This window comes from Sphingomonas sanxanigenens DSM 19645 = NX02, assembly GCF_000512205.2.
Lineage (GTDB): Bacteria > Pseudomonadota > Alphaproteobacteria > Sphingomonadales > Sphingomonadaceae > Sphingomonas_D > Sphingomonas_D sanxanigenens.
Window position 1 is genome coordinate 5,292,651 of sequence record NZ_CP006644.1, and the last position, 111,652, is coordinate 5,404,302.

Below are 111,652 nucleotides of genomic sequence, written 5' to 3' on the forward strand. Positions count from 1 at the left end.
TGGAGACGGTGCCCGACCCGATGATCGAGCCGGCGACGATCGCGCGGGTTTTGGCGAGGTGCGCGATCAAGGTGCCGAAATCGAAGGTCATGTCGATCCCGGCGTCGGCGCGGCCGAAGGGGGTGCCGTTGAGATCGACCATCAGGGGCCCGTGCAGCTTGCCGTCCGCCCAGCGATCGCCCAGCGAATCGGGGGTGACGAACACCGGCGAGAAGGTGGAGGCGGGCTTGGACTGGACGAAGCCGAACCCCTTGGCGAGTTCGGCCGGGATCAGGTTGCGCAGCGACACGTCATTGGCGAGGCCGACCAGCCGGATCGCCGCCAGCGCCTCTGCGCGGGTCGCACCCTGCGGCACATCTCCCGTCACCACCACCACCTCCGCCTCGAGATCGCAGCCCCACGCCTCGTCGGCCAGCGGGATCGGGTCGCGCGGGGCGAGAAAGCCGTCCGAGCCGCCCTGGTACATCAGCGGGTCGGTCCAGAAGCTTTCGGGCATCTCGGCGCCGCGCGCCTGCCGCACCAGCGCGACATGGTTCACATAGGCGGAGCCATCCGCCCACTGATAGGCGCGCGGCAGCGGCGACGTCGCGTTGCGCTCGTGAAAGCGCATCATCGGGATGACCTCATGCTGAAGGTCGGTGGCAAGGTTGGCCAGCAGCGGTTCGGCATGCTCCCAATCGTCGAGCGCCGCCTGCAAGGTCGGCGCGATATGGCCTGCCTCCGCGCACCAGGCGAGATCGTCCGACACCACCACCAGCCGTCCGTCGCGACCGCCCTTCAGGCTTGCCAGCTTCATGCCGTCTCTCTCCTCGTCTTGTTCGGAATGCGAGCCTAGCGGGGAAGGCGCGCCTTGGGAAACCCACCCCATGCCGCGTCGTAATCGGCCTGCCGCTCCGCGCAGTCGAGCGCGAAGCGGGTCGGGCGGTAGGGCCAGCAGCTTTCGACCATGAACGCCATCGTGCCGTCGATCCGGTGCGGCGCGAGGTCGGCGGTGCTGGCGCCTTCCCAGCTCGCCAGGTCGGGTCCGTGCCCGGCCATCAGATTGTGCAGGCTGAGCCCGCCGGGCGCGAAGCCTTCCGCCTTGGCGTCATAGGCGCCCTGGATCAGCCCCATCGCCTCGCTCATCACGTTGCGGTGGAACCAGGGCGGGCGGAACGTGTCTTCCGCGACCATCCAGCGCTGCGGGAACAGCACGAAATCGGCATTGGCGCGGCCGGGCACGTCGGAGGGACTGGTGAGCATGGTGAAGATCGACGGATCGGGATGGTCGAAGCTGATCGTGCCGATCGTATTGAAACGGGCGAGGTCATAGCGCCACGGCGCCAGATTGCCGTGCCACGCGACGACGTCGAGCGGGCTGTGGTCGAGCGTCACCGTCCATAGCGCGCCGAGATATTTCTGGACGAGTTCCCATTCGCCCTCCTCATCCTCGAACCAGGCGACGGGCGTTTCGAAATCGCGCGGGTTGGCGAGGCCGTTGGCGCCGATCGGGCCGAGTTCGGGCAGGCGGAACAGGCTGCCATGATTCTCGGCGACATAGCCGCGCGCCGCGCCATCGGGCAGCAGCGCGCGGAAACGGACGCCGCGCGGCACCAGTGCGACCTGGCCGGGGGCGATGTCGATGCGCCCCAGCTCGGTCAGCAGGGTCAACCGGCCCTGCTGGGGGATGAACAGCAATTCGCCATCGGCATCGACGAAGCAGCGCCGCTCCATATCGACATTGGCGCGGTAGATGTGGACCGCGACGCCCTCAAGATCCGCAGGATCGCGATTGGCGAGCATCGTCGCCATGCCGTCGATCAGGTCGGTCGGCGCCGCGGGCATCGCCAGCGGGTCCCAGCGCAGCCGGTTCGGCGGCAGCGGTTCGTCGACCGTGCCTGGCGCGAACAGGGCGGCGCCCCCGTAAGGCCGGTAGGGGCCGTGGGCGGCGGAGGGGCGGATGCGGTAGAGCCAGCTCCGCCGATTCTCGTGGCGCGGCGCGGTAAAGGCGGTGCCGGAGAATTGCTCCGCATAGAGGCCGAAGGCCGGACGCTGCGGGGAGTTGCGCCCCTCGGGCAAGGCGCCGGCGACGGCTTCGGTGGCGATGTGGTTGGCGAAACCCGGGATGTAGCTCATGGATTTCTGTTCCTGGTCGCTGGAGGGGCGGCGCGCTTGCGCCGCTCACCTTTCACCCACCCTCGGCTTGGGCCAGACGAGGGGCGGGCCCAAGCCTGCGCAACCCTTTCCACAAGGGGAGAGGGACGTCAGGCGGGAATCACTCCGCGGCGGATCTGGTCGAGTTCGATGCTCTCGAACAGCGCCTTGAAATTGCCCTCGCCGAAGCCCTGATTGCCCTTGCGCTGGATGATCTCGAAGAAGATCGGCCCGACCATGTTTTCGGTGAAGATCTGCAGCAGCAGCCCCTCGCCGGTCTCGGGCGAGCCGTCGATCAGGATCTTGCGCGCACGCATTTCGCCGATCGAGTGGCCGTGGCCGGGCACCCGCTTGTCGATCGCCTCGTAATAGGTATCCGGCGTGTCCTGAAAACGGACGCCGTTGGCCTTCAGCGCATCGACGGTCGCGAAGATATCGTCGGTGGTCAGCGCGAGATGCTGGATGCCCTCGCCGCGATAATCCTTGATGAACTCCTCGATCTGGCTGTGCTCGTCCTGGCTCTCGTTGAGCGGGATGCGGATCTTGTCGTCGGGCGCGGTCATCGCGCGGGAGAAGAGGCCGGTCGCCTTGCCCTCGATATCGAAGTGGCGGATCTCGCGGAAGTTGAAGATCCGCTCATAATAATTCGCCCAATAATCCATCCGGCCGCGACGCAGATTGTGCGTCAGATGGTCGAGGGCATGCAGGCCGACGCTGTTGTCGTTCGGTGCGGCACCCGCCACCGGCTCGAAATCGATGTCGTAGATCGTCGCGGCACCGCGCCGGTCGACCAGATAGAGATTGGCGCCGCCGATCCCCTCGATCGCCGGGATGTTGAGTTCGGCGGGGCCGACCCTGCCCTCCACCGCCACCGCACCGCGCTCGACCGCGATCTTCAGCGCCTGCGCGGCATCGCGCACGCGGAACGCCATCGCATTCGCGGAAGGGCCGTGCGCGTCCCGGAAGTCCGCGACCTGACCAAGCGGCTCCATGTTGAGGATGAAGTTGATGTCCCCCTGCGCATAGCGGCGCACCGCCTTGGAGCGATGCGTGCCGACATGGGTGAACCCCATCGTCACGAACAGCCGGGCGAGCGCCTCCGGGTCGGGACCGGTGAACTCGACGAACTCGAATCCGTCGAGCCCCATCGGGTTTTCGCGCACGTCCGGCATGGCATCCTGCTCCATTGGTTTCATGTGAAACTATATACGCCGACTGCGGCTGGACGGCAAGCAGACCGATCGGGATTTCGACGAGCGACGTGCGGATCGCGGCGAGGGGTGGCGTCAACCGCTCACGAGGGGGTGCCGCGCGGCCGGCGACGCCCTCCCAACCGGATCGACTTTTCAGGATTCTTCATGCGCAACCTGCTCGCCTGCACCTGCCTGACGCCGTTGGCGCTGGCCGTCGTGCCCGCCGCGGTCCAGGCCGAGACCGTCGTCGGCACCGCCCGCACCACGCCCATTTCCACCGCGACCGCCAACAACGGCGCGGCAGACAGCATCCGCATCAGCAACCAGGGTTCGGTGAGACCGACCAGCGGCACCGCCGTCCTCGCCGATTCGACGCATGCGGTGACCAACGAGGGCACCATCCAGATCACGGGCGCCAATGATGCCACCGGCATCGGCGCGGCCAGCGGCGCATCGGGTGGCATCACCAACGCCTCCGGCGGCAGGATCATCATCGACGAAACCTACAGCGCGCCCGACAGCGACGGCGACGGCGACGCCGACGGACCCTTCGCGCAGGGCAGCAACCGTGCCGGCATCCGGACTGCCGGTGCTTATGGCGGCAACATCGTCAATGCCGGCGAGATCACGATCAGGGGCAACCAGTCGGCCGGCATCGCGCTGGGCGGCAAGCTGACGGGCAACCTCACCAACAGCGGCACCATCTCCGTCGTCGGCAACGACAGCGCCGGCGTCCGTGCCGGCGAGGTGAGCGGCGACGTGCGCTTCACCGGCACGATCAATGCGCAGGGTGCCAATGCGGTCGGCGTCGACCTCGCGGGCGATGTCGGCGGCGCGCTGAGCTTCCAGGGTGCGATCACCGCAACCGGCTATCGTTTCCCCACCCCGCCCGCCGACCCGAGCAGGCTCGATGCCGACGATCTGCTGCAGGGCGGCGGCGCGGTGCGGATCGCCGGCAATGTCGGCGGCGGCATCCTGTTCGACGCGGCGCCAAGGGATGCCAACCCCAACGATGCCGATGAGGACAGGGATGGCGTTCCCGACGCGTCCGAAGGCTCGGCCAACATCATCTCGGTCGGTTATGCGCCGGCGGTGACGATCGGTGCCGCCGACCGCGACATCAGCATCGGCGCGGTCGCCGGCAAGGGCGGCCACGGCCTGATCGTCAACGGCACGATCACCGGCAACGGCGCCTATGGCGGCGTCAGCGGCACCGGCATCCTGATCGGCGGCAAGGGCGGCCAGGTGAACATCGCCGGCGGCATGACGGTGAACGGCGCGGTCAACGCCAATGCGGTGGGTGCCGAAGCGAATGCGATCCGCATCGCCGCAGGCGCGACGGTGCCGGTGATCGACGTGGCCGGGTCGGTCGTCGCGACCGGCGGCGGTTCCGCCCAATCCTTCTCGGGCGCGATCGTGATCGATTCGGGCGCGCGCGTCTTCACCATCCGCAACAGCGGCCAGATCCGTGCGACGCAGAGCGGCACCGGCTATGCCGGCGCGATCATCGACCGTTCGGGCGAGGTCGATCTCGTCGAGAACAGCGGCATCATCTCCGCCTCCGGCGCGTCGCTGCCCAGCGGCCACGCGATCGCGATCGACCTCAGCAAGAATGATCGCGGCGCGATCGTCCGCCAGGCGGTGGCGGCGGCCAACAGCGCCGCGGGCGCGATCGGCGGCGATATCCTGTTCGGCGCGGGCAACGACCTGCTCGACGTCGCGGACGGCACCGTGATCGGCAATGTCAGCTTCGGTACCGGCGCCAACCAGATGCAGCTCACCGGCGACGCCGCCTATGCCGGCTCGACCGTGTTCGGCGCCGGCAACGACATGTTGACGCTGTCGGGCACCAGCCTGTTCGTCGGCAGTGCCGACTTCGGCGGCGGCACCGACACGCTGACGCTCAACGGCACATCGCGCTTCGCCGGCACGCTCATCGGCGGCCAGGGGCTGTCGGTGGCGATCAACGGCGGCACGCTGGCGCTGTCCAACAGCGGCAACGTCGCGCTCGCCGCCCTCTCCGTCACCGGCGGCGGCACGATCGGCATCGATGTCGGCGAGAATGGCGTGAAGACGGTCTATCAGGTCGCGGGCACCGCGAGCTTCGGGACGGGATCCAAGCTGGCCGTGCGCTTCGACGATATCGCCGACGCCGAGGGCCGCCACGTCTTCCTGCGCGCCGGCACGGTCGAGGGGCTGGGCAATCTCACGACCACCGAGAACTCCCTGCCCTTCCTGTTCAAGGGCAGCGTCGCCACCACCGGCACCGCCGGCGAGGTCGCGCTCGACGTCAGCCGCAAGAACAGCACGGAACTCGGCCTCAACCGGTCGCAGGCAAGCGCCTATAACGCGATCTACGCCGCGCTCTCCGACGATGACCAGATCGCGGCGTCCTACCTGGGCATCACCGATGGCGACCAGTTCCGGCGGACGCTGTCGCAGATGCTGCCCAACCATGCCGGCGGCGTGTTCGAATCGGTAACGCAGGGGTCGCGCGCCACCGCACGCTTCCTCGCCGATCCCAACGCCCCTTATGCGGACATGGGCGGATGGGGTTTCTGGCTGCAGCAGGTCGGCTGGGGCACCTCAAAGAATCTGGGCGACACGGCGGCCTATGACATCACCGGCTGGGGCGCCTCCGCCGGGGCCGACGCCAAGCTGGGCGATGCCGGCAATCTGGGCTTCTCGCTCGCCTATCTTCACGGCAAGGACAGCGACGGCCAGGTCGATAACGAGGTCAACGCCAACCAGTATGAGCTTGCGGTCTACTGGCGGCTTTCGACCGGCCGGCTGCGTGCGCATGCCCGCGGATCCTATGCCTTCATCAAGTTCGACGGCTCCCGCAGCTTCCTCGGCCAGGCCGACGACACGCCGGTCGAGCGGCTCGCCGAAGCCGACTGGAACGGCAGCCTGTGGTCCGCTTCGGGCGGTGCATCCTATGAGGTCGGCTCGGGCCGCTTCACGCTTCGGCCCGCCGCGCTCGTCGAATATTACCGGCTGAGCGAGGACGGCTATACCGAGACCGGCGGCGGCGACGCGTTCGATCTGATCGTCGACGATCGCAAAGGCGACGAACTCGCGGTCTCCGGCACGATCGCCGCGGGCCTGAAGTTCGGCGGCAGCGAGGAAGACGAAGGCTGGTTCCGCGCCGAGATCGAGGGCGGCCGGCGCCAGGTCGTCGGCGGATCGCTGGGCAGCACCACCGCGCGCTTCGCCTCGGGCGGCGACGCCTTCACCCTTACCCCCGATGAACGCACCGACGGCTGGCTTGGCCGCGTGCGCCTGATTGGCGGCAACCCCGGCTTCACCATCGGCGGCGACTTCGGCGCCGAGGAGCAGCAGGGCAAAGCCGCCATCTCCATCCGCGCGAGCCTCGGCATCAGGCTCTAGCGGACGGCGGCGCTTTCTCGTCGACCCCCACCCCCCCACACGAGGAAGCGCCGCCACCACGATCCGGCCCCGTTCCCGGCGAAAGCCCGGAACGGGGCCGCTTTCGTGTAATTTCACGGAACCGGCTGTTTCCTTCCGGGGCCAATTCGCTCTAAGCGCAAGCGATGCTCAGCGTTTCCGAGGCCCAGTCCCGCGTCACCGATCTCGTCTCCGCCGCGCGCCGTGCGGGCGCGGATGCCGCCGACGCGCTCTATATCTGCGACGCGTCGACCGACGTGCGCATCCGCCTCGGCCAGCTCGAGGATGTCGGCCGTGCCGAGGGCGAGGAGATCGGGCTCAGGCTGTTCGTCGGCCGTCGTTCCGCCAGCGTGTCCTCATCGGATCTCTCGGCCGCGGCGCTCGCCGCGCTGATCGATCAGGCGCATGCGATGGCGCGCGAGGCGCCCGAGGACCGCTATGCCGGGCTCGCGCCCGAAGACCGGCTGATGACGGGGCCGGTCGACGATCTCGATCTCGACGACCATGCCGAACCCGAACCCGCTGCGCTGCGCGCGGCCGCGCTGGCTGCCGAGGATGCGGCACGCGCGGTATCCGGCGTCACCAACAGCGAAGGCGCTGGCGCCAGCGCCAGCCGCACCCGGATCGCACTCGCCACCTCGCACGGCTTTGCGGGTGCCTATGGTACCAGCGGCTACGGCCTGTCGGCGAGCGTGCTGGCCGGCACCGGCGGCGGCATGCAGCGCGACTATGCCTATCATTCGACGCGCCATCTGGCAGATCTCGACGCGCCGCAATCGATCGGCCGGCTCGCCGGGGAGCGCGCGGTGCGGCGGCTCGATCCCGGCAAGCTGGCCAGCGCGCCGATGCCGGTCGTGTTCGATCCGCGCGTGGCGCCGGGGATGATCGGCCACCTGATCGGCGCGATCACCGGATCGGCGGTCAGCCGCAAGACCAGCTTCCTGCTCGATGCACTCGACACGCAGGTGTTCGACAGCGCAATCACGATCGTCGACGATCCGCACCGCCGCCGCGGCCTGCGCTCGCGCGCGTTCGATGGCGAGGGTCTGGCGACCGGCGCGCGGTCGCTGATCGATCGCGGCGTGCTGACCGGTTGGCTGATGGACAGCGCCTCCGCCCGGCAGCTCGGCCTCGACCCCACCGGCCATGCGATGCGCGGCACCAGCGGGCCGCCGGGCGTGGGCACCAGCAACGTCCATATGCTGCCGGGGTCGCTGACGCCGCAGGCGCTGATCGCGGACATCAAGCTGGGCGTCTATGTGACCGAGCTGATCGGCATGGGCGTGAACGGCGTGACGGGCGACTATAGCCGCGGCGCTTCCGGCTATCTGATCGAGCATGGCGAGATCACCGGCCCCGTCGCCGAGATCACGATCGCCGGCAATCTGCGCGACATGTTCCGCGCGCTGACCCCGGCCGACGACCTCGTCTTCCGCTATGCCACCAACACGCCGACGCTGCGCATCGACGGGATGACCGTCGCCGGTGGCTGAGACGCTGGCCGACGCCGTCGCCGCGGCCACGGCGGATGCCGGCCGGATGGTGCATGACCTCTGGCGCACCGATTTCCGGCGTTGGGAGAAGGCGCCGGGCCATCCCGTGTGCGACGTGGACCTTGCCGCCGACGCGCTGCTGCGGGAGCGGCTGACCGCGATCGATCCCGACGCCGGCTGGCTTTCCGAAGAGACCATCGACGATCCGGCGCGGCTCGCGCGGCGGCGGCTATGGGTGGTCGATCCGATCGACGGCACCCGCGATTTCCTGCGCGGCCGGCCGGGCTGGGCGGTATCGGTGGCGCTGATCGAGGATGGGCTGCCGGTGATCGGCGTGCTCGACGCACCCGCGCGCGGCGAGCATTGGCGCGCCGAGCATGGCAGGGGCGCGACGCTCAACGGCAGGATGCTGCGGGCGAGCGAACGCGACACGCTGATCGGCGCGCGCGTGCCGACCGACGCCCTGCCCAAGATCGACGCCGATCTGGTCGCGGTCGCCAAGCCCAATTCGATCGCCCTGCGCATGGCGATGGTGGCATCGGGCGAGGCGGATCTGCTCGCGTCGCTGCGCTGGGGCGCAGAATGGGATATCGCGGCGGCGACGTTGATCGTCGCCGAAGCCGGCGGCGTCGTCACCGATGCGCTGGGCGAACCGCTGCGCTTCAACACGCCGGGCGCCGACATGTTCGGCATATTGGCAACCGCGGCAGGCATCCATCGCGCGGCGGTGGCGCGGCTCGCCGACCGCGCCCGCACCGCATCGGTTCGCTGATCAGGCGGGTTCGCGCAGGCGCAGCCCTTCGAGTGCCGATCGCAGGTCGGGGCCGATCGCGCGATTGTGCTCGGCGCCGCTGATTACCAGCGTTGCATCGCAGGTGGCGACGCAACCGCCATTCTGGAACGCACCCGCAAGCAATGTCCAACTGCGCTGCCCGATGGTGCCGACTCCCGTGGAAACGACGATATCCGCGGGAAAATGGGCTTCCTCGACATAGTCGATCGCGACCGCCGCGACGAGCCAGCGCTGCCCCGCGACCTTGTGATGAACGAAGTTGCGGTTGAAGCGGACGCGGCCATTCTCGAAGATCGCGGCCATCGCCACATTGTTGATATGGCCGTGCGGATCGAGATCCTGAAATCGCGTCGTCACCCGCTCGGCAAACGGATAGGTCTCCACGTCCAGCCGCCAGGCTGCGGGCTTCGGCATCCTCTCACTCCGTTCCTCTCTTACCGGAGGCACTCCGTCTTCGGTTGTCTTGTGTTGCGCAGCATGGGCGGCGGGGCAAGCTGGGAAATATGCCAAGGCCCGGCACGCATCGCGTACCGGGCCCTTTCGAAGCGATGCAGCCCGTGCGCCGATCGCGCGGGCGATCAGGCCGTCGCGCGGTCGTTCGCCGGCGGCGGCAGGCGGCGGCGGAAGCGCAACGGGATCGATTCCATCCGGATCGGCCGTGCTTCCTGGCGAGCGACGATGCGCGGCCGTTCTTCCCTCGCAGCGAACACGCCGTGCCGTGCGAACCAGTCACCCATGTCCTGCCGCGAGGTAATCGCGACGACGACCGGCGCCAGCACCAGGCTGACCGCCACCGGCAGCAGCCACAGCAGCACTGCGCTGTCGGCCATGATCATCATCGTGGTGAACACCGCGCCCAGCACCACCTGGGGGAAATAATCGATCAGCGCGCGCCAGATCGAGATGCCATCGGCCTCGCGGCGCTGCGGACGCCAGCCGCTGGCATTGCCGCGCAGGATATCGATCACCGCCATCGTCTGCGCCAGCATGGTGATCGGCGCCATCACGACCGACAGCGGGATCTCGACCAGCATCGAGCGGACGATCGCGCCGACGCCGCCCAGCGAGGCCTGACGCCGAGGATCCATCATCAGCCACGCGAAGGCCATGAACTTGGGCACGAACAGCAGCACGGCGGTCAGCACCAACGGCCAGCCGGACGGCGTGAACGTCGACGACGACAGCAGGCCTGCACCCTGCGCCACGGTCAGGATCAGCAGCAGCAGCCACATCGGCGAGGTGAGATAGGCCGACGCGCCCATGAAGAGGTGCAGGCGGTTGATCCAGTGGAAGCCCTTGGCGTCCAGCAGCCGCAGATGCTGAAGATTGCCCTGCGCCCAGCGGCGGTCGCGGACCGAGAAGTCGCTGAGGGTCGGCGGAAATTCCTCATAGCTGCCCTCCGGCAGCATCGCCATGTGGACCGCCCAGCCGCGACGGCGCAACATCGCCGCCTCCACCATATCATGGCTCTGGATCGCGCCGCCCAGCGGCTCGCGGCCCGACAGCGCGGGGAGATCGCAGCTCTCGGCGAAGGCGCGGGTGCGGATGATCGCATTATGGCCCCAGAAGGTGGCCTCGGAACCGGACCACCACATCAGGCCGGCGCTCGCGATCGGGCTGTAGGCGGCGGCCGCGAACTGCTGCCAGCGCGCGAACAGCGTGCGGCTGTTGATCACCGCCGGGATCGTCTGGATGAGGCCAACGCTGGGATTGCGCTCCATTGCGGTCGCCAGGCGGATCATCGCCTCGCCCGTCATCAGGCTGTCCGCATCGAGCACCAGCATATGTTCGTAGGCACCGCCGAAGCGCCGGATCCATTCGGCGATATTGCCCGGCTTGCGGGCGATGTTCTTCTCGCGGCGGCGATAATAGATCGGCACCGCGCTGTCGCGGGCGAGGCCACGCCACAGCGCTTCTTCGCGCTCGCCGGCCGTGGCATTGGAGTCGCTGAGCACGAACAGATCGAAGCGGTCCGCGGCGCCCGCGCGATCGAGCATCGTCGCCATCTTGCTGATGCGGCCACCGACCTGCTCGAAATCCTCGTTATAGACCGGCAGCAGGATCGCGGTGCGGCTGTGCGGCAGTTCCAGCGCATGGCCTGCGAAGGGAGAGATGACCCCCTGGCGCCGCGACATCAGCACGACGAAGCCGAACAGCGCGTTCACGAAGCCGAACGCGATCCAGCAGAACAGGCTGAAGATCAGCACGAACAGCACCGCATCGACCGCTGTCGCGCCATCGGGGCCGATCGGGCGCACCATCTCGGTCGCGGCGAGCAGGCCGATGATCAATGTGGCGAGAACGACCAGCAGGCGACGGCCGAGCATGCCGCGCTGCGACACGATGCGGCTGCCGGTGGACGGCCGCTCGGCGAAGGACTGCGTCGGCATCGCCAGCGGCGCTTCGGGGGGAAGGGGGCGGGGGCCGAGCGCACTGATCCGATCGAATGCTTCGGCGCCGGTCATGGCTGTTTCCGTCATGGCTTCACTCACGGCTCGATCCGTTCGACTGTTCGCGGGCTGCCCCCGAAGGCATCCTTCCTAAGATATTGTCGCTATTGGCCATCATGGGTGGCGGCCTACCTAACTGTCCGCAACGGCGGACCGTTCCACAGCGCTGGTTGCAAATATCGAAACCTTAAGCCAGCGTATAAAGCCAAGTCTCTGTAATCGGCTTGTTTTCAAGGTTCAGGCAAGCGCGGACTTCCACCGCCTCATCGCCGGAACGTTGGATATCCAAGACGAAGCGCCAGATATTCTTCCGGCCGTCCACCTTGTAGCTGCCGATGTTCACCGCCCTGCCACCCTTGATCGTCACATCCGGCTTCACCGGAGAGCGATAGGTGAGCCCCGCAATCGCATCGCCCTCGAAATCGACGACGAACTTGTGGATGCCGGGCTCGGGCGGCTTGCCCGGTATGTTGCCCTGCCCCCGCCAGAATTCAACCGCGCGGGCCACGTCCAGCGTTTCGGGCTCGCCGCCGATCCAGCGCAGACGATAGTCGTAGGACAGGCGCGCGCCCGCGGCGGGCGCCGTCGCCGGCGTCCAGAACGCAGCGACATTGTCGTTATACTCGCTGTCGGTCGGAAACTGGAACAGCGTCACCGCGCCCCGGCCCCATTTGCCGCGCGGCTCGATCCACAGGCTCGGCCGCTTTTCGTAGAAGACCGCATCGTCCTGATAATGATCGAAGGCGCGGTCGCGCTGCAGCAAACCGAAACCGCGCGGATTCTCGTCGGCGAAGCTGTTGGTCAGCGGACGATCGGGGTTGGCGAGCGGGCGCCACAGCCGTTCGCCCTTGCCGGTGCGGATCGCCAGCCCATCCGAATCATGCACTTCGGGCCGCCAGTCGAGCGCCTTGGCGCGATCGCCCTCGCCATACCAGAACATGCTGGTGAGCGGCGCGACGCCGAGCTGCGCGACGCTGCGGCGCATGAACAGGACCGCGCTGACATCCTGAACCATCGCGTCGCTGCCTTTGGCGTTAACGAAGCGGTAGGCGCCGGTGACGCTGGGGCTGTCGAGCAGCGCATAGACGGTGAGATGCTCGGAATCGGCGCCTCGTTCGAGCCAGAAATCGGTAAACTCGGGAAACTCCTCCGGTCGCGACGTGCCGGTGTCGATCGCCAGCCCGCGCGCGGAGAGGCCATATTGGTGCAGCGGCCCCGCGGTGCGGAAATAGGAGGCACCCTGGAACGCGAGCCAGTCGCCGCGACCGCCGGGGTTCATCACGCGAAAGCCGGAAAAGCCGCCGCGATCGCCGATCGCGGTCAGCGGGTGGCCGCGCGGCACCATGTAGAGCGACGGGCTGTAGGCGATCCGCCGGGCCCGGCCATTCTCGACCACCGACATGCCGATCCGCCGCCGCGCACCGCCGGTATTCGGGAAGAAGCGAACGCCGGCATCGCCCCACAGCGTCTTTTCCGGCCGGTACTGGACCTGGTTGGCGACGTCGTAGACGATCTTTTCGAGTTCGGCGGGCCCCGGCGGTGGCGCCTGCCACGGCCGGCGGGCCAGCGCCTGGGCGCGCCGCTGCAGCAGTTCCCAACCGAAGGGCTCACCGCCGCCCTGGATCACCGGCTGTGCGCTGGAACGCCCCGCCAGCAGCAGCCCTGTCAGCCCAGCCATCGTCTCGCGTCGAGTCGGCACGCATCCACCTCGTTCTTCACCCGGAACGGGTCCTAAACAATGGGGACGCCACTTTGCTCCCGCAAGCGGTGGCGAGCTGCGCACGGAGCGATTAGGAAGGGCGCATGACCGACGTCCGCCTCGTTCTCGATGCCCATGCCGTGCTCGGCGAAGGGCCCCGCTGGCATGCCGCCGAGCAACGCCTCTACTGGGTCGATATCGCCCGCAACGAACTCCATCGCTTCGATCCGGCGACGGGCGTCGACGAGACGCGCTGCTTCGCGGCGCCGATCGGCTGCTTCGCGTTTCGCCGCAGCGGCGGGCTGTTGCTGGCGATGGCCGATGGCTGCGCGACGATCGCCGATTTCGGCGCACCGCCGGAGCCGTTCGGCGATCAGGTGCTGAAGGACCTGCCCGACTATCGCTTCAACGACGGGCGGACCGACGCCGCCGGCCGCTTCTGGGCGGGGAGCGTCGACACCGCCAAGTCCAGCCAGGATGCGACGCTCTACCGCATCGATGCCGATGGCCGAGTCACCGCCATCGAAGGCGGGATGCTCACCTGCAACGCCGCGGCGTTCAGCGCCGACGGCCGCCATTTCATGCACGCCGACACCCCCACCCATGCGCTGCGCATCTATGATGTGGCCGATGGTGCCCTCGCCAACCGCCGCCTGTTCCACCAGTTCCCGATGGGCCAGGGCAGGCCGGACGGCGGATCGTTCGACGCCGCGGGCCATTACTGGAGCGCCTTGTTCGATGGCGGCCGCGTCGTGCGGCTGTCACCCGCGGGAGAGATCGTCGCCGAGGTGGCGCTGCCCGTCAGCCGGCCGACGATGATCGTGTTCGGCGGGCCTGAGCTGAAGACCGCCTATGTCACGACGGCAAGCAGCGGTCTCAGTGCCACGGAAGCCGCGGCGCAACCGGCGGCGGGCGGCATCTTCGCCTTCGATGTCGAGGTGCCGGGCTTGCCGGAGTATCCGTTCGGCTGAGTGATGTCCTCCCCGGGGCTGCGCCCGGAGAGGACAAGTGCGTCAGAAGCGGCTGCGCAGCGTCACGCCATAGGTGCGCGGTTCGGCGAGGAAGCTCGAGAAGAGCTGGTTCGCGGTGGTGCCGAACGCCGCGGTCTGCGCGATCGTGCCTGCGCCCTGGAACGGCGTGTTGAACGCGACCTGCTGATATTGCTCGTTGAAGATGTTCTGGCCCCAAAACTCCAGCGCCCAGATCTCGTCGCGGCCGCGCAGGCCGATGCGGGCATTGACCACGACGAAGCCCTCCTGCGCCTTTTCGGGGAACAGGTCTGACCCGGTGTTGTAGCGCGAGCTGTAACGCCCATCGACATAGACCAGGCCGCTGAGGCCATTGCTGCCGATGTCGGGCGTCCACGCGATCGAGCCGGTCGCGACATGCTTGGGCGCGTTCGAAAGCTGCGCGTCGGGTAGCAGGAACAGCGCGTTGCTCAGCGCCTCGCCGTCCGAGCTGCCGACGAGGTTGTTGCGATAATGCGTATCCGAATAGGTGTAGCCCGCGGTCAGCGCGAGGCCCCGCACCGGATAGACCGAGGCTTCGAGTTCGACGCCCTGCGAGATCACCCCCGCCTTGGTCTTGCCCGTGCAGGCCCCGGTGGTCGAGCTGTTGTCCATATCCGCGCCGCCCAGATCATCGTCGCACGAAGCGATGTTCTGGACGATGAAGATCGATCCGTTGAAGGTGTTGAGCTGGAAGGTCTTGAACTCCTGGCGGAAGGCCGCGGCGTTCAGGTTGAAGACTCGGCCATTATATTTGACGCCGATTTCATAGGCGTTGACCTTCTCGGGCTCGAAACGCAGCCCGGCCGCATCGGCATTGCTGCGCGGCGAGAACACGCCGTTGATGCCGCCGAGGTCCGAACGATCGAGATTGTAGCCGCCCGCCTTGTAGCCCTTCGAAAAACTGGCGTAGGTCAGCAGTTGCGGCGTCGGCTTCCACGAAAGCACCGCAGTGCCGGTCCATTCGCTGTCGTTGAAGCTGTCTTCCAGATCGAGGCCATTGAGGGTCACGCTGGAATTGCCGGTGCAGCTCAGCGTGACGATGCCGCCGGCGATCGCGGCAAGCTGGGCATTGGCGAGCAACGGACCGAGCGACGCCTGTTGCGCCGGGCAGACGGTGTTGTTGTTGTCGAACTGACCGTCGAATTCCTTCCTCTCGTGCGTGTAACGCGCGCCGACCGTCACGCTCAGCGTGTCGGTGATGTCGAAGATGTTGTGGGTGAAGAAGGCGTAATTCTCGCTGAGCTGGTTATAGACCGCGCGCCGGTCACCCATGTCGTTGATCGTGCTCAGCCGGTCGATGCCGCCCAGGATCAGCGGGGCCGCCGCGCCGAACGCCGCGCCCAGCGCGCCGCGGCCGGTGGGGCTGAGGCAGCCCGGCGCCGCCGGATTGCGCAGCGCCGCCAAGGGATTGATCGTCGCGACGATGCGGCAGGCGGCGAAGGCGCCATATTGCGTGCCGAACCTGAAATTGTCGACGAGCTGCAATTTCTCATGGCCGTAATAGCCGCCGACCAGCCAGTCGAGCTTGTCGTCGAACGCGGTGCCCTGCAGCCGCAATTCCTGCGTGAAGGTGCGGAAGCGGCGATACGCGTTGCCGTCATCGGCACGGTAGGCGATGTCGACGTTCGAATAGTCGACGTCGCCCGCGCCGCCCGACTTGTAATAGCGATAGGCGGTGATCGAGGTCAGCGATGCGCCGCCGAAATCATAGTTGAGTTCGCCCGACACGCCATAGTCGCGCGTGACGTTCTCGAAAGTCCGTCCCGGCGTCACTGCGACGTCACGGTCATAGGGATCCTGCGGCGGATAGGTGACGATACCGCCTAGGCTGCGCAACACATCGACGATGCGGTTGTTGGGGCTGAGCTGCACCGCGCCATCGCTGTTGAAGCCCGGCGTCGTCGGGTTGGCGGTAGGATCGACGCTTTCCTTGGTCGCGACATAGACCGCGCCGCAGCAGCTTTCGTCGCGATAGGTATAGTCGCCGATCAGCCGGAAACTCAGCGCGTCGGTCGGCTCGAACAGCAGCTGGCCGCGGACGAAGATGCGATCGCGATCGTTGACGCGGCCCTCGCTGCCACCGCCCTGCGTCACATTCTCGTAGAAACCGTCGCGCTTGACGTAGACCATGTCGAAGCGGCCGGCGATCGTCTCGCTGAGCGCGCCGGTAACGCCGGCGGCAAGGCGAAGGAAATCATAATTCCCGTAGGTCGCCTCGGCCATGCCGCTGGTTTCGAACGACGGCTTCTTGCTGACGATGTTGATGAGGCCGGCCGAGGCGTTGCGGCCGAACAGCGTTCCCTGCGGGCCGCGCAGCACCTCGATGCGCTCGATCTCGCCCAGTTCGTTGAGGCCCGAGCCCGTGCGCGAGCGATAGACGCCGTCGATGAACACCGCGACCGAGCTTTCGAGGCCGGGATTGTCGCCCACGGTGCCGATGCCGCGGATGCGCGCCGAGCCATTGGCTTCCGAACCGGTCGAGGAGACCAGCAGCGAAGGCGCGAGCTGGTTGAGCGAGCGGATGTCCGACGCACCCGAATTCTGCAGCGCTTCCGCGGTCACCGCCGAAACCGCGATCGGCACGTCGGCCAGCGCCTCGCTGCGCCGGGTGGCGGTGACGATGATGTCGTTGCCGAATTCCGGCGCTGGCTGGTCGGCAGCGGGCGGCTGCGCGGAGCCGGTCTCTTGAGCCAGGGCGGGGGACGCAAGGGCGCACAGGGCTGCAGACAGCAGCCATGCTGTTTTCGGCATCTCTCTCTCCTCACTGTCAGCGTCGGTTCATGTCCGATCGTCTGATTTTGTGCGCCGATCATATGGCTTTCCGTTCACGTCATCTAGTCGTTTGAACAGAAAAACTTGAGCATTTCTGAGGATTCGCGGCATTTCTGCAACAGCAGCCCACCGAACATTGTATCCACCTGGCGAACGACGTTACGGAAAGCTGAAATTGCTGCATCGCACATCGAAACCGGATCGGGAGCATTAGGGCAATGGGCGTTACCGGCATTGGCGGCTTCTTCTTCCGATCGCGCGATCCGGACGCGCTCGGTGCCTGGTATCGCACGCATCTCGGCATCGGCGCGGGCTGCGATTCGAGCGGATCGGGCGAATCGTCCGAATGGTATTGGCAGCAGGGCGGCGGCCCGACCGTGTTCGCCCCGTTCAAGGCGGATACCGACTATTTCGCTGCAGACCGGCAATTCATGATCAATCTCCGCGTCGAGGGGCTGGACGCGCTGCTCGAAACGCTGCGCGCTGCCGGCATCGCGATCGTCACCCGGCCGGAATGGGACGATCCCTCGGTCGGTCGCTTCGCGCGGATCCACGATCCGGAGGGCAACGCGATCGAATTATGGGAACCGCCGTCGGGTGACCTGCCTCACTGATCCGGCGTGGCGAAACGGGCACACCATCGTCATGATGCTGGAAAGGAGCCGGGAATGATCGACGACCGCCGCCGGATGCTCGAAGGCCTCGACGCCATGCAAATCGAACCGGAGGGCGCTCCGCTGCGCTTCGCCGATCGGCTGGCGCGCGAAAATGGCTGGTCCGGGGCCTTTGCGGCGCAGGTGATGACCGAATATCGCCGCTTCCTGTTCCTCGCGGCGACCGCGGACCATGCAGTGACGCCGTCGGATGCCGTCGACCAGGCCTGGCATCTCCATCTCGCCTACAGCCGCCATTATTGGGACGAACTGTGCGGCCGCATCCTCGGCAGGCCATTGCACCATGGCCCGACCGCAGGAGGCGACCACGAGGACCGGCGCTATCGCGACCAGTATCAGGCGACGCTCGACGCCTATCGCACCGCGTTCGGCGCCGCACCGCCACCCGACATCTGGCCACCCGTCGACGAGCGCTTCCGCCCCGCACGGTTCGAGCGCGTCGATCGCTCCCGCCACTGGCTGCTGCCCCGGCGCCCGGCCCAGGCTGCGTTGCTGGTGCCGCTGGTCGCGGGCTGCGCATTGATCTCTACCGGATCCGGCGAACCGGGCGCGTCTTTCACCATCAGCCCCTTTCTGTTCGTCGCCCTCATCATCGCCGCGGTGTTCATCGCCATCCGCCGATCGGACCCGCATGGGCGGCGGCGGCGGCGGCGCCGAAACGGCTCGGACGATGGCTGCGGATCCGACAGCAACGGCGATTCGAGCAATGATTCCGGCAGCGATGGCGATTCCGGATGCAGCAGCGGTTGCGGCGGCGGTGGATGCGGCGGCGACTGACCCGGCTATCGCCTGATGCGCCGCAAGCCGCTATGGCGCGCCGCATGCAGCGCCTCGCCATCTACGACATGGACAAGACGATCACGCGCAAGCCGACGTGGCAGCCTTTCCTCAACCATGCCGTCGCCCGCAGCGCGCCGTGGCGCTTCCTGCTCTATCCGCTGTTGCTGGCGCCGCTCGCCGCCTACGCCGCGAAGCGGATCGACCGTGGCCGGCTGAAGGAAATGTCGCAGCGCCTGCTGCTCGGCCCGCATATCAGCGCGGCGCGGGTCGCGCCGCTCGTCGAGGGCTTCGCGCAGCGCACGGTCGCGGCGAACATCCATCCGGGCGCGCTGGCGCAGATCGCGGCGGACCGGGCGGGCGGCCGCCGGCTGGTGCTCGCCACCGCATCCTACCGGCTCTACGCCGAGCCGATCGCGCGCGAACTGGGCTTCGACGATGTCATCGCCACGGGCACGCTTGCAGGACTCGATGCGCGGGTCCACGCCCGGATCGACGGCGAGAACTGCTATGGCCCCGCCAAGCTGCGCATGATCGAGGCGTGGATGGAGGCGGAGAGGATCGCCCGCACCGACTGCCATGTCCGCTTCTATTCCGACCACGCCTCGGACGCGCCGGTGCTCGAATGGGCCGACGAGCCCTTCGCGGTCAACGCCCACGCGCGTCTTCGCCGGCTCGCCAAGACGCGAGGCTGGCCTGTGCTCGCCTGGGGCTGACCCCCCTCAGCGCCGCCGCGCGCCGCGCCGCAAGAGGCCCGGCGCCCAGCGCGCCGCGAAGCCGAGGCGGCGAGCGGTCTTGCCGACCAGAAGATGCACCTTGTTGCCTTCCGCCACGCGCCACACCGCCTCGGCGACCTGCTCCACGGGCGTGAACTCCAGCCCCTGCGCGCGGACCTTGTCGCGCGCGGTCGCATTGGAGCCGGCGACCCCGGCGTCGAGCAACGGCGTATCGATGAAGCTCGGCATGATCGATCGCACCCGCACCCCGCGCGGGGCCCATTCGAGCTCGAGCGCCTCGGTCAGCCCGCGCACCGCGAATTTGGACGCGGCATAGACCGCCAGCCCCGGCATCCCGTAGATCCCGGCCGCCGAGCCGGTGTTGACGAGTGCCGAGCCCGGCGTCGCCGCGAGCAATGGAAAGCCGGCGCGCGCGCCATGGATCACCCCCGATATGTTGATCTGCACCAGCCGCTCGATCGCCTCCGGGCTGCTCGCATCGAGCGTGCCGGCCAGCGCGATGCCGGCATTGTTGAACAACAGGTCGAGCCGTCCGCCGGAGAGCGCGGTGAAAGCGGCGAGCGCGCGATCCCATTGCGCGGGCACGCGCACGTCCATCGCGTGGCAGCTGCACGATCCATCGGGCAGCAGCGCCTCGGTTTCGGCCATGCCCCGTTCGTCGATGTCGCCCAGCCCCACCAGCCAGCCGCGCGCGGCGAAGAAGCGCGCGGTCGCGCGGCCGATGCCCGATCCGCCGCCGCTGATGAAGATCGCCCTGCGCGCGGTCGCTCCGCCTTCTGTCATTGCCTGCCCCCTCCTGACGAAGCCGGTCGATTGCGGCTTTCATGATTGATGCGGAGCGGGAATAAGGCGTCGATGGCAGAGGCTGCAACCCATGGGCCCGAGGTCGCGTTCGACGGCGTCGGCAAGGCATTCGGCGCGATCGCCGCTGTCGACGACGTCACCCTCACCATCGCCGCCGGCAGCTTCGTGGCGCTGGTCGGCGCCTCCGGATCGGGCAAGTCGACACTGCTCAAGACGATCAACCGCCTCGTCGAGCCCGATCGCGGCACGGTGTCGATCGACCGCCGGCCGGTGGGCGAAGGGCCGGCTTTCCGGCTGCGGCGGCGGATCGGCTATGTCTTCCAGAATGTCGGGCTGTTCCCGCACATGAGCGTCGCCGAGAATATCGCGATCGGGCTGCGCATCGAAGGGCGGGCCGCAGCCGATGCGGAGATCGCAGCCGCGCTCGACCGCGTCGGGCTGGATGCGGCGATGGCGGCGCGGATGCCCGATCAGCTTTCCGGCGGCCAGCGCCAGCGCGTCGGCGTCGCGCGTGCGCTTGCCACCGCGCCCGGGCTGATGCTGATGGACGAACCGTTCGGCGCGCTCGATCCAGTCACGCGCGACCAGCTCGGCACCGTCTATCGCGCGCTGCACGAGCGGCTTCGCCTCACCACCATCCTCGTCACCCACGACATGGCGGAGGCGCTTCTGCTCGCCGATCGTGTGCTGGTGATGGCGCGCGGACGGATCGTCGCAGATGCGCTGCCCGCCGACCTGCTCGCCGGCCGTGCCGGTGCCGAGGCGGATGCGCTGGTCGCAGTGCCGCGTGCGCAAGCGGAACGGCTGCATGCGCTGCAGAATGAAGGCGCGGTCGGGCGTGGATAGCCACATGGCGCTCGCACTCGACCGGCTGCCGCCCTTGCTGGCCGATCATGTGCTGCTGTGCGCCGCCGCGCTGGGGCTGGCGCTGCTGGTCAGCGTGCCGCTCGGCCTTGCCGCCGCGCACCGGCCGCGCTTTGCCGCGATCCTGCTCGGCATCGCCTCGGTCATTCAGACGATCCCCGGGCTGGCGCTGCTCGCACTCTTCTATCCGATCCTGCTCGCATTCTCCTCGGCGGTCGGCGGGGGCATACCCGCGCTTGGTTTTCTGCCCTCGCTGCTGGCGCTGTCGCTCTATGCGGTGCTGCCGATGCTGCGCAACATCGTCGCCGGCATCAACGGCATCGATCCGGCGCTGGTCGAGGCGGCGGACGGCGTGGGCATGACCGGGCGGCAGAAGCTGCTGCTCGTCGAGGCGCCACTGGCGGCGCCCGTGGTGATGGCCGGCATCCGCGTCGCCGCGGTGTGGACGATCGGCGCGGCGACGCTCTCCACCACCGTCGGCCAGCCGAGCCTGGGCGATCTCATCTTCAGCGGATTGCAGACGCAGGACTGGTCGACGGTGCTGGTCGGCTGCATCGCCGCGGCCCTGCTCGCGCTGCTGGTCGATACGTTGCTGGGGCTGATCGAGCATGCAATCGCGCGGCGGAAGCGCGGCCGGGCGCTGGTCGCGGCGGTGCTGATCCTCGTCGGCATCGGCTGGGCGGCAGCGCCGTTGCTGGCACCGCGGCAGGACAGCGTCGTCGTCGGCGCCAAGAATTTCTCCGAACAGTTCATCCTTGCACGGCTGATCGGCCAGCGGCTGGAGCGCGCCGGCTACCGCGTCACCTATCGGGAGGGGCTGGGCTCGGCGGTGGCGTTCAGCGCGCTCGCGGCGGGGGATGTCGACGTCTATGTCGATTATGGCGGCACGATCTGGACCGGGCCGATGAAGCGCAGCGACAATCCGCCGCGCGCGGCGATGCTGGCGGAGATCGGCCGCTGGAGCCGCGCCGAACATGGCGTCGGGCTGGTCGGGCCACTCGGCTTCGAAAATGCCTATGCACTGGCGGTGCGCGGCGCCGATGCGCGGCGGCTGGGGCTCGCCAGCATCGCCGATCTTGCCCGCGCCGCACCGAACATGACCCTGGGGGCCGACCTCGAGTTTCTCGACCGCACCGAATGGCGCGCGATCGAGCGTGCCTATGGCCTGCGCTTCCGCGCCCGCCGCGCCTATGCGCCCAGCTTCATGTACCGCGCGCTGGCGAGCCGCCAGGCGGACGTGATCTCGGCCTTCTCGTCGGATGGTCGCATCGCCGCCGATCGCCTCGTCGTGCTCGCCGATCCCCGCCGCGCGACGCCTGCCTACGACGCGATGATGCTGGTCTCCCCCGCCCATACCGACGATGCGCGCTTCCTGGCTGCCCTCCGGCCGCTGGTGGGCGCAGTTCCGGTAACGGCGATGCGCGAGGCGAATTATCGCGTCGATCGAGACAGCGACAAGCAGACGCCGGAGGCGGCGGCGCGGTGGCTGGACGGGGAGATTGGCGGGGGGAAGTAGCGCTCGGGACGAAAGGAAGGACTCACCCCCGGCGCAGGAGCATCGTCATCCGCGCCGTGGCGATCGGTGCGCCGGGGTCGTCCTGCCAGGCGCTGACATCGACATTGGCGATGCGCCGGCCGAGGCGGGAGACATGGCCGAGCGCATAGGTGATCTTCTCGCGGCCGCCCCGCAGATAATCGACGCTGACATTGACCGGCTTCACCGTCACGTCCGCCTCGTCCGCAAGCGAAGCGTGCAATGCCGCGAACGCCGCCATCTCCAGCAACCCGGCGATCGCGCCGCCATGGACGAAGCCGGGCCGGCCGAGCACCGCCTCTCCGAAGGGCATCGTCAACAGCGGCATTCCGTCGCGCAGCTCGGCGATGCTCAGCCCGAGCAGATCGGCATAGGGTGGCAGCGCCCTCATCCCCGATCCTCCAGAAACATGAAGGTGCCCACGACATGGGCGATCGGATCGGCGGGATCGCCATCATGCGCCTGGCCGCGCACGAACGCGATCGAGCGGGTGACGCGATAGCATTGGCCACGGCCGATCACGGTGCGGTGCGGCGTCGCCGGGCGGAGATAGTCGACGCGCAGGTCGAGCGTCGCCTGCGGAATGAAGCGGTCGAGCTTCGCCCAGATCGCCATGCTGGTGGCGGTATCCATCAAGGTCAGGATCGGCCCCGACGCGATGACGCCGGTGGCCGGCTCGCCCACCAGGTCGGGTTTCCAGTCGAAGGCGAGCTGCACCCAATCCGCGCCATGCGCGTCATAGCGGATGCCCACAGCCGCACCATGACCGTAGCGTCGCGTCATGCGCATGAAGGCTGCCGGATCGAAAGCGGATGGCAACGCGCCGCCGGCAGCGGCTTCGGTCGGTTCGGTCATGCCCCGGCCTTAGGCAGAGCGGGCCACGGCTCGCAAGCCTCAGCGCGCGGCGACGCTCGATGCGGGGCCGGAATCGGCTTCGCGAACGGCACGGGCGCAGAAGGCGAACTGCGATTTGCCGCGCGCCTTCGCCTGGTACAGCGCCTCGTCCGCGCACACCGACAGCCCCTCCCAGCCGCTGCCGTGCACGGGCGCAATGGCGATGCCCACGCTCACGCCGATCATCAGCTGCGTGCCGCCCAGCTCGTAGGGCGCGCTCAGCTGCCGCAGCACGCGGCGGGCGAGCACCTCCGCCTCGTCGACATGCTGGATACGGCTTTGAAGGATCACGAACTCGTCGCCGCCCAGCCGCGCCACGGTATCGCTGTCTCGCACCAGCAGGTTCAATCGCTCCGCAACCTGCCGCAGCAGCGCATCGCCGGCGGGGTGGCCATAGCGATCGTTGACCGCCTTGAAGCCGTCGAGGTCGAGGAAATGGAGCGCCAGGAGGCATTCCTCCACAACCACCGCGCGCATCTCCTCCTTGAAGCGGTTGCGCAACAGCAGGCGGTTGGGAAGGCCGGTCAGCGCATCCTGCAGCGCCAGCAGCGACAGCTCGTGCTTCGTGCCCAGATGTTCGATCGTCGATCGATAGATATGGGCAATCGATTGCACGCTGAGCCCGGTGACGACCAGCACCAGCACGCATTCGATCGCGAACAGTTCCGGATGAAGCCCGTCGGGATCGGGCAGTACCGCGTGAAACCCCAGCGCAATGGCGATGGGCAGCGTCGCCAGCATCATGCTGGGCACGCAGATCGCGGGCCGGATCGCGATGCGCGAGACGATGCCGGCCCCGAAGGTGAACATCAGGCTGACGATGATCATGTGGACGATCGGTGCGTGGAACTGCAGCGCCCGCACCCCGAGTGCGCTCAGCAGCACCGCGGTGCCATGGCTGCCCAGCGCATAGAGCCATTCCCACTGCCGGATCTCTGCGATCGGAAGATCGTCGATGGCGTGGCGCCGAACCCGTGCGATCAGCCACAGCCGCCACAGGGTGATCAGCGCGATCGCCGCGCCGATCGCGCTGATCACCGGATCACGCCAGCTCCATGCCAGCAGCCCGGACACCACCAGCAGCAACGCGCCGAGCCCGGCGATCGGCAGCGCCATCGTGAACAGCATCGCGACGAGATCCCGATAGACCGGCTCGGGCAGCGGCGTCGTCGCGCGCCATCCGCGCACGACGAGATCGCGCCGAAAACCGGCCATCGCCCGCCTGATGAGTCCGACCATTGGCTGTGCGTTCCGCCTTACCGTGATCACAACTGTGCAACAGCCGTTCTGCGCCGTGCCGAAGGCTGCGGCAACGGCCGATAGATCCATTTGCGGCCAAGGACCGTTACAGCGATGTAACTCACGCTGCCCGCCCCACCGCCCATAGCTTCGCGATGCCCAGCAAAGGGAGGCAAGCATGAGTGAAACGGTACAGATCGACCCCGCCGATATCGCCGATCTCGACAGCCGGATCGGCATCCACGGATCGCTGGTGAAGGCGGACGTGATCGACCCGATCTTCAACATCATCGTCGCGACCGGCCACGGCTGCGGCGACGGCAACGACTGATCGGGAGACCGGCGATGGCGGCGCCGACCAAGCCGGCGATCTTCGATGATCGGGTGGCGCTGCTGCGGGCGCGGGAGAGGGCGGCAGACGTCTCCCGCGCCTGGCGCCTCCGCGACGATGTGGCGGCGATCGAGGCACGGATCGGGGCGGCCGCGGCATCGGGGGGTGTCGCGGTGCAGGACGCGCTGGTTGCGCTGTTCGGCGAGGGGGGTGCGAATGGCGGCTGGCTGCGGCCGATGCTCGGTGCGCTGGTCGCGGGGCTGCGCGCCGATCCGCTGTTCGCGCCGCCGCTGCTGGCGCTGGGCGACGAGATCCAGCGGGGGCTGTTGCTGATCCAGACGCCGGCGGCTTCGATCGCGATCGCGCGGATTTCCGCGGCTGCGCTGGCACGGCGCGGAGAGGGAGCCACGCACGCGGTCGTGCTGTCGGGCGCGCTCGGCGCGCTCCACATCGTCGAGCCCGGCGGGGCGAGGCTTCGCTGGTGGCGCGCCGAAGCCGCCGGAGCCGGCTTTTCCCAGGCCGCGCCGACACGCCTGCACGACATGGGCATCATGCCGCTCACCGCCGGCCAGACGGTGCGCGTCGACGGCCGCACGCAGGGCTACACGATCGAACCGCCGGCGCGCGACATGCTCATCCTGCGCGCCGCGGTGCATCTCGATCGCGCGCCGTTCCAGCGCGAATATGCCACCGCCGACGGCCGGCTGATCGCAGCGAGCGAGACCCGCGACGAAGCCTCGCGGATGCGCATGCTTCTCACCATGCTGCGCAGCATCGGTTGCAGCACGGCGCGCGCCGCGTTCGAGGCGGCACTCGACGAGCCCGAGTTCGATCTCCGCTGGCACGCGATGCGCGAATGGCTGCTGCTGGATCCGGAAACGGCGTTGCCGCGGCTGGCGCACCTCGCCGCCACCGATCCTCACCCGGAAGTCCGCGCGGCGGCATCGTCGACACAGGGACGGATCGACCGACGGAGGGCCGCCTGATGCCCCTTTCCATCGCCCCTGGCACCATCGCGCCGATCACGCTCGACGAGCTGGTCGATCGGCTCGAACAGCCCGATTTCGATCCGCGTGACGAGGCATGCTTTGCCAGCTTCGGCCCCTGGCTCGCCGCGCTGGCGCGCAACCGCGATTTCCTCGGGCGGATGGCGGTCGACGAGATCAAGTCGCGGCTGACACGCCAGCAGGCGATCAACCGTTACTCCTCGCAGGTGATGATGTTGCACCGGCCGCGCAGCAGCTATTTCATCCGCGCCAATTTCTGGCCGTCCGCAGGCGACACAGTGGTGCGCGACAGCGGCATTGCCCCCTTTTTCTACGGCGTGCCGCACGATCATAATTTCAGCTTCCTGACCGTCGGCTATGCCGGCCCCGGCTATTGGAGCGACTATTACGACTATGACCCGGGCAGCGTCGCCGGACGCGCCGGGGAGCCCGCCGCGTTGCGCTTCGTCGAACGCTCGCGCCTCGCCGAAGGACGGGTGCTGCTCTATCGTGCGCATCGCGACGTCCATGATCAGGCGCCCGCCGACGCCTTTTCGGTCTCGATCAACATCATGGAACTGAACGAGCGGCAGGTGTGGCGCGACCAGTTCCGTTTCGACGTCGTCAACGGTCGGATCGACGGCATCCTCAACACCGCGCCCGCCACCGCGCTGCTCGCGCTCGCCGCACATCTCGGCGGTGATGGCCGCGACCTGCTCGATCATGTCGCGGCGACGCATCCCAGCAGCCGGATGCGCGTCGCGGCGATCGAGGCGGTTGCGGCCTCCGAGGGCGATGCGGTCTGGCAGCGGTGGGCGGGGGATACATCCCGCCTCGTACGCGAAACCAGCCGCGCGTATTGCGAACGGATTGATCCGATACGGTGACACTTCGGCTTCGCGCTTTCAGGCGCCGCAACCACCCTGCGCCGGTGCAGCGACGGGTGGAAAGCGGCCGGCATGCAGCTTGTGGGTTGGATCGACGGGAGGGCGGGCGCCGATCGCGCCCTCGCTCCGTCGATTCTCCCGGGCATGCAAATCGCCGCGTTCGACGCCGGCACCGCCGCGCGCGCCACCGGAGCGGCGGCGATCCTGCTTGCAGTCGATGCCGCCATGGCCCCCGCCCGCGCCGCGCTCGCCGCGACCATGGGCGAGGCACACCATTGCCCGATCCTGGTGCTGACGCCGACCGAGCGGACCGAGCTCGAAATCGCGATGCTGCAGGGCGGCGCGGACAGCTGCGCGCCGATCACCGCGCCACCCGCCTTGCTTGCCGCGCGCCTTGAAGCGATGTGGCGGCGGTGCGCCGATCCCGACCGGGAACTGGTCTGCGCCGACCTCCACATCGACCTGCTGTCGCGCGCGGCGCGGCGCGGGGGCAGCGCTATCGACCTGCTGCCGCGCGAATATGCCTTGCTCGTCCACCTCGCCCGGCTGCGCGGCACATCGGCGAGCCGGCGGCAATTGCTGTCGGCGGTATGGCACCGCCATTTCGACCCGGGCACCAATGTCGTCGCGGTGCATATGTCGCGTCTCCGCGCCAAGCTGGATCGCGGGTTCGCGCAGCCGCTGATCCATTGGCGCCGTGGGGAGGGCTATCGCCTTTCACCCGATCCGGATTGAGGCGCGTCCGCTGCCGTTCGACGAAGATCCACGCCGAAGAGCCGCCGATTCGGCCGGGCACCGTCCCGCCGACGCCGGCGACCGGCGCGTTGATGGACCAGGCCGCCGGTCCGCCCCACATTTTGGGACGCAGACCGATCCGCTCCGGAGACGATCCGGCTTGACGACGCACCAGCCTGGCCCACCCGGTGCAGGCGCAGCGCTCAGGCCGGCATCACCCCGCCATCTCCGACTAGCAGCCGCGTTGCCCGCCCCTCGATCTCCGCGAACAGCGATGCCTCGGTCCCCGTCATCCACACCTGCCCGCCGCCATCGGCGAGCCGCGCGAACAGCGCGGCGCGGCGACGGGGATCGAGATGCGCGGCGACCTCGTCAAGCAGCAGCAGCGGCCGGCGGCCGATATCGGCGGCGACGAGATCGGCATGCGCAAGCACGATGCCCAGCAGCAGCGCCTTCTGTTCCCCTGTCGAACAGAGCGCGGCAGGCTGAGCCTTGCCGCGATGCGTGACGGCAAGGTCGCTGCGGTGCGGGCCGTCCAGCGCGCGGCCGGCGGCGGCATCTCGCGCGCGGCCGGCCGCGAGCGCCGCGGCCAGATCGCCGCCGGGGGTCCATCCTTCGAGCGCCAGCCCCGCCCGCGCGAACGGTCCCTCGGGCTGCGCATCGAGCGCCGCGCCGAGCGCTTCGACCAGCGCGGCGCGCGCCTCGGCGATCTCGGCGCCATGCTCCGCCATCTGCGCCTCGAGCGCCTCGAGCCAGGTCGGGTCGGCAGGCCGCTCGTCGGCGAGCAGCTTGTTGCGCGATCGCATCGCCGCCTCGTAGCGGCTGGCATGATGCGCGTGGCGTGGGCGCAGCGCGAGCACCAGCCGGTCGAGGAAGCGCCGCCGCCCGCTCGCCGATTCGACGAACAGCCGGTCCATCGCCGGGGTCAGCCACACGATCGACAGCCATTCTGAAAGCGTGGTCGCGGCCGCGGCCGCGCCGTTAACCCGAACCGCCCGGCGTTCCGGCGCTTGCGATGTCGTGCCGGTGCCGATGGTGATGCCGTCCCCGGCGGCACCGCCCGCGTCGACGAGCAGTGCCGACAAGGCGAAGCCGCCCGGCCCATCGCGCCGCGCCATATCCCCCAGCGGGGCCTGGCGCAGCCCGCGGCCGGGGGCGAGCAATGAGACCGCTTCGAGGATGTTGGTCTTGCCCGCGCCATTCTCTCCGGTGAGCACGACGAATCCGTCACCGGCCTCGATCGAGGCACCGGCATGATTGCGGAAGTCGGTGAGCGTCAGGCGCGCGAGCGGCATCGACCCCGCATAGGCGATTGCTTGCGCAACATAAAGAAAGGCCCGCCGCTCCTTGCTGGAGCGACGGGCCGAACTTCGGGTCGATGTCAGTCGATCAGTAAGCGACGACGATCGAACCCATGAAGGTGCGCGGCGAGCCGATCTGGACGAAGGGCGCCGAGGTCGCGAGCAGGCCGCCGTCGAAACCGCCGACATACAACTCGTCGAACACGTTCGAGACGTTGAGCTGCAGGTAGGTCTTGTCGTTGAGGCCTACGAACTCAAGGTTCAGACGGGCATCGAGATCGACCAGCGTGTAGGCGGGCGCCCTGGCGCCGTACACGACGCTGCCACCAACGGTGAGAGGCAGGTTCTGGTCGTTGACGTAGCGCGGACCGGTACGCTTCGCTTGGACGCCGAGTTCGACCGGGCCGAGTGTTGCCTGGGCGCGGCCACCGAAGGTGTAGGTCGGAGCGCCCGACTCGCGCTTTCCTTCGGTCAGAGCGAAGGTCGGAACGCCGCCGACCGTACCGAGCTGAACATTGTCCTTGATCTCCGACTTCAGGTACGAACCGAAGGCATAGACTTGGAACTCGGGGATGATGCGGTACGAGATGCTGCCGTCGATCCCGTACTTATCGACCCGGCCGAGGTTCCGGTAAATGGTCCGATCGATCTCGGGATCATAGGCCGACGCCAGACGATCCGTGTATTTCGTATACCACAGCGAAACTTGGGCGACGAGGCCGTTCGACCGATAGCGAGCGCCCAAATCGAAGTTGTCGGTGGTCTCAGGCGACGGATCGGAACCTTCAGTGCCCGGCGCGAAGAAGAAGGAGTTGTACAGGTTATCCGTGCCCGGAACCTGAATGCCCTTCGAGTAATTCGCAAACGCGCTGATCGCAGGCGTGAAGTTATAGGTCAGGCCGACGTTCGGCAGCAGCTTGTCATATTTGAAAGTACGACGCTGCGGACCCTGGATCGCCGGATTGGCGTTGGCATAGGCGGTTTCTGCAGCGGTGTTGCTGCCGAAGCAGTTCAGCGTGCCATTCGCTTCCTTGGTGAAGCAATAGTTGTTCAGCTCACGCTTGAAGAACGGCGCACGCAGACCCGCGTTCACGACCAACGCCTCGTCGAGGAACTCACCGCGATACTCACCGGCAACCTGATGCAGGATAGCATAGGAGAGACGATCACGCTTCTGCAGCACGTTACCGCTGCCATCGACGATCGGAACATTCACCGAGAACACATCGAACGGTTCACCGTTGATGTCGAGGAAACCGGCCTGACCGGTCTGGCGGTGACGCGCGCGGTCGTACGAATAAGCGAGACGAACGGTGTGATGTTCGTTGATGTCGTAGCGCAGCGACGAGATCAGGCCATAACGGTGCGTCTGGGTCTGGCTCGGCGAGAGCACGCGCACGGTGTCGAGCACGTCGCCGTCACCGTTCAGGTCGGCACCGGCGAAGAACTGAGTCGCAGACGACGAAGCGGCGCCGATATAGCCGGTCGAGGGAACGCCACCGATGGTGGTGCGACCTTCCGACGCGATCAGCGTTCCGCCGCCATTGGCCTTCACGTACTGGTAGCTCGGATCGACCGTGAGGACGAGACCGTCGCTCAGCGTGAAACGCGAAGCGCCACGGATGTTGCCGGTGTTGGACGGATTGTAGCGCTCGTCGAAGCTTGAACCGCAGCTGTTCGGCGAGTCGACGGCGCCAGCCCGCGGTTCGTCGGTTGTGCAGCGCTCGATCGTGTAGAAGCGCTCGTCCTTGGTCTGTGGGAAACCGCCGGGAACGGCACGGTCGTTACGAAGCCCGATCGAACCGAAGAAGTTGTTGCGATTCTGGTTGTAGTGACCGGCGACCGAGATGAAGTCGCCGTTCGCGCCGAGCGGCTGATAAACGCGGGCGTTGTACTGCTGCTTATCGATGCGGCCGCGGTTGTTGTAGACCGTGTCGTTCTCGGCGTGGCTGGCCGCGAAGAAAGCGCGGGTGCCCCACGGGCCGATCTCGCCTGTATCGACAGCGCCGAAGATGCGGAAGAAGCCATATTCACCGGCCGAACCGGAGAACATCGCGCCCAAATCCTCGTTCGGCAGACGCGTGCGGTAGTTGACGGTCGAACCCGAAGCGGCCGCGGTCGGGCTGTCGACGTCGGTGGTGCCGAGGTTGACATTGACCTGCGAGATCAGTTCGGGATCGAGTTGCTGGTTCGAATAGAGCGCATAGCCGCCCGAGTCGTTCAGCGGAACGCCGTCGAAGGTCTGGCTGATGCGCGTATCGTCGAAACCGCGAATGGTGAGCGTACCGCCGGCCGAACCGAATGGGTCGTTGTTCTGAAACGACACGCCGGGGAGCTGGTTGATGATGTCGTTGATCGTCTGGCCGGGCGCCTGGCGACCGATGAATTCCTGGTCGAGGACCGCCTTCGCCTTAGAGGTCTCCGGCAGGATCACGCCGCCGACGCCGTTGTCAGAACGGCCGGCGGTGACGACGATGTCTTCGCCTTCGAAATCGATCGAGCCGGTCGACTGCGCAAACGCGGCGCCCGGAATCATGAGCGCGGCAAAAGCCACGCCGAACAGATATTGCTTCTTCATGTGTGTTCCCCTTGCCGAACCCCCAACACAGGTTCGCTCCAGCGGCGCCGTGCGCCGTCCCGTGGCCCTGTGGTCGCATTATATTGCGGTTGCGTGACACGGAAGTGCCCGCGGGGCGGCAAGGGGCAGTCAATTATAGTGCGTTGCAAAAAGGCAACGCATATGCCGAATGAAACCTATTCTCCCCCCCTCGAGCGGGGGTCGCTCAACTTGCGCGGATGATTGATTATTTGTGGCGGCCGCGCCGGGTATAGAGCAGCGCGGCGAGCAGCGCGGCCGATCCTACGCCGATACCGATGCCGATCTGGGTGTTGCTGATGCCGGCGAGCCGGCGTTTTTCCGCCGCCTTCGCCAAGCGCGCTTCCTCCACCGCCTCGGCCGCGAGCGGCGGCACGCCTTCGTCGCTGGTCGCGGCGTTGACGGGAAGATCTGTCTTGCTGTCGGTCACGGTCGAAACTCTCCAATAACGATGATTCAATGCGGATCGTTACGCTTCCAATGCCTGATCGTCCGCGCGGTTCCGCTTCAGGCGGCGATCCGGAACCGCAGCAGCCGGTCCGAAAGCGGAACCAGCGCTTCGGCGGCGGGGCCGACCGCCCGGATGATCTCCGGATGGCCGGCATCGAGCCCGCCGGTGAGCGCACCGAAGGCAGGCAGTATCAGTTTTCCCGATGTGGCGACGAAGCAGCGCCGCGAGACATGGCGCCCGCGCAGGCTGATGCGGAACTTGGGATGAAAATGGCCCGAAAGCTCCGGGCGTGCCTCGCCCGGCTGCGCTTCATGGCGCAGCAGCAGGCCATCGACCTCCGCCTCCGTCAGGACCGTGCCGCCCAGCGCCGCGTCGATCCCCGGATCATGATTGCCGGTGATCCACGTCCAACGCGTGGCCGCGGTCAGCGCGCGCAAATGCTCCCGCGCGACATCGTCGAGTCGCGCACAACCGGCGGAATCGTGAAAACTGTCACCCAGGCACCAGATCTCGCGGGCGCCGGTCGACTCCGCCAGCGCGCGCAATTCGGTCAACGTCGCGACGCTGTCATAGGGCGGCAGCATCTGCCCGAAGCGGGCGAACCAGCTCGCCTTTTCGAGGTGCAGATCGGCGACGAGCAGCGCCTGCCTTGCCGGCCACCACAAGGCGCCCTGGCGAAGGGCCGCGAAGGCGTGTCCGGCGAACGAAAAGGGAACCATGACGTGTCTATAACCGGATGCGGACTCGCTCGTCGAGGGGGTTGCGATCACACCCCGCCACGTCGATCAGCGCGCTTTCACAAGCGCTGCGTTCAGCCCCACCCAGTCCGCGAGTTCCGCGAAGCTGCCGACGATATGGTGCGCGCCCAGCGCTGAGAGGCGTTCGCGGTGGCCGACGCCGCAATGCGTGCCCGCACACAGCCCGACCACCTCGGCACCCGATGCGACCGCGCCGGTAACGCCTACCGGCGAATCCTCGACGATGACGGTGCGGCCGATGTCGACGCCGATCGCCGCCGCGGCATGAAGATAGACGTCGGGCGCGGGCTTGCCGCGCGTCACATGCTCGCGCCCGCTATAGATATGCGGCGCGAACATCGATCGCAGACCGAGATGGTCGAGATGCGTCGTGATCCAGCGCGTGCTGCTGGACGACGCGATCGCCTTCGGCAGATCGGCGGGCAGCGAACGGATGAAGTCGATCGCCCCCGTCACCGCGACGATTCCCTCGGCCAGCACGCGCGCATCCTCTTCTGCGCGCAACGCATGGAATTCCTCGGGCACCGGCGCGCCGCGCCAGTCGGCGATGGCGTCGAGGAAATCCTTGCCCGCCAGCCCCATGAAGCGCGCCGCCGCCTCTTCCGGCGTGATCGGGTGGCCAAGCCGGGTCAGCACGTCCGCCAGATGCGCGGTGCCGACGAACTCGCTGTCGACGAGCACGCCGTCGAAATCGAAGATGATGCCTTCGAAGCGCATGTCGATCCTTTCCTCAGCGCGCGCCGAACAGCGCGGTCCCGACGCGGACATGCGTCGCGCCGATCATCACCGCCGTCTCGAAATCGCCCGACATGCCCATGCTGAGCCCTGCAAGGCCGTGCGCGCGGGCAAGCTTGGCGAGCAGCGCGAAATACGGTGCCGCCTCGGTATCGGCGGGCGGTACCGCCATCAGCCCCGCGATCGCCAGCCCCTGATCGGCGGCGCGCGCCAGCAGGCCGGGGACATCCGCAATGGCGCAGCCCCCCTTCTGCTCTTCCTCGCCGATATTCACCTGCACGAACAGCTGCGGCATCGCCGTGCCCGCCGCCGCGAGTTTGCCCAGCGCATCGATGAGCGAAGGCCGATCGACCGAATGGATCGCGTCGAACAGCGCGACCGCGTCCGCCGCCTTGTTGGATTGAAGCTGGCCGACGAGATGCAGTTCGATATCGGGGGTCGCGGCCTTGAGCGCCGGCCACTTGCCCTGCGCCTCCTGCACCCGGTTCTCGCCGAAGCGCCGATGCCCGGCGTCGATCAGCGGCTGGATCGCCGCGGCTTCATGCGTCTTCGAAATGGCGATCAGCGCCACGTCGGCGGGATCGCGTTTCGCCAGGCGCGCGGCGCGGGCGATGGCGGTCGTCACCTCGGACAACCGCGATGCGGCTTCGGTTTCGGTCATGCGCGCTGCTATAGGCAGGCCGATGCCGCACCGCCACCGCCGATCGGCGCCCACCCTGCCCCGTCTCTGGCTGATGACCGACGAGCGTGCCGGCGAGGCGCTTTGGATGGCGCTGGAGCGGATGCCGCGCGGCACCGGTGTGATCTTCCGCCACCATGCGACACCCCCGACCGAGCGGCGGGCGTTGTTCGACCGCGTCCGCGCCATCGCGCGCCGGCGCGGACTGATGCTGATTCTGGCGGGTCGCGCCGAGCAGGCGATCGGCTGGCGCGCCGATGGCGTCCACGGCCGCGCACGAAACGCCGCGGGCATGCGGCTCGTTCGCACCGCGCCCGTGCACAGCGCGCGGGAGATCGCGCGTGCATCGCGAATCCGCGCCGACCTGCTGCTGCTCTCTCCGGTCTTCCCCACCCGCTCGCATATCGGCGCCCAGCCACTCGGACGCTGGCGATTCGCGGCGCTGGCGGCACGCACGCGCATCCCGATCGTGGCGCTGGGGGGTATGGATGCCAGACGCGCGCGCCGCATGGCCGCGCTCGGCGCCTATGGCTGGGCCGCGATCGACGCCCTCACGGCGCCGGGGCGGATCAGAACTTGAAGGCGGTGCCGATATAGACCGCCTGGCTGTCTCGACGGTCATCGGCCGTCGGCAGCAAGCGATCCCGGTCGGTGCGATAGCGCAGGCCGGCGGTGACATCGAGGTTGCGGGTCAGCGAATAGCTGGTGCCCAGATCGACCGAATAGGATTCAGGCGCGGCAACCAGCGCCGGCTGGCCGGCGGTCGGACGATCCGCACCGGCCTGGACGCGTGCCGAGAATTTCTTGCCGGTATAGCTGACACCGACATCGACCGTTTCACGGCCGCCGGGCATCAGGCCGGTATCGACGCGCGACACGTCACCCGACAGCGCGAAACGCTTCCAGCCCACCGCGACGCCCAGATTATAGGCGATCGGCGTGATGCTGACCGAGGTCGGCGCAGCGATCGCGATCTTCTCCGCATCGGCGCGGCTGACACTGGAGCGCGCACGCACCGCCACCGTCACCGGGCGGCTGCGGCCGTCCGCGGCGGAGGCCGGCGTGAAGCGGAAGCCATTGCTCGTCATTCCGGCGCGGGCGAAGCTGGCGGCGAGCCGCGGATCGGCGGAAGCGGGTGTGAAGGAGCCGATTCCACCGCGTACGTTCAACGACACCGGTTTCTTCGACGCATATTTTGCAGGGGCGTCCTCGGCCGCAAGCGCCGGGTACAGGGCAATGACGGCCACGGCCATCGCCGCTCCGATCCATCCCGCCCTCTTGCGACTCGCGCCAACCACTTTGTTCATCCCCTTCAAACGAGGGATTAGCACGGTTTATCCGCGAGATGCCACCGTCCCCCGACGTTTCGCGAAGGGCTGTGACATGATATCCACATCCGCGCCAGTCCCAAAATGCCCGCATCGCTTGCGGGCGCCGCGGGACCATCTATAGATGGCGCGCGTAACCGTTATTCCAAGGACCACCCGCATGAACCGACCTGCCCGCTTCGCGATCGCGATCGCCCTGATCTCGACGCTTGCCGCGTGCGGCGGCAAGGAGCGGCCGACTGCGGATCTTGCCGCGTCCAAGGTCACGACGATCGGCGTCAATTCCTATCTTTGGCGTGCGACGCTCGACGCGCTCTCGTTCATGCCGCTGGTCAATGCGGATTCGAACGGCGGCGTTGTGGTGACCGACTGGTATGTGAATCCCAACACGCCCACCGAGCGGATGAAGCTTACCGTGTCGATCCTCGACCAGGATCTCCGCGCGGACGCGGTGCGCGTCGCGGCCTCGCGGCAGCTCAACCAGAACGGTGCCTGGGTGGATGCGCCGGTGCAGGCGGCCACGGTCCAGAAGCTTGAGGAAATCATCCTCACCAAGGCGCGCGACCTGCGGCGCAGCGCCTATTCCGGCTAAGAAAAGGGTTCCATTACAGTGACTTCGCGCTTCAACCCGCTGACGGCTGACGCGCGCTGGCAGGCCGTGTGGGAGGACCGCAAGGTCTTCGCCGCGGACGATTCCAGCGCCCGGCCGCGCGCCTATGTTCTTGAGATGTTCCCGTATCCGTCGGGGCGCATCCATATGGGCCACGTCCGCAACTATACGATGGGCGACGTGCTGGCGCGCTTCAAGCGGATGACCGGGCACGAAGTGCTGCATCCGATGGGCTGGGACGCGTTCGGGATGCCCGCCGAGAATGCGGCGATGGAAAAGAAGGTCCACCCCGGCGACTGGACCCGCTCCAACATCGCGGCGATGAAGGCGCAGCTCAAGCGGCTGGGCTTCGCGCTGGACTGGGGCCGCGAACTCGCGACCTGCGAGCCCGAATATTATGGCCAGGAACAGGCGCTGTTCCTCGATCTCTATGCGGGCGGCCTCGTCTATCGCAAGGAATCGGCGGTCAACTGGGATCCGGTCGACATGACCGTGCTCGCCAACGAGCAGGTGATCGACGGCAAGGGCTGGCGCTCGGGAGCAACCGTCGAGAAGCGCAAGCTGAGCCAGTGGTTCCTCAAGATCACCGACTTCGCCGAGGATCTGCTGGCGGGGCTCGGCACGCTCGAGCATTGGCCGGACAAGGTCCGGCTGATGCAGGAGAACTGGATCGGCAAGAGCCGCGGCGCGCGGTTGCACTTCGACTTCGTCGGCACCGGTACCGCGCATCGCGGCATCGAGGTGTTCACCACCCGGCCCGACACCTTGTTCGGCGCGAGCTTCATCGCGATCGCCGCCGACCATCCGGTGGCGCAGGAGTTGGCGAAGCACAGCCCCGAACTGACCGCGTTCATCGCCGAATGCCAGCAGAGCGGCACCGCCGCCGCCGACATCGAGACCGCCGAGAAGAAGGGGTTCGATACCGGCCTCAGCGTGCAGCACCCGCTCGATCCGAGCTGGCATCTGCCGGTTCACGTCGCGAATTTCGTGCTGATGGATTATGGCACTGGCGCGATCTTCGGCTGCCCGGCGCACGACCAGCGCGATCTCGATTTCGCACGCAAATACAACCTGCCCGTGCAGCGCGTCGTCGCCCCGGAGGGCGCCGAGAATGAGGAGATCGGTGAGGAGGCCTATACCGGCCCCGGCCGCCTGGTGAACTCGCGCTTTCTCGACGGCGCCGAAGTGGAAGACGCCAAGGCGATGGTGATCGCCCGCGCGGAGCATGAAGGCTGGGGCAAGGGCACGACGGTATGGCGCCTGCGCGACTGGGGCGTCTCGCGCCAGCGCTATTGGGGCACGCCGATCCCGATCATCCATTGCGATGCGTGCGGCGTCGTGCCGGTGCCGCGTGCGGCGCTGCCGGTGAAGCTGCCCGAAGATGTCAGCTTCGACGTGCCCGGCAACCCGCTCGATCGGCATCCGACCTGGAAGCATGTCGACTGCCCGAAATGCGGTGCGGCGGCGCGGCGCGAAACCGACACGCTCGACACCTTCGTCGACAGCAGCTGGTACTTCATCCGTTTCGCCAGCCAGCCGGACGACAAGCCGTTCGACAAGGCCGTGGCGGAGCGCTGGCTGCCCGTGGGGCAGTATATCGGCGGCGTCGAGCATGCGATCCTCCACCTGCTCTACGCACGGTTCTGGACGCGCGCGCTGAAGCATATCGGCAAGCTCGACGTGGCGGAGCCGTTCACCGGCCTGTTCACGCAGGGCATGGTGACCCACGAGACCTATCAGGATCCGCAGGGTCGCTGGCTCTCCCCCGAGGAGGTCCAGCCGGGCGAGAATGGCCTGACGATCATCGCCACCGGCGATGCGGTGACGCGCGGCCGCATCGAAAAGATGTCGAAGTCGAAGAAGAACACCGTCGACCCGACCGGCATCGTCGATCAATATGGCGCGGACGCGGTGCGCTGGTTCATGCTTTCGGACAGCCCGCCCGAGCGCGACCTGCCGTGGAGCGAGGCCGGAATCGAAGGCGCGTGGCGCTTCGTCAACCGGCTGTGGCGCCTGGTCGATGGCGCCGATGCGACGGCCACCGGCAGCGATGCCGATCTCGACCGCAAGCTGCACCGCACGATCGCCGGCGTCGCCGCCGACATCGAATCGCTCGGCTTCAACAAGGCCGTCGCCAAGCTCTATGAGCTGACCGGTGCGATCGAGAAGGCCGCGCCCAGCGCGTCGCGCACGACTGCGATCCGCACGCTCGTGGCACTGGTTTCGCCGATGGTGCCGCACCTCGCCGAAGAGGCTTGGGAGGTTCTGGGCGAAGCGGGGCTGGTCGCCGAGGCGGCATGGCCCGCGGTCGATCCCACGCTGCTCGTCGACGATCAGGTGACGGTCGCGGTGCAGGTCAACGGCAAGCTTCGCGACACGCTGACGGTTGCCAAGGGCGAGAGCCGCGAGACGCTGGAACAGCTCGCGCTGGCGGCAGGCGGCGTCGTCCGCACGCTTGATGGCGCGACACCGAAAAAGGTGATCGTTGTGCCCGATCGTCTGGTAAACATCGTCGCATGATCCGTGCACTTCCCCTCGCCGTCGTGCCGCTGCTGCTGTCCGCCTGCGGGCTGCAGCCGCTCTATAGCGGCGGCACCAAGGGAAGCGTGGCGGCCGCGCTCGGTGCGGTCGAGGTGGCGCCGATCCAGGGCCGCGCCGGCTGGCTGGTCCGCAACGCGCTCAACGACCGGCTCGGCCCGCACCAGGGCAGCGCCACCTACCGGCTTGAAGTCGAACTCGACGACCAGATCACCGGCTTCGGCGTCCGCTCCGACGATGCGATCACGCGCGAGCGGCGGACGTTGCGCGCGCGCTACCGCCTTGTCGAAGTCGGCCCCAACACCGTCGTGCTCGACGCGACAGCGGGATCGGATGCCGGCATCGACGTCGTCAGTTCCGAATATGCAACGATCGCAGCAGAGAACAGCGCCCTCGAGCGGCTGTCGCAGACCGTGGCGGACCAGATCGTCGCCCGGGTGGCGGTCTACAGCCGGCGCAGCGCGCAATCTCCCTCCGGGGAGCCGTGAAGGCCAATCGCGGCCAGATCGAGCGCGCACTGACCGCGCCGCCCGCGGATATCCGCCTCTTCATCCTCTACGGCCCGGATGAGTCGGGATCGCGCGCGCTTGCGCAGCGCCTCGACAGCGCGATGGGACCGGGGGCCGAGCGCATCGATCTGGAAGGCAGCGAACTCAAGAACGATCCCGCCCGCCTCGCCGACGAAGCGGCGGCGATCTCGCTGTTCGGCGGCGCGCGCCACATCCGGGTGATGCCGGCGGGCGACGAGTGCCTGGCGGCGGTGGATGCGCTGCTCTCCGCCGAGCAGGCCGGCAACCCCGTGGTGCTTGTCGCCGGCGCGCTCAAGAACACCTCCAAGCTGCTTCAGCTCGGGCTGAAATCGACCGCCGCGATGGCTTTTGCGAGCTATCTGCCCGAGGGGCAGGATGCCGACCGGCTGGCGATGGCGATCGCCCGCGAGGCAGGCCTCCGGCTGGACCCTGGCGTTGCGACCCGACTCGCCCAGGCGGCCGGCAATGATCGTGCCGTGCTCTCGCGGGAGATCGAGAAGCTCGCACTCTATCTGGATGCCGCGCCCGAACGCCCCGCCACCGCCGATGAGGACGCGCTCGATGCGATCGGCGCCGGCGCCGGTGAAAGCGACCTGTCGAGGCTGGTCGAAGCGGTTCTGTCCGGCCGCCCCGACGCCGCCGGCAGCGAGCTCGGGCGACTGGCGCAGGAGGGTATCGAAGGGATCGTGTTGCTGCGCACGTTGCTGCGGCGCCTGCAGTTGCTGATTCAGCTGCGCGCCGAGGTCGATTCGGGCAGCAGCGTCGATTCGGTCATGGCGTCCGCCGGCAAAGCCTTGTTCTGGAAGGAAAAGGATTCGGTCGCGCGGCAGCTCAGGATGTGGCCGTCATCCCGCCTTGCGATCGGGCTCGGCCGCGTGCTGGATGCGGAGCGACAGGTGAAATCGTCGGGGTCGGCGGGGCCGATGCTCGTCGATGCCGAACTGATCGCTGTGGCGCGGGTCGCCTCCCGGCTGCGCTGAATCTTCCCCCGGCTGCGCGGCGTCGGGAAACCCAGCCTGGCGTCAGATCCGCTCGCCGCTCAACCGCTGGCAGATCATGTCGAGCTGATCGAGCGAGGAATAGCCCAGCGTTACAGCGCCGCTGCCGCTCGCTTCGTGCGCAATCTTCACCTTGAGTCCCAGCAGATCACCGAGCTGGCGTTCGAGCGCGAGGATGTCGGCATCCCCCCCCGCCCCGCCGTTGCCGCGCGGCGCCGATGTCTCACGCGCCTTCGCCGGCTTGGCCCCGCGCGCCAGCTTCTCGGTATCCCGCACGGAGAGACCGCGATCGATGACCTCTTCGGCAAGCCGTTCGACCTCCGGCGCACCGATCAGCGCACGGGCATGCCCCATCGACAGACGGCCTTCAGCAACCGCGCCCTGCACCGGGTCGGGCAGGTCGAGCAGCCGCATCAGATTGGCGACATGGCTACGGGATTTGTGGACGAGGCGGCCCAGCGCTTCCTGGCTGTGGCCATAGTCGGCGATCAGCCTTTTATAAGCCTGCGCCTCTTCGATCGCGTTGAGATCCTGCCGCTGGATGTTCTCGATCAGCGCAACTTCGAGCGTCTCGGCATCGTCGAACAGCTTGACGATGACCGGCACCTCATGGAGCTGCGCCCGCTGCGCGGCGCGCCAGCGGCGTTCTCCGGCGACGATCTGATAGCCCCCGTCGAACGGCCGGACGACGATCGGCTGCAGCACGCCGCGATCACGGATCGATTGCGCCAGTTCCTCGAGCGCGTCGTCGTCGAAGTGCCGCCGCGGCTGCCCCGGATGCGGGCGCATCTCGGTGACGGAGAGTGTCTGGACACCGGCCGCGCGTGCCGCTCCCGGCGCCACCGGCTCCTCTCGCTGCACCTCGCCGAGCAGCGCGGACAACCCCTTCCCCAACCCGGAGGGACGGCGACGCGGAGCCGCCGCAGGAGTCACCGTATCATCGCTCATGCTGCTTTCAAACCTTTCGGAAGACGCCCGATCAACTCGCTCGCGAGGCGGACATAGGCCTCCGACCCCGAACAGCGAATGTCATAGATCAACGCTGGCACGCCATGGCTCGGCGCTTCGGAGAGGCGCACGTTGCGCGGAATGACCGTCTCGAACACGATCTTGCCGAGCACCGCATGCACATCCTGCGCAACCTGCTCGGTCAGGCGATTGCGGCGATCATACATCGTCAGCGCGACGCCGATGATCGAGAGCGCCGGGTTGAACCGGCCGCGGATGCGCTCGACCGTGTTGAGAAGCTGGCTGAGCCCTTCGAGCGCGAAAAACTCGCACTGCAAGGGCACGAGCACTTGCCGCGCTGCGACCATCGCATTGACCGTCAACAGCCCCAGCGAGGGCGGGCAATCGATCAGGCAGATGTCCCAGCGCCCCGGAGTCGCTTCATCGAGCGCCTGGCTGAGGCGATGAACCCGGTCTTCCTGATCGACCAGTTCGACCTCGGCACCCGAGAGATCGACGGTCGCCGGCAGGACATCCAGCTTGGGTACCACGCTGGGCACGACCGCGTCGCCGACACCGCAATCACCCATGATCACGTCATAGCTCGTGCGCGTGCGCTGCGCATTGCCGATACCCAGACCTGTCGAGGCGTTGCCCTGCGGATCCGAGTCGACCAGCAGCACACGCCATCCCGTCGCGGCGAGCGCGGTGGCAAGGTTGATCGCTGTCGTCGTCTTGCCAACGCCGCCCTTTTGATTCGCGATCGCGATTCTGATCATTGCCGTCTCCGCCTGACGTCCCGCGCGACGATGATGCCCGCTGCATCGTCGGTGATGCTCGGTTCCACGTGAAACATCATGTGCCACGTCAGGGCCACGGCTTCCAGTTCGGCTTTTGCATTCCGACCCTTCGGAAGCACCCACTGCGTCTTTTCTGTGGAAAACCTGTGAGCAAGTTCGAACAGCTTGGGTAACGGCGCGAACGCGCGCGCAGTAATCGTTACCGCCGCAAAGGTTTCGACGCGCTCGACAGGCGACAGCCGGATGTCGGCATTGCCGAGTCCGAGGTCATCGATAACCGCCTGAAGAAATTCCACCCGGCGACGACGCGACTCGACCATGACCACAGGCGCGCCCGTGATCAGCGCGATGACGATACCGGGCAGACCTGCTCCGGATCCAAGATCAAGCCAGGTGCCGTGGGGGCGGTCCGCGAGGGGGATGAGCTGCGCCGAATCGGCAACATGACGCGCCCAGATCGTCGGTAAGGTCGATTCGGCGATCAGGTTCTGCCTTCTGGCCTCTTCCGCCAGCAACACGAGATAGCGGGCGATGCGATCCATTGTTCCACGTGAAACATCGAGCGTCGTCTCGAGCCAGGCACGCGCCTCGTCCTCTGTCATGCCGCCTGACGCCGCACCGCAACAAGGATAGCCGCCAGCGCCGACGGGGTCACGCCCCGAATGCGGCCAGCCTCCCCCAACGTCGCGGGCGCCGCCGCTTCGAGCCGTTCCACCATCTCCGCTGAAAGACCGCCGATCTCGCGATAATCGAACCCGGCGGGAATGCCGATATGATCATTATGACGGCGTTCGCGGATCTCCGAATCCTGCCGTGTAACGTAGGGCGCGTAGCGCGCATCCTCGATCAATTCGTCGAGAAGATCATGCTGAACCGCGCCGAGGTCCGGATCGATGTCGATGATCCGCTCGCGATCGACGCCGGCAAAGCGCAACCAATCCCACAGCGATCGGCGACCGCCCTCCCCCGTTGCGACCACGCCGGCATAGGTCGGCCCCTGCAACCGCGCCATTGCCGTCGCGCGGTGCCGCTCGCGCCGGGCAATCCAATCGCTGCGTTCCGTCCCGAGGCAGCCCACGGTCTGCGCATGCGGCGCGAGTCGAGAATCGGCGTTGTTCGCGCGCAGCCGCAACCGATACTCGGCGCGCGCCGTCAACATGCGATAGGGCTCGGTAACGCCCTGCAACACGAGATCGTCGATCATCACTCCGATATAGCTCGATGCGCGATCGAGGATCATCGGCTGACGGCCCGCCACGGACAGCGCCGCATTGACGCCAGCGACGAGCCCTTGCGCGGCGGCTTCTTCATATCCGGTCGTGCCGTTGATCTGGCCGGCGCAGAACAAGCCGGGCATCGCCCGCAGTTCGAGCCGATGATCGAGTGCACGCGGATCGATATGGTCATATTCGACCGCATAGCCCGGCTGGACGATTTCAGCGCGCTCAAGCCCTTCCATCGTCCGTACCATCGCGCGCTGCGCATCCACGGGCAGCGACGTCGAAATGCCGTTCGGATAGATCAGCGGGTCGTCGAGCCCTTCGGGTTCGAGGAAGATCTGGTGCCCATCCCGATCGCCGAAGCGCGTGATCTTGTCCTCGATCGACGGGCAATAGCGCGGCCCCCGCGCCGCAATAGCGCCGCTGAACAACGGCGACTGCGGCAGCGCATCGCGAATGACCGCGTGTGTCGCGGCGTTGGTTCGCGTGATCGCGCAATGCAACTGCGGCGCGACCCGACCCGGTCCAAGCGCGGACATCGTCCAATGGCCATTATCGGACGGCTGCTCTTCCAGACGCGACCAGTCGATCGTGCGACCATCCAATCGCGGCGGCGTTCCCGTCTTGAGACGCGCCATCGGAAGATCAAGCGCGCGCAGCTGGTCGCCCAACGTCTCGGACGCCGCCTCACCGGTGCGGCCGCCGGCCGTGCGCTCGGCGCCACGGAAGAGGCGGCCATTGAGGAAGGTGCCCGTGCAGAGCACGACGGCCGCGGCGCCGAGCAGGCGGCCATCTGCCAGTTCCAGCCCATTCACCCGTCCGCTGTTCAGCCGAAGCGCGCGCGCCTCGCCCTCGACAATGGTCAGGGTCGGATGCGCGGCAAGCAGATCATGAATGGCCTGGCGGTAGCGCTTACGGTCGGCCTGCACCCGCGGCCCCTGCACCGCGCTGCCCTTGCTGGCGTTGAGCATACGATAGTGAATCGCCGCGTGGTCCGCAGCACGGCCGATGAGGCCATCGAAAGCGTCCACTTCGCGGACGAGATGCCCCTTGCCCAATCCGCCGATCGCCGGATTGCAGGACATCGCACCAATCGTCGCCTGGTGGAAGCTGACCAACGCAACCGCAGCGCCCATGCGCGCTGCCGCCGCTGCCGCTTCGCAACCGGCATGTCCGCCGCCGACGACGAGAATATCGAAACGCGCATCCATCGGTCCGCGCTAGGCCGTGCGCACGTTCAAGTCAAAAATGTTCCACGTGGAACAGCCTCACTTGCCGATACAAAAGCGTCCGAACAGCGCATCCAGCATATCCTCGGTCCCCGCCCTGCCGGTCAGCCGATCGAATGCCGCCAGCGCGATGCGAAAATGCTCCGCGACCAGCAACCAGTCGGGTTCGTTGATCGCCTGTCTGATTGCGGCCGCCGCAGCAGCCAAGGCACCGCGCTGGCGCTGGTTGAGAGACAACCCGTCGGGGGGCGGCAGCAAAGATCGCGCCCGATCCAGCACGGCGTCGCGCAGCGTATCAACCCCCTCGCCATCATGCGCCGAGACGATCACCGAGCCCGGCGGCGCGGCATCGCTCCTGGCATCGGCACGCGCGTGAACAAGGATTGCGCGACCCGCATCCGGAACGTGGGCAGCATCGCCGAACCACAGGATGATGTCCGCACCGGCAATCGTCTGCGCTGCGCGATCGATCCCCATCGCTTCGACGATCTCGGCCGCATCGGATCGCAGACCCGCCGTGTCGATCAAAAGCAGCGGTACGCCGCCGATCTGCACGGGTGCTTCGATGACATCGCGCGTCGTTCCGGCAACCGGCGAAACCAATGCGGCATCGCGACCCGCGAGGCGGTTGAACAGGGTCGACTTGCCGGCGTTGACCGGACCGCCGAACACCACGCGCACGCCATCGCGGAGCCGTTCCGCGGGTGGTGTGGCTTCCAGCGCGTCGATCGCGCGCCCGACATCCGCCAGCGCCTCGCGGATACCCCTGCCCTCATCTTCCTCACGGACATCATCCTCGTCGGAAAAATCGATCAGCGCCTCGACGCGCGCCGCGAGCATCAGCAGCCGCTGTTGCCAATCGAGCACCACGTTTGAAAGCCCGCCCTCGGCGATCCGCAGTGCTGCGATCCGCGCCGCCTCTGTTTCCGCCGCCAGCAGGTCGGCAAGTCCTTCGGCTTCGGCCAGATCGATCTTGCCATTCTCGAACGCACGCCGGGTAAACTCTCCTGGCTCTGCAGGACGCAAGCCATCGATACGGCTCAGGGCGCTAAGCACGCCGGCGACCACCGCGCGGCCGCCATGAAGATGCAGTTCGGCCAGATCTTCGCCGGTCACGCTGTTGGGCCCCGGGAACCACAGCACCAGCGCATCATCGAGCGGCACCTCCGCGGCATCGCGCAGCCGGCGAAGGCTCGCGCGGCGCGCCGCCGGCAAGGCACCGCCTGCCAGCGCGATCAGCGCAGCGCCTGCCGCCGACCCGCTGATCCGAACCACGCCGATACCCGCCGGCGGTGTCCCGCTCGACAGCGCATAGATCGTACGCGTGGCGCCAAAGCGCGATCGGTCGGTCATCGCACCCGCGAACCCGCCGTGGCTCAGCGTTTCCCGCCGCTCATCGTGTCGAAAAGCTGCTGCCACAGGCGCATGCCGGATTCACCCATCGGCGTCCACGCCTTCATCAGCGTTTCCATCACCTCCGGGCTCAACCCCTGTTCCATTGTCTGCGTGAGATTGGCGATGTATTTTTCATGGATCGGCGCGAGATCGGGCAAGCCGAGAAAACGACGCGCCTCTTCGGGAGTGCAGTCGACTTCGACATTCATCTTCATCACTCTACTCCCGCTTCAAGCCGGCCCAGTGCGCTGCTACCCTGTGCATCGATGGTCTATGCCCTTGAACCCGCTCATATCGCAACGCCGATCGGCACAATCCTGATCGAAGGCGACGATCATCGGCTCGCCGGCATCCGCATCGTGCCGCTGCGAGGCGTGTCGACACCCACAGCCGACGCTCTTCCGAAAGCGGTGGCGGAAGCCGCCGCACAGCTCGCAGCCTATTTCGCCGGCACGCTGACTGACTTCGATCTGCCTCTCGCGCCCGCGGCCACGCCACGTGGCCTCGCGCTGCGCGATGCGATCGTCGGCATCGCCTATGGCGAAACGATGAGTTATGGCGCGCTTGCGCGAAGCGCGGGATCGGCGCCGCGCGCGATCGGCCAGGCCTGCGCCCGGAACCCCTTCCCCATCATTGTTCCCTGCCATCGCGTGCTCGGCCACGGCGGCCAACTCGGCGCCTATTCGGCCGGTGACGGCCCCGCAACCAAGCGCTGGCTGCTCGACCATGAATCCCCCGACCCACAAGCGAGGATGTTCCAATGAGCCAAACCGATACGATCACGCCTCTCGATGGCGAAGGCAGCTTCAACGCCTATGTCGCGCAGCCGGAGGGTGGGCCGCGCGCGGCGATCATCGTGATTCAGGAGATCTTCGGCGTGAACACGGGTATCCGCCAGAAGTGCGACAAGCTCGCCGCCGAAGGCTATCTTGCGGTCGCGCCCGACCTGTTCTGGCGGATCGAACCGGGCATCGAGCTCGACCCGGATGTGCCGGAGCAGATGCAGCGCGGCTTCGAACTGTACGGCCTGTTCGACCAGGCGAAGGGCATCTCCGATATCGAAGCCACGATCCGCTTCGCGCGTGCGGCGAGCGGCGGCAGAAAGGTCGGCTGCGTCGGCTACTGCCTCGGCGGCCGCCTTGCCTATATGACCGCGGCGCGCACCGACATCGAAGCCTCGGTCGGCTATTATGGCGTCGGTATCGACGCACTCCTGGGCGAGCGCCACGCGATCGCGCATCCGCTGTTGCTGCACGTCGCCGGCGCCGATCGCTTCGTCAACGCAGAGGCACAGAAGGCGATGCGCGAGGGGCTGGCGGATCAGCCCAAGGTCGAAATCCTGACCTATGACGGCCTCGATCATGGCTTCGCGACCGAGATGGGCGACCGTCGTGACGAAGCAGCTGCGGAGCTGGCGGATCGCCGGACGGCGGCATTCTTCGCAAGCACGATTGGCTAACTGACAGCGATCAAAAAGAAAGGCCCGCCTCTTTACTGGAAGAACCGGGCCTTTTCTTATCCAATATTCCGAATTACTGATTCATCGAGTCGAAGAAGTCCTCGTTGGTCTTGGAGTCCTTCATCTTGTCGAGCAGGAATTCCATCGCGTCGATGGTGCCCATCTGCATCAGGATGCGGCGCAGCACCCACATCTTGGAGAGCTTGCCCTTGTCGACGAGCAGCTCTTCCTTGCGGGTGCCGGACTTGCCGACATCCAGCGCCGGGAAGATGCGCTTGTCCGCAACCTTGCGGTCGAGCACGATTTCGGAGTTGCCGGTGCCCTTGAACTCTTCGAAGATCACCTCGTCCATCCGGCTGCCGGTATCGATCAGCGCGGTGGCGATGATCGAGAGCGAGCCGCCTTCCTCGATGTTGCGCGCGGCGCCGAAGAAGCGCTTGGGGCGCTGCAGCGCGTTAGCGTCGACACCGCCGGTCAGCACCTTGCCCGACGAGGGGACGACGGTGTTGTAGGCGCGGCCGAGGCGGGTGATCGAGTCGAGCAGGATGACGACATCCTTCTTGTGCTCGACGAGGCGCTTGGCCTTCTCGATGACCATCTCGGCAACCTGCACATGGCGCTGCGCGGGCTCGTCGAAGGTGGAACTGATCACCTCCCCCTTCACCGAACGCTGCATGTCGGTGACTTCCTCGGGGCGCTCGTCGATGAGCAGCACGATCAGGAAGACTTCGGGATGGTTGTCCGTGATCGCCTTGGCGATGTTCTGGAGCAGCACGGTCTTGCCGACGCGGGGCGGCGCGACGATCAGCGCGCGCTGGCCCTTGCCCTGCGGGCTGACGATGTCGATGACGCGCGCCGACTTGTCCTTGACGGTGGGGTCGAGCGTATCGAGCCGGAGCTTCTCTTCCGGATAGAGCGGCGTGAGATTGTCGAAATTGACGCGGTGGCGGACGGCATCGGGATCGTCGAAATTGACCGAGACAAGCCGCACCAGCGAGAAATAGCGTTCGCCATCCTTCGGCCCGCGGATCTCGCCTTCCACCGTGTCACCGGTGCGCAGGCCGAACTTGCGGACCTGGTTGGGCGAGACATAGATGTCGTCGGGGCCAGCGAGATAGTTCGCCTCGGGGCTGCGCAGGAAGCCGAAGCCATCGGGCAGCACCTCGATGGTGCCCAGACCCATGATCTGCTCGCCATTCTCGGCCTGCACCTTGAGGATCGCGAACATCAGATCCTGCTTGCGCAGGGTCGATGCGCTCTCGACGCCGAGGTCTTCGGCCATCTCGACCAGCTCGGCGGGGGTTTTCTTCTTGAGGTCTTTGAGGTGCATCGGAAAATCTGTCCGTCGGAAAGCGGTCTGTCGATCCAGGGAGCCGCGAGCGCGAATATTGAGGAAAAGCGTCTTTTGCGCGGACGGCAAAGGCTGTCCCGCGCCGTTAGGCCCGCCGTCGACTCAAGTCAAGCCGACTCGGGTTCAGAAGGGACGGACAACCGCCAGAACGACGATCAACGACACCGCGAGCGCCGGGACCTCGTTCAGGATCCGCAGGTTGCGCGCCGACAAGCTCGGCCTCCCCGCCGCCAGCTTCCGCGAATAGCCTACCGCCCAGCCGTGATAGCCCGAAAGCAGGAAGACCAGCAGCAGCTTGGCGTGGAGCCAGCCCAGCCCCGCCGCACCGTCGACCAGGCCGACGTTGAGCGCCAGCACGATGCCGAGCAGCCAGACGAGGGCGAGGGCGGGCGTGAGGATCACCCGCCGCAGCCGCGCCTCGCGCTCGACCCACTTCTTCGCCTCGGCCGGCTCCCCCAGCGCTTCCTGATGATGGACCAGATAGCGCGGCAGGATGAACATTCCCGCCATCCAGAAGATCACGAAGATGATGTGGGCCGCCTTGACCCAGGGATAAGCAAGCCCAAGAAAGCCGGTCATCGGCGCTGCCCCCGAACGATCGTCAGCAATTGCTCGACATGCGCGATCGGCGCGTCGGGCAGGATGCCGTGGCCGAGGTTGAAGATGTGGGGGCGGCCGGCGAAGGCGTCAAGGATGCGGTGCGTCGCCCGTTCCAGCGTTTCGCCGCCCGCGATCAGCGCCAGCGGGTCGAGATTGCCCTGCACCGGCAGCCCCTCGGGCAACATCGCGTTCGCCCATTCGGGATCGACCGTCTCGTCGATGCCGATCGCGTCGACGCCCGTCTCTCGGGCATAGGCCGCGAGCTTGCCGCCCGCACCCTTCGGAAAGCCGATGATCGGCACTCCGGGATGGCGCGTGCGCAGGCGGGAGACGAGCGTAGCGGTCGGTGCGATCACCCAGCGCTCGAACTGCGCCGGAGACAGGCTCCCAGCCCAGCTGTCGAACAGCTGCACCGCATCGACCCCCGCCTCGATCTGGCCGCTGAGATAGTCGCACGTGGCATCGACGATCGCATCGACGATCGCCTGGAACGCCGACGGGTCGCCATAGGCAAGACGGCGCGCCTCGCCCTGGTCGCGGCTCCCCCGCCCGGCAACCATATAGGTGGAGACCGTCCAGGGGCTGCCGGCAAAGCCCAGGAAGGTGACTCCGGCGGGCAATGCCGCACGCACACGTGCGACGGTGCCATAGACGGGTGCCAGCCGCTCAGGGACGGCGGTGAGCGCGTCGAGGCTGCTGTCGACCAGCGGCGGCGCCAGGCGCGGTCCTTCGCCGGCCTCGAACCAGAGATCCTGCCCGAGCGCGTGCGGAATCACCAGGATGTCCGAAAACAGGATGGCGCCGTCGAATCCGAAGCGCCGCAACGGCTGCAGCGTGATTTCGGCAGCGGCGTCGCTGTCGCTCATCAGTTCGAGGAATCCGCCCTTCTCGGCCCTCAGAGCACGATATTCGGGCAGATAGCGGCCGGCCTGACGCATCAGCCAGACCGGGGGCGGGGTGCGTCGTTCGCCGCGGAGGACCGCGAGCAGGGGACGGTCGGTGGACTCGTCGAGCGCGAGAATCGGCTCCATCCTTCTTCCTAAGAGTCTCTTTGAGAGAGAAATTGAAGGTGTAGTTGGCGTGGGATTAACGGGGTTTATGCGCGATCCGCGATATTGCCAACAGATTGACTCCTGGCGGCGCGCTGACTCGCACAGAGTCGCGCTCATAATCCCCGCAACCCACAGCCTGTGGATGAATCCGGCGCGCTGTTGGTAAGCTGTGGACGGAATCGACAAGAGCGGGGACGGAATCGGTGGGCAGCCCGGCGGCCGCATTTATCCTTGCCAATCTCCGGCACTTACCCACAGCCTTGCGCACATGACGCGGCTTCACCTCCACTTGCTGTCGGATTCGACCGGCGAGACACTGGAAAACATCGCCAAGGCAGCGCTCGCCCAGTTCGACGGGGTCGAGACGATCCGCCATTTCTGGCCGATGGTGCGCTCCGAAGGGCATCTCGAGCGCATCCTCGTGGAAGTCGCGCAGAACCCTGGGCTCGTGCTTTATACGCTGGTCAACAGCGACACCCGCCGCAAGCTGGAGACGCGCTGCCGCGCGCTGGGGCTCCCGGCGGTGCCGGCGCTCGATCCGGTAATCGATGCGTTGTCGAGCCTGCTGGGGCAGGAGGCGAAGGCGCGCCCGGGCCGCCAGCACACGCTGGATGCCGCCTATTTCGCGCGGGTCGATGCGATCCAGTTCACGATCGCGCATGACGATGGCGTCGGCTGGGAGAATTGGGAGGAAGCGGACATCCTGCTGGCGGGCGTCTCGCGCTGCTCGAAGACGCCGACTGCGATCTACCTCGCCAATCGCGGCTACAAGACCGCCAACATCCCGATCGTTCCCGCCTCGCCGCCCCCGGCTCTGCTCTACGCGCTCAGGAATCCATTGGTCGTCGGGCTCACCACCAGCGCCGACCGGCTGGTGCAGGTGCGGCGCAACCGGCTGCTCTCGCTGAATCAGGCGCCCGAGACCGACTATGTCGATCATGAGGCGGTGCAGCGCGAAGTGGCCTTCGCACGGCGCATCTATGCGGATAATGGCTGGCCGGTCATCGACGTGACGCGCCGTTCGATCGAGGAGACCGCGGCGGCGATCATCAATCTCTACAATGAGCGCACCAGTTCGATGCGCGAGGGAGGACGGACTTGACCTTGGTGCTCGCATCGCAAAGCGCCGGTCGGCGGGCGATGCTGGAGGCGGCGGGCGTGCCGCACGAGGCGATGGCGGCGGGCGCCGACGAGGAAACCGCCAAGGACTCGCTGCGCGCGGAGGGCATCGCGCCCCGCGACCTCGCCGATGCGCTCGCCGAGCTGAAGGCGCTCAGACTGTCGCAGCGCATTCCCGGTGCGCTGGTGCTCGGCTGCGACCAGGTGCTGGCCCTCGACGACGGTACGATGCTCGACAAGCCGAAGGACCGCGCCGCCGCGGCCGCGCAACTCGGCCTGCTCTCTGGGCGCACCCACAGCCTGTTCAGCGCCGCGGTGATCGCCGAGAATGGCCGCGCGGTGTGGCGGTTCGTCGATCGCGCGAAGCTCACCATGCGTCCGCTCGGGCCGATGTTCATCGAGGCCTATCTGGATGCGGAATATGCACATGCAGCCGGATGTGTCGGTTGTTACCGTATCGAAGGCCGCGGCGTGCAGCTCTTCTCGCGGATCGAGGGCAGTCAGTTCACGATCATCGGGATGCCGCTGCTGCCATTGCTGGACTATCTGAGAACGAGGGGGATCATCGCGACATGACCGTGCACTACGCTGAAGTGATCGGGGATCCGATCGCCCAGTCGAAATCACCGGTCATCCATCGTTATTGGTTGAATCAGCTCGGCATCGAGGGCGACTATCGCCGCCGCCGGGTCGCCCGCGGTGGACTATCCTCCTATCTGCGCCTCGCCTTTCGCGACCATGCCTGGCTCGGCTGCAACGTCACGATCCCGCACAAGCAGGATATGTTCCGGCTGGTCGACCGCGCCATGCCGTCGGCCGAGGCGGTCGGTGCGGTCAACATCGTCTATCGTGAGGACGGCGCGCTGATCGGCATGAACAGCGACGTTGCCGGCGTGCAGGCGGCGATCGGCCGCGCCGCGCGCGAGAAGACGGTGTGCCTGATCGGTGCCGGCGGGGCCGCGCGCGCGGCGGTGGCGGTGTTGCGCAGCCAGGAGGTCACAGGCCTTCGCGTCATTGCCCGCGATCGGGCCAAGGCGTCGGAACTGCTGGAGGATTGCGCGCTGCCGACGACGATCCATGATTTCGCCGGAGCCCGCGCGGCGCTGGAGGATGCCGCACTGGTGATCAACGCCAGCCCGCTGGGAATGGCGGGGCAGCCCGGGATGCCGATGCCGATCCTGCAGGCGATGGACGCGACTTTGCCCGAGGCGACCGTGTTCGACATGGTCTATGATCCGCTCGATACCGCTCTTCTCGCCCATGCCCGCCGGCACAAACGCCGTGCCGTCGACGGGTTGGAGATGCTGATCGGGCAGGCGCGGCAGGCCTTCCGCCAGTTCTACGGCGTCGAACCGCCCAGCGATCCCGAAAACAACCGCGCGCTGCGCGCAGTGCTGACGGAGCCCTGATCTTCGGCTACGCGCCGGTCCATGATCGTGATCGGGCTGACAGGGTCGATCGGCATGGGCAAATCGGCAGTCGCGGCGATGTTCGCCGATGCGGGGGTGCCGGTGTTCGATGCCGACGCCGAAGTGCGCCGGCTGCAGGGCCCTGGCGGCGTCCTGCTCGCCGCCATCGAGTCGCGCTTTCCGGGGACGACGGGGCCCGCCGGGCTCGATCGCCAGGCGGTTGGCAAGGCGGTGTTCGGCGATCCCGCGGCGCTGGCCGATCTCGAACGAATCGTCCTCCCCGCCGTTGCTGCCGCGCGTCGCGATTTCCTGCGCCGTCACCGGTCGCGGCCGATGGTGCTGCTCGATATTCCGCTGCTGTTCGAAAAGCGCGGTGCCGCGCGGGTCGATGCGATCGTCGTCGCCTCCGCGCCGGCCTGGAAGCAGCGGCGCCGCGTGCTTGCCCGGCGCAGCATGACGACGGAGAAATTCCGGCGCATCCTGCGGCTGCAACTGCCCGACGCGCAAAAGCGGCGGCGCGCCGATTTCGTCGTGCCCACCGGCGGCACTTTCGATGCGACACGGGCGGCGGTCCGCCGCGTCATCGCTTGCCTCAAGGCATCGCAGCGACGATAATGTGACCAATGCGTGAAATTGTCTTCGACACCGAAACCACGGGTCTCAATCCCCAGACTGGCGACCGCCTCGTCGAGATCGGCTGCGTCGAGCTGGTGAACAGGGTCGAAACCGGCCGCGTCTTCCACAGCTACTGCAACCCCGAACGCTCGATGCCGCCCGAGGCGCAGGCGGTGCACGGCCTTTCCGAGGCGTTCCTGGCGGACAAGCCGCTGTTCGAGGATATCTGCGAGGATCTGCTCGATTTCCTCGAAGACAGTCCGCTGGTGGCGCACAATGCCGTCTTCGACTTTGCCTTCCTCAACAATGAGCTGGGCAATTGCGGCCGGCTGCACATCGGCAACGCGCGCATGATCGATACGCTGACGATGGCGCGTACGCGCCATCCCGGCGCCAAGCACAGCCTGGACGCGTTGTGCGTCCGCTTCGGCATCGACCGCAGCCATCGCGTCAAGCATGGCGCGTTGCTCGACGCCCAGCTTCTTGCCCAGATCTACGTCGAGCTGACCGGGGGCCGCCAGATCGGCCTGATGCTGGCCGCCGACGAGAGCACGCTCGTGGCGGAGGCGGTGATGCACCATGAACCGATCGGAGGACGGCGGCAGCGCGCACCGCGCCCGCATGCCGCGTCCGAAGCGGAACTGGCGCGCCATCAAGCCTTCATCGCGAAATTGACCGATCCGCTCTGGACGGTCACCGGGGCGTCCGGTTGACGCTCCCTTCGGCATACCCATGTGTATGCCGTTAGTAGTGGAGAAGCGAATGGATATCCGTATTTCCGGTCATCAGGTCGAGACTGGCGACGCGCTCAAGGCGCATGTCGGGGAACGCCTGCAGGGTATCGCCGACAAATATTTCGCGCGGGCCATTTCGGCCAACGTGACGTTCGGCAAGGGCCCGCATGACGCGCGCTTCGTCTGCGACATCGTCGCCCACGTGATGCAGGGTGTCATTCTCAAATCCTCGTCGATGGGGGGAGAGGCGCATCCCGCGTTCGACGGCGCTGCCGACAAGATCGAGACGCAGCTTCGCCGCTATATGCGCCGCCTGAAGGCGCGCAACGGCAGTGCGAGTGCGGGCGAGATCCCGGTCGATGCCGGATACACGCTCTTCGCGGAGACCGTGGAGCAGGAAGAGGAAGTGGCCGACAATCCGCCGGTCATCGCCGAAACCCGCGTCGACGTGCCCGATGCGAGCGTGTCCGATGCGGTGATGATGCTCGATCTCCGCCATACCAACGCGCTACTGTTCAAGAATTCGGGTACCGGGACCTACAATATGGTGTATCGGCGCGGCGACGGCACGATCGGATGGGTCGAGCCGAACCGCGCCGGCTGAATCGGCGCGTCCTGGGGGGGACTGACTGAGGCGGGTGTGCATCGCATACCCGCCCAACCGGAACGACGATGACCGATTTCAACGATATGCTCGTGCCCGGCGCCGTCGAGTCCGCGCTCGCGGTGAGCAACAAGAAGAGCCTGTTCCAGCAACTCGGCCAGATTTCCGAACGCGAGTTCGGTATCGAGCAGCGACGGGTGATCGACAGGCTCACCGAGCGTGAGCGACTCGGTTCGACGGGGTTCGGCGGCGGCGTCGCCATCCCGCACGGCAAGATCGATGGCCTGGACCATGTGGTCGGCGTCTTCGCGCGACTCGCCGAGCCGATCGAGTTTCAGGCGATCGACGATATGCCCGTCGATCTCATCTTCATGCTGCTGTCGCCGCCCGATGCCGGCGCGGACCATCTCAAGGCGCTGGCGCGGGTCAGTCGCCTCCTGCGTGACCGGACGTTCGTCGCCAAGCTGCGCGGCGCCTCGTCGACCGATGCGATCTACGCGTTGCTGACCGGTGTGGGAACGCGTGACGCCGCCTGAGGGCACGGGATCGGGCAGCGCACCGGTCGGGGCCGCGGCGCATTATCGTGCACTCGAATCGCTCTATGCCGCGGCCGCGATCAACCGGCTTTTCCCGTCGCGGCTGGAAATCACCGGCACCGGGCTGGCGCGGATCCTGTTCGACATCGACGAACGCGTGTTCCACGCCGCGGGCGCGGCGCACGGCACCGTCTATTTCAAGATGCTCGACGATGCCGCCTTCTATGCCTGCAACAGCCTGGTCACCGATCGTTTCCTGCTGACGACGCAATTCAACCTGCTTCTCACCCGCCCGCTGCGCGCCGGGCCGGTGATCGCCGAGGGGCGCTGGGTCAGCGGCCGCCGCCGCGTCTATGTGGGCGATGCGCGGCTGATCGATCAGGATGGCGAAGAGGTCGCGCGCGGCACGGGCACCTTCATGCGATCGCAGATCGCGCTCGCCGCGCTCCCCGGTTACGTTCGCGCGGCACAGTCATGAGCGCGCGGCTGACCAGCCGGATGCTGGTCGGCGCGCTCGTCCGCCGCGCGCATGCCGAAGGCGGGCACGCGATGGTGCTCCGGCATGGCGACGATGGCGCGGGTGCGGTGCTGCTGCAATGCGTCGAGCGTGGCCGCTTCGTTGCCTTGATCGAGCGGCAGCTCGATCATCTTGGCCGGTATCGCTGGGCGCGCTGCGGCCCTGCCCTCGATGAAGGAAGCGCGCTTGGCGATTATCTCGATCGACGCCGCGCGCGCGACCCCGATCTGTGGCTGGTCGAACTGGACATCGCCGAGCCCGAACGCTTCGCCGCTGAAATGACCGGTGAAACTTGACTTGACCCGGTCCGCCGGAGAACCAGACTGCGAGCTTGATAGCGGGGCCGCGCAGCCGGGCGAATAAGATCCGGGCGGCGACGCAGACGGCGAAGCGAACGGATCGCCCTGTTTCGGCATCCGATCGTTCCGCCGCCTTGACGATCGGGGTGCATGACTTTTTCGTTCCAATTCGTCGCGCGCGCGATGCTTTTCGCCTGCGCGTTCGCCGCAAGCCTTGCCGGCTTCTCGAGCCCCGCCATGGCGGAGGCGGCTGCTCCGGAGGCCAACGGCTTCGGAATCATGCAGCGGTTGCAGATCGTTGCGCCATCGCCGCGCATCTTCCTCGGCAACGCGTTCGCGCCGACGGCCGCTTCGCTCGCCACCCTGGTCGCGTCGCACGTGATGCCCGCGGCGCTCGATGCGGAAACCGAATGCCTTGCCGGCGCGATCTATTTCGAATCGCGCGGTGAGCCGCTTGACGGCCAGCTTGCCGTCGCGGAGGTGATCCGCAATCGCGCCGCCTCCGGCCGCTTCCCCGCCTCGCTGTGCGGGGTCGTCTTCCAGCCGTCGCAATTCTCGTTCGTCCGTGGCGGCGCGATGCCGCCGATCCGCCGCGAGAGCGATCAATGGCGCCGCGCCGTCGCCGTCGCGCAGATCGCATTGGGCGGTCAGTGGGCCAGCAGTGTCGGCAAGGCGTTGTTCTTCCATGCCAGCCGGATCGCGCCGCGCTGGCGGCTGCAGCGCCTCGCCCGGGTCGGCAACCACATCTTCTACCGCTGAACCGGCCCGGCGTGGCACGCCGGCTCTTGCGGTGTTCCGTCAATGTTCTATCCTGGCGACATGGCAACCGCGCCCGTCGACACCGCTTCCGCATGCGCGGATCCTGCAAAGGCGGCGATCTGCGCGGCAGATGTCGCACGCGGCGTCTGCCGGCTGTTCCACCGGCATGATCTGTTCGCGATCGCCGAAGTGCCGCTGGCCAATGGCCGTCGTGCCGATCTGATGGCGATCGATGCCAGGGGCGGCATCACCATCGTCGAGATCAAGGTCAGCCGCGCGGATCTGCTCGGCGACCTCAAATGGCGCGATTATCTCGACTATTGCGACCGCTTCTTCTGGGCGGTGCCGCCGGGCTTCGATCTCGCCCCGTTCGAGACCGAAGCCTTTCTGCCCGGTCTTGCAGGCCTGATCGTCGCGGATCGCTATGACGGCGCGATGCTGCGGGATGCGACGACGGTGGCGATGCCGCCCGCCCGCCGCCGTGCTGAAACATTGCGCTTCGCCCGCCGTGCGGCGCATCGCTGGATGGCGGGGATCGATCCCGAACTGGGCGGTTTCGCCTGACGGCGCCGCCCCCGCCGGAGCTGGCGCCGGAGCGGGCGGCGGCTGATCTCAGGCGTGCGATCTTAGAATTTGGGGCCCTGCATCGGCTTGTTCGCCTGTGGCTTGGCGGCGTCCAGCTCGCGCAGGATGCTGGTCAAACGCTGGTCGCGTTGCGCGTATTCCCGCGCCGACATGCCCGCAAGCAGGTCACGCTGGTTGGGGTCGGCGCCGGCCTCGACCAGTACGCGCACCATGTTGGTGTCGCCCAGCTGGACGGCGCGGATGAGCGGCGTCTCGCCGCTGTTGTTCGCCAGGTTGACGCGCGCCTTGCGGGCAATCAGCAACTGCGCACCGTCGACATAGCGGAGCTGCGCGGCGGCCATCAGCGGCGTGTTGCCGTCATTGTCCTTGATGTCCGGGCGCGCGCCCTTGCCGAGCAGGAAGGACAACCAGGCATTGTCCCGGCGCTTGACGACGATATGCAGCGCGGTCTCCCCGCTCTCGCGGTCGCGCGCGTCGATGATGGTGGTGCCGGGCTGCTCGATCAGCTTGGTCGCCTCGGTGCCGTCACGATCCTTCACGGCCTTGAGGAAATTATAGCTGTCGGAAAAGCGCTGTGCCGGTGCAGCCGCGGGCGCCACGAACAGCGCAGCGGCCGCGGCCAGCAGGATGGTTCGGCCGGTCGACATGCGGGTCGGCTTCATTTCGTCGGTAGATCCCTGTTTCTGGAAGCGAGAGGGGTTATCTTGTCGATTGAACGATAGCAGAGCATGGCTGGCCCGGAAATGAACATTGCCCTTCGAAACCTTCGCGGTCCCGCCGCAGCGCTCGCACTCCTGCTCGCGCCGCTCGTCCTCTCCGGCTGCGGCCCCTCGTCCGAAGCGCCGCTTGCAGGTGCACGGATCGGTGGCCCGTTCGCGCTGACCGATCAGAACGGCAAGCGCATGACCGATCAGGCGCTCGCCGGCAAATATCGCATCATGTACTTCGGCTACAGCTATTGCCCCGATGTCTGCCCCACCGACCTGGCGCTGATCACCGCCGGGCTGAAGGCGTTCGAGGCCAAGGCGCCCGCGCTGGCCGCAAAGGTGCAGCCGGTGTTCGTCACCATCGATCCGGCGCGCGACACGCCCGCGCGGCTCAAGACCTATCTTGCGGACTTCCATCCGCGGCTGATCGGGCTCACCGGCAGCGCGGCGGAGATCGCGGCGATCGCGCGGGCCTATGGCGTGCCCTACAGCCGTGGCGAAGGCGCGGGCGACGCCTATATGATGAACCATGGCAACCAGGTCTATCTCATGGCGCCCGACGGCGCGCCGATCGCGTTGATGCCGACCGAACCGGGCCGCACGCCGCAGGACTTCGCGGGCGAACTCACACGCTGGGTGAAATGAGCGCGCCGTCGCGCCGCTTCTGGGAGGAAAAGCCCCTCGCCGCGCTGAGCCGCGACGAATGGGAATCGCTGTGCGACGGCTGCGGCAAATGCTGCCTGCACAAGCTGGAGGATGAGGATACCGGGGAACTCCATCCCACCAACGTTGCCTGCCGCCTGCTCGATCGCCGCAACGCCCGCTGCTCCGACTATCGGCGCCGCCACGCCTATGTGCCCGAATGCGTGCGGCTGACGCCGGTGAAGCTGCGCCAGATCGACTGGCTGCCGGCCACCTGCGCCTATCGCCTCGTCGACGAGGGCAAGCCGCTGGCCGACTGGCATCATCTGATCAGTGGCGATCCCGAATCGGTGCATCGCGCCGGCATGTCGGTGCGCGGCTGGACGGTGTCCGAGGATGATGTCGGCGACCTCGAAAACCATGTGATCGAGCGGGATCTCTAGGTGCTGCGGCTGTTCGGTCGGGCGCAGGCGGCCGACCCCGCGCTGCCCACCTTCGGCAGCCCGCCGCGCCCGTTGACGGTGGTTCGCAACGCGCGCGCGCGATCGATGAAGCTCAGCGTCGATCCGCGCGACGGTTCGGTGCGGCTGGTGCTGCCGACGCGCGCCGGGCTGGGCCATGCGCTCGGCTGGGTGGAAACCAAGCGCGGCTGGATCGAACGGCAGCTCGGCAAGGTGACCGATGGCGTGCCGATCGTGGCGGGCGGCTCGATTCCGTGGCGCGGTGCCGAATTGCTGGTCGACTGGTCGGCCGATCATCCGAGGATGCCGCGGCTGGCGGGTGATCGGATCCTCGTCGGGGGTTCCATCGACACGCTCGAACTGCGCGTGCTGCGCTGGATCCGCACCGAAGCGAAGCGGTTGCTGGAGGAAGAAACGCGCGCGGTCGCCGCGCGCGCCGGCGTGTCGGTCGCGATGGTCGGTGTCGGCGACCCGCGGTCACGCTGGGGAAGCTGCGCGTCGAACGGCAACATCCGCTACAGCTGGCGCCTGCTGCTGGCGCCCGATTTCGTATGGAAGGCCACCGTCGCGCATGAGGTCGCGCACCGCGTCCACATGGATCATTCGCGTGCCTTCCACGCGCTGGCGGCATCGCTGTTCGGCGCGGATCCGAAACCCGCGCGTGAATGGCTGCGCCGTCACGGCGCGGCGCTTCACGGGTTGGGGCGATCCTGAATCCTGGTGGGCGGCGGCAGTCGCGTCGATGACGGCGCGGGCCGCTCGCGGTCCCTTTCCCGATCCCGGTCGTTCTCACGGTCGGTCGGTCGGCTGCGGGTCATCCGGTCGACCCAGTCGCGATCGATCCGTTCGGGAGGCTCCTCCCCTTCTTCCGTCTCGTCCGGCATGCCCATGCCGTCCCCGGGCGGCGACGCGGGGTCGCCCGGCATGCCATTATCGTCGGCCGGCGCACCCATGTCTGGATTGCCGAAATAGGCCTCCTCGTCAGGTTCCAGCTGCCATTCGGGCAGGGTCACCTCGGTGTCGAACCGCTCGACCGGGCGGTTGGCAACGGCGCTCGCCATGAAGTCATGGAACGCCGCGGCCGGAGCCCGCCCGCCCTGCAGGCCACCGACGGGCTTGGCGTCGTCGCGGCCCATCCACACGCCGGTGGTGATGCCGCTGGAAAAGCCGAGGAACCAGCCATCCTTGTTCGAGCTCGTCGTACCCGTCTTGCCCGCGACCGGCCGGCCGATCTGCGCGGCGCGACCGGTGCCGGTCGCGACCGCGGTCTGCATCAGATCGGTCATCTGCGCCGCGACTGCAGGTGCCACCAGCACGCGCGAGGTGTCGGTGCGATGCTCGTAGAGCACGCTGCGGTCGGCTGTGGTCACCTTGGTGATCCCGAACGGCGTGACCGCGACGCCCTTGGCCGAGACCGAGGCGAAGGCGCGCGTCATGTCGATCAGCCGTACGTCGGCGGTCCCGAGCACCATTGAGGGCTGGGTATTGAGCGGGGTGCCGATGCCGAAGCGGCGCGCGACCTCAGCGATCGTCGCGGTGCCGACATCGACGCCGATCTTCGCCGCAACGGTGTTGATCGAATAGGCGAAGGCGGTGCGCAGCGTGATCTTGCCCGAATAGCGGCCGGAACTGTTGCGCGGGCTCCAGCCGTTGATCGTCACCGGCTCGTCCACCACCTCGCTGTCGGGGGTGTAGCCCGCCTCCAGCGCCGCCAGATAGACGAACAGCTTGAATGCCGATCCGGGCTGCCGCTGGGATTGCGTCGCGCGGTTGTAGATCGAATTCACATAGTCGGTGCCGCCCACCATCGCGCGGACCGATCCGTCGCGGTCGAGCGCGACGAGCGCACCCTGCGCGCCACCCGGCACGTTGGCGCGGATCGCCGCGTCGGCGGCGCGCTGCATGCCCAGGTCCAGCGTCGTCCAGACTTCCAGCGGTTCCTTGCGCTCGCTGATCAGCGTGTCGAGCTGCGGCAGTGCCCAGTCGGTGAAATAGCGGACGCTGTTGGACTTGGGTTCGGGCGCGAATTTCACCGATCCGGGCTGCGCGGCGGCCGCCTGCTCGGCGGTGATCGCACCGGCATCGCGCATCACGTCCAGCACCACCTGCGCGCGGCCGACCGCGGCTTCGGTGTCGGCGGTGGGCGAATAGTGCGACGGCGCCTTCACCAGGCCGGCGATGATTGCGGATTCCTCCAGCGACAGCGTCGTCGCGGGGTGGCCGAAGAATTTGCGGGCGGCGGCGTCGATGCCATAGGCGCCGCCACCGAAATAGACCTTGTTCAGATACAGTTCGAGGATCTGGTCCTTGCTGAACTTGCGCTCCATCGCCAGCGCCAGGATCATCTCCCGGCCCTTGCGGCCGAAGGTCTTGGTGTTGGTGAGGAAGACGTTGCGGGCGAGCTGCTGGGTGATCGTCGATCCGCCCTGCGCCCAGGCGCCGCGCTGCAGCCGCACATAGGAAGAACGCGCGATGCCGATCGGGTCGACGCCCGGATGGCTGCGGAACCGCCGATCCTCCACCGCGACCATCGCATCGATCATCACCGGAGGAATGTCGTCATAGGTCAGCCATTGGCCGAAGCTGGGCCCGAGCGAGACCAGAACGGTGCCGTCGGACGCGCGCACCCGGATCATCTGGCCGTTGGGCGACGATTTGAGCTGCGAATAGCTCGGCAGCGTCGACATCGCGATGCCCACCGCAACGACCAGCGCGACGATGCCGATCAGCGCCGCGACGAGTGCGATCTTGAGGAGACGGAGGACGCCCGTGCGCCACGGGCGTTTCGAAGCGGGTTTGCGCGTGGCTGCCATGGATCGCCGCTGGTTACGCGCTAAGCCGCCGCCTCACAAGCCGTCAGCGACGAACAACGCTTCGGATCGGCCGGCAATATGGGCGGTTTCGTCGATCGATGCGTCAAGCCGCCACCCGCGTCGCCCGCGCGAACAACCCGGCGAGCGCGGGGACGGCGTGCATCAGCGCGACCCCCGGTGCCGCCAGTCCCGGCCGTTCGCACAATTGCTTGAGCCAATCGGCCACGGCGAGCGGCCGGCGCAGCGATGCCGAGAAACGCCGCTGGTAGGTCACGGCCTCGGCAGCGCCGCCCTGCATCCATGCCGCCGCCGCCGCGCTGCCGCTGGCGAGCGCGATGTCGATGCCTTCCCCGGCCAAGGACGGGATCACCGCCGCCTGGTCGCCCAGCCGGAACAGCCCGGCCACGCCGAACTGCGCGCGCCAGCCATAGGGCACGGCTGCGACGGCATCCGGATGATCGGTGGGCGCGCCGGCGATGCGATCGGCCAGGTCGGGCAACGCCTGGGCCAGATGCGCGAACAGCGCCGCCGGGCCGCCGCCGGTCTCGACGAGCAGCGACTTGTGCAGCGCCAGGCACAGATTGCCGCCGCCATCCTCCTGACGGACGAGCCCGGCATAGCCGCGGTCGAACAGGTGCAGCTCCACGGCGTCGCCCACCAGCCGCTCGAGCCGGGGCGTGGCGGGCAGGCGGATGCGCAGGCCCAGCCATGGGTCGCCGTCACCCGGCGTGTTGCGGCCATGGCCACGCAGTTCATGCTTGCCGGTGGCGAGAAACAGCGACGCGCCCGCGATCGTCGCGCCATCCGCCAGCCGCAGCGTCGTTCCTGCCGCCTCCCGAATCGCGCAGCCGAGTTCCACGCCCGCGCCTGCGCGGCGGGCCTCGGCGAGAAGCGCGGAATCGAGCCGGTGGCGCGAAACGCCCATTGCGGCGCCCGGCAGCCGGCTTTCGGCGCTGCGCCCGCCGGCGAACAGGCGCACCGAACGGATGGTCGTGCCGCCCAGCGCGTCGGTGTCGATGCCGAGCCCCGCCAACCGGTCGATCGTCCGCCAGCTCAGGAAACCCCCGCACAGCGGATCGCCGGTTTCGCGCTGGCGCTCGATCAGCAGCGGCCGCGCGCCGGCGCGCGCCAGCGCGATCGCGGCGACGCTGCCGGCCGGGCCGGCGCCCGCGATCAGTGCAGCCGTTCGACGCACAGCCGGAACGGAAAGGGCTTGAGAATGCGGGCCGCGCCCGGTGCGACCCCGGCCTCAGCCAGGATCGGCGGCCATTCGCCAGGCCGGTAGGAGCGGGCGATCGAAAGCTGCCCGTCGGCGCGCACGATCTCGTGCCAGCGCATCGCCCGGGCGAGCAGCGGGAAGAAGCGGTGGGCGAAATTGCTGCGCAGCAAATCATTGACGAACCAGCCCGCGGTCGCATGTCGTTCCATATGTGCAACGAATGCGACGAGCTGACTGTGCGTCATGTGATGCGCGACCAGGCTTGAGATGATGAAGTCGGCGTCGGGCCGGTCGGCATAGTCGCCGGCATGATAGTCGATCGCATAACCCGCCGATGCCGCCTGCGCGACGGCGACGCTGTTGGCGTTCAGGTCGACGCCGTGCAGGTCCGCCTCGATGCCGCGCTTGGCGGCCCAGCGCGCGATCGTTCGCAGCATGCCGCCATCGCCGAAGCCGACATCGAGCAGGGAGAAGCGCGTCCGCCCGCGTGTCGCGCGCGCGAGGAAGGCCAATGTCGGCCGCGCCGTCATGACCATGCGGTTGACCTTGCCGAGGTCGGTCAGCACCGCAGCATAGACCGCCGGATCGAGGTCCGGCGCATCCATCCGCTCCTCGGCGATGGCACGCTCGGCGAGCCCGCTCATCGCGCGCGGCCAAAGCCGAAGCCCTCGGCGGCAAGGCCGGGGCCGAACGCCATCGCGACGCCGCTCTCCGGGGGCGTCCTGCCGCCGAGCATCCGCGCGAGCACGAACATCAATGTCGCCGACGACATGTTGCCATTGTCCGCGAGAACGCCGCGTGAGGCGGCCAACGCCTCCGGCGCGAGGTCCAGCCCGTTCTCCACCGCGTCGAGGATCGACCGCCCGCCTGCGTGCACCGCCCAGCGCTCGATCGCGCCGACATCGCCGCCCGCGGTCACGGCGTGGCGGAAGCCGGGATCGCGCAGCGCCTCCTGGATACGGCTCGGCACCTCGCCCGACAGATGCATGATGAAGCCCTGGTCACCGATCCACCAGCCGATCAGCCCCTGCGAATCGGGCAGGGTGGCGGAGAAGGACGGTCCGATCGCGATGCCCTCCGGTTCGGCGGTGACCAGCGCCGCCGCGGCGCCATCGCCGAACTGGAGCATGGCGAGCAACGGCTCCAGCGCGTCGTGCGGCTGGAGGTGGAGCGTCGACAGCTCGACGCAGACCACCAGCACCCGCGCATCGGGCTGCGACCGGACGATATGGCGCGCGGTGCGCAGCGCGGTGATCGCGGCGTAGCAGCCCATGAAGCCGATCAGCAGCCGCTCGACCCCGGGGTCGAGCCCCAGCCGGCGCGCGATGATCTGGTCGATGCCCGGGGCCACGAACCCGGTGCAACTCGCCACGATCAGATGGCTGATCCGCCCCAGCGTCACCTGTTCCCCCAGCCTGGCGATCGCGGTGCAGGCGAGCTCCGGTGCCGACTCGCCGTAGAGCGACATGCGCTCGGATGTCGGCGGCAAGGTCGCATGGTCGTAGAAACCGCCGGGTGCGACCGGGGATCCGCCCGCGGCAGTGCGCGGCAGCACCGACCAGCGATGCGCGATCCCCGAACGATCGACCATGCGCGAGAACAGTCTGCGCTCGCGCGGATCGCTCAGCCGCGGCAACGCCCAGTCGACGAAGGCATGATGAATGTCATGGTCGGGCACCGCGGTGCCGATGGCGTTGATGCAGGCGGACGCAGGAACGGGCACGCGAAGCTTTCGTCAGAGAAGGCGATGCGACGATGGCGCAGTCGCGTGGCGTTGGGAAGGTGCTGCAGCGCGGCGAAGCCAGGTCTGCCGCGTCCGCACCGGTTCAGATGCCCGACGGATATTTGGGCTGGATGTCCACCGGGATGCCATTCAGCCCATCGATCACCGTTTCTGCATTCTCGTCCAGCTTGGCATAACGCGCGAGGAACGCCTTGGTGCCGGCATAATCGCCGGTTCCCTGCAGCCGCACGACGTCGGCGATCAGATCGCGCAGCCCGGCACGCATCTTCGCATTGTCGATGCGATAGCGCTGCGCGCCCTCGTCCCAAACGAACGCGCCCTTCTCCTTCAGATAGGCGTATTGCATCGCCGCGCCCTGCCCGTGCGCCTCGTCGATGCCGAAGCGAACGGCGCGGAAGATGCCGGCGAAATAGGTCGCCCAGAGCTGCGGCTCCTCGGCCGCTGGCATCTCGCCCTTTTCCATCATGAACAGGATGTTCCACACCCCCATGATGTCGGCCTTGCCCTCTTCCAGCGCCGAATTGAGTTCTTTCAGCTCGGCGCTGACCGTGGTCTTCCGGCCGTCGACCGTGATCGAGCCCGGCCCGAGGCTGTGCGACAGTTCGTGGAACAGCGTTTCCGCTTCCATATATTTCTTCACGACCAGCCCGGCCTGATCGCCCACCAGCACCTTGGACGCCATCGGCTGCAGGATGCGATCGAACTTGGCGCCCAGCACATTGGCCAGGATCACCTTCTTCGCACCCTTCGCTTCGCGCACCCGCTCGTCATTGGGCAGGTTGAACGCCACCGTCTGCACGCCCGGCACATTGTCGCCGCCGCCGCGGATCTGCTCGGCGACCACGATCGGCGAAGCGAAGCCGCGCTTGAAATTCTTGAAGCGCTCCTCGACCGGCAGGTTCGCTTCCATGTCGCGCAGGTAGCGCTTGTACTTGTCGAGGGCGGCGCTCTCCTGCGGATTCTTGATCGTCAGGAAGCTCTCGAACGCGGTCTTCGCGCCATAGAGTTTGTCGGTATAGACCTCATAGGGTCCGATCGCGATCTCGATCGGCGTGCCGCTGAGGTCCATCCACGCCAGCTCGGACTCGTAATAGTCGTTGGTGCCGAATGCCTTGGCGCGCAGGCTCAGGAAGCGCTTGAGGCTGGGGTTGGTGGTGGTCGCCGCGGCGTCTTCGAGCAGCTTCGCCGCCGGCTCCAGCCATTCGCGATAGGCGACCGAATAGGGCACCGCGACCAGCCGGTCGCCCTCGCGCTTCACCACCGTATAGGGATCGGTCAGCGCCGCCTTTTCGTCGGGATGCCTGGCCAGATAGGCGTCGAACTGCGCGCGGGTGAGGTCGGCGGGGTAGAAGCCCGCGCCCGCCGGGCGCTGCGTGCGGCCGAAGAAGGGATGATCCTCGTCCAGCGTATCCCACGGGCCGAAATGCAGGTCGAACATGTCGAGCAGCACATCGCGCTTCGGACCGGCAGGCATCGCCGCGATCTGCGCGCGTACCTCCGGATTGGCGGCATAGGCCTGGCGCAGATAGATCTGGCTCATCAGGTCGGATGCCTTGATGAGCAGGTTGACGACCTTCTTCTCCTCGTCGCTGAGAAAGGCGGTGTCGGCCGTCATGTCGATCCGCGCGATCTTCGCGCGCTGCGCAGCGATATCATAGCGGTCGGTGGGGGTGATGGTCATCGTCTCGGTCTGGTTCGTATCGCTGCTGCCGGAACAGGCGGCGGTGGTTGCAAGCAGCAGGGCGGCGATCAGGGTTTTGCGCATCGAGTGAGGGGTCTCGGCTGGTAAGGTGCGGTTGAAGGCCAGCCTAACCGGCTGGTCCGCCAAGGGGAAGCCGCGCTAGGCTCGGCGCATGAACGATCCGGCCGACATGACCTATGCGCGCTATCTCGCGCTCGATACGCTGCTCGATGCGCAGCGCCCGATCTCGTCGGAAGATGATGAGATGCTCTTCATCATCATCCACCAGACCAAGGAGCTGTGGCTGAAGCAGACCATCGCCGAACTGTGGCGCGCCAAGGCGCTGGTTCGCAAAGGGCTTCTCCACGAGGCCTATAAGAGCCTCGCGCGCGTCTCGCGCATCCAGGCGGTGCTGACCCTGAGCTGGGACGTGCTCGCGACGATGACGCCCAGCGACTATACCCGCTTCCGCGGCGTGCTCGGCGGCAGCTCGGGCTTCCAGTCCGACCAGTTCCGCACCGTCGAATTCCTGCTCGGCCTCAAGGACGCGGCGCATCTGCGCTATCAGGAAGACCGTCCGGAGGCGCAGGCCGCGCTGGCGGCGGCGCTCGACGTGCCGAGCCTGTGGGATGATGCGATCGCGCAGCTCGCCGCGCATGGCTTCGCGGTGCCTGCGCATGCGCTGGAGCGCGACTGGCGGCAGGCCTACCAGCCCGACGCTGAGGTCGAGGCCGGCTGGGCCGAGGTCTATCGCGATCCCGAGCGCTGGTGGGATCTCTACCAGCTCGCCGAGAAGCTGGTCGACGTGGACGATGCGATGGCGACCTGGCGGCACAAGCATGTGCTCACGGTGGCGCGCGTCATCGGCGGCAAGCGCGGCACCGGCGGCACCGCGGGCGTCCCCTATCTCCAGTCGACGCTCACCAAGCGCGCCTTCCCCGAACTCTGGTCGCTCAGGACCCTGCTGTGATCGCGGGGATCGATCGCCGCCGGCTGCTCGCGATCGGCGGCTTCGGGCTCGGCGCGATCGGCCTCGGGCTCGGCCCGGCGGTCGCGGCGGTGATGGCGGCGCGGGGGTTCACCCATGGCGTCGCCAGCGGAGAGCCGGGTACGGACTCGGTGCTGTTGTGGACGCGCCATGTGGCCGATGGCGAGGACTCGACCGTGACGGCCGAGATTGCCGAGGATGCCGGCTTCCGCCGCATCGTCGGTTCCGCCATGGTCCGCACCGGCGCGTGGCGCGACTGGACGGCGAAGGCGACCATCGCCGGGCTGCGGCCGGGCACGGCCTATCATTACCGCTTCGTCGCCCGCGATGGCGCGGTTTCGCCGGCGGGGCGGACGCGGACCTTGCCTGCAGACGATGCCCGGCGTGTCGCCTTCGCGGTCTTTTCCTGCGCCAACCTGCCGTTCGGCCATTTCAACGCCTATGGCCATGCGGCGGCGCGCGGCGACCTCGATTTCGCGCTGCACCTCGGCGATTATTATTATGAGTATCGCAGCGGCTTCTATCCCGATCCCAAGGATGTGCTGCCCGGCCGCGCGCTGGAGCCGGTGGGCGAGGCGATCGCGCTCGCCGACTATCGCCTGCGCCACGCCTGCTACCGTGCCGATCCCGACCTCCAGGCGCTCCACGCCGCGCTGCCGATGATCGCCTCGTGGGACGATCATGAGACCGCCAACGACAGTTGGGAGGGCGGCGCGCAGAATCATGACGCGTCCGAAGGCGATTGGAGCGTGCGCAAGGCGGCGGCGATGCAGGCGTGGCGCGAGTGGCTGCCGGTGTCGGAACTGTCGTGGGCCAGCTATGATCTCGGCGGGCTCGGAACGCTTTACCGCACGGATACGCGGCTCGCGGCGCGCTCGCGACCGCCATCGCCGCCCACCGCTGATCCCCGGGCGCTCGCCCGTTTCCGCGACGGCGCGTGGATGGATCCGGCGGCGACGATGATGGGCACCGAACAGGAAGCCTGGCTGGCGGCGCGCATGCGCGGATCGATCGTGGCCGGGCGGCGCTGGCAGGTGCTCGGCTCGGGGGCGATCGTCGCCAATCTGCTGATGCCTGCCGATGCCGGCGGCTGGCTCGATGCCGATGCCCCGGCATTCTATCGTGGGTCGATGGCGGCGGGGATGGCGCTGGGCGCGGCCGGCATGCCATTCAACATGGATGCCTGGGGCGGCTATCCGCAGGCTCGCGCGCGGCTGCTCGGCATGGCGCAGGCGCTGGAGGCGGATCTCGTCGTGCTCTCGGGGGACAGCCACAACAGCTGGGCGTTCGATCTCGCGCAGCAGGGAAGGCCCGCCGGCGTCGAGTTCGCCGGGCACAGCGTCAGCTCGTCGGGCTATGAGACGGTGACGCGCACCATCGGCCCCGCCACCGTCGCCCGCAGCTTCGCCGGCGCCAGCCCCGAACTGCGCTGGGCCGACCTCGCGCACCGCGGCTACATGGCGGTAGAACTCACCGCCGACCGCGCATCCTGCACCTGGATCAACATGCACACGATCGCCGAACGCTCCCGAACGACGGTGCCGGGCAAGACGTTGTGGGTCTCGCCCGGCCGCCGGCGACTCGAGGGGATATAGGAAGAACCGAGCTGGTGATCCCTACCACCAGGTGTCCATTTCTAATTTGCAGATCGTGGACTTCTAATTATCATGGCCTTGAGATCCAATTACCCGGTGAACGATGTACGATCGATTCGTTGAACGGCGGGTGGAAGATGCGCTTTCGGATACACCGGTCGTCCTGATCGTCGGACCGCGCCGGGCCGGGAAGACCACGCTCGTCCGCAAGATGGGTAAGAAAGGGCGCGCTTACATCACGCTCGACGATCAAACCGCGCTTGAGGCGGCCCGGTCCGATCCCGCCGGGTTCATTCGTGGTCTCGACGAAGCGATCATCGATGAGATCCAGCGCGTGCCTGACCTGCTGTTGGCGATCAAGAAAGCCGTGGACGATGATTACCGTCCCGGTCGTTTCCTGCTGACCGGATCCGCCAACGTGCTGACCTTGCCACGCGTGGCTGACAGCTTGGCGGGAAGAATCGAGACCATCCGGATTCTGCCGCTTGCGCGCGCCGAGATCGAAGGGCGGACAACCGGCTTCATCGAGCACCTGTTCGATGCGAAGCTGGGGAAAGCGCATGGTGCGTCGGTTGGCGACGATCTTATCGCTCTCGTGCTGCAGGGCGGCTTCCCCGAGGCGATCGCTCGAACGAGCGAGCGGCGGCGGCAGGATTGGGCGCGTGCCTATCTGAACTCGATCCTGACCCGTGATCTCAGAGACATTGCCGACATCGAGAAGATGACCGAGCTCCCCCGTTTCGTTCGCTTCCTCGCAGAGCATTCGGGACAGCTGGCCAACTACTCGCAACTGGGCGCCAGCATTGGCGTGAGCTACAAAACGGGTCAGCGCTATGTCGCGCTGCTCGAACACGTCTTCCTCGTATCGACAGTGCAGCCTTGGTTTACCAACGCGATAAAGCGCATCGCGAAGACACCGAAGCTGCACTTTCTTGATTCCGGCGTGCTGGCCGCTGTTCGCAATCTCGGATTCGCGCGGGTGAGGGACGACCGGACCCTTCTCGGACCGCTTCTGGAGACGTTCGTGTTCGCCGAGGTGGAAAAGCTCATCACGGCGTCGAATCTGGGGCTCACGCTTTACCATTTCCGCGATTCGCAAATGCGCGAGGTGGATATCGTTCTCGAACGCGACGATGGCATGATCGTGGGAATCGAGGTCAAGGCATCGGCGACGGTAAGGTCGGCGGACTTCGCCGGGTTGCGGACCCTCGCAGAGATTTGCGGCGACCGCTTCGCCTATGGCGTCATGCTCTATGACGGGGCCGATATCGTGCCTTTCGGCGAAAGGCTGGCAGCCGCACCGATCTCATCGCTTTGGGGTTAGCGCCGGAACAGGCCTTCCCAGATCGAGGATCGACATCGGACTAGGCTTGCGCCGAGCCCGATGTCCTGATCCCGGTCAGCCGAACAGCTTCGCCGCGGTTTCGGCGACGCGCTTGCCGAGGTAGCGGGCACCGCCCAGTTCGTCCTCGCTCGGCTGGCGGCTGCCGTCGCCCGCCGCGATGGTGGTTGCGCCATAGGGGGCGCCGCCCTTGACGACATCGACGCCCATCTGCGCCTGATAGCCATAGTCGAGGCCGACGATGGTCATGCCGAAGTGCAGCAGGTTGGTGATGATCGAGAAGAGCGTGGTCTCCTGCCCGCCGTGCTGGCTGGCGGTGGAGGTGAAGGCCGCGCCCACCTTGCCGTTCAGCGCGCCGCGCGCCCACAGCCCGCCGGCCTGGTCGAGGAATGCCGCCATCTGGCTGGAGATGCGGCCGAAGCGGGTGCCGGTGCCGACGATGATCGCGTCGTACTGCTCCAGATCGGCGACGGTCGCGACCGGCGCGTCCTGATCATATTTGAAATGGTTGGCGCGGGCGAACTCCTCCGGCACGGTCTCGGGAACGCGCTTGACGTCCACCGTCGCGCCACCGGCGCGCGCGCCCTCGGCGATGGCGTTCGCCATCGTCTCGATATGTCCGTAGGTCGAATAATAGAGCACCAGAACCTTGGCCATCGTCAGTCTCCTGTTTCAATTGCGGTTAACGGGGTGGTCGGCGGCGATCGGGGGCGCCTTCGGGGAGGGGGAGGTGCGGCGCCCCGGCAGGTATGAACGGACGGGCGTCAGACCGCATCGACCAGAACGACCTCGGCATCGTCGATGCCGGTGATCTCCAACGTTGCGACATCGGTGATCGCGGCGCCGTCGCGGCCCTCGAGGCGAACGCCGTTCACGGTGATGCTTCCCCTGGCCGGCACCAGATACAGATGCCGCTTCGGGTCGACCTCGAGCACCGCCTGTTCGCCGGCCTTCAGCGTCGCCGCCATCACCCGCGCCTCGGCGCGGATCGGCAGCGCATCCTCATCATTGGCATAGCCGCTGGCGAGGGTAACGAAGCGGCCGGAGCGGTCGCCTTTGGGGAAGGGACGCGCCCCCCAGCTCGGCTCGCCGCCGCGACCGGCGGGTTCGATCCAGATCTGGAACAGCGTCGTCGTCTCGTCCTCCAGATTATATTCGGCGTGCCGCACGCCGGAACCTGCGGACATCACCTGCACGTCGCCCGCGGCGGTGCGGCCGACATTGCCCATCGAATCCTGATGGGTGATCGCACCCTCGCGGACATAGGTGATGATTTCCATGTCGCTGTGCGGGTGCGGCGGGAAGCCGTTCTTCGCGGCGATGCTGTCGTCGTTCCACACGCGCAGCGCGCCCCAGCCCATCCGGCTCGGCTCGTAATAGCCAGCGAAGCTGAAATGATGCGTGGCGTTCAGCCAGCCATGATCGGCATGGCCGAGGCCGGCAAACGGTCTGCGTTCGATCATGACTCGGTCTCCTCGAAGGAGGGCGCCTTCCGCGCCTCGACCGCAAAGATGGCGCTTGCCGGGGGCATAGAAAATAGAAATGATCGAAACGCATCGTTTCGATATTTGAGGGTATCATGCTGCCGGATCTGGAAGCCTGGGCGATCTTCGCGCGCGTTGCCGAAGCCGGATCCTTCGCGGGGGCTGCCGCGCAGACCGGGCTGTCGACCGCCACCGTCTCCAAGGCGGTGGCACGGCTGGAGCGTCGGCTGGGCGAGCGGCTGATTCACCGCACCTCGCGCCGGCTGGCGTTGACCGAGACGGGGCGGGTGCTGGTCGTGCGCGCGCAACGCATCTTGGCGGAAGGCGAGGCGGCGGAGGCCGAGGCGTCCGCCGCCTCGCCGATTCCGCAGGGGCTGGTGCGCCTTGCCGCGCCGATGAGCTTCGGCCTCGCGCATGTGGCACCCGCGCTGCCGGCGCTGTTCGCGCGGCATCCGTTGATCAGGATCGACCTCAGGCTCGACGACCGGATGATCGATCCCATCGCCGAAGGCGTGGATATCGTTCTGCGAATCGGCCGCCTCGCCGATTCGAGCCTGATGGCAAGACGGTTGTGCGACGTTCGCCTGCTGCTCGTCGGCGCCCCTCGTTATTTCGTCGATCATGGCATGCCCGCCCACCCCGCCGATCTGGCGCAGCATCGCTGCCTGATCTACGCGAACCTGCCGCCGGTGTGGCACTTCACCGACGCGGCGGGGCATGAGGAAGAGGTGCGCGTGGAGGGGCCGTTGATCGCCAACAACGCCGATGCGTTCGATTCAGCGCTTGCGGCAGGGCTGGGCCTGTCGCTGCATCCTGATTTCATGATCGTTGACAGGCTTGCGCGCGGCGCGCTGGTGGAAGCGATGCCGGGCTGGCGCGCCCCCCATTCGGCACTCTACCTCCTCACCCCGCCGGGCGGACCGCGTCCGGCGCGCGTGCAGGCGGTGGTCGACCATCTCGTCGCGCAGCTTGGTGGCTGGTCGGCGCGTCCTGCCGGTGCCACGGGGGCGGCATGAGCACCCCCGCATCCGAATCACCCCTCCTGCGGCTCGCCGACTTCACCCCCTATCAGCTGTCGGTCACCTCCAACGCCGTCAGCCGCACCATCGCCGACAGCTATGAGGCGATGTTCGGGCTCAAGATTCCCGAATGGCGGCTGATGGCGCTGCTCGGCGAACATGGCAGCGCCACCCAGCGCGATCTCTGCCGCCTGTCGGAAATGGACAAGGTCACCGTCAGCCGAGCGGCGCAGGCGCTGGTCACGCGCGGCGTGATCGAGCGGCTGCCGAGCGCGGAGGACCGGCGCTCGCACGCCCTGGCGCTCACCCGCGCCGGGCGGCGGCTCTATGCCCGGATCGTGCCCGCCGCTCTGGGCATGGAGGCGGCGGTGCTCGCGGTACTCGATCCCCGGGAAGTGGCGCAGCTCAAGGCGCTGCTCGCCCGCCTGCGCGATCGGGTGGATGCGCTGCGCGTCGATTCGAATCCCGATGCGCCCGAAGCGGCGCCCGAATCGGAAACAGGCGTTCAGCCGGCGGGGACGAGTTCGGTGGTGATGGTCCCCGGCGACAGATAGGGCGTGGCGATCGCGTAGATCGACATCGTCAGGATCGTCGCCAGCGTGATGCCCATGCCCACCGCGCGCAGCCGCAGCTGCGCGGCCTGCGAACGGCCCGCATCCATCCCATAGGCATGGGCGATTCGCCCCAGGATGTAGAAGGCGCCGACCAGCCACAGCCAGATGTTGGTGCCGCGCGCGAACTCCACGAGCGCGAGCAGGATCAGCACCAGCGGCGTGTTCTCGATGAAATTGGCGTGGGCGCGAATCCGGCCCAGCAGCAGCGGATCGCCGCCGTCGCCCACCGAAATCTTGCGCGCGCGACGGACCATGCTGACCCGCATCGCCAGCCAGATGGTAAGCAGGCCGGCGGCGCCGGCGATCGTCAGACTGATCGGAAGGATCATTGCAGTCCCCTTGGGCGGCCGAGAGGAACTGCCTGCCATGTCCGTCCAAAGCTTGCAACGCGGCGTGAAATCGCTATAGGCGCTCACTCGCTCGCGACGAGTCCGGCCGCCACGGCCTGCGGCCCTATTCCTGCCGCTGTATTCCATGGCGTAAAGGCGTCGTCGCTGGATATTTGCCCTGGTAAGATGGATAAGGTGCCGAAATGGCGGTCCCGAAGAGAAAAACGTCGCCCTCCAAGCGCAACATGCGCCGCAGCCACGATGCGCTGTCGGTCGAGGCGTTTCAGGAATGCCCGAATTGTGGCGAACTCAAGCGTCCGCACAATCTGTGCAATGCGTGCGGGCATTATAACGGCCGCGAAGTCGTTTCGGTCGAGGGCTGAACCGCTCTCAGCCCGGGGTGGAGTGATCGCTGGTGGTTGATTCGCCGCGGATCGCAATCGACGCGATGGGTGGCGATACCGGGCTGGCCGTAATGCTGGCCGGTGCCGAAGCCGCCTACCGGCAGGACGGGGCTCTGCGCTTCCTGCTGGTCGGTGACGAAGCGGCGATTCGCGAGGCGCTCACGCGTCATGCCGAACTCGCCGAAGCGTCCGAAATCCTTCACGCGCCCGATCGTATCGCTGGCGAGGACAAGCCGAGCCAGGCGATTCGTCGCGCCAAGACGACATCGATGGGCCTTGCCATCGACGCGGTAAAGACGGGGCGTGCGGGTGCTGCGGTTTCGGCCGGCAACACCGGCGCGCTGATGGCCATGGCCAAGCTGGCGCTGCGCACGATCAAGGGTATCGACCGGCCGGCGCTTGCTGCGTTGCTGCCGACGCTCGGCAACAATGATGTCGTGATGCTCGATCTCGGTGCCAACACCGATTGCGATGCGCGCAACCTCATCCAGTTTGCGGTGATGGGCGCGGCCTATGCGCGTTCCGCCCTCGAACTCGCGCAGCCGCGGGTCGCGTTGCTCAATATCGGCACCGAGGAACTGAAGGGCACCGACGAGGTCCGCGATGCTGCAGCGATGCTGCGGCAGGCGGATTATCTGCCGCTGCAGTTCACCGGCTTCATCGAGGGCGATCGCATGTCGCGTGGCGATGTCGACGTGATCGTGTGCGACGGCTTCTCGGGCAATGTCGCGCTCAAGACGATCGAGGGCACCGCGCGCTTCGTGGCGGATCTGCTGCGTCGCGCGTTCACCAGCTCGCTGCGCTCGAAGATCGGCTTCCTGATCTCGCGCCCCGCCACCGAGCTGCTGCGCCACCATCTCGATCCCAACAATCATAACGGCGCCATCTTCCTCGGCCTCAACGGGCTGGTGGTGAAGAGCCATGGCAGCGCCAACGCCAATGGCGTCGCCAACGCGATCAGGCTCGCCGCGCGGCTGGTGCGCGACGATCTCACCCGCCGGATCAGCGAGGATCTGGCCAATTTTGATACGCACAAAGGCCCAGAGGCAGTGACGGCATGACGCGACGCGCGGTGGTTCTGGGTACGGGGTCGGCGCTTCCCGCCCGGCGGATGTCCAATGACGAACTCGCCGAGTTCGTCGATACCTCCGACGCGTGGATCGTCGAGCGCACCGGCATCCGCAATCGCCACGTCGCGGGCGAGGGCGAGACCACCGCGACGCTCGCGACCGACGCCGCGCGCCGCGCGATCGCGGCGGCGGGCATCGAACCCGCCGACATCGACCTGATCGTGCTCGCCACCGCGACACCGGACCAGACCTTTCCCGCTTCCGCCACCAAGGTGCAGGCCGCGCTCGGCATCAACGATTGCGTCGCGTTTGATGTCCAGGCGGTCTGCTCGGGCTTCCTCTATGCGCTGTCGGTCGCCGAAAGCATGATTCGCGCCGGATCGGCGCAGCGCGCGCTGGTGATCGGTGCAGAGACCTTCAGCCGCATCCTCGACTGGGAAGATCGCGGCACCTGCGTGCTGTTCGGCGACGGTGCCGGCGCGATGGTGCTGGAAGGCCGCGACGAGCCCGGCGAACAGGGCATCATCGCCACGCGCCTGCATGCCGACGGCCGCCACAACGGCCTGCTCTATGTCGATGGCGGCCCTTCCACCACCGGCACCGTCGGCAAGCTGCGCATGCAGGGCCCCAAGGTGTTCATCCACGCGGTCAAGAACCTCGCGTCGGTGATGACCGAGGTCCTCGAAGTGGCCGGCGTCGCCGCCGAGGAGGTCGACTGGCTCGTGCCGCACCAGGCCAATGCGCGCATTCTGGTTGCAACCGCCGAGAAACTGGGGCTTCCCGCCGAAAAGGTGGTGATGACGGTGGCCGACCATGCCAACACGTCCGCGGCCTCGGTACCGCTCGCATTCGATGCCGCGGTGCGCGATGGCCGGATCCGGCGCGGGCACCTCGTCGTGCTCGAGGCGATGGGCGGCGGCTTCACCTGGGGCGCGTCGGTTCTGCGGTATTGATGACCGGGCGCTGGTAACGCACTTCTTGTTGCGATGAACTCGCATCGGATATTCTACGAATTTGGCTGTATTGGATCGTTACCATCGAATGTTCTTCGAGGCCTGTACAAGTCAGACGAAAGGCCAGCATCGACGCCGGCATCGGATGGAACCTGTTCAGTCCCGTTTCTGATCGAAACGGTGATTGTCGGCCTGGGAAATGGCGTTCACCCAATCATTTGACGCGGCGGCGCGACCCTATAATATGCCGTTTCGTTACTGGGTCCTGATTGGGGGGCTAAATGGTCGCGGGAACTTTGACGCGTGCCGATCTCGCTGAAGCGCTCCACCGCGAGGTGGGACTTTCTAGGACCGAGTCCTCAGCGATCGTCGAGCAGATCCTGTCACACATGTGCGACGCGCTGGCGAGCGGCCAGAACGTGAAGATCTCCGGATTCGGCAGCTTCCTGCTGCGCGACAAGGGGGAACGGATCGGCCGCAATCCCAAGACCGGCGTCGAGGTGCCGATCGCGCCGCGGCGGGTGCTCACCTTCCGCGCCAGCCAGATGATGCGCGACCGGATCGTCGAGACGGGCTGATCGCGGGCGTGGCGGTGACGGGCAAGACCGAGGCGGCATTCCGCACGATCGGCGAACTTTCTGCCGAACTGGGCGTGCCGCAGCATGTGCTGCGATACTGGGAAACGCGCTTCCCGCAACTCCGCCCGCTGCAGCGATCGGGCCGCCGCCGCTATTACCGGCCGGCCGACGTCGCGCTCGTCAGGCGGATCCACGCTTTGCTGCAGCAGGAAGGCTATACGATCCGCGGCGTGCAGAAGTTGCTCGGCGCCCGGTCGGCGCCGGCGCGCGCCGACGCTGTCGAACGCGGCGCCGATACGGATACGATCGCGCCGTCGCCTGAAGCGGTGACCGACCTCCGCCCTGCGCTGATCGGCATTCGCGACCGGCTGGCGCAGGCACTCGCCCGCGATGCCGCGTCGGTTCAGCCCTGATCGGGGCCGAGCGCGGGATCGACGTCGCGCGGGCGGATGAAGCGCGTGAGCCTCCCCGTGCGCGGCTTGATGTCGCCCCAGTCATCGACCTCGAATTGAAGCTCGGCGACGGTCGCGGTGGGGAATTTCTCTTCGAGCACCCGGCGCAGACTGTCGTCGCCATCCGCCGGCGTCAGCAGCAGCGCCAGGTCTTCCAACCCGGGATTGTGACCTACCATCAGCAGGTGCGCGCTGCTCGCCGGCGCGTCATGAACCACGTCGAGCAGCGTCACGCACGAGGCGAGGTAGATGCGCTTGTCCCACACCGGCGACATCGTTGTGCCGTAGCCGTCCCAGAACTTCTCGAGCGTTTCCACGCAGCGCACCGCGGGTGATGCCACGACATGGTCGAACTGCATGGCTTGCGCCTTCAGGTGGCCGCCCATCGTCGCGGCCGCGCGCTCGCCCTTGCGGTTGAGCGGCCGGTCGAAATCCCGCGGCACGCTGTCGTCCCAGCTCGATTTGGCATGGCGCAACAGCGTCAGCGTCTTCATTTGCCCTCACCCACAGCAGCCCTTGCCACGCCATGCCCCAAAGGCGTGACGGAGGAAAGGCGCGCGGCGACGCGCACCGCCGCCTCGTCGAGCGTCACGCGGGAGATCGGCACGCCGCGCGGGAAGGCGGAAAGCAGGCGGGAAGGCATCGCCGACGACAGCAGCACGAAGGTCCCGCGATCGTCGGCACCGCGGATCAGCCGGCCGAAGGCCTGCGCCAGCCGTGCGCGGATGAGCCGGTCGTCGAACGCGCTGCCGCCGCCCGCGGCGCGCCGCGCGGCGTGGAGCACGGTTGGCTTGGGCCAGGGCACGCCTTCCATGATCACCTGCCGCAGTGAATGGCCCGGCACGTCGACGCCGTCGCGCAACGCATCGGTGCCGAGCAGCGACGATCCGGTCTCGTCGCGGAAGATGTCGATCAGGGTGGCGGTGTCGATCGGATCGACATGCTGCGCGTAGAGCGGCAGCCCGTCCTGCGCGAGGCGGTCGGCGATGCGGGCATGCACCGCGCGCAGCCGCCGGATCGCGGTGAAGAGCCCCAACGTCCCGCCACCCGCCGCGGCGATCAGCTTGGCATAGGCGTGGGCCAGCTGCGCCACGTCGCCGCGCTTGATGTCGGTGACGATCAGCACCTCGGCCATGGAAGGATAGTCGAACGGGCTTTCCGCTTCGAAATGCTGCACGTCGGCGGGCAGATGGATGGCGCCGGTGCGGGCATCGGCCGTGTCCCAGCCCTCGGGGCCCTTGAGCGTCGCGGAGGTCACCAGCACGCCGTGCGCGGGCTTGAGCACCAGCTCGGCCACGGGCCGGGTCGGATCGAGCCAGCGGCGGTGGATGCCGATGTCCATCTCGCGCCCCTCGAACCGATCCACCGCGAGCCAGTCGACGAAGTCGCGGTCCGCGGGGCCGCCGACACGCGACAGCAGCGCCAGCCAGCCGCCGACCATGTCCTGCCGCCAGGTCAGGCTGGCGAGCGCGCCCTCGATGCGCGCACGCGCTTGCCCGTCGAGCCAGTCGGGCCCCTCCTCAATCACCGCTTCCAGCCGCCGGCCGAGCTTGACCAGCGGTCGCAGCAGCGCGTCCAGCGCCTCCGCAGCGGGCTCGGCGGCAGAGACCAGCGCGCCATCGAGCTCCGCCATCTCGGTTTCCAGCCCATAGCCGGCATCGACGCCATCGCCGCGCGCGAACACGGTGCCGCGCACCGCCGCGAGCAGATCCTCGATGGGCCCGAACGGTGCACCCTCGCCGATGCGCGCCAGCCAGCCGTCACCGGGCAGCGCCTGCGCGGCGCGGCCGGCATCGCTGATCGCCATCGCGCCCTCGGCATCATAGCTGGCGACGTCGGAGAGACGCGCGGCGAGCCCCCGGCGGCGCCCCCGTGCGCGCGATTCCGGCCCAAGCACCCAGCGCCTGAGCTCGATCGCCTCCTGCCCCGACAATGCCGTCGCGAACATCGAATCGGCGGCGTCGAACAGATGATGCCCCTCGTCGAACACGATCCGCTGCGGGCGGTTCGCCGCCTCGCGCCCGCGCGCGGCGTTGACCATCACCAGCGCATGGTTGGCGACGACGATATCGGCATGCGCGCTCGCGCGCGCCGCATGCTCGATGAAGCATTTCCGATAGTGCGGGCAGCCGGCATAGACGCACTCGCCGCGCCGGTCGGTCAGCGCGGTCGATCCCGCGCGCCGGAACAGCGCGGGCAGCCAGCCCGGCAGGTCGCCGCCCACCATGTCGCCGTCGCGGGTGAACGCCGCCCAGCGCGCGACGAGGTGCGCGAGGATCGCGGCGCGGCCCTGGAATCCGCCCTGCAGCGCATCCTCCAGATTGAGCAGGCAGAGATAATTCTCCCGCCCCTTGCGCACCACCGCGCGCCGTTTGCGCACCGCCGGATCGGGGAACAGCCGCACCAGTTCGCGATCGAGCTGGCGCTGCAGCGCCTTGGTGTAGGTGGAGATCCAAACCGGGCCATCCGCCCGCTCCGCCCACAGGGACGCGGGAGCGAGATAGCCCAGGGTCTTGCCGATGCCGGTTCCCGCCTCGGCGAGGAGCATATTGGGGGCGTCGCGGGACAGTCGGGGGGCAAAGGCGGTGGTGGCGGCGCGCGCGAAATCCTGCTGGCCGGGGCGCTGCTCGGCCCCTGCGCCGGTCAGCAGCGCCAGCCGCGTGGCGGCATCGTCGGGCTCGACGGTTACCGTGCGCGGTTGCGCGCGCGGCGCGCCCTCCTCCCATTCGGGCAGGCGCGAGAACAGCCAGCGCTCGGCTTCCCTGGGGCGGGCGATGCGCGGGGTGAGTGCCGCGGCCCAGGGCCAGCGCAGCCGGCCCAATGTCTGCGCGGAGGTCCAGGCGCCCTCGCGCTCGGCCCAGTCATCGCGCTCGAGCTGTGCGAACAGCGCCCGCGTGATCGCGAGCAGGGTCGCGGCGGCATCGGCGTCGTTCGCGGGCGGTTCCACCACAAGCGCGCGCGCCAGGCCGCGCGGGGTCGGCACCGCGAAGCGCGCCGGATAGACGAAGGCGAACAGTTCGAGCAGGTCCAGTCCGGACAGGTCGGGATAACCCAGTCGCTGGCCGACGAGCGGTGCGTTGAGCAGGATCATCGGCGTTTCGGCGGCGCGCGCGATCGCCTCGCCGCGGCCGATGCGACGGGTTTCGCCCTCGGGCGTGGCGATCCAGATGCCGCCATGGCTGGCGTGCAGCGCGGCCCAGGGCAGCGTCATCGGCGCGCTTTTGCCCGCCGGACGGGCGTTTTCGGCCACTCAAACGCTGAAAACCCTCTTGGCATCGCCTCGCTCGCCGCTATCTGAACCAAGCTATAGGTGAACGAGAACAAATGACAAACGATCGCGTGCCCCCCTCCCCCGAACACCGCGCCGCGGCGCTGGCGTCGAAGGCCTGGCCTTATGAGGAGGCCCGCAAATTGCTGGCGCGCTACCCGAACGGCAAGCCCGGCGGCGCCCCGATCCTGTTAGAAACCGGCTATGGCCCGTCGGGCCTGCCGCACATCGGCACCTTCAACGAGGTGCTGCGCACCACGATGGTGCGCCAGGCCTTCCACGCGCTTTCCGACCAGCCGACCCGCCTGATCGCGTTCAGCGACGATATGGATGGTCTGCGCAAGGTGCCTGCCAACGTGCCCAACGGCGAGATGCTGGCGCACTATATCGGCAAGCCGCTGACCAGGGTGCCCGATCCGTTCGGCAAGTATGAGAGCTTCGCGCATCACAACAATGCGATGCTGCGCGATTTTCTCGATCGCTACGGCTTCGACTATGAATTCCTCTCGGCGACGCAGTGCTACGCCTCGGGCCGGTTCGACGAGACGCTGAAGTCCGTCCTGCGCCACTATGACAAGATCATGGGCGTGATGCTGCCGACGTTGCGCGCCGAGCGGCAGGCGACCTATTCGCCGGTGCTGCCGGTCAGTCCGAAGTCGGGCATCGTGCTGCAGGTGCCGGTCGAGGTCGTCGATGCCGAACGGGGCATCATCCGCTTCGTCGACGAGGGCGATACGATCGAGCAGTCGATCCTCGGCGGGCAGGCCAAGCTGCAGTGGAAGGTCGACTGGGCGATGCGCTGGGTGGCGCTGGGCGTCGATTATGAGATGGCGGGCAAGGATCTGATCGACTCGGTCGTCCAGTCCGGCAAGATCGCACGGGTGCTGGGCGCGAAGCCGCCCGAGGGCTTCAACTACGAGATGTTCCTCGACGAAAAGGGCGAGAAGATCTCGAAGACCAAGGGCAACGGCCTCAGCCTCGAGCAATGGCTGACCTACGGCCCGCAGGAGAGCCTCGCCTTCTACATCTACCGCGAGCCCAGGAAGGCGAAGTCGCTGCACATGGGGGTGATCCCCCGTGCAATCGACGATTACTGGCAGTTCCGCGGTACCTATCCCGGCCAGCCGATCGAACAGCAGCTCGGCAATCCGCTGCACCATATCCATGACGGTGCGGTGCCGACCGAGGCGCTGCCGGTGACGTTCGGCCTGTTGCTCAACCTCGCCGGCGTGCTCGGCGATGCCAGCCGCGAGCAGATCTGGTCCTATCTATCCAACTATGTGGCCGATGCGACACCGGAAAATTATCCGGAGCTCGACAGGCTGGTCGGCTATGCGCTCGCCTACACCCGCGATTTCGTCGCGCCGACGCTCAGGCGCCGCGCGCCCGATGCGCGAGAGGCGGCGGCGCTCGAGGATCTCGATGCGGCGCTGGAGAAGCTGGGCGCCGATGCGAGCGCCGAGGATATCCAGAACGAGGTCTATGAGATCGGCAAGGCGCATTTCGGCAAGGACGCGCTGCGCGACTGGTTCAAGGCGCTCTACGAAACCCTGCTCGGCTCCAGCCAGGGCCCGCGCATGGGCAGCTTCATCGCGCTCTACGGCGTGGAAAATTCGCGCGCGCTGATCGCCAAGGCACTGGCCTTGCCGGTTACGGAAGTCTGACCGCGACGGGCGGCGCCGTCAGCGCGGCAAGCCGACGTGCTTGAGGGAAACGCTTTCCGCAAAGGAAGCGTTTCCCTCTCGGTCCTGCCCCTTTCGGACCGACGCCGGCGGTTTCGGTGTCGGCCGCGCCGGAGCGCACTCGCCGGCGCGGCCCCACCGGGCAGTTTCAACCCTTCCGTCAGCGTCGAGCAGCAAAGCAGACCTGCGTCATCAAAGCTCGTTTCAGCAGGGCTGAAAGCTGACCCGCACGATCGTGCCGCCATCCGGCGCATCGAGAATGGTCACGTGGCCGCGATGATGCTCCACCACCTGCCGCACGAGGCTCAGGCCGAGTCCGGTGCCGGTCGATCGGGGCCGCAGGCGATAGAATTCGTCGAACACATTGTCCCGTTCCTCGGGCGGGATGCCGGGGCCATCATCCTCGACCTCGAACGACGCATCCTGAACGCGGACGATGACGCGGTCGCCGCCATGTTCGACCGCGTTCTGCACGAGATTGGTCAGCACGCGCTCGATCGCCCCGACATTGCCCATGATCGGCAAGGGATGTTCGACCTGCACCTCGATCGACTTGCCCGCAGCGATCAGCAGCGGCGCGAGATCGGCGGCGGTTCGCCGGGCGAACGCGGCGAGGTCGATCACGGTGTCCGGCAGATTCTGATCGAGGCGATGGAGGTCCAGCAACTGCTCGGTGAGGTTGGCGAGCCGCGCGACGGTTGCCGACAATTGCCGTCTGGTCGCCGCATCGGCGGCCTCGATCTTGACCTGCAGCAGCGCGATCGGGGTGCGCAGTTCGTGCGCCGCCGAGGCGATGAAGCGGCGTTGGCGGTGATAATCCTTGTCGAGCCGGTTCAGCGCGTCGTTCACCGCGCGGACGAGCGGTTCGATCTCGCGCGGCACTTCCTTCTCCGAAAGGCGGGTGCCGCGGCTGTTTGCGTCGATGCCCTCCGCTTCCTTGGCGATCCGGGTTACGCCGGCGAGCGCCCGGTTCACGATCAGCGGCGTCATGACGATCGTCACCAGCGCGAGGATGAGGAAGATCGGCACGACGACAAGGTTGGAGAACAGCGCCACCGTCAGCGTGACGGTGGTGATCTTGCCATGGCCGATGATCGTCAGCGTACCTGCCGGGCCCCTCTCCCGCCGGATCACCGCCGTCAGGTCATAGGGGGCCGAGCCGTCGCGCAGATGCGCGTAGGAAATATCGGCAAGCAGCGCGTGGGATTGCGCATATTGGCGCGGCACCTTGCCGAAGGAAATGAGGCGCCCCTGCTCGTCCCGCGCGAGAAACCAGAGATCGGGCGCGGCGCGGCGCAATGTCTCCAGATCGGGAGTCATGCGCACGGCCAGGCTGCCATCGTCGCGCCGCGTGATAGCCTCCGCCACCACCTTCGTCATTTCCTCGTCGACATAATGGCCGCCCCCGTCGATCCGCAGCAGCAGCGCCATGAAGATGGTGAAGGTGACGAGCGAGATCACGAGCTGGAACAGCAGCGGCTTGATGATCAGCGGCCGCTTCAGCGATGGCTGCCGCCGGCTCATGCGCGGGCTCTCAGCAGATAGCCGACGCCGCGGATCGCGTGGATCTCGACCTCGGCGCCGGCCTCGGCGAGTTTGCGGCGGAGGCGCGAGATGTGGGAGTCCAATGTGTTCGACTGGACCTCGTCGTCGAAGCCGAACACCGCCTGCTCCAGCGATTCGCGCAGCACGGTCCGTCCCCGGCGGCGCAACAAGGTCGCGAGAACGCGCATCTCGCGCCGCGGCAGGTCGAGCCGCCGTCCGTCCACCGACGCCTCGTCGAAGGCCAGGTCGAACACCAGGCGGCCGACGCGGACCTCGTCCGGCGTCAGTTCGTTCGGCCGGCGGCGCAACGCGCGGATGCGCGCCAGCAGTTCCTCGAACGCGAAAGGCTTGGCGAGATAGTCGTCGGCGCCCTCATCGAGCCCGGCGATGCGATCGGACAATTCGCTGCGCGCGCTGAGCACGATGATCGGCACGCCCGGATTGCGCTGCCGCAGCGCGGGAATCAGCGACAGGCCGTCGCCATCGGGCAGCGTCCGGTCGAGGACGACAAGATCATGCACGCCGAAAGAGGCTGCTTCCTCGGCGATCGAAAGGCGGTCGGCCCAGTCGACGATGCATTGTTCCTGTTCGAGCAGGCTCCGGATCGTCGTCGCCAGTTCGGCTTCATCCTCGACGAGCAGAATGCGCATCAACTGTCTCTGCTTCCCTGAAGCGGCGGTGGCATCCGATGGCGACGCCGCTCGTCATTCGCACCGATACCAGCGTCCGTCCGAAGCATGATAGCTGTCGGACCGTTCGTCGTAATTACCATAGCGGTCCTTGCAACCGGCGCGACATCCACCGGCCCGTTTGCGAAGCCATGCTTCATGCTCCCTACGGCGCATCCACATCCCGAATGCCCGGCCAAGGGACCATGCGGACATTGCCTCAACATGGCGCCGTGCCCGGCGGGGCCGATCCGGACCGGCGTCAGGCTGCCGCAATGTTGGCAACCGATTCAGCGCCGACCCGGCGCCACGCATGGCGGCCAAAGCGCGAAGGACCTGGGATGAAAGCAACCATCGGTGCGGCGATCATGCTCGCGTTTCCCGCTGCCGCCGCCGCGGTGCAGACGGCATCACCTGCGCTGGACAGCGACACTGGCGTTGCGACGATAGATGCCGACAAGGCCGATCATGGCGATCACGCCGAACGTTGCGACGATCTGCAGGCCCGCTTCGCGCGTCAGTGAGCCGAAGCCGTACGATGATCCGCTTCCGCGGTCAGCCGCCCCGCCCCCAACCCGGCTGACCGCGGCTTGGCCGGTGCGCGCCGCCCATCCCCGGGCAGCGGCGCACCGGCCAATGCCGACGCGTGCCCGTCATCTCGAAGCGGGGGCGCCGCCCCGCTCCGTCGCGATCCAATCGTCGATCTTGCGTTCCAGCACCTGCATCGGCAGCGCGCCGCTGCCCAGGATCTGCGCGTGGAAGGCGCGCACGTCGAAGCGCGCGCCCAGCGCGGCCTTCGCCTTCGCCTTCAACCGCAGGATGGTCATCTGGCCGATCTTATAGGCGAGTGCCTGGCCGGGGATGGCGATATAGCGATCGACCTCGATCGTGGCGTCGGTGCGGCCCATGCCCGAATTGGCGAGCATGTAAGTGATCGCCTGATCGCGGGTCCAGCCCTTGGCATGGATGCCGGTGTCCACCACCAGCCGCATCGCGCGCAGCATCTCGTCGTTCAGCCCGCCGAAGCGCTGGTAGGGATCGGTCTCCATGCCGAGTTCGGGCCACAGCGTTTCGGCATAGAGTGCCCAGCCCTCGACATAGGCGGTGTTGCCGCCGAAGCGCTGGAAATTGGGCAGCCGCGGATTTTCCTGCGCGATGCTGATCTGGAAATGATGCCCCGGTATCGCCTCGTGCAGGTACAGCGTCTCCATGCCCCAGGTGAAGCGCGAGGGCAGGTCGTAGGCGTTGTAATAGAAGGTGCCGGGCCGGCTGCCGTCGATCGAGCCCTGTGCATAGGACCCGCCGGCGTCGCTCTGCTCCCGATAGGCGGGCACCGGCTGGATCGTCAGCCGGGTGCGCGGGATCGTCGAGAATTGCTCGCGCACCTTCGCATCGACCTTGCGGCCGATCTCTTCGTAACGCGTACGGATCCAGTCGGCGGAGCGCGGCTGGAAGCGCGGGCTCGTGCGCAGATGGTCGAAGAAGGCGGCCAGATCGCCCTTGAACTTCACCTGCCGCCGGATCGCATCCATCTGCCGCCGAATGCGCGCGACCTCGGTCAGCCCCAGCGTGTGGATCTCGTCCGCGGTCATCGGCAGCGTCGTGTTCGCCTCGATCAGCCAGCTGTAGAGCTGCGCGCCGTCGGGCATCGCCAAAAGCCCCACCTGCGTTCGCGCGGCGGGGCGGTAGGTGGTGCGCAGGAACGCCGCCAGCCGGCGATAGGCAGGATAGACGTCGTTGCGGATCGATGCGGCAAGCTGGCGCCGTACGAGGAGGGCGTCGGCCGGCTTGAACGCGGCCGGCAGGCGCACGGCCGGCGCATAGAAGGGCGATTGTTCCACCGGCTGGGCGAGCTGGGTGTCGAGCTGGCCAAGCACCTTGTCGACGATCAGCCGCGGCTGGACGATACCCGCCGCCATCCCCTCGCGAAGCCGACGGATCGTGCGGTCGATCTGGCGGCCGAAATCGCGATTGCGCGCAAGATTGTCGCGATAGTCGGCCATCGTCTCGAACGGCGCGGGGGACGCGCCGGAAGCGATGTCGGGATACCAGGTCTGGATGCCGGTGAAATGATCGATCGGGCGCAGCGCCTGCAGGCGCAGCAGCGCCGGCGCATAGCCCCTCAGCGTCGTTTCCGCCTGCCATTTGAAGCTGTCATAGGCGATGCGGTCGGCGGGGGAGAGCGCGCCACGGTCGATCGTGGCGAGCGCCGTCAGGTCATGCCGGACGGCGGCCGCTTCACCGGCGAAATAGGCGTCGCTGGTGCTGTCACCCAGTCGGTCGGCGCGGCGGGAGACGCCGCGGTAGAGCGCGGCGATCGGGTTGCGGCGCAGATAGTCCGCATCGCTGCGATCGAACAGCGCGCTGAGTTCGGCCCCGGGATCGGGGCGGACGGCGGCGACAGCCGCGGGCCCGTGCGCGCCGGTGGCGGCAAGGCAGGTGGCAAGGGCAAGAAACAGCGGCGCGGCGGCCGGCATGCGAAACATCGCCAACCGCTACCGGTTCGTCGCACCAACAGCAAGCCGCCCCCGGAGCAGGGAGAACTCCGGGGGCGGCAGACCGCGGAGTTTCTATCGCATCACCAATAGAAGCCGCGGATCACGTCAAGGACGCGGCCGGTGCGGACGTTGACCAGCAGCACGTCGTCATAGTGGCGGATCCACCGCGTGTTGCGGCCGGCGGCCGGCAGACGGTAGCGGTAGGGATCGTTGATGTAATAGCGCGAGGAATAATAGTTGGGCCGCAACACTACGCCGGTGCGAAACTGCTGATAGCGGAACGGCGCGTTCCAGCGGCCGCGTGAATAGATGGCACGATTGCGCTCGCGATAGGCGCGCCAATCGTCGCGGCGGGCGTTGCGATAGTCGCGGCGGTCGCCATGATACTCCCGCGCGGCCTGGCGGACGTCGCGGCGCTCCTCGCGAATCTCGCGGCGGTCGCCGCTGCGATAGGCATCGCGAAGATCGCGCTGCTCCTCCCGCAGATCGCGCGCGCTGCGCCGCACTTCCCCCGCTGATTGCGCGCTCGCCACCGACGGAACCCCGGTCGCCGCCGTCGCAGCCATCAGCGCCATGATGATCATCTTACGCATCGAAACTCGCTCCTCCTTACGGGTGCGGGGCAAAACACCGCCCTCGCCTCCACGGTTCCCCATTTGCCCGATTCGATCTGAACCGGTTGGGAATGCCCCAGAAAGGAAGCAGTCATAATTGTCGCAAGATGTCGCGAGCTGGCGGAGCGCCTACGGCAGTAACGTCGGTTCAGCGTTTATACTCGGGCAACCAGCGCTCTTCGCGGAACCATTTCGTGATGATGTATTTCACGCCGGCCGTCACGGTCATGCCCTGATGGTGCGTCATCGGGTTGTAGCCGCCATCGGGGTTCATGTTGTTCCAGGCGAGCAGCATGCCGGCGCGCGGCTGCACGCGCAGCCCGGCATAGGGAAAATCGGTCTCGCCGCCGCCCTCTGGCACGTTGAGATAGATCATCGCCGTCCAGCTCCGCTGTCCGCCGGCCCATTGCGCGTCCGAATAACCGGGCAGGTCTGGGTGCAGATAATCGCTGTGGACCTTGAACTGCTGGCCGGGCGCATAGCGCTGACCCTGCACCGTCTCGCCATTCTCGTGCGGCAGGCCGAACATGTCGGAGATGCGTGTGTCGATGGCCTTGACCACCGGGTTCCAGCGATCGAGGTTGCAGCTCTCGCTGTTCCGGAAGTCCGGATCGCCGGGGTCGCCCATCAGTTCGGATGGCACGCGATCCGCCTCGATCATGGCGATGAGCTGCGCGCATTCGTCATCGGACAGCCATTGCTCGGCATAATAGAGTTCGAGATGCGGCGAATCGGCCTTGAATACGCCGGCTGCCGCGTCGAGCCGGTTCGCAACGATGCGCCCGATATCGGCCAGGCGCGGCGAAGGGCTGCCGGGGGTGAGGTCGTGGCTCATCGCCACTTTGTGTGGATTGGGTCGCGCCTGTGCAAGCGATAAAAAGAAGGCCCCCGGCGCGTGCCGGGGGCCTTTGATCGCTGCCGCAGGGGCGACGGATCAGTAGAAGAAGTCGTGGATCACATCGACGACATAGCCGCTGCGCACGTCGATCAGCAGCACATCGCCATAATAGCGGACCCAGCGATAGGGGCCGTCCGCCGGCGGCAAACGATAGGACCACGGATCGTTGATCCAATAGCTCGATCCGAACAACAGCGCGTTCAGATAGATGCCGGTCGAATAGCGGCGATAGCCATAACCCCAGCCGCGCGGGGCATAATAGCGCGGCAGCCGGTAGCGGTTCGAATAGCGCGAGCGATAGCTGCGCCAGTCGTAGCGGCGGTCGTTGCGCCAGCCGCGATCCCATCGCCGATCGTCACGCCGGTCGTTGCGCCAGTCCCGGCGGTCGTCGCGGCGGTCATTCCGCCAGTCGCGCTGATTGTCGCGGCGATCGTTGCGCCAGTCGCGCTGGTCGTTGCGGCGGTCGTTGCGCCAGTCGCGTTGGTCGTTGCGGCCATCATTGCGCCAGTCACGCTGGTCGTTGCGGCCGTCGCGCTGGTCATTGCGACGATCGTTGCGCCAATCGCGCTGATCGTTGCGGCCGTCATTCCGCCAGTCGCGTTGCTGCTGCTGGCGCTGTTGCTGCTGTTGCTGCTGTTGCGCGGCGCGCTGGCGATAATCCTGCTGCCCGCCCTGGGGGCGATCCCGCCGGAACGTCTCACTGCCGTCGCGGCGTTCCGCGCGGAAATTGCGGTCACGCTGCGGCGCGGCGCCACGAAACTGGGGCTGCGCGCGGGGCTGCGGCCGAGGTTGCGGGGCCGCGCGGGGCTGCGGGGCGGGGCGCGGCTGGGGGGCAGCGCGCTGCGGGCGTTCCGATCGGAAGCCGCGGTCGCCGCGGTTCGGCGGATCCGCCATCGCCGGGGTCGCCGCAGTCGCGGCCATCAGCACCGCCATCAACAGCTTTCTCATTGTCGTTATACTCCTCGGGTGCCGCGATGCACGAACCGCGACCATGCGCCGCTTCTGTCACGGGTGCGCTGACATCATGCTGAATTGCACAGACAGCAGATAGAAAGCTTTGCGCTTTACTTGGTCGGCGGCGGCACCAGCGCCGGCACCGCGCGCGCCGCGTCGGCGGGGTCGATGCCGGGCGGCGGCGCTGCCGCGATCACCTCCTCGCCGCGCGCCACGCGGGCGGCGCGCTGCACGGCGCGCACGATCCGGGGATAGGTGCCGCAGCGGCACAGATTGGTGATCGCCTTGCGGATATCGTCCTCGCTCGGATCGGGGGTGCGGCGGATCAGCACCGCCGCCGCCATCACCATGCCCGGCGTGCAATACCCGCATTGCGGCACGCTTTCGGCGACGAACGCCTGCTGCACCGGATGGCTGCGATCGCGGGCGAGGCTTTCGATCGTGGTCACGAACCGCCCTTCGCATGCGGCGATGCTGATCGTGCAGGATCGCACGGCGCGCCCGTCCACATCCACCGTGCAGGCCCCGCAATCGCCGGTGCCGCAGCCATATTTGGTGCCGGTGAGGTTGGATGCGTCGCGCAGCGCCCACAGCAGCGGCGTTTCCGGATCCATGCGATATTCGACGGGCTGGTTGTTCACGGTGAAGCGGGTCATGGCGTTGCATCCCTAGAGCAGGCGAAGGCACTTGTCCTCCCGCGCGCCCGCGCCGATATCGCCGCCATGAGACTTCCCAGCCTGTTCATCCCCCACGGCGGCGGCCCCTGCTTCTTCATGAACGAGGGCGGCCCGCCCGATCCGATGTGGCAGCCGATGGCGGCCTATCTCAAGACGATCGTCGCCGATCTGCCGGAACGGCCCCGCGCGATCCTGGTGATCTCGGGCCATTGGGAAGAATCGGTCTTCACCGTGCATGACGGGACGAAGCCCGCCCTGCTGTTCGATTATTACGGCTTCCCGCCGCACACCTATCAACTGCGCTGGGATGCCCCCGGCGCGCCCGATGTGGCGGCGCGCGCGGCGGACCTGCTCAAGGGCGCGGGTTTCCCCGCCGGGCGGGACGGTGCGCGCGGCTGGGATCATGGCGTGTTCATCCCGCTGATGGTGGCGCTGCCCGATGCCGACATCCCGGTCGTCCAGCTCAGCCTGCGCCAGGATCTCGATCCCGCCGCGCACATCGCCGCCGGCCGCGCGCTGGCGCCGCTGCGCGACGAAGGCGTGTTGATCGTCGGCTCCGGCATGAGCTTTCACAACATGCGCGTCCGCGGGCCGCAGGCGACGGCGCCGTCCGAACGGTTCGACGCGGCGCTGACCGCCGCGGTCACCGATCCCGATCCGGCGGCGCGCGATGCCCGGCTGGCGGATTGGCGGGCCATGCCGGAGGCCGCATTCTCCCATCCGCGCGAGGAACATCTGATTCCGCTGATGGTCGCCGCCGGCGCAGGGGCCGACGATCCCGGCAGCCACGCGCACCGCAGCACGGTGATCGGCTGGACCGTTTCCGGATACCGCTTCGGCTGATATAGCCCGCGGCCCAACCAGGAAAGTTTTGCCGCCCATGTTCAGGACGCTCGACGATGGCCTTCTCGTCTCGCCGCAGATCACCACCGCCGATGTCGCGGAGGCCGCGCGGCTCGGCGTGAAACTGATCATCAACAATCGGCCGGAGGGCGAGGAGCCGGGCCAGCCGAGCGGCGACGAGATCGCCGCCGCCGCCGCTGGACATGGCATCGCCTATGTCGCGATCCCGGTGACGCATGCCGGTTTCTCGATGCCGCAACTCGATGCGACGATCGACGCGATCGCCGCCGCGCAGGGCCCGATCCTCGCCTATTGCCGTTCGGGCACGCGCTCGACATTGCTGTGGGCGCTGGCGCGGGCGAAGCAGGGCGATGCGCCCGATGACCTCGCCGGCAAGGCGGCCGAAGCCGGCTACGATCTGTCGCCGATCCGCGTCATGCTGGATTCGCTGTCCGCACGATGATCCTGATCGCGGTGCCGGCGTCGATCGCCGCGGTGGCGCTGGCCGCCGGCGTCGCCGCGCTGGTCATGCGGCGCCGGCGCGGCGATCCGCGCATCGCCGATGTCGAAGAGGCGATGGCGATCGCGGCGGATGCCGATGCCGAATTCGAGCCTGCCGAGGCGGTGGTCGATCGCGCCGGTTACGGCGCGCTGGTCCGCGGTGCCGATGGCCGGCACATGCTGATCCGCCCGCGCGGCAACCGCTTCGAGGGGCGCGTCCTGCGCATGCCCTATTTCGCGCGGCTCGATCGCCGTTACCTGACGCTCGGCCCGTCGCGGCGCATGTCGGGGCGGATCATCCTCGATCTCGGCGATGCCGCACCCGTCTGGGCGCGGCGGCTGGAAGGCGTCGTCCACCGCAGGCGGCGCTGACGAAATGGGGCGCTTCCGCGATTCACGCCGCAACCCCGCTGCAATAGACCTCAGCGCAAGCGATGCGCGGCCGGCGGCGATCGATCGGCCTCCGACTCCGCAAGCGGGGCATCGAGGGGCGCGAACAGGCCGATTTTCTCTGTAACCTTTGTCACTTTCGCTCATTGCTGGACCGGGGGCCGTCGCCCATGTGACGGTATCATTCGCCCGGACCCGCGCCGGTATTCCGCTTTTCGTGCCTCCGGGAGATATCGAATGGCCATCGCAACGATGAAAGCGCAGCCGGCACGGCCCGTGCCGTGGTGGCAGCATCTCTATCTGCAGGTGCTCGTCGCGATCCTCGCCGGCACGCTGATCGGTCATTTCTGGCCCGATGTCGGCGCCTCGCTCAAACCGCTGGGCGACGGTTTCATCAAGCTGGTGAAGATGATCATCGCGCCGGTGATCTTCCTCACCGTGGTTACCGGCATTTCGGGAATGACCGAGATGAAGTCGGTGGGCCGCGTCGCCGGCAAGGCCTTCGCCTATTTCCTCACCTTTTCCACGTTCGCGCTGATCGTCGGCCTGATCGTCGCCAATGTCGTGCGGCCGGGCGACGGGCTGAACATCGATCCGCGCACGCTCGATGCCGGCGCGGTCGCCACCTACAGCCATCAGGCGCACGAAACCTCGCTCACCGGCTTCCTGCTCTCGATCATTCCGGACACGATGGTGTCGGCGCTGACCGGCGGCAACATCTTGCAGGTGCTGTTCGTCGCGATCCTGTTCGGGATCGCGCTGTCGCTCATCGGCGAGCCCGCGGCGCCGGTCAGGGATCTGCTCGAACGCATCTCGCTGGTCGTGTTCCGCGTCGTCGCGATCCTGATGCGCGCCGCGCCGATCGGCGCGTTCGGGGCGATGGCCTTCACCATCGGCAAATATGGTGTCGGCGCGCTGGTCAATCTCGGCGTGCTGGTCGCCACCTTCTACGGCACCTCGCTGATTTTCGTATTCGGCGTGCTCGGGCTGGTCGGCTGGGCGGCAGGGTTCAGCATCTTCCGGCTGATCGCCTATCTGAAGGCGGAACTGCTGCTGGTGCTCGGCACCTCTTCCTCGGAAGCCGCGCTCCCCAGCCTGATCGAGAAGATGGAGGCGGCCGGCTGCGCGCGCCCGGTCGTCGGCCTCGTCGTTCCCACCGGCTATTCGTTCAACCTCGACGGCACCAATATCTACATGACGCTCGCGGCGCTGTTCATAGCGCAGGCGTGCAACGTTGATCTGTCGCTGGGGGACCAGGTTGCGCTGCTGCTGGTGGCGATGGTCAGTTCCAAGGGCGCTGCCGGGGTCACCGGCGCGGGCTTCATCACCTTGGCGGCGACCCTGTCGATCGTGCCCTCGGTGCCCGTCGCCGGCATGGCGCTGATCCTCGGCGTCGACCGCTTCATGAGCGAATGCCGGAGCCTCACCAACTTCGTCGGCAATGCGGTGGCGACGATCGTCGTCGCGCGCTGGGAAAACGCGCTCGACCATGACGCGCTGGATGCCGCGCTCGCCGGCCGTGGCACGCCCGTCGCCGCACCGTCGCTCGAGAAGGACAGCGACTGACCGCGCATCTTTTCTATTTTCTGCAACATGCAGGCGGATTTTATCCGACTTATCCCTAAAGGTGATTCGCAATAGGCTCCCCTCAGCACCGAACGATCCGGTGCGAGACATGCAACAGAGGAGCCGCCCCGATGACGATCACCGCCACCCCGACCCCCGGCAAGACCCTGCTTTCGCCGGCCGACCATATCCTCGTCATGATCGATTTCCAGTCGCAGATGGCCTTCGCCACCAAGTCGATCTCCGCTGAATTGCTGCGCAACAATGCCGCGCTCGTCGCCAACGCCGCCGCCGGCTTCGGCGTCGCGACGATCCTGACGACGGTCGCGGAAAAGAGCTTCTCGGGCCCGATGTTCGCCGAGATCACCGATGCCTTTCCCGACCAGAAGCTGCTCGACCGCACCTCGATGAACACCTGGGAAGATGCCGGCGTGATCGATGAGATCAACCGCATCGGCAAGTCGCGCATCGTCTTCTCCGGGCTGTGGACCTCGGTGTGCATCGTCGGCCCCGTCGCCTCGGCGGTCGATCAGGGCTTCGAAACCTATGTCATCACCGATGCCTGCGGCGACATCTCCGAAGAGGCCCATGAGCGCGCGGTGGAGCGGATGATCCAGCTCGGCGCCCGCCCGATGACCGCGCTGCAATATCTGCTCGAACTGCAGCGCGACTGGGCGCGCGGCGAGACCTACGACATGACCACCGGCATCGCCCGCAAGTGGGGCGGCGCCTACGGCCTGGGCATCACCTACGCCAAGACGATGTTCGGCGCGTCCGAAGCGCACTGAACCTTCTGGCTCCCCTCCCCTCCAGGCGTGCCGGGTCGTCCAGTCCCCCGGACTGGACTTGGACTGCCGGTGGCAGTCCAGCCAGGCACTGGGGCGGGGGTGGGGGCTGAAAGATCGGCACCTCACCCGTCAGTCCCCCACCAATGTCGGCGAACTCTCGTCGAAGATCGTCAAGGATGCCGCGTTCAAGGTCTATGAAGGGGCGCCGCACGGGCTGACCGCGACTCACCAGGATCGGTTCAACGCCGATCTCCTCGCCTTCATCCGCGGCTGACGGACAAGGGGGAACGGACATGAAACCCTATCTTCTCTCGCTTGGGGCCGGGCTGCTGGTCGGCATCGTCTACAGCCTGATCGGCGTCCGTTCCCCCGCCCCGCCCACCATCGCCCTGGTCGGGCTGCTCGGCATCCTGCTGGGCGAACAGATCGTGCCGGTCGCGAAGCGGCTGGCGACCGGAAGCGAGATCTCCCGCTTCGTCCGCACCGATTGCGCCCGTCACGTGATGGGGCCGCTGCCCACCAACAAGGATCGCGACGCATGACATTCCTCACCCGCCGCCAGGCGCTCGCCGGCGCCGCCACCACCGCTTTGCTGACCTCGACGGAGAGTTTCGCGATGACCCCGCCCGCCGACATCCTCATCACCAACGCGAAGATCACCACGCTCGATCGCGAGAATCCGGTGGCCCAGGCGGTCGCCATCCGCGGTGGCAAGGTCTTCGCCGTCGGCAGCGAGCAGGAGGCGCGCGCCGCGATCGGTGCCGGTGCCACCACGATCGACGCAGGCGGCCGCCGGCTGATCCCGGGGCTGATCGACAGCCACATCCATGTGATCCGCGGCGGCCTCAACTATAATATGGAGCTGCGCTGGGAGGGCGTGCCGACCCTGGCGGACGCGATGGCGATGCTCAAGCGCCAGGCCGAGAACACCCCGCCGCCGCAATGGGTGCGCGTCGTCGGCGGCTTCACCGAGCATCAGTTCGCCGAGAAGCGCCTGCCGACGATCGCGGAGATCAACGCCGCCGCGCCCGATACGCCGGTGTTCATCCTCCACCTCTATGATCGCGCGCTGCTCAACGCCGCGGCGCTGCGCGCGGTGGGCTATACCAGGGACACCCCCAACCCGCCGGGCGGCGAGATCGTCCGCGATGCGGCGGGCAATCCCACCGGGCTGCTGCTGGCGCAGCCCAATGCGACGATCCTCTACGCAACGCTCGCCAAGGGCCCCAAGCTGCCCGAAGAGTATCAGCTGAACTCCACCCGCCACTTCATGCGCGAGCTCAACGGCCTCGGCGTCACCAGCGTGATCGATGCCGGCGGCGGCTACCAGAACTATCCCGACGATTATGCGATCATCGAGAAGCTGCACCAGGACGGCGACCTCACGCTGCGCATCGCCTACAACCTGTTCACCCAGAAGCCCAAGGAAGAGCTGAAGGACTTCGCCACCTGGTCGACCAAGGTGAAGCCCGGCGACGGCGACGACACCTATCGCCACAACGGCGCCGGCGAGATGCTGGTCTATTCCGCCGCCGACTTCGAGGATTTCCGCGTCGCCCGGCCGGACATGCCGGCGACCATGGAAAGCGATCTTGAGCCCGTGATCCGCCTGCTCGCCGAGCGGCGCTGGCCGTGGCGGCTCCACGCCACCTACGATCAGACCATCGGCCGCGCGCTCGACGTGTTCGAGAAGGTCGATCGCGACATTCCGTTGAAGGGCCTCAACTGGTTCTTCGACCATGCCGAGACGATCAGCGACCGCAACATCGATCGGATCGCCGCGCTCGGCGGTGGCATCGCCGTGCAGCACCGCATGGCCTTCCAGGGCGAGTATTTCGTCGAGCGCTATGGCGCCCGCGCCGCCGAGCGCACCCCGCCGATCAAGCGGATGATGGCCGCCGGCCTGCCGGTGGGCGCCGGCACCGACGCGACCCGCGTCGCCAGCTACAACCCCTGGGTGTCGCTGTCCTGGCTGGTGACCGGCAAGACGGTGGGTGGTCTCGGCCTCTACCCGGTCGCCAACCGGCTCGACCGCGAGACCGCGCTGCGGCTGTGGACCGAGGCGAACACCTGGTTCTCCAACGAACAGGGCAAGAAAGGGCAGATCAAGGCCGGCCAGCTTGCCGACCTCGTCTTGCTGTCGGACGATTTCTTCGGCGTGGCCGAAAGCGAGATCGCCCATCTCCGCTCGGTGCTGACGATGCTCGGCGGCAGGATCGTCCATGGCGAGGGCGATTTCGGCCCGCTCGCCCCGGCGCTGCCCAAGGCGATGCCGGACTGGTCGCCGGTCGCGACCTTCGGCGGCCATTATCGCAAGCCCGAAACCGCGGCGAAGCTGGCCTCGGCCTGCGGCTGCCAGTCGGGCTGCGCGGTCCACGGCCATGATCATGCCGCGGCGCTCGGCGCCTCGGTGCCCGCCGCCGATGTCCAGAGCTTCTGGGGCACGCTCGGCTGCGGCTGCTGGGCTGTCTGAGCGATGACGCCCCGTCCCATCGCCCGCCTGATCGGCGCCGGCTGGTTCGCCACCGGCGCCATCGTCCTCCTCGCTCTGCCCTATTGGACCAGCGGTCTCGCCAAGCTGGCCGATCTGCCCGCCGCATTGGGCGAGGCCCGGCACTTCGGCCTCGAACCCGCGGGAGTGGTGGTGGCGCTCACCATCCTCGTCCAGGTCGGCGGTTCGCTGCTGCTGATCCTGCGGCGCTGGGGATGGCTGGGGGCCGGCGCGCTCGGCGTGTTCACCGCGCTCGCGACATGGATCGGCCACCCCTTCTGGCAGATCGCCGATCCGGTCGCGCGCTTCCACGACCGCAACAGCTTCCTCGAGCATATCGGGCTCATCGGCGGGCTCATGCTCGCCGCCATCCTCAGCGAGCGCAGATCATGAACGCCCCTGCCCCTGCCCCCGGCGCCGCGACCGAGCCCTCGCCGCTCGCCAATCCGGTCTTCCGCGCACTGTGGATCGCCACGGTCGTCTCCAACATCGGCACCTGGATGCATGATGTCGGCGCCGGCTGGCTGATGACGTCGTTGTCGCGCGAGCCGTTGATGGTGGCGCTCGTCCAGGCGGCGACCACCTTGCCGATGTTCCTGCTCGCGCTGCCCGGCGGCGCACTGGCCGACATCGTCGATCGCCGCCGGCTGCTGATCGGCGCGCAGCTTTTCGGTCTTGCCGCCGCGGCCTTGCTTGCGGTGATGACGATCGGCGGGCTCACCACGCCGACCGTGCTGCTCGGCTTCACCGCCGCGATCGCGGTGGGTGCCGCGCTCTCCGCCCCCGCCTTCCAGGCGATCGTGCCCGAACTGGTGCAGGCCTCCGGCCTGCAGCAGGCGGTTGCGCTCAACAGCCTGGGCGTCAACATCGCCCGCGCCATCGGCCCGGCGCTGGGTGGCGTGATCATCGCCTTCGCCGGATCGGGCGCGGTGTTCGCGCTCAACGCGGTCTCGGTGCTCGGCGTGATCACGGTGCTGGCGCGCTGGCGGCGGCCGGCATCGACCTCGAAGCTGCCCGCCGAACATTTCATCGGCGCGATGCGCGCCGGCATGCGCTATGCGCTGCGCGCGCCGGATCTGCAGGTGGTGCTGATCCGCAGCGTCGGCTTCTTTCTCTTCGCCAGCGGCCTTTGGGCGCTGCTGCCGATCATCGCGCGGCGCGATCTCGGCCTCGGCCCGGCGGGCTATGGCGGGCTGCTGACCTTCATGGGGCTCGGCGCCATCGCCGGCGCGCTGCTGCTCCCCCGCCTGCGCGGCAGGCTGAACGCCAATCGCATGACCATCGCCGCATCGCTGCTGCTTGCCCTCGCGATGGCGGCGCTTGCCTTGTCGCACAGCTTCGTGCCCGCCGCCGCGGCGCTCGCCGTCGCCGGCTTCGCCTGGATCGCGATGATGGCGTCGCTCAATGGCGGCGCGCAGGCTTCGTCGCCCGGCTGGGTCAAGGCGCGTGCGCTGGCGATCTATCTGCTGGTGTTCCAGGGATCGATGACCGCGGGCTCGACCTTGTGGGGGGCGCTCGCCGGCCATATCGGCATCGCCGGCACCCTGCTCGCCGCTGCCGCCGGCCTCGCGCTCGCCACGCTGCTGCTCGCCTGGCGCGTGCCCTTCGGCGCCTCCGCGAAGATCGATCTCACCCCCTCCGGCCACTGGCCGGCCCCGGTCGTCGCCCGCGAGGTCGAGCAGGACAGCGGCCCGGTGCTGGTGACGATCGAGTATCGCGTCGACCGCGCGACGATGGCCGATTTCGTCGCGACGATGCAGGCGATGCAGCGGGTGCGCCGTCGCGACGGCGCGATCAGCTGGGGGCTCTATGAGGATGCGGCCGCGCCCGGCATCGTCGTCGAGAGCTTCACCGTCGAAAGCTGGCTCGAACATCTCCGCCAGCATGACCGGGTGACCGCCGCCGACCGCGAATTGCAGCAGGCCGCGCGTGCCTTCCACATCGGCGATGCGCCGCCGCACGTCCGGCATTTCGTGAGCCCGCGATGATCCGGCTGGCAGCGCTCGCCGCGCTGGCGCTGCCTGCCGCCGCCGCCGCCCAGCCGGCCGCGGCGGTCGAGCAGACCAACATGCGCTACAACGAGGACTGGTCGGGCATCACCACTGCCCCGCGCCGCGACGCCGACTGGTGGAAGGCCGCGAAGCACCGCCCGCTCGACAAGGATGGCACCGTCTATCTGACGACCGGGCTCGAACTGCGCATCCGCCAGGAAGGCTTCGACGACAACAATTGGGGCGATCCGCCCGCGGCCGACGACGGCTATCTGTGGGTCCGGATGATGCCCCATGCCGACCTCCATGTCGGGCCGGCGCGCGCGTTCGTTCAGGGCATCGCCGGCTATGCCCGCGGCGTCGGCGCCGGCAAGGGACCGGCGGACGAGACCGGCATCGATCTGCTGCAGGGCTTCGCCGATGTGCGGCTGCCGCTGGCGGAGAATGCGAGCCTCACGCTGCGCGGCGGCCGCGAACTGGTCGCGCTCGGATCGGAACGGCTGGTCGGGCTGCGCTATGGTCCCAACATCCCGCAGGCGTTCGACGGCGGCCGCGCGATCCTGAATGTCGGCCCGGTCCGCGTCGATGCCTTCGCGATGCGTCCGGTCGCGGTGGGGCTGGGCGATTTCGACGATCGCCGTTCACGCACCCGCCGGCTGTCGGGCGTCTACGCGACGACGACGGTCGCCCCCGACATCGGTCTCGATCTCTACTGGCTCGGCTATCGCAACGAGACCGCGCGCTTCGCGGAAGGGATGGGGGACGAACGGCGCGACAGCTATGGCATGCGGATGTTCGGCAAGCGCGGCGGGCTCGCCTGGAACTGGGAAGCCGTGCTCCAGCGCGGCGCTTTCGGCCCGGCGCGTATCCGTGCCTGGACCGTCGCGACCGAGACCGCCTATCGCTTCGCCGACGCCCCGCTTTCGCCCCGCATCCGCCTGCGCGCCAACATCGCCAGCGGCGATCGCGATCCCGGCGACGCGACCTTGGGCACGTTCAACGCGCTCTTTCCCAAGGGCAAATATTTCGGCGAGCTCTCGCCCATCGGCCCCTACAACATCGCCAACCTCCACCCGAGCGTCGACGTCGATCTAGGCCGCGGCTTCACGCTCGATCTCGCCGGCATTGCCTATTGGCGCGCCAGCCGACGCGACGGCGTCTACAACGTCCCCGGCCAGCTCATCCGTGCGCCCGGCGATGCGCGGTCGCGCTTCATCGGCGCGCAGGCGGAAGCCCTGATCGGTTGGCAGGCGAGCGAGATCCTGTCGTTCGGCGTCTCGCTGTCGCTGTTCAGGCCGGGCGACTTCATCCGCGAGACCGGGCCGGCGCGGTCGATCCACATGATCGGATCAGAAGCGATGCTGCGCTTCTGACGCGCGCGACCGGGTCAGGACGAGGGCGGCGCGCAGCCCGGATCATAGACCTGCCCCGCCACCGAACCGCCGGCATAGATATTGGCGTTGATCGACGCACCGATGCCGGCGCCGCCGACGCTCACCTTGGTGCGGTCCTCGGCGGGAGCATGCATGTTGGAACCGACCATTTCATGCTCGACGCGGCCCGAGACGGTGTTCGCCTGGCCGTTGACCGACAGGCCGATGCCCGCGCTCACGCCGGGATCGGTCGCGCTGCGCGTCGCCGAATGCTGAATGCCATGATCGACGCGTGCCGCCGCGCCGATGCCGACGCCCACCTCCATGCCGACGTCGAAGCTCAACGTGCCGGTGGGCGGATCATAGGAGACGCCGAAATTGGCGCCGCCGCCGATACCGCTATAGGCGCTGGCGCCGAAGCCGATGCTGAGCGTCGGCATGTCGCACACGAAGCTCTGCGCCGCCGGCGCGGGCGCGACCTCGGCGACCTCGATCGAAGGCTGCGCGGCGAGCGCCTCAAGCGCCGTGGGCGTGGCCGCGAAGGCTTCCATCGTCGTGGGCGAGGCAGCGAGCGCCTCCATCGTCGAGGGGGCATTGGGCGAAGTGGCGCTGGTGCTGCCGATGCCGGTCGACTGGCTGTCGACCTGGCTGCCTACACCCGCGCCGCCCATTCCTGCGCCGCCCAGCCCTGCGCCGCCATCCGCGCCGCCTGACGAACCCGCTCCGCCGACACCGTCAACCATCGCAACCTCCTTCGTCGTTCGGGTGGCCCAGCATAGGCTGCCCGCGCGCGGAGGCACTAAGCGGATCGATTATACCGAGCCTGCGCGGCGCCTGAGCGAAGCCCTCTCCCGATCGGTCGCAGACCGAGCGGGACGGTATGAGGTGCGGTCAGATATCCCCGATCCCCTCTTCCTCGACATCGTTCGCGCCCAGCGCGACGAGCTGATCGAGCAGCCACGACGCCGCTGGCCCCGGCGGCACATCCCGCCGCCACACGCCCGCGAAGCGATAGGTGCCGCCCAGATGGTCGGGCATGTGCAGTCGCACCAGCGTGCCGGCGACAAGATCCGCCTCGATCAGCGGCAGCGGCATATTGCCCCAGCCGATGCCCTCGCGCAGCAGCGCGTGCTTGGATCCGAGATCGGCCAGCCGCCATGTCCTGGGGCTCATCACCGCGAAGTCCCGGCCTTCGGTGAACCGCGATCGGTCGCTGAGCACGAGCTGCACATAATCGCGCCCCGCCCCCGGCGGGATGCGCGGCATGCGACCGAGCGGATGATCGGGCGCTGCCACCGGCACCATCAGCACCGATCCCGCCGCGACGCATTCCACGCCCTCGACGCCTGCGGCCAGCGGGCCGGACAGCCCGATCACCGCCTGCCGATCGAGCACCATCGCGGTGACCGCGCCCAGCGCCTCGACATGCAGCTTGAGCGAAACGGTGGGGAACTCGGCGGCGAAGGCGCGCAGCACCCGGCCCAGCCGCTCAGCCGGCATCATCACGTCGACGGCAAGGTCGATCTCAGCCTCCAGTCCGTCGAGCAGCCCCTTAACCTTGGCGCGCAGCCCGTCGATGCCCTGGCTCACTGCGCGCGCCTCCGCCAGCACGGCGCGGCCGGCGACGGTCAGCTTGGGCTTGCGGGTGCCTTCGCGCTCGAACAGCACCAGCCCGAGCTGCGTTTCCAGATTGGCGATGCCGTAGCTGATCACCGATACTGCGCGATTCAACCGCCGCCCCGCCGCTGCGAAGCTGCCCGTATCGACCACCGCCAGGAAGATGCGGAGCTGGTCGAAGGTCGGCGTTCCGGGGTTGCTCACTTTTCAGGTTCCTCGAACGAAGGCAGCGATTTTATCGCCCTGATCCTGAAAGGTCGCAATCGCTAAATCGGGTCCAACGCAATTCCGGGTGGCGCCGACGCCGCCCCAAGCTGGAGACCGACGATGATCGAACTGCGCCCCTTCGCGAGCCTCGGCGGCGAGAATCATGGCTGGCTGGACGCCAAGCATCATTTCTCCTTCGCCGGCTATCATGATCCCGCCCGCATGCACTGGGGCAACCTGCGCGTGTGGAACGACGATACCATCGCGCCGAAGACCGGCTTCCCGCCGCATCCGCATCGCGACATGGAAATCATCACCTATGTCCGTGAGGGTGCGATCACCCATCAGGACAATCTGGGCAACAAGGGCCGCACCGTCGCCGGCGACGTCCAGGTGATGTCCGCGGGCACCGGCATCCGCCACTCGGAATATAATCTGGAGGATGAGACGACCCGGATCTTCCAGATCTGGATCCTGCCGACCCGCGCCGGCGATCAGCCCTCGTGGGGCACCAAGCCCTTCCCCAGGGGGGAGCGCTCGGGCAGCTTCGTCACGCTCGCCTCGGGGTACGAGAACGACAATGACGCGCTGCCGATCCGCACCGATGCCCGGGTGGTGGGCGCGACGTTGAAGGCGGGCGAAACCGCCGAATATCCGATCGGCAAGGACCGCAAGGCCTATCTGGTGCCTGCCACCGGCGCGGTGCGCATCGGCGACGTCACCGTGAACGCCCGCGACGGCGCCGCGATCAGCCAGCTCGAGACGATCGCGATCACCGCGATCGAGGACAGCGAGATCGTGCTGGTCGACGCGGCCTGACCATGTCGAGGATGGGGCGGGCATCGGCCCGCCCCATTCCTGTCTCCGTGTGGGCGGCTACTCCTGCCCGCCCAGCGCCCGGTAGCACGCGATCGCCGCCAGCGCCGCTTCCCCCTGCGCGAGCGCCATCCGGTCCCGCGCCGCCAGCAAGGTCCGCTCTGCGTCGATCAATTCGAACAGGCTGATCTCGCCCACGTTCCACGCGCTGTCGGTCATCGCCCGCGCCTTGCCGGCGGCGTCGGTCTCGCGGGTGCGCACAGCGACTTCGGTGCGGCGTGCGCCGAGCGTGGCATAGCCATTCTCCACCTCCTCCGCGGCGCGCAGCACCGCCTGGCGATAGGCGGCCAGCGCCTCGCGTTCGCGGCCTTCCGCGGCGTCGCGCTCGGCGTCGAGACGCTTGAAGTCGAACAGCCGCCAGCGCAGCCCGACCGCACCCTGGATCACATTGGCATCGCCGGTCAGCAGCCGCCCCGCGGTCTGCGCCTGGAAACCGAGCAGGCCGGACAGCGAGAGGCGCGGATAATATTCGGCAAGCGCGACGCCGACGCGGGCATGCGATGCCGCGAGCCGGCGTTCGGCCGCGACCAGATCGGGGCGGCGGCGCAGCAGGTCTCCGGGGCTGCCGGCGCCGGGCAGGGGGGCGGAAGGAATCGCCGCCTCGGCGTCCAGCCCCATCCGGTCGGCTTGCGGCGCGCGCCCGGCGAGCACCGCCAGCCGGTTGAGCTGCGCCTCGATGCCCGCGCCGATCGGCAGGAGATCGGCCTCGGCGCCGGCGGCGTTGGCGCGCGCCTGCTCCACCGCGCGCGCGGCCGCTTCGCCCAGCCGGTGGCGCTGTTCGGTCAGGCTCAGGATGCGCTGCGCCGAATCGCGCTGGCCGCGCGCGATGGCGCGGCGCTGCTGCAGCACGCGCAGCCGCACATAGGCGTCGGCGACCTCGGCGGCGACCGTCACGCGCATCTGCGCCCCCATCGCCTCGGCTGCCTGCGCCTCCGCGCCGGCCGCCTCGCGCCCGCGGCGGAGCCCGCCGGCCAGGTCGAGCTCCCAGCTCGCGCCCGTGGTGAGCTGGTACTGGTTCACCGTGCGGGGAAAGTCCGGCACATATTGCGAGACGCGGCCGAGGCCGGTCTCGATCGACTGCCGGACGCGCGCGGCCTGCCCGTCGACCGTGCCGGATGGCAGCAGCGCCGCGCCTGCCGCGGCGGCCGCCGCGCGCGACTGGTCGACGCGGGCCAGCGCCTGCTCGATGTCCAGATTCTCGGTGAGCGCGGTCGCGATCAGCCGGTCGAGCACCGGATCGCCGAACGCCCGCCACCAGGGGCCGATCGTGATGGCACCGGCCTCGGGCGCCGCGCGCCAGGCCGGGGCGACCGGCGTCGTCGGCGGGCGATAGGCGGTGCTGGCGGCGCAGCCCGCGGCCAGCAGCGCCATCGCCGGGGCCAGCCATGCGCGGATCATGCCGGTTTCCTTTCGTCGCCACCGGCGAGCAGCAGATACATGACCGGCGTGGCGATGCGCGACAGCAGGGGGGAAGAAACCAGCCCGCCCATGATCGCGATCGCCATCGGCGAATAGAGCCCCGAATGTTCGACCGCGAGCGGCAGCAGCCCGCCGATCGCGGTGACCGAGGTGAGCAGCACCGGCAGGAAGCGCGCCTCGCCCGCGCGCTCGATCGCCTCGCGCATGCCGACGCCTTCGGCGCGAAGCTGTTCGGTGAAATCGACCAGCAGGATGGAATTCTTGATCTCGATGCCGATCAGCGCGACCAGCCCGATCGTGGCGGTGAACGACAGCGAATGGCCGGTCAGCCACAGCGCCACCACCGCGCCGAACAGGCCGAGCGGGATGATGCCGGCGACCACCGCGGCGGTGCGGAAGCGGCCGAACTCCAGCACCAGCACCGCGAGGATGCCCAGCACCGCGACGAGGATCGCGGCACCCAGGCCCGCGAAGCTGTTCGCCCGCGCCTCCGCCTCGCCCCCTATCATCAGGCGATAGCCCGGCGGCAGCGACACCTGCGCCTCGATCCGCCGCAGCGCCTCGTCATTGACCTCGGCGGTCAGGAAGCCATGCGCGACATAGGCGGTGACGGTAACGGTGCGGGCCCGGTCGAACCGGTCGATCTGCGCGGGGCCGGATACCGGCTGCGGATCGGCGATCGCGGAGAAGGGCACGGCGGCGCCATCCAGCGTCGGTGCATAGATCTCCTTGAGCGCGTCGATCTCGTTGCGGTCGCCCATCGGCAGCCGCACGCGCACCGGATAATCGTCGCCATCGGCGTCGCGCAGCCGGCCGACCTCCTCGCCGGACAACGCCAGCCGCGCGGTCTGGCGCAGCGCGCCGGCAGGCACGCCGAGCGCCGCGGCCTTGGTCTCGTCGAGTCCCAGCGCCAGGTCGGTGCGGTCGAGCCGCAGCGGATTGCCGATGTCGCGGACGCCCGGCGTGGCTTCCAGCATGCGTTCGACGCGCTGGGACAGGCGCTTGAGCTGGCCCAGATCCTCGCCCGCGACGCGGATCACGATCGGCGCCTCGATCATGGGCCCCTGCTGGAAGTCGAGCACGCTGATCCGCGCGCCGGGATAGCGCGCGAAATCGGCGCGCAACGCATCGAGCAACGCCTCGCTCCTGCCGGGATGCCAGCCCTTCAGCCCCACCGCGATCTCGGCATAGGCCGGGGCGGGATCGTGCTGCGCGATATTGTAATAGATCTGCGGGTTGCCGCGGCCGAGATTGGATGCGGTCCAGGCGATGTCGGCCTCGCGCGCCAGCCGTCGCTCGGCGAAGTCCAGCGCGGCCTCGGTGCGGCGCAGCGCGGTGCCCTCGGGCACCTCGATCCGCACCAGGAATTGCGGAATCTCGGCCGGGGGGAACAGGCTGCTGCCGATCACCCCCAGCAGCGGGATCGCCAGCAGGCACAGGCCCAGGATCAGCGCCAGCGCCGTCCATGGCCGTTCGAGCCCGCGGTGCAGCACCGGCCGGTAGAAGCGATGGATGCCGCCATTCACCGCCCGCAGCATGCGGTTGCCCTCGGGGTGCTCATGCCTGCCGAGTAGCCGGCTCGCGACGAAGGGGGTCACCGTCATCGCGATGAGGAAGGAAGCGCCGACGGTGACGACGACCGTCACCGGCAGCGAACGGATGAAGGTGCCCGATCCTTCCGGGAGCGCGAGCAGCGGCAGGAAGGCGAGCATCAGGCAGCCGGTGCAGCCGATCACCGCCATCGCGATCTGGCCGGTGCCGTTGATCGCCGCGGTGCGCCGATCCTCGCCCTCGCGCAGCCGCCGCGCGATATTCTCGGTGACGACGATCGAATCGTCGACCAGGAGCCCCAGCGACAGCACGAAGCCGGCGATGGAAAGCTGGTTCAGCCCGAATCCGAGCAGCTGGATGCCGGCAAGTCCCATCAGCAGCGAGAGCGGAATCGAAACGATGACGACGCCCGCGGCGCGCAGCCCCAGCGGCAGCAGGGTGATCAGCACGATCGTCAGCGCCAGCAGGAAGTCGCGCGTCAGCCGGTTGAGCCGCAGGCTGACATTGTCGGACTGGAAGAAGGCGCGCTCCAGCGTCACGCCGCCCGGCAGCCTCTGCTCGAACGCGTCGAGCGTGCGGCGGATATCGGTGGTGATCGTGCCGACATCCCCGCCATTCTTCTGCGTCGCGGTCACCAGCAGCGCGCGCTTGCCGTTGAAGCGGGTCAGATGCTCCGGCTCCACCGTTTCCCAGCCGACCGTGGCGATGTCGCGCACGTGGATCACCGACCCGGTGCGGCTGGCGACGGGCACTGCGCCGACCGAGGCGAGATCGGGAAAGGCGCCGCCCAGCCGCACGCTGAAGCGCCGTGCCCCGGCGTGGACCGCGCCGATCGGGCGCTCGTCGGCCGCGCGGTTGAGCGCCGCCGCCACCTCGCTCACCGGCAGGCGCAGTTCGGCCAGGCGGGCGAGATTGACCGCGACGCGCACCTCGGATGCCGGCGCGCCCCAATAGCGCGCCTCGCGCACGCCGGGCACGCGCTGCAGCTCGTCGCGCAGATCGTCCGCCACCTTCTCCAGCCGCCGCATCGGCAGCTGTTCGGCGACCAGGGCGAGCTCGACGATCGAGACCTCGATCGTGCGCGCGCGATTCACGTCGAGCCGGGTCAGCGCGTCGGGCAATCTCGGGCGGAGCGCGTTCACCTCGCGCACGACCTCGTCATATTTGCGCTCGGGATCCTCGCTCCACTGGAACTCGACGCGCAGCGAGGCGGACCCGTCGATGCTGGTGGACCGGATCTCCTTCACCTCGTCGAGCGCGTCGATCGCATCCTCGATCGGCCGGACGACGAGCTGTTCCATCTCCAGTGCCGTCGCGCCGGGCATTGCCGTGTGGATCAGGATGATCGGCGAAGGGAATTGCGGATCCTCGGCGCGGGGCACCGTCATGAACGCGTTGACGCCGAGCAGCGCGAACAGCGCCGTCAGCACCAGCGTGAATTGCCAGCGCCCGACGAAGAATCGCGCTGGATTGAGGCTCATCGGTTCGAGACCAGCACCCGCTGGCCATCGCGCACATAGCCGGCGCCGGCGGTAATCACCGTGGCATCGGCGGGCAGCCCCGCGATGAGTGCGTCGTCGCCGTCATAGCCGATGAAGCGCACCGCCCTGCGCACCGCGCGCGATCGCGGCGCGTCGAACAGGAACAAGCTGGCGCGGCCGCGGCTGGCTTCCAGTACGGCCTCGGCCGGCACGCGGATCGTCGCCGCCCCGCCCGCCGCCCCACCCGACGCTGCCGCACCGGCGAAGGCCACATCGGCCACGGTGCCGCTGGCGAGTCCCTTGCGCTCGGCCAGTGCCACTTCGACGATGACGGTGCCTGTGCGCGCGTCGGCCTGGCTGCCGATCCGCAGCACCCGGCCGCCGACGGTGCGGGTGCCGACCGTGACGGTCGCGGGCATGCCGGCGGCGAGGCCGGGGACGTCGTGCGCGGGCACCGCGGCGCGGACGAGCAACGGGCTCGACAGGTCGGCGATGCGCAGCACCTCCTGCCCCGGCGAGACGACCTCGCCGCGCTGCGCCACGCGCGCCAGCACGATGCCGCCGAACGGGGCCGCCAGCCGGGTCGATCGATGATCGTAGCGCGCCGCACGCAGCGCCGCTTCGGCCTGCGCGCTCACCGTCTGCTGGTCGCGCGCCAGCGCCGGCGCCATCGCGCCGGTTTCGGCGAGCGCGGCATAGCGCTGGGCGGTCCGCCGTGCCCGCGCGACATCCTCCTCCGCCTGGCGCAGCCGCGCGGCTGCATCGGTGGCGTCGAGCGCGGCCAACGTGGTGCCGGCAGCCACGCGGTCGCCGATTTCCGCGTTCATCAGCGCGATCATGCCGGGCACGCGGAACGACAGCACCGATTCGCGCTGCCACGCGATCGTGCCCGCCGCGCGTAACGAGGTGCCCGACGACGAGACGACGCGCGCGACTTCCACCGGCAGCGGTGGCGGGGGCGGCGGGGGTTCGCTGGCGGAGCAGCCAGCCAGCGCCACGCACAGCGCGAGCGCTGCCATCCGTGCCGCCTTCGAAACCGAACCATGCCGCACCAGAATCGTCCTATCAGCGATAGACTATCAATGATAGGTTGCTTTGGGGAGTCAAGCGCGAAGAGATTGCTGATGGGGATCGACAAGGAGGCGAAGACCGGTCGCCGCAGTGCCGGGCAACGGCGCGAGGAGATCATCGCTGCGGCGCTGACGCTGTTCACGCGCTACGGCGTCTACAATGTGACGACACGCCAGATCGCGCGGGCGGTCGGCATCTCGCAGCCATCGCTCTACGCCCATTTCGCCAGCAGCGCAGAGATTGCGGAAGAGATTTGCGTGCGGGGCTTCAGCGATCTCTCGCAAGAGCTTTCCGCCGCTTTCGCCGCCGCGAACGGCCGCACGGATCGACTGAAGCAGGCGGCGCGCGCCTATATCGCCTTCGGGCTCGACAATCCGGACGTCTACCGAATCGCCTTCATGCTCGAGAAGCCGTGGGAGGAAGCGAACCACGAAGGCGGGCGCGTGATGGAGGCGGGGCTCGGCGCGTTCAACCTGCTGGCCGAAACCGTCACCCAGGACATGGACGACGGCGGCCGGCTGGCGGCGCAGAGCATCTGGGCGACGCTCCACGGCCTCGTCGCCCTGCTGATCGCGCGGCCGCATTTCCCGTGGGTCGATCGCGACGCGCTGATCAGCGCGCAGGTCGATCGCGCGGTGCAGGGCTTTTAGCCTAGCTCGCGGGGCTCCGGGCGGGCGGTGCGGGTGCCGCGCTGCGCCGGAACAGCTTGCGATCCTCGCTGGTGAAGCCGGTGAACCAGATCATTGCGCCATAAGCCGCGAAGATCGCCGGCACGCCGACCACCAGTTCGGTCCATTCGGGGGCGAGCGTCGCGAGGCCGCCGACCAGGCCCCCCACCGCCGTCGCCCACACCAGCGCCCAGCGCCACGGCGAAACCGGCGCGTCGAGCAGGCGCGAGAGCAGCCGCGCCTTGGCGACCGCAGCGAAGGCCAGCGCCAGCGGCAGCGCCAGCGCGGGGCAGGCGGCCTGCCAGGTTTCGGGCAGGTTCATCGCCTTGGCGGCCAGGATCAGCGCGAAGCTCAGCACCACCTGCAGCATGATCGTCGCCAGCGAGATCATCAGGTTGCGATGGCGCGCGACATAGACCAGCGCCGATTCGGCGACGACCGCGGTCGCGGCCACGACCTCGGCGAACAGCAGGAAGGCGAGCGCCGCGGTGCCGGCGACGAACGCCGGGCCGCCGAGCCCCATGATCGCCTCCCCCGTGATCGACAGCGCCAGCGCGATGCCAGCCTGCGCGGCGATGATCCAGAAGCCCACCTGCCGCACCTGCGCGGCAACCGCGGCCTTGTTGCCGGCTTCCAGATTTTGCGTGATCACCGGGCCCAGGATCGGATCGAAGCTGGTCTTCAGCTTCTGCGGCAAGGTCGCGATCTGCTGCGCGAACCAGTAGATGCCCACCGTTGCCGGCGGGAAGAACAGGCCGAGCACGAAGCGATCGACGTTGCGCGTGCCCCATTCGATCGCATCCGCCATCGCCAGCGGCGTGTTGGCGCGCGCGATCCAGAACAGCTCGATGGGGCGCGGTCGCCAGCCGCGCGGCAGGCCATAGGCGCGGACGAAGGGAATCAGCGACGCGGTCAGCGCCGCCACCATCGACAGCGCGTAGGACAGGATCAGCCCGTCGCGCGGCGAATAGAGATAGAGGCCCGCGGCGGCGATGCTGATCGTCCACGGCTCGATCACCGCGCGCGCACGCACCGTCGCCGCGACGTTCAGCCGATAGGCGAGCGCCGCCAGCGACACGTCCGACCAGACGATCGCGAACACCAGCAGCGGCAGCAGCCGTTCGAGCCCGTAGATCTCGCTGGTCGGGAACATGAGCTGCGGGAAGGCGAACAAGGTTGCGGTCGCCAAGATCGAGGCGATGCCGGCGATCAGCAACCCATCCCACACCACATGCGCATCGGGCCGCTCATTCTTGCTGAGCTGCTCCGCCAGACCGCGCTTGAGCCCAAGCGTTGCCAGCTGCGCGGCGAATTCCAGGATCAGGATGGCGAAGGCGAACCGGCCGAGCGCCTCGGCACCATAAAGGCGACCGGCGATGAACAGGAAGGGCAGGCGCGCGGCCAGCCTCAGCAGAAAGCCGAATATGTTCGTGCGGCCACCCTTGGCGAGCGCCGCGATATCCTCGTCTTCGGCAGCGGTCACGCGCGTTGACCTGCCGGATTGTCGTTCATCGTGGCTGCCATGCGTTCCACTCACCCGGAACGCCGTCCTCACCGATTTCGCGCATTTCGAACCCGGGGCGCGCAGCGATTTCCCAAACTTTCTGATCCGGCAACGTGCCCGATGCCACAAAGATGCGGAGATTGTGCGGCTCTTCGACGCTGGGATAATCGTCCAGCTTCACCTTCTGCCAATGATCGCGCCGGTCACGGATCCGCAGCACCGCGGTAGGGCCGTTCGCAATGCTGTCGACGAGTTTGCTCGGCAGGAAAGTGCCCGCAGCCACGACCGAGATGCCGACGACCTTCGTCGTTTCGCCGGTGCGTTGCCGAAGAAACACCACTTTGTCGCCCTGTTGGTCATTTGCCAGCGCGTTGGGCGCTGTAATCTCGGCGAACTCGCGAACCGACTTCAGAAAATCTTCCTCGCTCCCCGGTGCGGGCGCCTGCGCGACGGCAGCGGCCGGCGACAGGGCAAGCATCGGCGAAAGCAGCAGCATTGCCGCGGCCATCCTGCGCGCGACCCTCGATGTCGAAGCCATGTTTCCCCCCTCCCCCTTTAGTGCGCCGCGCCCCAGCTGGTGCCGGTGCCGATCTCCACGCCCAGCGGCACGGTGAGCTTGACCAGGGGCTCGGCCGCCGTCGCCATCACATGCTGGATCACCGGCTTCGCGCGGTCCACCAAGCTTTCGGGAAGCTCGAAGACGAGTTCGTCATGCACCTGCAGCAGCATGCGCACATCGGACAGGCCGGCCTCGGCAAGTGCCGGGTTCATCCGCGCCATCGCGCGCTTGATGATGTCGGCGCTGGTGCCCTGGATCGGCGCGTTGATCGCGGCACGCTCGGCACCCTGCCGCTCGTGCTGCACCGACGATTTGATCCGGGTGAAATGCGTCTTGCGGCCGAACAGGGTCGTCGTGAAGCCGTTCTCGCGTACGCTGGAAAGCGTTTCGGCGATGTAGGTGCGGATGCCGGGGAAGCGGTCGAAATAGCGGTCGATCATCGCCTGCGCCTCGTCCGGCGCGATTTCGAGCCGGCCGGCGAGGCCCCAGCGCGAAATGCCGTAGAGGATGGCGAAGTTGATCGTCTTGGCCCGGCCGCGGGTGTCGCGGTTGACCTCGCCGAACAGCTCCTGCGCGGTCATGTTGTGGATGTCGTCGCCGCGCAGGAACGCGTCGCGCAACTGCGGCACGTCCGCCATGTGCGCCGCCAGCCGCAGCTCGATCTGGCTGTAGTCGGCGGAGAGGATGAC

112 protein-coding genes (2 of these 112 only partly in view) are annotated in these 111,652 nt (G+C 67.8%); 59 read left to right on the forward strand and 53 right to left on the reverse strand.

Annotation, left to right across the window (positions count from 1 at the left end):
* The 3 genes from NX02_RS24220 to hppD form a co-directional block, all read right to left on the reverse strand.
* On the reverse strand, window positions 1–796 hold the 5' portion of the coding sequence (locus NX02_RS24220) for a fumarylacetoacetate hydrolase family protein (RefSeq protein WP_025294747.1). The gene continues 212 nt to the left of window position 1, outside the view; the window shows 796 of its 1,008 coding nt (coding positions 1–796); its start codon is at window positions 794–796; its stop codon lies beyond the left edge, outside the window.
* Between the two features lie 35 nt (window positions 797–831).
* Window positions 832–2,115, reverse strand: coding sequence for a homogentisate 1,2-dioxygenase (gene hmgA, locus NX02_RS24225; protein WP_025294748.1), 1,284 nt, complete (start codon window positions 2,113–2,115; stop codon window positions 832–834).
* A 128-nt stretch (window positions 2,116–2,243) separates the two neighbouring features.
* Entirely contained in the window at window positions 2,244–3,305 is a 1,062-nt protein-coding gene (hppD, locus tag NX02_RS24230) for a 4-hydroxyphenylpyruvate dioxygenase (protein ID WP_158014173.1), read from the reverse strand.
* Between the two features lie 186 nt (window positions 3,306–3,491).
* Here hppD and NX02_RS24235 point away from each other — a divergent pair, with 186 nt between their 5' ends.
* The 3 genes from NX02_RS24235 to NX02_RS24245 all read left to right on the forward strand — a co-directional run bounded on the left by NX02_RS24235 (window position 3,492) and on the right by NX02_RS24245 (window position 8,999).
* Entirely contained in the window at window positions 3,492–6,716 is a 3,225-nt protein-coding gene (locus NX02_RS24235; RefSeq protein WP_025294750.1) for an autotransporter outer membrane beta-barrel domain-containing protein, read from the forward strand.
* Window positions 6,717–6,880: 164 nt separating this feature from the next.
* Window positions 6,881–8,227, forward strand: coding sequence for a TldD/PmbA family protein (locus NX02_RS24240; protein ID WP_025294751.1), 1,347 nt, complete (start codon window positions 6,881–6,883; stop codon window positions 8,225–8,227).
* Window positions 8,220–8,999, forward strand: coding sequence for a 3'(2'),5'-bisphosphate nucleotidase CysQ (locus NX02_RS24245; RefSeq protein ID WP_025294752.1), 780 nt, complete (start codon window positions 8,220–8,222; stop codon window positions 8,997–8,999). The genes NX02_RS24240 and NX02_RS24245 overlap by 8 nt, the downstream gene beginning before the upstream one ends.
* Here the strand turns inward: NX02_RS24245 and NX02_RS24250 are convergent, their stop codons facing one another.
* The 3 genes from NX02_RS24250 to NX02_RS24260 form a co-directional block, all read right to left on the reverse strand.
* Window positions 9,000–9,434, reverse strand: coding sequence for an acyl-CoA thioesterase (locus NX02_RS24250; RefSeq protein WP_025294753.1), 435 nt, complete (start codon window positions 9,432–9,434; stop codon window positions 9,000–9,002).
* A gap of 164 nt (window positions 9,435–9,598) precedes the next feature.
* Entirely contained in the window at window positions 9,599–11,485 is a 1,887-nt protein-coding gene (gene mdoH, locus NX02_RS24255) for a glucans biosynthesis glucosyltransferase MdoH (protein WP_053000706.1), read from the reverse strand.
* A gap of 172 nt (window positions 11,486–11,657) precedes the next feature.
* The gene (locus tag NX02_RS24260; RefSeq protein ID WP_162232723.1) at window positions 11,658–13,169 is read right to left on the reverse strand and encodes an OpgD/OpgG family glucan biosynthesis protein; all 1,512 of its coding nucleotides are present in this window, start codon (window positions 13,167–13,169) and stop codon (window positions 11,658–11,660) included.
* Window positions 13,170–13,273: 104 nt separating this feature from the next.
* On the opposite strand from NX02_RS24260, the gene NX02_RS24265 reads away from it, so the two are divergent.
* Complete coding sequence (locus NX02_RS24265; protein ID WP_025294756.1) at window positions 13,274–14,140, forward strand: SMP-30/gluconolactonase/LRE family protein; 867 nt, start codon at window positions 13,274–13,276, stop codon at window positions 14,138–14,140.
* Window positions 14,141–14,182: 42 nt separating this feature from the next.
* On the opposite strand, the gene NX02_RS24270 is transcribed toward NX02_RS24265, so the two are convergent.
* Window positions 14,183–16,930 carry a TonB-dependent receptor gene (locus NX02_RS24270; protein ID WP_025294757.1) on the reverse strand — a complete coding sequence of 916 codons (2,748 nt, stop codon included), beginning with the start codon at window positions 16,928–16,930 and terminating at the stop codon, window positions 14,183–14,185.
* A 239-nt stretch (window positions 16,931–17,169) separates the two neighbouring features.
* Here NX02_RS24270 and NX02_RS24275 point away from each other — a divergent pair, with 239 nt between their 5' ends.
* The 3 genes from NX02_RS24275 to NX02_RS24285 are packed head-to-tail and all read left to right on the forward strand — an operon-like array spanning window position 17,170 to window position 19,118.
* Complete coding sequence (locus NX02_RS24275; protein ID WP_025294758.1) at window positions 17,170–17,565, forward strand: VOC family protein; 396 nt, start codon at window positions 17,170–17,172, stop codon at window positions 17,563–17,565.
* A 54-nt stretch (window positions 17,566–17,619) separates the two neighbouring features.
* The gene (locus NX02_RS24280) at window positions 17,620–18,402 is read left to right on the forward strand and encodes a glycine-rich domain-containing protein (RefSeq protein ID WP_025294759.1); all 783 of its coding nucleotides are present in this window, start codon (window positions 17,620–17,622) and stop codon (window positions 18,400–18,402) included.
* A gap of 44 nt (window positions 18,403–18,446) precedes the next feature.
* The gene (locus NX02_RS24285) at window positions 18,447–19,118 is read left to right on the forward strand and encodes an HAD family hydrolase (protein WP_025294760.1); all 672 of its coding nucleotides are present in this window, start codon (window positions 18,447–18,449) and stop codon (window positions 19,116–19,118) included.
* A 6-nt stretch (window positions 19,119–19,124) separates the two neighbouring features.
* Here the strand turns inward: NX02_RS24285 and NX02_RS24290 are convergent, their stop codons facing one another.
* A complete protein-coding gene (locus tag NX02_RS24290; RefSeq protein WP_025294761.1) occupies window positions 19,125–19,922 on the reverse strand; it encodes an SDR family oxidoreductase in 798 nt (265 codons plus the stop codon).
* 72 nt (window positions 19,923–19,994) lie between these two features.
* On the opposite strand from NX02_RS24290, the gene NX02_RS24295 reads away from it, so the two are divergent.
* Both NX02_RS24295 and NX02_RS24300 read left to right on the forward strand, forming a co-directional pair.
* A complete protein-coding gene (locus tag NX02_RS24295; RefSeq protein WP_025294762.1) occupies window positions 19,995–20,789 on the forward strand; it encodes an ATP-binding cassette domain-containing protein in 795 nt (264 codons plus the stop codon).
* Window positions 20,790–20,793: 4 nt separating this feature from the next.
* Window positions 20,794–22,323 carry an ABC transporter permease/substrate-binding protein gene (locus tag NX02_RS24300; protein WP_025294763.1) on the forward strand — a complete coding sequence of 510 codons (1,530 nt, stop codon included), beginning with the start codon at window positions 20,794–20,796 and terminating at the stop codon, window positions 22,321–22,323.
* Window positions 22,324–22,345: 22 nt separating this feature from the next.
* Here the strand turns inward: NX02_RS24300 and NX02_RS24305 are convergent, their stop codons facing one another.
* From NX02_RS24305 to NX02_RS32820, 3 genes are read right to left on the reverse strand one after another with little or no spacing between them, the layout of a single operon-like run.
* Complete coding sequence (locus NX02_RS24305; protein WP_025294764.1) at window positions 22,346–22,732, reverse strand: PaaI family thioesterase; 387 nt, start codon at window positions 22,730–22,732, stop codon at window positions 22,346–22,348.
* Window positions 22,729–23,196 carry a PaaI family thioesterase gene (locus NX02_RS24310; protein ID WP_025294765.1) on the reverse strand — a complete coding sequence of 156 codons (468 nt, stop codon included), beginning with the start codon at window positions 23,194–23,196 and terminating at the stop codon, window positions 22,729–22,731. Before NX02_RS24310 ends, NX02_RS24305 begins: the two co-directional genes overlap by 4 nt.
* A gap of 39 nt (window positions 23,197–23,235) precedes the next feature.
* Window positions 23,236–24,450: a GGDEF domain-containing protein gene (locus tag NX02_RS32820; protein WP_158014174.1), complete on the reverse strand. Its 1,215-nt coding sequence runs from the start codon at window positions 24,448–24,450 to the stop codon at window positions 23,236–23,238.
* Window positions 24,451–24,652: 202 nt separating this feature from the next.
* Between NX02_RS32820 and NX02_RS32825 the strand changes: the two genes are divergently transcribed.
* The 4 genes from NX02_RS32825 to NX02_RS24330 all read left to right on the forward strand — a co-directional run bounded on the left by NX02_RS32825 (window position 24,653) and on the right by NX02_RS24330 (window position 27,413).
* On the forward strand, window positions 24,653–24,805 hold the full coding sequence (locus tag NX02_RS32825) for a hypothetical protein (protein ID WP_158014175.1): 153 nt from the start codon (window positions 24,653–24,655) through the stop codon (window positions 24,803–24,805).
* 14 nt (window positions 24,806–24,819) lie between these two features.
* Window positions 24,820–25,791, forward strand: a complete 972-nt coding sequence (locus tag NX02_RS24320; RefSeq protein ID WP_025294767.1) for a hypothetical protein — start codon at window positions 24,820–24,822, stop codon at window positions 25,789–25,791.
* On the forward strand, window positions 25,791–26,678 hold the full coding sequence (locus NX02_RS24325) for a hypothetical protein (RefSeq protein WP_025294768.1): 888 nt from the start codon (window positions 25,791–25,793) through the stop codon (window positions 26,676–26,678). The genes NX02_RS24320 and NX02_RS24325 overlap by 1 nt, the downstream gene beginning before the upstream one ends.
* 144 nt (window positions 26,679–26,822) lie before the next feature.
* Window positions 26,823–27,413, forward strand: coding sequence for a winged helix-turn-helix domain-containing protein (locus NX02_RS24330; RefSeq protein WP_025294769.1), 591 nt, complete (start codon window positions 26,823–26,825; stop codon window positions 27,411–27,413).
* 203 nt (window positions 27,414–27,616) lie between these two features.
* Here the strand turns inward: NX02_RS24330 and recF are convergent, their stop codons facing one another.
* The 6 genes from recF to NX02_RS24360 form a co-directional block, all read right to left on the reverse strand.
* Window positions 27,617–28,708: a DNA replication/repair protein RecF gene (gene recF / locus NX02_RS24335; RefSeq protein ID WP_025294770.1), complete on the reverse strand. Its 1,092-nt coding sequence runs from the start codon at window positions 28,706–28,708 to the stop codon at window positions 27,617–27,619.
* 94 nt (window positions 28,709–28,802) lie between these two features.
* Complete coding sequence (locus NX02_RS24340; protein ID WP_025294771.1) at window positions 28,803–31,292, reverse strand: TonB-dependent receptor; 2,490 nt, start codon at window positions 31,290–31,292, stop codon at window positions 28,803–28,805.
* 226 nt (window positions 31,293–31,518) lie between these two features.
* Window positions 31,519–31,740: a hypothetical protein gene (locus NX02_RS24345; protein ID WP_025294772.1), complete on the reverse strand. Its 222-nt coding sequence runs from the start codon at window positions 31,738–31,740 to the stop codon at window positions 31,519–31,521.
* Window positions 31,741–31,817: 77 nt separating this feature from the next.
* Window positions 31,818–32,480 (reverse strand): ligase-associated DNA damage response endonuclease PdeM, encoded by a 663-nt coding sequence (pdeM, locus tag NX02_RS24350; RefSeq protein ID WP_025294773.1) that lies wholly within the window; start codon window positions 32,478–32,480, stop codon window positions 31,818–31,820.
* A 66-nt stretch (window positions 32,481–32,546) separates the two neighbouring features.
* Window positions 32,547–33,236: an HAD family hydrolase gene (locus tag NX02_RS24355; protein WP_025294774.1), complete on the reverse strand. Its 690-nt coding sequence runs from the start codon at window positions 33,234–33,236 to the stop codon at window positions 32,547–32,549.
* A gap of 13 nt (window positions 33,237–33,249) precedes the next feature.
* Window positions 33,250–33,915, reverse strand: coding sequence for a YggS family pyridoxal phosphate-dependent enzyme (locus tag NX02_RS24360; RefSeq protein ID WP_025294775.1), 666 nt, complete (start codon window positions 33,913–33,915; stop codon window positions 33,250–33,252).
* Between the two features lie 22 nt (window positions 33,916–33,937).
* Between NX02_RS24360 and NX02_RS24365 the strand changes: the two genes are divergently transcribed.
* Window positions 33,938–34,513, forward strand: coding sequence for a thiamine phosphate synthase (locus NX02_RS24365; protein ID WP_025294776.1), 576 nt, complete (start codon window positions 33,938–33,940; stop codon window positions 34,511–34,513).
* Here NX02_RS24365 and NX02_RS24370 read toward each other — a convergent pair.
* Complete coding sequence (locus NX02_RS24370; RefSeq protein WP_039996815.1) at window positions 34,503–35,186, reverse strand: hypothetical protein; 684 nt, start codon at window positions 35,184–35,186, stop codon at window positions 34,503–34,505. The two genes, NX02_RS24365 and NX02_RS24370, sit on opposite strands and share 11 nt — an antisense overlap.
* A 235-nt stretch (window positions 35,187–35,421) precedes the next feature.
* Here NX02_RS24370 and NX02_RS24375 point away from each other — a divergent pair, with 235 nt between their 5' ends.
* Genes NX02_RS24375 through holA form a run of 4 tightly spaced genes read left to right on the forward strand, consistent with a single transcriptional unit; the run spans window position 35,422 to window position 39,919 of the window.
* Window positions 35,422–35,853: a DUF3576 domain-containing protein gene (locus NX02_RS24375; RefSeq protein ID WP_039996816.1), complete on the forward strand. Its 432-nt coding sequence runs from the start codon at window positions 35,422–35,424 to the stop codon at window positions 35,851–35,853.
* A gap of 18 nt (window positions 35,854–35,871) precedes the next feature.
* Window positions 35,872–38,391, forward strand: a complete 2,520-nt coding sequence (leuS, locus tag NX02_RS24380; protein WP_025294779.1) for a leucine--tRNA ligase — start codon at window positions 35,872–35,874, stop codon at window positions 38,389–38,391.
* Window positions 38,388–38,897, forward strand: coding sequence for an LPS assembly lipoprotein LptE (gene lptE, locus NX02_RS24385; RefSeq protein WP_025294780.1), 510 nt, complete (start codon window positions 38,388–38,390; stop codon window positions 38,895–38,897). The genes leuS and lptE overlap by 4 nt, the downstream gene beginning before the upstream one ends.
* Complete coding sequence (gene holA, locus NX02_RS24390) at window positions 38,894–39,919, forward strand: DNA polymerase III subunit delta (protein WP_025294781.1); 1,026 nt, start codon at window positions 38,894–38,896, stop codon at window positions 39,917–39,919. The genes lptE and holA overlap by 4 nt, the downstream gene beginning before the upstream one ends.
* Window positions 39,920–39,961: 42 nt before the next feature.
* On the opposite strand, the gene NX02_RS24395 is transcribed toward holA, so the two are convergent.
* From NX02_RS24395 to NX02_RS24420, 6 genes are read right to left on the reverse strand one after another with little or no spacing between them, the layout of a single operon-like run.
* Window positions 39,962–40,885 (reverse strand): ParB/RepB/Spo0J family partition protein, encoded by a 924-nt coding sequence (locus tag NX02_RS24395; RefSeq protein ID WP_025294782.1) that lies wholly within the window; start codon window positions 40,883–40,885, stop codon window positions 39,962–39,964.
* Complete coding sequence (locus tag NX02_RS24400) at window positions 40,882–41,664, reverse strand: ParA family protein (RefSeq protein ID WP_025294783.1); 783 nt, start codon at window positions 41,662–41,664, stop codon at window positions 40,882–40,884. Before NX02_RS24400 ends, NX02_RS24395 begins: the two co-directional genes overlap by 4 nt.
* Entirely contained in the window at window positions 41,661–42,287 is a 627-nt protein-coding gene (gene rsmG / locus NX02_RS24405; protein ID WP_025294784.1) for a 16S rRNA (guanine(527)-N(7))-methyltransferase RsmG, read from the reverse strand. Before rsmG ends, NX02_RS24400 begins: the two co-directional genes overlap by 4 nt.
* Window positions 42,284–44,116, reverse strand: a complete 1,833-nt coding sequence (gene mnmG / locus NX02_RS24410) for a tRNA uridine-5-carboxymethylaminomethyl(34) synthesis enzyme MnmG (protein ID WP_025294785.1) — start codon at window positions 44,114–44,116, stop codon at window positions 42,284–42,286. Before mnmG ends, rsmG begins: the two co-directional genes overlap by 4 nt.
* A 57-nt stretch (window positions 44,117–44,173) precedes the next feature.
* On the reverse strand, window positions 44,174–45,487 hold the full coding sequence (gene mnmE, locus NX02_RS24415; protein WP_025294786.1) for a tRNA uridine-5-carboxymethylaminomethyl(34) synthesis GTPase MnmE: 1,314 nt from the start codon (window positions 45,485–45,487) through the stop codon (window positions 44,174–44,176).
* Window positions 45,488–45,510: 23 nt separating this feature from the next.
* Complete coding sequence (locus tag NX02_RS24420) at window positions 45,511–45,744, reverse strand: DUF6489 family protein (protein WP_025294787.1); 234 nt, start codon at window positions 45,742–45,744, stop codon at window positions 45,511–45,513.
* A gap of 51 nt (window positions 45,745–45,795) precedes the next feature.
* On the opposite strand from NX02_RS24420, the gene NX02_RS24425 reads away from it, so the two are divergent.
* Together NX02_RS24425 and NX02_RS24430 are read left to right on the forward strand one after the other, a co-directional pair.
* On the forward strand, window positions 45,796–46,293 hold the full coding sequence (locus tag NX02_RS24425) for a methylated-DNA--[protein]-cysteine S-methyltransferase (protein ID WP_025294788.1): 498 nt from the start codon (window positions 45,796–45,798) through the stop codon (window positions 46,291–46,293).
* The gene (locus NX02_RS24430) at window positions 46,290–46,988 is read left to right on the forward strand and encodes a dienelactone hydrolase family protein (RefSeq protein WP_025294789.1); all 699 of its coding nucleotides are present in this window, start codon (window positions 46,290–46,292) and stop codon (window positions 46,986–46,988) included. Before NX02_RS24425 ends, NX02_RS24430 begins: the two co-directional genes overlap by 4 nt.
* Window positions 46,989–47,061: 73 nt before the next feature.
* Here the strand turns inward: NX02_RS24430 and rho are convergent, their stop codons facing one another.
* From rho to hemE, 3 genes are all read right to left on the reverse strand, one after another.
* Window positions 47,062–48,318 (reverse strand): transcription termination factor Rho, encoded by a 1,257-nt coding sequence (rho, locus tag NX02_RS24435; protein ID WP_025294790.1) that lies wholly within the window; start codon window positions 48,316–48,318, stop codon window positions 47,062–47,064.
* Between the two features lie 144 nt (window positions 48,319–48,462).
* Complete coding sequence (locus NX02_RS24440; RefSeq protein WP_025294791.1) at window positions 48,463–48,918, reverse strand: CopD family protein; 456 nt, start codon at window positions 48,916–48,918, stop codon at window positions 48,463–48,465.
* On the reverse strand, window positions 48,915–49,970 hold the full coding sequence (gene hemE / locus NX02_RS24445) for a uroporphyrinogen decarboxylase (protein ID WP_039996817.1): 1,056 nt from the start codon (window positions 49,968–49,970) through the stop codon (window positions 48,915–48,917). Before hemE ends, NX02_RS24440 begins: the two co-directional genes overlap by 4 nt.
* Window positions 49,971–50,259: 289 nt before the next feature.
* Here hemE and NX02_RS24450 point away from each other — a divergent pair, with 289 nt between their 5' ends.
* From NX02_RS24450 to NX02_RS24500, 11 genes are all read left to right on the forward strand, one after another.
* Entirely contained in the window at window positions 50,260–51,093 is an 834-nt protein-coding gene (locus NX02_RS24450) for a pyruvate, water dikinase regulatory protein (RefSeq protein ID WP_025294793.1), read from the forward strand.
* Window positions 51,090–51,686, forward strand: coding sequence for a Maf family protein (locus NX02_RS24455; protein WP_025294794.1), 597 nt, complete (start codon window positions 51,090–51,092; stop codon window positions 51,684–51,686). Before NX02_RS24450 ends, NX02_RS24455 begins: the two co-directional genes overlap by 4 nt.
* Complete coding sequence (locus NX02_RS24460) at window positions 51,683–52,519, forward strand: shikimate dehydrogenase family protein (RefSeq protein ID WP_025294795.1); 837 nt, start codon at window positions 51,683–51,685, stop codon at window positions 52,517–52,519. The genes NX02_RS24455 and NX02_RS24460 overlap by 4 nt, the downstream gene beginning before the upstream one ends.
* Before the next feature lie 21 nt (window positions 52,520–52,540).
* Complete coding sequence (gene coaE, locus NX02_RS24465) at window positions 52,541–53,134, forward strand: dephospho-CoA kinase (RefSeq protein ID WP_025294796.1); 594 nt, start codon at window positions 52,541–52,543, stop codon at window positions 53,132–53,134.
* An 8-nt stretch (window positions 53,135–53,142) separates the two neighbouring features.
* Entirely contained in the window at window positions 53,143–53,847 is a 705-nt protein-coding gene (gene dnaQ, locus NX02_RS24470) for a DNA polymerase III subunit epsilon (protein ID WP_025294797.1), read from the forward strand.
* Between the two features lie 49 nt (window positions 53,848–53,896).
* On the forward strand, window positions 53,897–54,472 hold the full coding sequence (hpf, locus tag NX02_RS24475) for a ribosome hibernation-promoting factor, HPF/YfiA family (protein WP_025294798.1): 576 nt from the start codon (window positions 53,897–53,899) through the stop codon (window positions 54,470–54,472).
* 68 nt (window positions 54,473–54,540) lie between these two features.
* Entirely contained in the window at window positions 54,541–55,008 is a 468-nt protein-coding gene (locus NX02_RS24480) for a PTS sugar transporter subunit IIA (RefSeq protein ID WP_025294799.1), read from the forward strand.
* The gene (locus NX02_RS24485; RefSeq protein WP_025294800.1) at window positions 54,995–55,486 is read left to right on the forward strand and encodes a PaaI family thioesterase; all 492 of its coding nucleotides are present in this window, start codon (window positions 54,995–54,997) and stop codon (window positions 55,484–55,486) included. Before NX02_RS24480 ends, NX02_RS24485 begins: the two co-directional genes overlap by 14 nt.
* Entirely contained in the window at window positions 55,483–55,821 is a 339-nt protein-coding gene (locus NX02_RS24490) for a DUF1491 family protein (protein ID WP_025294801.1), read from the forward strand. The genes NX02_RS24485 and NX02_RS24490 overlap by 4 nt, the downstream gene beginning before the upstream one ends.
* A gap of 153 nt (window positions 55,822–55,974) precedes the next feature.
* Window positions 55,975–56,583: a cell wall hydrolase gene (locus NX02_RS24495; protein WP_025294802.1), complete on the forward strand. Its 609-nt coding sequence runs from the start codon at window positions 55,975–55,977 to the stop codon at window positions 56,581–56,583.
* A gap of 42 nt (window positions 56,584–56,625) precedes the next feature.
* A complete protein-coding gene (locus NX02_RS24500) occupies window positions 56,626–57,147 on the forward strand; it encodes an MmcB family DNA repair protein (RefSeq protein ID WP_025294803.1) in 522 nt (173 codons plus the stop codon).
* A gap of 62 nt (window positions 57,148–57,209) precedes the next feature.
* On the opposite strand, the gene NX02_RS24505 is transcribed toward NX02_RS24500, so the two are convergent.
* Window positions 57,210–57,830 carry an ankyrin repeat domain-containing protein gene (locus NX02_RS24505; protein ID WP_039996820.1) on the reverse strand — a complete coding sequence of 207 codons (621 nt, stop codon included), beginning with the start codon at window positions 57,828–57,830 and terminating at the stop codon, window positions 57,210–57,212.
* An 81-nt stretch (window positions 57,831–57,911) separates the two neighbouring features.
* On the opposite strand from NX02_RS24505, the gene NX02_RS24510 reads away from it, so the two are divergent.
* Genes NX02_RS24510 through NX02_RS24520 form a run of 3 tightly spaced genes read left to right on the forward strand, consistent with a single transcriptional unit; the run spans window position 57,912 to window position 59,692 of the window.
* On the forward strand, window positions 57,912–58,520 hold the full coding sequence (locus NX02_RS24510; RefSeq protein ID WP_245648694.1) for an SCO family protein: 609 nt from the start codon (window positions 57,912–57,914) through the stop codon (window positions 58,518–58,520).
* Window positions 58,517–58,960, forward strand: coding sequence for a YcgN family cysteine cluster protein (locus NX02_RS24515; protein WP_025294806.1), 444 nt, complete (start codon window positions 58,517–58,519; stop codon window positions 58,958–58,960). The genes NX02_RS24510 and NX02_RS24515 overlap by 4 nt, the downstream gene beginning before the upstream one ends.
* Window positions 58,961–59,692 carry a M48 family metallopeptidase gene (locus NX02_RS24520; protein WP_025294807.1) on the forward strand — a complete coding sequence of 244 codons (732 nt, stop codon included), beginning with the start codon at window positions 58,961–58,963 and terminating at the stop codon, window positions 59,690–59,692.
* Here NX02_RS24520 and NX02_RS24525 read toward each other — a convergent pair.
* The 5 genes from NX02_RS24525 to NX02_RS24545 all read right to left on the reverse strand — a co-directional run bounded on the left by NX02_RS24525 (window position 59,671) and on the right by NX02_RS24545 (window position 66,519).
* A complete protein-coding gene (locus NX02_RS24525) occupies window positions 59,671–61,791 on the reverse strand; it encodes a transglycosylase domain-containing protein (RefSeq protein WP_025294808.1) in 2,121 nt (706 codons plus the stop codon). The two genes, NX02_RS24520 and NX02_RS24525, sit on opposite strands and share 22 nt — an antisense overlap.
* Before the next feature lie 103 nt (window positions 61,792–61,894).
* Window positions 61,895–62,986: an NAD(P)/FAD-dependent oxidoreductase gene (locus tag NX02_RS24530; RefSeq protein ID WP_025294809.1), complete on the reverse strand. Its 1,092-nt coding sequence runs from the start codon at window positions 62,984–62,986 to the stop codon at window positions 61,895–61,897.
* Window positions 62,965–63,654 carry a methyltransferase domain-containing protein gene (locus tag NX02_RS24535; protein ID WP_025294810.1) on the reverse strand — a complete coding sequence of 230 codons (690 nt, stop codon included), beginning with the start codon at window positions 63,652–63,654 and terminating at the stop codon, window positions 62,965–62,967. Before NX02_RS24535 ends, NX02_RS24530 begins: the two co-directional genes overlap by 22 nt.
* Window positions 63,651–64,733, reverse strand: coding sequence for a type III polyketide synthase (locus tag NX02_RS24540; RefSeq protein ID WP_025294811.1), 1,083 nt, complete (start codon window positions 64,731–64,733; stop codon window positions 63,651–63,653). The genes NX02_RS24535 and NX02_RS24540 overlap by 4 nt, the downstream gene beginning before the upstream one ends.
* A gap of 103 nt (window positions 64,734–64,836) precedes the next feature.
* A complete protein-coding gene (locus tag NX02_RS24545) occupies window positions 64,837–66,519 on the reverse strand; it encodes a dipeptidyl-peptidase 3 family protein (protein WP_025294812.1) in 1,683 nt (560 codons plus the stop codon).
* A gap of 88 nt (window positions 66,520–66,607) precedes the next feature.
* Between NX02_RS24545 and NX02_RS24550 the strand changes: the two genes are divergently transcribed.
* From NX02_RS24550 to NX02_RS24560, 3 genes are all read left to right on the forward strand, one after another.
* A complete protein-coding gene (locus tag NX02_RS24550) occupies window positions 66,608–67,405 on the forward strand; it encodes a tryptophan 2,3-dioxygenase (protein ID WP_025294813.1) in 798 nt (265 codons plus the stop codon).
* On the forward strand, window positions 67,402–69,018 hold the full coding sequence (locus NX02_RS24555; protein ID WP_025294814.1) for an alkaline phosphatase D family protein: 1,617 nt from the start codon (window positions 67,402–67,404) through the stop codon (window positions 69,016–69,018). Before NX02_RS24550 ends, NX02_RS24555 begins: the two co-directional genes overlap by 4 nt.
* A gap of 103 nt (window positions 69,019–69,121) precedes the next feature.
* Entirely contained in the window at window positions 69,122–70,342 is a 1,221-nt protein-coding gene (locus NX02_RS24560; RefSeq protein WP_025294815.1) for an ATP-binding protein, read from the forward strand.
* A gap of 75 nt (window positions 70,343–70,417) precedes the next feature.
* Here the strand turns inward: NX02_RS24560 and wrbA are convergent, their stop codons facing one another.
* Both wrbA and NX02_RS24570 read right to left on the reverse strand, forming a co-directional pair.
* On the reverse strand, window positions 70,418–71,017 hold the full coding sequence (gene wrbA, locus NX02_RS24565) for an NAD(P)H:quinone oxidoreductase (RefSeq protein WP_025294816.1): 600 nt from the start codon (window positions 71,015–71,017) through the stop codon (window positions 70,418–70,420).
* A 107-nt stretch (window positions 71,018–71,124) separates the two neighbouring features.
* A complete protein-coding gene (locus tag NX02_RS24570; protein WP_025294817.1) occupies window positions 71,125–71,823 on the reverse strand; it encodes a pirin family protein in 699 nt (232 codons plus the stop codon).
* 116 nt (window positions 71,824–71,939) lie between these two features.
* Here NX02_RS24570 and NX02_RS24575 point away from each other — a divergent pair, with 116 nt between their 5' ends.
* Window positions 71,940–72,860: a LysR family transcriptional regulator gene (locus NX02_RS24575; protein WP_039996823.1), complete on the forward strand. Its 921-nt coding sequence runs from the start codon at window positions 71,940–71,942 to the stop codon at window positions 72,858–72,860.
* Window positions 72,857–73,417, forward strand: a complete 561-nt coding sequence (locus NX02_RS24580; protein ID WP_025294819.1) for a MarR family winged helix-turn-helix transcriptional regulator — start codon at window positions 72,857–72,859, stop codon at window positions 73,415–73,417. The genes NX02_RS24575 and NX02_RS24580 overlap by 4 nt, the downstream gene beginning before the upstream one ends.
* Here NX02_RS24580 and NX02_RS24585 read toward each other — a convergent pair.
* Window positions 73,369–73,806, reverse strand: a complete 438-nt coding sequence (locus NX02_RS24585) for an MAPEG family protein (RefSeq protein ID WP_025294820.1) — start codon at window positions 73,804–73,806, stop codon at window positions 73,369–73,371. The genes NX02_RS24580 and NX02_RS24585 overlap by 49 nt on opposite strands.
* Window positions 73,807–74,009: 203 nt before the next feature.
* On the opposite strand from NX02_RS24585, the gene rpmF reads away from it, so the two are divergent.
* The 5 genes from rpmF to NX02_RS24610 all read left to right on the forward strand — a co-directional run bounded on the left by rpmF (window position 74,010) and on the right by NX02_RS24610 (window position 77,224).
* Window positions 74,010–74,189 carry a 50S ribosomal protein L32 gene (gene rpmF, locus NX02_RS24590; RefSeq protein ID WP_025294821.1) on the forward strand — a complete coding sequence of 60 codons (180 nt, stop codon included), beginning with the start codon at window positions 74,010–74,012 and terminating at the stop codon, window positions 74,187–74,189.
* A gap of 32 nt (window positions 74,190–74,221) precedes the next feature.
* Entirely contained in the window at window positions 74,222–75,271 is a 1,050-nt protein-coding gene (gene plsX, locus NX02_RS24595) for a phosphate acyltransferase PlsX (protein WP_025294822.1), read from the forward strand.
* Window positions 75,268–76,233 (forward strand): beta-ketoacyl-ACP synthase III, encoded by a 966-nt coding sequence (locus NX02_RS24600; RefSeq protein ID WP_025294823.1) that lies wholly within the window; start codon window positions 75,268–75,270, stop codon window positions 76,231–76,233. Before plsX ends, NX02_RS24600 begins: the two co-directional genes overlap by 4 nt.
* A gap of 281 nt (window positions 76,234–76,514) precedes the next feature.
* Window positions 76,515–76,811 (forward strand): integration host factor subunit alpha, encoded by a 297-nt coding sequence (locus NX02_RS24605; protein ID WP_025294824.1) that lies wholly within the window; start codon window positions 76,515–76,517, stop codon window positions 76,809–76,811.
* 8 nt (window positions 76,812–76,819) lie between these two features.
* Window positions 76,820–77,224 carry a MerR family transcriptional regulator gene (locus NX02_RS24610; protein WP_039996824.1) on the forward strand — a complete coding sequence of 135 codons (405 nt, stop codon included), beginning with the start codon at window positions 76,820–76,822 and terminating at the stop codon, window positions 77,222–77,224.
* On the opposite strand, the gene NX02_RS24615 is transcribed toward NX02_RS24610, so the two are convergent.
* A complete protein-coding gene (locus NX02_RS24615; protein WP_025294826.1) occupies window positions 77,215–77,757 on the reverse strand; it encodes a SixA phosphatase family protein in 543 nt (180 codons plus the stop codon). The two genes, NX02_RS24610 and NX02_RS24615, sit on opposite strands and share 10 nt — an antisense overlap.
* Complete coding sequence (locus tag NX02_RS24620; protein WP_039998066.1) at window positions 77,754–80,474, reverse strand: ATP-dependent DNA helicase; 2,721 nt, start codon at window positions 80,472–80,474, stop codon at window positions 77,754–77,756. The genes NX02_RS24615 and NX02_RS24620 overlap by 4 nt, the downstream gene beginning before the upstream one ends.
* A 113-nt stretch (window positions 80,475–80,587) precedes the next feature.
* Between NX02_RS24620 and NX02_RS24625 the strand changes: the two genes are divergently transcribed.
* Window positions 80,588–82,195, forward strand: a complete 1,608-nt coding sequence (locus NX02_RS24625) for a lysine--tRNA ligase (RefSeq protein WP_025294828.1) — start codon at window positions 80,588–80,590, stop codon at window positions 82,193–82,195.
* A gap of 222 nt (window positions 82,196–82,417) precedes the next feature.
* Here the strand turns inward: NX02_RS24625 and NX02_RS24630 are convergent, their stop codons facing one another.
* Together NX02_RS24630 and NX02_RS24635 are read right to left on the reverse strand one after the other, a co-directional pair.
* On the reverse strand, window positions 82,418–83,737 hold the full coding sequence (locus tag NX02_RS24630; RefSeq protein ID WP_025294829.1) for a sensor histidine kinase: 1,320 nt from the start codon (window positions 83,735–83,737) through the stop codon (window positions 82,418–82,420).
* Window positions 83,734–84,408, reverse strand: a complete 675-nt coding sequence (locus NX02_RS24635; RefSeq protein WP_025294830.1) for a response regulator transcription factor — start codon at window positions 84,406–84,408, stop codon at window positions 83,734–83,736. The genes NX02_RS24630 and NX02_RS24635 overlap by 4 nt, the downstream gene beginning before the upstream one ends.
* Window positions 84,409–84,767: 359 nt before the next feature.
* Between NX02_RS24635 and NX02_RS24640 the strand changes: the two genes are divergently transcribed.
* Complete coding sequence (locus tag NX02_RS24640; RefSeq protein ID WP_025294831.1) at window positions 84,768–84,950, forward strand: hypothetical protein; 183 nt, start codon at window positions 84,768–84,770, stop codon at window positions 84,948–84,950.
* A gap of 129 nt (window positions 84,951–85,079) precedes the next feature.
* On the opposite strand, the gene NX02_RS24645 is transcribed toward NX02_RS24640, so the two are convergent.
* The 5 genes from NX02_RS24645 to NX02_RS24665 form a co-directional block, all read right to left on the reverse strand.
* Window positions 85,080–86,912, reverse strand: a complete 1,833-nt coding sequence (locus NX02_RS24645) for a DUF885 domain-containing protein (RefSeq protein WP_047099853.1) — start codon at window positions 86,910–86,912, stop codon at window positions 85,080–85,082.
* Window positions 86,913–87,004: 92 nt separating this feature from the next.
* Window positions 87,005–87,517, reverse strand: a complete 513-nt coding sequence (locus tag NX02_RS24650) for an RcnB family protein (RefSeq protein ID WP_025294833.1) — start codon at window positions 87,515–87,517, stop codon at window positions 87,005–87,007.
* A 169-nt stretch (window positions 87,518–87,686) separates the two neighbouring features.
* Window positions 87,687–88,373 carry a prolyl hydroxylase family protein gene (locus NX02_RS24655; protein WP_025294834.1) on the reverse strand — a complete coding sequence of 229 codons (687 nt, stop codon included), beginning with the start codon at window positions 88,371–88,373 and terminating at the stop codon, window positions 87,687–87,689.
* A gap of 99 nt (window positions 88,374–88,472) precedes the next feature.
* A complete protein-coding gene (locus NX02_RS24660; RefSeq protein WP_053000707.1) occupies window positions 88,473–89,384 on the reverse strand; it encodes an RcnB family protein in 912 nt (303 codons plus the stop codon).
* A 116-nt stretch (window positions 89,385–89,500) separates the two neighbouring features.
* Window positions 89,501–90,046: a (2Fe-2S)-binding protein gene (locus NX02_RS24665; RefSeq protein ID WP_025294836.1), complete on the reverse strand. Its 546-nt coding sequence runs from the start codon at window positions 90,044–90,046 to the stop codon at window positions 89,501–89,503.
* Between the two features lie 66 nt (window positions 90,047–90,112).
* Between NX02_RS24665 and NX02_RS24670 the strand changes: the two genes are divergently transcribed.
* The 11 genes from NX02_RS24670 (at window position 90,113) to NX02_RS24720 (ending at window position 100,010) form a co-directional block, all read left to right on the forward strand.
* A complete protein-coding gene (locus NX02_RS24670; RefSeq protein WP_025294837.1) occupies window positions 90,113–90,910 on the forward strand; it encodes a DODA-type extradiol aromatic ring-opening family dioxygenase in 798 nt (265 codons plus the stop codon).
* Between the two features lie 37 nt (window positions 90,911–90,947).
* The gene (locus tag NX02_RS24675; RefSeq protein WP_025294838.1) at window positions 90,948–91,373 is read left to right on the forward strand and encodes a protein tyrosine phosphatase family protein; all 426 of its coding nucleotides are present in this window, start codon (window positions 90,948–90,950) and stop codon (window positions 91,371–91,373) included.
* Window positions 91,370–91,783 carry a hypothetical protein gene (locus NX02_RS24680; RefSeq protein ID WP_025294839.1) on the forward strand — a complete coding sequence of 138 codons (414 nt, stop codon included), beginning with the start codon at window positions 91,370–91,372 and terminating at the stop codon, window positions 91,781–91,783. Before NX02_RS24675 ends, NX02_RS24680 begins: the two co-directional genes overlap by 4 nt.
* 270 nt (window positions 91,784–92,053) lie before the next feature.
* On the forward strand, window positions 92,054–93,367 hold the full coding sequence (locus tag NX02_RS24685; protein ID WP_039998069.1) for a dicarboxylate/amino acid:cation symporter: 1,314 nt from the start codon (window positions 92,054–92,056) through the stop codon (window positions 93,365–93,367).
* Between the two features lie 131 nt (window positions 93,368–93,498).
* Entirely contained in the window at window positions 93,499–94,155 is a 657-nt protein-coding gene (locus NX02_RS24690; protein ID WP_025294841.1) for an isochorismatase family protein, read from the forward strand.
* Window positions 94,156–94,213: 58 nt separating this feature from the next.
* Window positions 94,214–94,429 (forward strand): alpha/beta hydrolase, encoded by a 216-nt coding sequence (locus NX02_RS33740; RefSeq protein ID WP_025294842.1) that lies wholly within the window; start codon window positions 94,214–94,216, stop codon window positions 94,427–94,429.
* Between the two features lie 19 nt (window positions 94,430–94,448).
* Complete coding sequence (locus NX02_RS24700) at window positions 94,449–94,697, forward strand: DUF1427 family protein (protein ID WP_025294843.1); 249 nt, start codon at window positions 94,449–94,451, stop codon at window positions 94,695–94,697.
* On the forward strand, window positions 94,694–96,628 hold the full coding sequence (locus NX02_RS24705; protein WP_025294844.1) for an amidohydrolase: 1,935 nt from the start codon (window positions 94,694–94,696) through the stop codon (window positions 96,626–96,628). The genes NX02_RS24700 and NX02_RS24705 overlap by 4 nt, the downstream gene beginning before the upstream one ends.
* 3 nt (window positions 96,629–96,631) lie before the next feature.
* Window positions 96,632–97,039, forward strand: coding sequence for a DoxX family protein (locus NX02_RS24710; RefSeq protein WP_025294845.1), 408 nt, complete (start codon window positions 96,632–96,634; stop codon window positions 97,037–97,039).
* Window positions 97,036–98,634 (forward strand): MFS transporter, encoded by a 1,599-nt coding sequence (locus tag NX02_RS24715; protein WP_025294846.1) that lies wholly within the window; start codon window positions 97,036–97,038, stop codon window positions 98,632–98,634. The genes NX02_RS24710 and NX02_RS24715 overlap by 4 nt, the downstream gene beginning before the upstream one ends.
* Window positions 98,631–100,010 carry an alginate export family protein gene (locus NX02_RS24720; RefSeq protein ID WP_025294847.1) on the forward strand — a complete coding sequence of 460 codons (1,380 nt, stop codon included), beginning with the start codon at window positions 98,631–98,633 and terminating at the stop codon, window positions 100,008–100,010. The genes NX02_RS24715 and NX02_RS24720 overlap by 4 nt, the downstream gene beginning before the upstream one ends.
* 14 nt (window positions 100,011–100,024) lie before the next feature.
* On the opposite strand, the gene NX02_RS24725 is transcribed toward NX02_RS24720, so the two are convergent.
* Together NX02_RS24725 and NX02_RS24730 are read right to left on the reverse strand one after the other, a co-directional pair.
* On the reverse strand, window positions 100,025–100,753 hold the full coding sequence (locus NX02_RS24725) for a hypothetical protein (RefSeq protein ID WP_158014176.1): 729 nt from the start codon (window positions 100,751–100,753) through the stop codon (window positions 100,025–100,027).
* A 148-nt stretch (window positions 100,754–100,901) separates the two neighbouring features.
* Window positions 100,902–101,831 (reverse strand): LysR family transcriptional regulator, encoded by a 930-nt coding sequence (locus NX02_RS24730; RefSeq protein WP_025294849.1) that lies wholly within the window; start codon window positions 101,829–101,831, stop codon window positions 100,902–100,904.
* 123 nt (window positions 101,832–101,954) lie between these two features.
* Here NX02_RS24730 and NX02_RS24735 point away from each other — a divergent pair, with 123 nt between their 5' ends.
* Complete coding sequence (locus NX02_RS24735; RefSeq protein ID WP_025294850.1) at window positions 101,955–102,653, forward strand: pirin family protein; 699 nt, start codon at window positions 101,955–101,957, stop codon at window positions 102,651–102,653.
* 57 nt (window positions 102,654–102,710) lie between these two features.
* On the opposite strand, the gene NX02_RS24740 is transcribed toward NX02_RS24735, so the two are convergent.
* Genes NX02_RS24740 through NX02_RS24750 form a run of 3 tightly spaced genes read right to left on the reverse strand, consistent with a single transcriptional unit; the run spans window position 102,711 to window position 108,180 of the window.
* Window positions 102,711–104,108: an efflux transporter outer membrane subunit gene (locus NX02_RS24740; RefSeq protein ID WP_025294851.1), complete on the reverse strand. Its 1,398-nt coding sequence runs from the start codon at window positions 104,106–104,108 to the stop codon at window positions 102,711–102,713.
* A complete protein-coding gene (locus tag NX02_RS24745) occupies window positions 104,105–107,161 on the reverse strand; it encodes an efflux RND transporter permease subunit (RefSeq protein ID WP_025294852.1) in 3,057 nt (1,018 codons plus the stop codon). Before NX02_RS24745 ends, NX02_RS24740 begins: the two co-directional genes overlap by 4 nt.
* Window positions 107,158–108,180 (reverse strand): efflux RND transporter periplasmic adaptor subunit, encoded by a 1,023-nt coding sequence (locus NX02_RS24750; protein ID WP_025294853.1) that lies wholly within the window; start codon window positions 108,178–108,180, stop codon window positions 107,158–107,160. The genes NX02_RS24745 and NX02_RS24750 overlap by 4 nt, the downstream gene beginning before the upstream one ends.
* A gap of 105 nt (window positions 108,181–108,285) precedes the next feature.
* Between NX02_RS24750 and NX02_RS24755 the strand changes: the two genes are divergently transcribed.
* Complete coding sequence (locus NX02_RS24755) at window positions 108,286–108,882, forward strand: TetR/AcrR family transcriptional regulator (protein ID WP_025294854.1); 597 nt, start codon at window positions 108,286–108,288, stop codon at window positions 108,880–108,882.
* Window position 108,883: 1 nt separating this feature from the next.
* On the opposite strand, the gene NX02_RS24760 is transcribed toward NX02_RS24755, so the two are convergent.
* The 3 genes in view from NX02_RS24760 to polA are tightly spaced (at most 59 nt apart) and all read right to left on the reverse strand, a layout consistent with a single transcriptional unit that may run on beyond the window.
* Window positions 108,884–110,383 carry a lipopolysaccharide biosynthesis protein gene (locus tag NX02_RS24760; RefSeq protein WP_025294855.1) on the reverse strand — a complete coding sequence of 500 codons (1,500 nt, stop codon included), beginning with the start codon at window positions 110,381–110,383 and terminating at the stop codon, window positions 108,884–108,886.
* Window positions 110,384–110,408: 25 nt separating this feature from the next.
* Entirely contained in the window at window positions 110,409–110,900 is a 492-nt protein-coding gene (locus tag NX02_RS24765; RefSeq protein WP_158014177.1) for a hypothetical protein, read from the reverse strand.
* Window positions 110,901–110,959: 59 nt separating this feature from the next.
* On the reverse strand, window positions 110,960–111,652 hold the 3' end of the coding sequence (gene polA / locus NX02_RS24770; RefSeq protein ID WP_025294857.1) for a DNA polymerase I. Its footprint extends 2,070 nt past the window's final position; the window shows 693 of its 2,763 coding nt (coding positions 2,071–2,763); its start codon lies beyond the right edge, outside the window; the stop codon is at window positions 110,960–110,962.

Coding starts and splice junctions, on each gene's coding strand:
- NX02_RS24535 (WP_025294810.1), bottom strand. CDS start 63,654: ATGAGCGGGCTCGCCGAGCGTGCCATCGCCGAGGAGCGGATGGATGCG.
- NX02_RS24600 (WP_025294823.1), top strand. CDS start 75,268: ATGACGCGACGCGCGGTGGTTCTGGGTACGGGGTCGGCGCTTCCCGCC.
- NX02_RS32820 (WP_158014174.1), bottom strand. CDS start 24,450: ATGGCCGGTTTTCGGCGCGATCTCGTCGTGCGCGGATGGCGCGCGACG.
- NX02_RS24680 (WP_025294839.1), top strand. CDS start 91,370: ATGATCCTGATCGCGGTGCCGGCGTCGATCGCCGCGGTGGCGCTGGCC.
- NX02_RS24700 (WP_025294843.1), top strand. CDS start 94,449: ATGAAACCCTATCTTCTCTCGCTTGGGGCCGGGCTGCTGGTCGGCATC.
- NX02_RS24490 (WP_025294801.1), top strand. CDS start 55,483: ATGAGCGCGCGGCTGACCAGCCGGATGCTGGTCGGCGCGCTCGTCCGC.
- NX02_RS24645 (WP_047099853.1), bottom strand. CDS start 86,912: ATGTTTCGCATGCCGGCCGCCGCGCCGCTGTTTCTTGCCCTTGCCACC.
- NX02_RS24765 (WP_158014177.1), bottom strand. CDS start 110,900: ATGCTGCTGCTTTCGCCGATGCTTGCCCTGTCGCCGGCCGCTGCCGTC.
- mnmG (WP_025294785.1), bottom strand. CDS start 44,116: ATGGATGCGCGTTTCGATATTCTCGTCGTCGGCGGCGGACATGCCGGT.
- NX02_RS24280 (WP_025294759.1), top strand. CDS start 17,620: ATGATCGACGACCGCCGCCGGATGCTCGAAGGCCTCGACGCCATGCAA.
- NX02_RS24395 (WP_025294782.1), bottom strand. CDS start 40,885: ATGAGCGATGATACGGTGACTCCTGCGGCGGCTCCGCGTCGCCGTCCC.
- NX02_RS24285 (WP_025294760.1), top strand. CDS start 18,447: ATGCAGCGCCTCGCCATCTACGACATGGACAAGACGATCACGCGCAAG.
- NX02_RS24620 (WP_039998066.1), bottom strand. CDS start 80,474: ATGACGCTGCCCTGGGCCGCGCTGCACGCCAGCCATGGCGGCATCTGG.
- NX02_RS24690 (WP_025294841.1), top strand. CDS start 93,499: ATGACGATCACCGCCACCCCGACCCCCGGCAAGACCCTGCTTTCGCCG.
- NX02_RS24325 (WP_025294768.1), top strand. CDS start 25,791: ATGCCCCTTTCCATCGCCCCTGGCACCATCGCGCCGATCACGCTCGAC.
- NX02_RS24720 (WP_025294847.1), top strand. CDS start 98,631: ATGATCCGGCTGGCAGCGCTCGCCGCGCTGGCGCTGCCTGCCGCCGCC.
- NX02_RS24710 (WP_025294845.1), top strand. CDS start 96,632: ATGACGCCCCGTCCCATCGCCCGCCTGATCGGCGCCGGCTGGTTCGCC.
- NX02_RS24660 (WP_053000707.1), bottom strand. CDS start 89,384: ATGAGAAAGCTGTTGATGGCGGTGCTGATGGCCGCGACTGCGGCGACC.
- NX02_RS24515 (WP_025294806.1), top strand. CDS start 58,517: ATGAGCGCGCCGTCGCGCCGCTTCTGGGAGGAAAAGCCCCTCGCCGCG.
- NX02_RS24500 (WP_025294803.1), top strand. CDS start 56,626: ATGTTCTATCCTGGCGACATGGCAACCGCGCCCGTCGACACCGCTTCC.
- NX02_RS24425 (WP_025294788.1), top strand. CDS start 45,796: ATGGTCTATGCCCTTGAACCCGCTCATATCGCAACGCCGATCGGCACA.
- NX02_RS24570 (WP_025294817.1), bottom strand. CDS start 71,823: ATGATCGAACGCAGACCGTTTGCCGGCCTCGGCCATGCCGATCATGGC.
- NX02_RS24685 (WP_039998069.1), top strand. CDS start 92,054: ATGAAAGCGCAGCCGGCACGGCCCGTGCCGTGGTGGCAGCATCTCTAT.
- hmgA (WP_025294748.1), bottom strand. CDS start 2,115: ATGAGCTACATCCCGGGTTTCGCCAACCACATCGCCACCGAAGCCGTC.
- rpmF (WP_025294821.1), top strand. CDS start 74,010: ATGGCGGTCCCGAAGAGAAAAACGTCGCCCTCCAAGCGCAACATGCGC.
- NX02_RS24640 (WP_025294831.1), top strand. CDS start 84,768: ATGAAAGCAACCATCGGTGCGGCGATCATGCTCGCGTTTCCCGCTGCC.
- NX02_RS24400 (WP_025294783.1), bottom strand. CDS start 41,664: ATGATCAGAATCGCGATCGCGAATCAAAAGGGCGGCGTTGGCAAGACG.
- NX02_RS24510 (WP_245648694.1), top strand. CDS start 57,912: ATGAACATTGCCCTTCGAAACCTTCGCGGTCCCGCCGCAGCGCTCGCA.
- NX02_RS24650 (WP_025294833.1), bottom strand. CDS start 87,517: ATGCGTAAGATGATCATCATGGCGCTGATGGCTGCGACGGCGGCGACC.
- NX02_RS24740 (WP_025294851.1), bottom strand. CDS start 104,108: ATGATCCGCGCATGGCTGGCCCCGGCGATGGCGCTGCTGGCCGCGGGC.
- pdeM (WP_025294773.1), bottom strand. CDS start 32,480: ATGGTTCCCTTTTCGTTCGCCGGACACGCCTTCGCGGCCCTTCGCCAG.
- NX02_RS24265 (WP_025294756.1), top strand. CDS start 13,274: ATGACCGACGTCCGCCTCGTTCTCGATGCCCATGCCGTGCTCGGCGAA.
- NX02_RS24550 (WP_025294813.1), top strand. CDS start 66,608: ATGAACGATCCGGCCGACATGACCTATGCGCGCTATCTCGCGCTCGAT.
- NX02_RS24480 (WP_025294799.1), top strand. CDS start 54,541: ATGACCGATTTCAACGATATGCTCGTGCCCGGCGCCGTCGAGTCCGCG.
- NX02_RS24735 (WP_025294850.1), top strand. CDS start 101,955: ATGATCGAACTGCGCCCCTTCGCGAGCCTCGGCGGCGAGAATCATGGC.
- NX02_RS24340 (WP_025294771.1), bottom strand. CDS start 31,292: ATGAAGAAGCAATATCTGTTCGGCGTGGCTTTTGCCGCGCTCATGATT.
- NX02_RS24305 (WP_025294764.1), bottom strand. CDS start 22,732: ATGAGGGCGCTGCCACCCTATGCCGATCTGCTCGGGCTGAGCATCGCC.
- NX02_RS24575 (WP_039996823.1), top strand. CDS start 71,940: ATGCTGCCGGATCTGGAAGCCTGGGCGATCTTCGCGCGCGTTGCCGAA.
- NX02_RS24495 (WP_025294802.1), top strand. CDS start 55,975: ATGACTTTTTCGTTCCAATTCGTCGCGCGCGCGATGCTTTTCGCCTGC.
- hppD (WP_158014173.1), bottom strand. CDS start 3,305: ATGCCGGACGTGCGCGAAAACCCGATGGGGCTCGACGGATTCGAGTTC.
- NX02_RS24745 (WP_025294852.1), bottom strand. CDS start 107,161: ATGAGCCTCAATCCAGCGCGATTCTTCGTCGGGCGCTGGCAATTCACG.
- NX02_RS24580 (WP_025294819.1), top strand. CDS start 72,857: ATGAGCACCCCCGCATCCGAATCACCCCTCCTGCGGCTCGCCGACTTC.
- NX02_RS24750 (WP_025294853.1), bottom strand. CDS start 108,180: ATGGCAGCGCTCGCGCTGTGCGTGGCGCTGGCTGGCTGCTCCGCCAGC.
- NX02_RS24310 (WP_025294765.1), bottom strand. CDS start 23,196: ATGACCGAACCGACCGAAGCCGCTGCCGGCGGCGCGTTGCCATCCGCT.
- NX02_RS24320 (WP_025294767.1), top strand. CDS start 24,820: ATGGCGGCGCCGACCAAGCCGGCGATCTTCGATGATCGGGTGGCGCTG.
- NX02_RS24430 (WP_025294789.1), top strand. CDS start 46,290: ATGAGCCAAACCGATACGATCACGCCTCTCGATGGCGAAGGCAGCTTC.
- NX02_RS24630 (WP_025294829.1), bottom strand. CDS start 83,737: ATGAGCCGGCGGCAGCCATCGCTGAAGCGGCCGCTGATCATCAAGCCG.
- hpf (WP_025294798.1), top strand. CDS start 53,897: ATGGATATCCGTATTTCCGGTCATCAGGTCGAGACTGGCGACGCGCTC.
- NX02_RS24250 (WP_025294753.1), bottom strand. CDS start 9,434: ATGCCGAAGCCCGCAGCCTGGCGGCTGGACGTGGAGACCTATCCGTTT.
- NX02_RS24755 (WP_025294854.1), top strand. CDS start 108,286: ATGGGGATCGACAAGGAGGCGAAGACCGGTCGCCGCAGTGCCGGGCAA.
- NX02_RS24615 (WP_025294826.1), bottom strand. CDS start 77,757: ATGAAGACGCTGACGCTGTTGCGCCATGCCAAATCGAGCTGGGACGAC.
- NX02_RS24505 (WP_039996820.1), bottom strand. CDS start 57,830: ATGAAGCCGACCCGCATGTCGACCGGCCGAACCATCCTGCTGGCCGCG.
- NX02_RS24300 (WP_025294763.1), top strand. CDS start 20,794: ATGGCGCTCGCACTCGACCGGCTGCCGCCCTTGCTGGCCGATCATGTG.
- mdoH (WP_053000706.1), bottom strand. CDS start 11,485: ATGACCGGCGCCGAAGCATTCGATCGGATCAGTGCGCTCGGCCCCCGC.
- NX02_RS24635 (WP_025294830.1), bottom strand. CDS start 84,408: ATGCGCATTCTGCTCGTCGAGGATGAAGCCGAACTGGCGACGACGATC.
- mnmE (WP_025294786.1), bottom strand. CDS start 45,487: ATGACCGACCGATCGCGCTTTGGCGCCACGCGTACGATCTATGCGCTG.
- NX02_RS24560 (WP_025294815.1), top strand. CDS start 69,122: ATGTACGATCGATTCGTTGAACGGCGGGTGGAAGATGCGCTTTCGGAT.
- NX02_RS24605 (WP_025294824.1), top strand. CDS start 76,515: ATGGTCGCGGGAACTTTGACGCGTGCCGATCTCGCTGAAGCGCTCCAC.
- NX02_RS24330 (WP_025294769.1), top strand. CDS start 26,823: ATGCAAATCGCCGCGTTCGACGCCGGCACCGCCGCGCGCGCCACCGGA.
- rho (WP_025294790.1), bottom strand. CDS start 48,318: ATGCACCTCAAAGACCTCAAGAAGAAAACCCCCGCCGAGCTGGTCGAG.
- NX02_RS24655 (WP_025294834.1), bottom strand. CDS start 88,373: ATGAGCCACGACCTCACCCCCGGCAGCCCTTCGCCGCGCCTGGCCGAT.
- NX02_RS24525 (WP_025294808.1), bottom strand. CDS start 61,791: ATGGCAGCCACGCGCAAACCCGCTTCGAAACGCCCGTGGCGCACGGGC.
- NX02_RS24370 (WP_039996815.1), bottom strand. CDS start 35,186: ATGGCCGTGGCCGTCATTGCCCTGTACCCGGCGCTTGCGGCCGAGGAC.
- NX02_RS24375 (WP_039996816.1), top strand. CDS start 35,422: ATGAACCGACCTGCCCGCTTCGCGATCGCGATCGCCCTGATCTCGACG.
- NX02_RS24450 (WP_025294793.1), top strand. CDS start 50,260: ATGACGCGGCTTCACCTCCACTTGCTGTCGGATTCGACCGGCGAGACA.
- NX02_RS24545 (WP_025294812.1), bottom strand. CDS start 66,519: ATGCGCAAAACCCTGATCGCCGCCCTGCTGCTTGCAACCACCGCCGCC.
- NX02_RS24670 (WP_025294837.1), top strand. CDS start 90,113: ATGAGACTTCCCAGCCTGTTCATCCCCCACGGCGGCGGCCCCTGCTTC.
- NX02_RS24705 (WP_025294844.1), top strand. CDS start 94,694: ATGACATTCCTCACCCGCCGCCAGGCGCTCGCCGGCGCCGCCACCACC.
- NX02_RS24665 (WP_025294836.1), bottom strand. CDS start 90,046: ATGACCCGCTTCACCGTGAACAACCAGCCCGTCGAATATCGCATGGAT.
- coaE (WP_025294796.1), top strand. CDS start 52,541: ATGATCGTGATCGGGCTGACAGGGTCGATCGGCATGGGCAAATCGGCA.
- NX02_RS24715 (WP_025294846.1), top strand. CDS start 97,036: ATGAACGCCCCTGCCCCTGCCCCCGGCGCCGCGACCGAGCCCTCGCCG.
- NX02_RS24295 (WP_025294762.1), top strand. CDS start 19,995: ATGGCAGAGGCTGCAACCCATGGGCCCGAGGTCGCGTTCGACGGCGTC.
- NX02_RS24290 (WP_025294761.1), bottom strand. CDS start 19,922: ATGACAGAAGGCGGAGCGACCGCGCGCAGGGCGATCTTCATCAGCGGC.
- NX02_RS24725 (WP_158014176.1), bottom strand. CDS start 100,753: ATGGTTGACGGTGTCGGCGGAGCGGGTTCGTCAGGCGGCGCGGATGGC.
- NX02_RS24365 (WP_025294776.1), top strand. CDS start 33,938: ATGCCGCACCGCCACCGCCGATCGGCGCCCACCCTGCCCCGTCTCTGG.
- hemE (WP_039996817.1), bottom strand. CDS start 49,970: ATGGAGCCGATTCTCGCGCTCGACGAGTCCACCGACCGTCCCCTGCTC.
- NX02_RS24360 (WP_025294775.1), bottom strand. CDS start 33,915: ATGACCGAAACCGAAGCCGCATCGCGGTTGTCCGAGGTGACGACCGCC.
- wrbA (WP_025294816.1), bottom strand. CDS start 71,017: ATGGCCAAGGTTCTGGTGCTCTATTATTCGACCTACGGACATATCGAG.
- NX02_RS24240 (WP_025294751.1), top strand. CDS start 6,881: ATGCTCAGCGTTTCCGAGGCCCAGTCCCGCGTCACCGATCTCGTCTCC.
- NX02_RS24585 (WP_025294820.1), bottom strand. CDS start 73,806: ATGATCCTTCCGATCAGTCTGACGATCGCCGGCGCCGCCGGCCTGCTT.
- NX02_RS24460 (WP_025294795.1), top strand. CDS start 51,683: ATGACCGTGCACTACGCTGAAGTGATCGGGGATCCGATCGCCCAGTCG.
- dnaQ (WP_025294797.1), top strand. CDS start 53,143: ATGCGTGAAATTGTCTTCGACACCGAAACCACGGGTCTCAATCCCCAG.
- NX02_RS24275 (WP_025294758.1), top strand. CDS start 17,170: ATGGGCGTTACCGGCATTGGCGGCTTCTTCTTCCGATCGCGCGATCCG.
- lptE (WP_025294780.1), top strand. CDS start 38,388: ATGATCCGTGCACTTCCCCTCGCCGTCGTGCCGCTGCTGCTGTCCGCC.
- NX02_RS24675 (WP_025294838.1), top strand. CDS start 90,948: ATGTTCAGGACGCTCGACGATGGCCTTCTCGTCTCGCCGCAGATCACC.
- rsmG (WP_025294784.1), bottom strand. CDS start 42,287: ATGACAGAGGACGAGGCGCGTGCCTGGCTCGAGACGACGCTCGATGTT.
- NX02_RS24625 (WP_025294828.1), top strand. CDS start 80,588: ATGACAAACGATCGCGTGCCCCCCTCCCCCGAACACCGCGCCGCGGCG.
- NX02_RS24235 (WP_025294750.1), top strand. CDS start 3,492: ATGCGCAACCTGCTCGCCTGCACCTGCCTGACGCCGTTGGCGCTGGCC.
- NX02_RS32825 (WP_158014175.1), top strand. CDS start 24,653: ATGAGTGAAACGGTACAGATCGACCCCGCCGATATCGCCGATCTCGAC.
- NX02_RS24420 (WP_025294787.1), bottom strand. CDS start 45,744: ATGAAGATGAATGTCGAAGTCGACTGCACTCCCGAAGAGGCGCGTCGT.
- NX02_RS24440 (WP_025294791.1), bottom strand. CDS start 48,918: ATGACCGGCTTTCTTGGGCTTGCTTATCCCTGGGTCAAGGCGGCCCAC.
- recF (WP_025294770.1), bottom strand. CDS start 28,708: ATGCCGCTCGCGCGCCTGACGCTCACCGACTTCCGCAATCATGCCGGT.
- NX02_RS24270 (WP_025294757.1), bottom strand. CDS start 16,930: ATGCCGAAAACAGCATGGCTGCTGTCTGCAGCCCTGTGCGCCCTTGCG.
- NX02_RS24355 (WP_025294774.1), bottom strand. CDS start 33,236: ATGCGCTTCGAAGGCATCATCTTCGATTTCGACGGCGTGCTCGTCGAC.